Source organism: Streptomyces sp. bgisy159, assembly GCF_965341775.1.
Lineage (GTDB): Bacteria > Actinomycetota > Actinomycetes > Streptomycetales > Streptomycetaceae > Streptomyces.
Genome location: NZ_CBDQZH010000008.1, coordinates 114,205 through 226,784, shown reverse-complemented (window position 1 = coordinate 226,784; position 112,580 = coordinate 114,205). Strand labels below are relative to the sequence as shown.

Sequence of the window (112,580 nt, the reverse complement as noted above, 5' to 3'; positions counted from 1 at the left end):
CCGCACCTGCTCCGGCGAACTGGTCTCGTACACCGGGACGGTGATCGCGCCGGCGCTCCAGATGGCGAAGTCCAGCAGCGTCCACTCGTACCGGGTGCGCGACATCAGGCCCACCCGGTCGCCCGGCTGCACCCCGGCGGCGATGAGCCCCTTGGCTGCGGCGCGCACCTCGGCGAGGAAGGCGGTGGCCGTCACGTCCTGCCAGACGCCGTCGACCTTGCGGGCGATCACGGCCACGTCCGGGTGCTGCGCGGCGTTTCTGCGGACGATGTCGGTGAGATTGCCGTCCGCAGGGACCTCGTACAAAGCCGGAAGGCTGAACTCGCGCAAGACTGCTGCTCCTCATAGGGCGCCGGCGCCACGACGTTGTGTGCTGCGACGGTGCGGTCCAAGGCTCGGGCAAGTGCCCAGGAGGCCGGCCGACGGGTCGGGGACCCGCTGGTTGAAATCCTGAGCACGACTGGACCGACCGGACGTTACCCGCCGGTATGGCTTTTTCGACAGGGGGTCCCGGCGAGATGTTCCCTGCGTCACACGGATGGGGCTTCTTCGTCCGTACGGTAGTCGAGGCCGTTGACGACTAGCCAGTAACCGGGGGCGCGCGGGCGGACCCGCCCCTGTTCACGCCCGCCGCACCCGCCTACCCTTGATCGACATGGCATCCCCCTCCACCGGTGGCCGCGGCACCCGCGTCCACGTGGTCAGCGATGTGCACGGCAACGCCCGCGACCTGGCCCGGGCGGGCGAGGGCGCGGACGCCCTGGTGTGCCTCGGCGACCTGGTCCTCTTCCTCGACTACGCCGACCACTCGCGCGGCATCTTCCCCGACCTGTTCGGCGCGGAGAACGCCACCCGCATCGTCGAACTGCGCACCGCCCGCCGCTACGAGGAGGCGCGGGAGCTCGGCGCGCAACTGTGGGCGGGGATCGGCACCGACCGCGCGACGGTGATCGAACAGGCGGTGCGCAAGCAGTACGCCGAACTGTTCGCCGCGTTCCCCACCCCCACCTACGCCACGTACGGCAACGTCGACATGCCGCCGCTGTGGCGCGAGTACGCCGGACCCGGCACCACCGTCCTCGACGGGGAGCGGGCCGAGATCGGCGGCTGGGTCTTCGGCTTCGTCGGCGGCGGCCTGCGCACCCCCATGCGGACGCCGTACGAGATCAGCGACGAGGAGTACGCCGCGAAGATCGAGGCCGTCGGGGAGGTGGACGTGCTGTGCACCCACATCCCCCCGGAGGTGCCCGAACTGGTCTACGACACGGTGGCGCGCCGCTTCGAGCGGGGCAGCCGCGCGCTGCTCGACGCGATCCGCCGGACCCGGCCGCGCTACGCCCTGTTCGGGCACGTCCACCAGCCGCTGGTCCGGCGGATGCGGATCGGCGCCACGGAGTGCGTGAACGTCGGGCACTTCGCGGGCAGTGGGCGCCCCTGGGCGCTGGAGTGGTGAGAGCGCGCAGGTGGGCGGTGTCAACGGGCGGCCGGGTGCGCGGTAGCCTTCACGCTGCACACGCGTGCGCGGCGCGTGCGGCACGTACCCCAGTATCGGCCCGCATCCGGAGGAGCCAAGGCGATGGCGGAACACACCAGTTCGAGTATCACCATCGAGGCGGCGCCGGCCGACGTCATGGCGGTCATCGCCGATTTCGCCCGCTACCCGGACTGGACCGGCGAGGTGAAGGAGGCGGAGGTCCTCGCCACCGACGCCGGGGGGCGCGCCGAGCAGGTGCGGCTGGTCATGGACGCCGGGGCGATCAAGGACGACCAGACGCTGGCGTACACCTGGACCGGCGCGAACGAGGTCTCCTGGACGCTGGTGAAGTCGCAGATGCTGCGCTCGCTGGACGGCTCCTACCTGCTGAAGCCGGCCGGTGACGGGGCCACCGAGGTCACCTACTCGCTGACCGTCGACGTCAAGATCCCCATGCTCGGCATGATCAAGCGCAAGGCGGAGAAGGTCATCATCGACCGCGCGCTGGCCGGCCTGAAGAAGCGGGTGGAATCGGGCGAGTAGCCGGCCGGCCACGGGGAGCCGGGCGACCGGCCGGCCCCCGGCTCTCCACTACCGTTCAGAGCATGCGCACCCTCCTGATCACGGGACCCGGCGGTTCCGGCCGGACGACCGTCGCGGCGGCCACCGCCCGCGCCGCCGCGGCCGACGGCACCCGCACCCTCGTCCTGAGCGCCGACCGCTCGGACACCCTCGGCGCGGCGCTGGGCGTGCGGACCGGAGCCGCACCCGTGACGGCCGGCCCGCACCTCACCGCCTGGCGGCCCGACCCCGCCGCCGCCTTCCGCGACGACCTCGCCGCCTTCCAGGAGCGCGCCTCCACCGTCCTCGACCTGCTGGGCGCCTCCCGGCTGGACCCCGAGGAGGTCACCCCGCTGCCCGGCGCCGGGGAACTCGCCCTGCTGCGCGCCCTGCGCGACGCCGCCCTCGCCGACCGGCACGACCTGCTGGTCGTGGACCTCCCCCCGGCGCCCCAGGCCCTGGCCCTGCTGTCCCTGCCCGAGGAACTGCGCCGCTACCTGCGCCGCCTGCTGCCCCCCGAACGGCAGGCGGCCCGCGCCCTGCGCCCGGTCCTCGGCCGTCTCGCCGGCGTCCCCATGCCCGCGGAGTGGCTGTACGACACCGCGGCCCGCTGGGACCTGGAGCTGGCCGCCGTCGACGCCGTCGTCACCGACCCCGGCACCTCCGTGCGGCTGGTGGCCGAACCGGGCCCGGCCGGCGCCGACGCCGTCCGCGACGCCGCCCTCGGCCTCGCGCTGCGCGGTCTGCGCGCCGAGTCCCTGATCGCCAACCGCCTGCTGCCCGAGCCCGGCACCGGCAGCGACGGCTGGCTCGCCGGACTCGCCGCCCAGCAGCGCAAGACGCTCCAGGAATGGACGGACACCTACGACGACGTCCGCTCCCTCGCCCACCTCGGCCGCGACCCCCGCGGCGCCGACGACCTCGCCGCCCTCGACCCGGGTCCCGTCAACACGGGTCGTCCCCCGGTCGAGTGGCCGGTCGCCGACCGGCCCGCCGCCGAGGGCGCCGACCGGGTCTTCGTATGGCGCATCCCCCTGCCCGGCGCCATACGCGACGACCTCGACCTGGTCCGGCGCGGCGACGAACTCGTCGTCACCGCCGGCCCCCACCGCCGCATCCTTGCGCTGCCCTCCGCGCTGCGCCGCTGCACCGTCGACGGCGCCGGACTGCGCGACGGCGAGCTGTCCGTCCGGTTCGCGCCGGACCCCGAGCTGTGGCCGCGCGCACGGTGAACCCCGTACCGCCGTTCGGGTAACGTCGGAGAGACGAACCGTAGTCAGGAGTCCGTCATGAGCGAAGAGCGCCCCGAGAACGACGGCACCGCGCAGGAGCCCGTCGGAGAAGCTCAGCGCGCCGCCGACGCCGACGCCTGGGCGACCGCCTGCGCCGAGGACCTGGCGGCCGAGAAGGCCCGCCGCCGCACGGAGTACGGCCCGCCGCCCGGCTCCGCCGCCGAGGAACTGCGCAAGTTCGTCGACGCCGTCGCCGACCGGCTCTCCGGACTGCGCTCCCCGCTGCTCGGCTCGGTCGCCGGACCGGCGGCCGAGCAGGTGGTGCGGCAGGTCGTCCGCCAGGCCAAGGCCGCCGTGGAACCGGTCATCGAACGCAACCCGGACGTCATCGACCACCTGGCCGCCGCCGGCGGCGAACTCCTCGCCGCCTACCGCTCGGCCGTCCAGTCCCACGAGCACCGCTGGACCACCCGCGACACCGGCCTCGACGACGTCCGCGACCGGCCCGACCGCACCGACCGCGGGGAGGACGGGGGCCCGGGGCAGCACATCGACTTGGACTGACTCCCGCCTCGGGTACGGTTGGCCCTAGCGGGGCTCGACCGAAACTGAGGGATTCATGGGACTCACCATCGGCGTCGACATCGGCGGCACGAAGATCGCGGCCGGCGTGGTCGACGAGGAAGGCAACATCCTGTCGACCTTCAAGGTGCCGACCCCCACCACGCCCGAGGCCATCGTGGACGCCATCGCCTCCGCGGTGGACGGCGCGCGGGCCGGGCACGCGATCGTCGGCGTGGGCATCGGAGCCGCCGGGTACGTCAACCGGCAGCGCTCCACCGTCTACTTCGCCCCCAACATCGACTGGCGCAACGAACCGCTGAAGGAGAAGGTCCAGGAGCGCACCGGCCTTCCCGTCGTCGTGGAGAACGACGCCAACGCCGCCGCCTGGGGCGAGTACAAGTTCGGCGCGGGCAAGGGCCACCGCAACGTCATCTGCATCACCCTCGGCACGGGCCTCGGCGGCGGCATCATCATCGGCAACAAGCTGCGCCGCGGCCACTTCGGCGTCGCCGCCGAGTTCGGCCACATCCGCATGGTGCCGGACGGCCTGCTGTGCGGCTGCGGCTCCCAGGGCTGCTGGGAGCAGTACGCCTCGGGCCGGGCCCTGGTCCGGTACGCCAAGCAGCGCGCCAACGCCACCCCGGAGAACGCGGAGGTCCTGCTCGGCCTCGGCGACGGCACCCCCGACGGCATCGAGGGCAAGCACATCTCCATGGCCGCCCGCCAGGGCGACAAGGTCGCCGTCGACTCCTACCGCGAGCTGGCCCGCTGGGTGGGCGCCGGCCTCGCCGACCTCGCCTCCCTCTTCGACCCGTCCGCCTTCATCGTCGGCGGCGGCCTGTCGGACGAGGGCGAACTGGTCCTCGACCCGATCCGCAAGTCGTACAAGCGCTGGCTGGTCGGGGGCAACTGGCGCCCGGTCGCCGACGTCCTGGCGGCGCGGCTCGGCAACAAGGCGGGCCTCGTCGGCGCCGCCGACCTGGCGCGGGAGCCCGACCCGATCATGTGACCGGCGTCCTGCCCGAGGGGCGCGGGGGCGCGCGGCACGCCACACACCACCGGTGGCCGCGTAGTCCCCCCGCGCCCCCACCCCGTGGGCGTACATTGATCCACATGGAGCTCATCCGCGTCCTGAGCTACAACATCCGCTCCCTCCGCGACGACGAGAACGCCCTGGCCCGGGTCATCGGGGCGTGCGCCCCCGACCTGGTCCTCGTCCAGGAAGCCCCCCGCTTCTTCCGCTGGCGCAAGAAACTGGCCCGCCTGGCCAGAGCCGCCGACCTCGTGGTCCTCTCCGGCGGAGCGACCGCCGCCGGCCCCGCCCTCCTCTGCTCCCTGCGCGCCACCGTCGAGCACACGGAGGACGTCCTCCTCCCGCTCACCCCCGGCCTGCACCGCCGCGGCTTCTCGACGGCGGTCGTCCGCCTGGGCGGCGCCCGCCTCGGCGTCGTGAGCTGTCACCTCAGCCTCGACGCCACCGAACGCCACGCACAGACCGGCATGCTCCTCGACCGCCTCGCCGCGATGGACGTGGACCACGCCGTCGCGGGCGGCGACCTCAACGAACGCCCCGGCGGCCCCGCCTTCGCGCGCCTCACCGACGAACTCCAGGACTGCTGGAGCGTGGCCGCCGCCCCCTGGGGCGGCGAAAACACCTTCCCGCAGACCGGCCCCGACCGCCGCATCGACGCCGTCTTCGCCACCAAGGGCGTCGAGGTGGTCGCCTGCGGCGTACCCACCGCCCTGCCCGGCATCACCGCCACGGACCTGAGGACGGCCTCGGACCACCTCCCGGTCCTGGCCGACCTCGAAGTCCCGGTCGTCCAGCCGGCCGGACGCCGAGGACCAGTCGGCTAGACGACCGCTCCCCGCCCCGGATCCCCGTCGTCCTCGTCGTCCGTGCGCATCCGCACCACCAGGGTGGCGAAGCCGCCGAGGAAGCCGCCGATGCCGAGGGTGGTGAGCCACCAGGTCATGTCCCAGCCGAGGAGCACCGCCAGCAGGAGGAGCACCGGGCCGCCGATGACCGCCAGCCAGGCGAACTTGGCCGTGGCGTCGGCGGCCGGCAGCGGCGGCGGCTCCGGCGGGACGAAGTGGCCCTCGTCGTCCTCGCCGAGATCGCCGTCGGCGGGCTCCGCGAGCGAGTAGTCGCGGGGGCCGCCGACGCCGGGCGCGAACGAGATCGAGCTGCCGAGCGGGCGGGCCGGATCGGCCTCCGGCTCGCCCTCCTCGCGTGTCACGCCCCGCTCGTCCTGCGCGCCGGCCGTCCCCGTGCCCGGGGCCGGCTCGTCGTTGGCCCGCGACTCCAGCAGCGCCAGGTCCTCGACCGACTTGAAGGGCTTGGTGCCCGGCGGGTCCGGGGGCTCGTCCCCGTACCCGGCGACGATCGCGGCCCAGGCGGCCGCCTCGTCGAAGGGCACGCTCTGCTCCTCCGGTTCGAGACCGTCCTCACGGTCGGAGTCGTGCTCAGCCACCTGCCGTCGTCCCTTCCTTCCCGGCCCGGGGTGCGAGCCGGCCGATGAACGAGAGGCTCTCCTCGAAGATCCGGTCCGCGTCGTAGTCCAACGTCGCCACGTGGTAGCTCTGTTCCAGCAGGATCTCGGTCACGTCCACCGACGACACCCGGTTCAGCACCCGCGCCGAGTCGGCCGGCGGCACCACATGGTCCTGCGGGCTGCGCAGGAGCAGCAGCGGCTGGGTGACCTGCGGCAGCTCGCCGTCCACCAGCCGGAAGAAGTTCCGCAGCGAGTGGGCGGCGTGCAGCGGCACCCGGTCGTAGCCCAGCTCGGCGCCGTCCGGCCGGGCGATGTCGCTGGCGATGCCCTTCGTGGTCCGCACCAGGTGGCGCGCCACCGGGAGGGCGTACGCCGACAGCCCGTGCACCTTGTTCGCCGGGTTGACCACCACCACGCCCCTGACCGCGTCACCGTGGCGCGCCGCCAGACGCAGCGCCAGGGCGCCGCCCATGGACAGCCCAGCTACGAACACCTCGGTACAGCGCTCGCGCAGGACGCGCAGCTCGCGGTCCACCTCCGCGTACCAGTCGGGCCAGCCGGTGAGCTGCATGTCCTCCCAGCGGGTGCCGTGGCCCGGGAGCAGCGGCAGGGACACGCTCAGGCCGTGCCCGGCCAGGTGTTCGGCCCAGGGGCGCAGCGACTGGGGGGAACCGGTGAAGCCGTGACAGAGAAGGACCCCGACCTCTCCGCCCTCATGGCGGTACGGCTCGGCTCCAGGAAGGACCGGCACCTCGGTCTCCTGTTCTTCTGAGGAGGGACGTTCACGAAGGGACGTGCACTGAGGGACGTGAGGTTCACCGTACGCGACGGCACCGACACCGACCAGGCCCGCCGGGTTCCTTCGGGCCCTTCGGCAGCACCGGCCGGGTCACCGACGGGTTAAGGTCTGTTCGACACATACAGGAGGCACTCGGTTGTTGTACGGCGCGATGAAGGTTTCCGTCGGGGGACCGCTGAAGATGATCTTCAGGCCCTGGGTGGAGGGCCTGGAGAACGTGCCCGCCGAGGGCCCCGCGATCCTGGCGAGCAACCACCTGTCGTTCTCGGACTCGTTCTTCCTGCCTGCGGTCCTCGACCGCAAGGTGACGTTCATCGCGAAGGCCGAGTACTTCACCACGCCCGGGGTGAAGGGCCGGCTGACGGCCGCCTTCTTCAAGGGGGTCGGCCAGCTCCCGGTGGACCGCTCGGGCGTGCGCGGGGCCGGAGAGGCCGCCATCCGCAGCGGTGTCGAGGTGCTGGAGCGCGGTGAGCTGTTCGGCATCTACCCGGAGGGCACCCGCTCGCCCGACGGCCGCCTCTACCGCGGCAAGCCCGGCGGCCTGGCCCGCGTGGCCCTCGCCACCGGCGCCCCGGTCGTCCCGGTCGCCATGATCGACACCGAGAAGATCCAGCCGCCCGGCCAGGTGATGCCGAAGGTCATGCGCCCCGGCATCCGCATCGGCAAGCCGCTGGACTTCAGCCGCTACCAGGGCATGGACAGCGACCGCTTCGTGCTGCGCGCGGTGACCGACGAGGTCATGTACGAGATCATGAAGCTCTCCGGTCAGGAGTACGTCGACATGTACGCGACCGCCGCCAAGCGGCAGATCGCGGAGGCGGCCAAGGCGGAGAAGGAGGCCGACAAGGCCCTCGCCCAGGCCGAGAAGGAACAGGCCAAGAAGGAGAAGGCCGAGCGGGACAAGGCCGAGCGGGACAAGGCCGAGAAGGAGAAGGCCGAGCGCGACAGAACCGAGTAGGGGGCGGGCCGTCCGGGGCGGGGCGGGGCCGAGCAGGACAGACGGACGAGGGGGGACCATGGCCCGGCGCGAGCGTGTCATGCGGATGTCGGTGGAACTGCCCCTGTGGCGTGCCCTCACCGCCTTCCGCGTCCTGACCATGCTGTACGCGATCGGCCTGTACGTCTCCGCCCGCGACCACTACGACCGCCCCGGCCTCGTCCTCGCCTACTACGCCGTCCTCGCGCTCTGGACCCTCGCCACCCTGCCCCGGGTGCAGAACGCCGCCGTCTGCACCAAGCGCTTCCTCGCCGCCGACCTCGCCATCGCGCTCACCGGCATCGTCCTGACCCCGCTGGCCGCCACCGGCCGGCACATCCAGGACGGCGGCCCCACGCTGCCGTCGATATGGACCGCCGGCTCGGTCCTCGCCTACGCCATCAAGGGCGGCTGGCGCTGGGCGGCGTTCGCCTCCACGACCGTCGCCGCCGCCAACCTCGTCGAGCGCGGCCACCCGGCCCGCGACACCGTCCACAACGTGATCCTCGTCTGGGTCGCCTCCATCGCCATCGGCTACGTCGTCGAGGTGGCCCGCGCCTCCGAGCGCACCCTGGCCCGCGCGCTGGAGATCGAGGCCGCCACCCGTGAACGGGAGCGGCTCGCCCGGGACATCCACGACGGCGTGCTCCAGGTCCTGGCGATGGTGAAGCGGCGCGGCGCCGCACTCGGCGGGGAGGCGGCCGAGCTGGGCCGGATGGCCGGTGAGCAGGAGGTGGCGCTGCGCGGCCTGGTCTCCGGCGGGCTGACCCCGGTGTCCCGGGTGTCGGAGGACGCCGCCCAGGGTGCGTTCGTCCGCCTCGTCGAGGAGGACGACGGCGAGGACGCCGACGCCCGCGTCGACCTGCGCGCGCTGCTCTCCCCGTACGCCGGCGAGCGGGTCCAGCTCGCCGAGCCCGGCGCCCCGGTCGACCTGCCCCCCGCCGCCGCCCGCGAACTGGCCGCCGCCGTCGGCGCCGCGCTGGACAACGTGCGGCAGCACGCCGGCCCGAGCGCCCGCGCCTGGATCCTCGTCGAGGACGAGCCGGACTCGGTGATCGTCACCGTACGGGACGACGGGCCCGGCATCCCGGCAGGCCGGCTGGCGCGGGCCGAGACGGAGGGACGGCTCGGCGTGGCCCAGTCCATCCGGGGACGGCTGCGCGATCTCGGCGGGACCGCCGAGCTGGTCTCGACCCCGGGGCAGGGCACCGAGGTCGAGCTGACCGTACCGAAAGACGTGACGAACACCCGGGGGAAGGCAGGACTGCGATGAGTGCGAACCAGGGGCGCGGCCCGATCAGGGTGATGGTGGTCGACGACCACCCCATGTGGCGGGACGCGGTCGCCCGCGACCTGGCCGAGTCGGGCTTCGAGGTGGTCGCCACGGCGGGCGACGGCGACCAGGCCGTGCGCCGCGCCCGGGCCGCCGGGCCGGACGTGCTCGTCCTCGACCTGAACCTGCCCGCCAAGCCCGGCGTCCAGGTCTGCAAGGAGGTCGTGGCCGCCGACCCCGGGGTGCGCGTCCTCGTCCTGTCGGCGAGCGGTGAGCACGCCGACGTGCTGGAGGCCGTCAAGTCCGGCGCGACCGGCTACCTGCTGAAGTCGGCGTCCACGGAGGAACTGCTGGACGCGGTGCGCCGCACCGCCGACGGGGACCCGGTGTTCACCCCGGGGCTCGCCGGGCTGGTCCTCGGCGAGTACCGCCGGCTCGCCTCCGAGCCGGCCCCCGCCCCCGACACCGACGAACCCGGCGCGCCCCGGCTGACCGACCGCGAGACCGAGGTGCTGCGCCTGGTCGCCAAGGGCCTGAGCTACAAGCAGATCGCCGAGCGTCTGGTCATCTCCCACCGCACCGTCCAGAACCACGTGCAGAACACCCTCGGCAAGCTGCAACTGCACAACCGGGTGGAGCTGGTCAGGTACGCCATAGAAAAGGGCCTCGACGACGCCTGAACCGGCGCGTCGTCCCCGTCCGCCCCGCTAGCGTGGAGCGTGAGCGCACGACACACGCACGCACACCACCCACACGCACAAGGCGGCGAAGGGACATCCCCATGCGCGTCGGAGTACTCACCGGAGGCCGCGACTGCCCCGGCCTGAACGCCGTGGTGCGGGCCGTGGTCCGCAAGGGCGTACAGGAGTACGGCCACGAGTTCGTCGGGTTCGTGGACGGCTGGCGCGGCGCCCTCGACGGCGACACCGTCCCCCTGGACATCCCCGCGGTGCGCGGCACCCTCCCGCGCGGCGGCACCATCCTCGGCACCTCGCGCACCCACCCCCTCGACTACGACAACGGTGTCCGCCGCATCCGTGACAACCTCGCCAAGCACGACGTCGAGGCACTGATCACGATCGGCGGCCGGGACACCCTCGGCACGGCGGCCCGGCTCGCCGACGAGCACGGGCTGCCCTGCGTCGCCGTACCCAAGACCATCGACAACGACCTGCCGGGCACCGACTACACCCTCGGCTTCGACACCGCCGTGGGCGTCGCCACCGGCGCCATCGACCGGCTGCACACCACCGCCGAGTCGCACAAGCGGGTCCTGGTCGTCGAGGTGATGGGCGGCGACGCCGGCTGGATCGCCCTGCACTCCGGGCTCGCCGGAGGCGCCAACGTCATCCTCATCCCCGAGCAGCCCTTCGACGTGGACCAGGTGTGCGCCTGGGTCACCTCCCGCTTCCGCGCCTCCTACGCGCCCATCGTGGTCGTCGGTGACGGGGCCCGCCCCAGGGACGGCCATGTGGTGCTCACGCCCAGCGGGTCCGGGCAGGCGCGGCTGTCCGGGGTGGGGGAGTGGCTGGCCCGGGAGATCGAGGGCCGCACCGGCAAGGAGGCCCGCACCACCGTCCTCGGCCACCTCCAGCGCGGCGGCTCCCCGAGCCCCTACGACCGCTGGCTGGCCACCCGCTTCGGACTGCACGCCATCGACGCCGCCCACGAGGGCGACTTCGGCACGATGGTCGCCCTGCGCGGCCCGGACGTCGTCCGGGTGCCGATCGCCACGGCGACGGGCGCCCCGAAGACCGTCGACCCGCAGCTGTACACCGAGGTGGGGGTGTTCTTCGGCTGACGGCGGCCCGCACGCCGGGCGACGCCGCCGCGTGCCGGGCACGGCGGCGCCGCCCCCGAGGGGCGCGCCGCGCCGTGCCCGGCCGTATATTCGCCGGTATGGAGATCCTCGCCTTCGGAGTGCAGGCCGACGAGAAGCCCCTCATCGAGCGGGCGTTCGCCGGGCACCACGACGTCCGCTGCCTCGACGTGTTCCTCAACGAGGACACCGTGCCCATCGCGCTCGGCTACGAGGTGATCTCCACCAGCGTCAACTGCGACCTGAACAACCGTGTCCTGCAGACCCTCGCGGCCGGCGGCACCCAGATGGTGGCCCAGCGGTCGACGGGCTTCAACAACGTCGACCTGCCCGTGGCCGAGCGGCTGGCGATGACCGTCGCGAGGGTGTCGTACTACTCGCCCTACTCGGTGGCCGAGTTCGCCTGGACCCTCGCCATGGCGGTCAACCGCCGTATCGTGCGCGCCGCCGGCCGCACCCGGGACTTCGACTTCCGGCTCCACGGGCTGATGGGCCGTGACATGCACGGCCGCACCGTCGGCGTCCTCGGCACCGGCAAGATCGGCGAGGCGTTCGCCCGGATCGCCCACGGCTTCGGCATGCGGCTGCTCGGCTGGGACGTCGCCGAGAACCCGGCCTGCCTGGAGCTCGGCATGCGGTACGTCCCCAAGGAGCAACTGCTCGCCGAGGCCGACCTGATCAGCCTGCACGTGCCGCTCACGCCGCAGACCCAGCAGCTCATCGACGCGCAGGCGCTGAAGGCGATGAAGGACGACGCGGTCCTGGTGAACACCAGCCGCGGCGGCCTCATCGACACCGCGGCCCTCGTCGCCGAACTGCGCGAGGGCCGCTTCACCGGCGTCGGCCTCGACGTCTACGAGGCGGAGGCGGGCGTGTTCTTCCTCGACAAGTCCCTGGAGGCCATCGAGGACGACACCCTGGCCCGCCTGGTCACCTTCCCCAACGTCCTGGTCACCTCCCACCAGGCGTACTACACGGTGGACGCCGTCAGCCAGATCATCGACACCACCCTCGGCAACGTCCTCGACTACACGGCCGGCCGCCGCTCGGAGAACGTGCTGGTGCCGCGCAGCTGAGCCATCAGCTCCCGCACGATCGCGGCACCGTTCAGCGTCAGCACCGACTCGGGGTGGAACTGCACCCCGGCGAACCCGGCCGCCCGTACCGCGTGCACCTCGCCATTGGAGGCCCGGCTCACCTCGACGCCGCGCGCGGCCAGCGCCGTGTGGGCGTCGTCGTCGCAGCGCGCCGCGAAGCTGTTGTAGAAGCCGACCGTCTCCGGCCGTCCGAACAGGTCGACTGTCGTCTGCGCGCCCTGGTACGGGACTTCCTTGCGGACGATCTCCAGCCCCAGCTCGGCCGCGATCAGCTCGTGGCCGAGACACACGCCGAGGACCCCCTGCCCGTGGTCGCGCAGCACCTCGGCGGTCAGCTCGCGCAGGAACCGCATCTTCGGGTCGCCGAGGTCGGACGGGTCGCCCGGCCCGGGGCCGAGCACGAGGGGGCCCCGGTGCGCCCGTACGGCGTCCCGCAGCCCCGGTTCGTCGTAGCGCCGCACCGTCACGTCCAGGCCGCTGGAACGCAGCACGTGCGCGAGCATCGCCGTGAAGGTGTCCTCGCCGTCGACGACCAGGGCGTGCCCGGCGAGTGCCGACTCCGGCGCGGCCGGCCCCTGCATCCGCAGCCAGAACGGGGCCAGCGAGGAGCGGCGCCCGTCGAGGGCGGCGCGCACCCGGGGGTCGTCGGCCAGCCGCGGCAGCGCCCGCTCCTCGCGGGGCCGGGCCGGCCGCACGCCGAGCGCGGCCAGGACGCCCGCCGCCTTCGCGTGGGTCTCCGCGACCTCGCCGCGCGCGTCGGAGCCGCGTACCAGGGTCGCGCCGACGGGCACCCGCAGCCGGCCGTCGGCGGAGATGTCCGCGGTGCGGATGAGGATCGGGGAGTCGAGGGTCTGCGTGCCCCCGGAGTCCCGGCCCAGCAGTGCCAGCGCACCGGCGTAGTAGGCCCGCCCGCCCACCTCGTGACGCTCGATCACCCGGCAGGCGTTCTGTACCGGGGAGCCGGTGACCGTCGCCGCGAACATGGTCTCCCGGAGCACCTCCCGCGCGTCCAGCGAGGAACGTCCGCGCAGTTCGTACTCGGTGTGCGCGAGGTGCGCCATCTCCTTCAGGCGCGGCCCGACGACGACGCCGCCCATGTCGCCGACGGTGCACATCATCTTCAGCTCCTCGTCGACGACCATCGACAGCTCCTCGATCTCCTTGCCGTCGGCGAGGAAGTCCAGCAGGTGCTCGGGCGTCGGCCCCTCGGCCGGATAGCGGTACGTGCCGCTGATCGGGTTCATGACGACCGTGCCGCCGGCCATCCGGACGTGCACCTCCGGGCTGGCGCCGACCAGCGTCCGCTCCCCGGTGTGCACGAGGAACGTCCAGTAGGCGCCCCGCTCGCCCTCCAGCAACCGCCGGAACAGGGCCAGCGCGTCGGCGCGGGAGAACCCCGGGATCTCCCCCTCGTAGGTCCGCCGGATGACGAAGTTGGCGCCCTCGCCGCGCCCGATCTCGTCCCGCAGCACCCGGCCGACGATCTCGGCGTACTCCTCGTCGCCGACGTCGAAGCCGCCGCCCTCGACCCGCACGTCGTGCGCGGGCAGCCGGTCCAGGGCCTCCCGCAGGGACACGGTGTGGGTCTCCTCGGGGGTGAGCACCGTCAGCGGGGTGCCGTCGTCGCGCACGTCGAAGCCGCGCTCGCGGATCTGCCGGAACGGGACCAGGGCCAGCCCCTCGTCGGGGAGGTCGGCGAGCCGCTCGCGCGTGGCGACCGGGCCGATCAGGACCTCGACCACGTCGGGGGTCCGGCCCGGGGTGCGGCGCCGCAGCAGGGCGAAGGGGCGGGTGTCGTGCGCCAGCTGTGCGAGATCCATGGGTCCTCTTCCGTCGATGTCATGACGTCGATGTCGGTGAGGAACGACCCCGGACACGCCGAAGGCCGCCCCTCGGGCGGCCTTCGCGAAGTCTTGCGTACGCGCAGTCAGTGGGCCGCCGGATGAGCGGTCCACCACCAGTTCTGGTGCGTCGGCGCGTGCATGCGAGGGACTGTAGCGCATCCGCCCGCGGCGCCCCAGCACGTCCCGTGATGTGGGACGGCTGTGGCGCCGCGGGCGGTCGGTCGCCGGACGCGCGCGGGTCAGACGATCATGTCGTAGATGTTCCAGCCCCAGCCGATCTTCGTCCGGGAGGTGTAGGGGGCGGTGGCGTTGCCGGTGCCCCGGTAGAGCCACAGTCCGCCGTCCGGGTCCCGGGCGATCAGGTCGGGCCTGCCGTCGCGGTCGAGGTCGCTCGGCCCGAGCAGCAGGTCGTAGATGTTCCAGCCCCAGCCGATCTTCGTCCGGGGGGCGTAGGGGGCGGTGGCGTTGCCGGTGCCCCGGTAGAGCCAGAGTCCGCCGTCGGTGTCCCGGGCGATCAGGTCGGCCTTGCCGTCTGCGGTGAAGTCGCCGGTGTCGGTCAGGGCGTCGTAGATCTGCCAGCCCGCGCCGATGCGGGTGCGGGGCAGGAACGGCCGCGCGGTGTCGCCGGTGCCCTGGTAGAGCCAGAGCACGCCGTCCCGGTCGCGGGCGACCATGTCGGGCCGGCCGTCGGCGGTGAGGTCGCGGGCGCCGGTGACGACGTCGTAGATGTTCCAGCCCGCGCCGACCCTGGTGCGCGGCAGGTAGGGCGCCGACGGGTCGCCGCTGCCCTTGTAGTACCAGAGCACGCCGTCCTTGTCGCGCGCCGTCATGTCGCCGGTGCCGTCCGCGCGCAGCGCCGTCAGGGACGTCACCATGGTGTAGATGTTCCAGCCCCAGCCGGCCCGGTAGCGGCTGAGGAACGGCGTGGAGCCGCTGCCGGTGCCCTGGTACTGCCACAGCACGCCCGAGGAGTCACGGCCGAGGATGTCGTAGCGGTCGGTGGCCGGGTCCGGGGCGGTGCTGTTCACCACGTCGACGTCCGAGGCGCGCACCCAGGCCAGCCGGTGGTTGAAGCGGATCGGGTAGAACGTGTCGGTGCCGCCCACGACCACCGTGCGCGAGCCGGCGCCGGAGCCGTCGTAGGTGCCGCTGTTGTAGTAGGAGCCGGTCACCTCCGAGCCCGCCAGCGTGTACGTCTGGCCGGCGGGGACGGTGTACTTGGTCAGCGGGTCGGTGTTCGCGTCCTGGACCGGCACGTCGGTGCCGTCGTACGCGGCGTCCTCCGGGTAGGTGCGGCCGTAGACCGGGACGCTGCCGAGGCCGGCCCTGGGCCTGACCACGCTCTGGGTGCCGACGGCCGTGGCGAACCGGCCGCCGCGGTTGTAGAACCAGGCCTTCTGGCCGCCGTACCAGATGGCGGTCCAGTCGCCGCGTGCCTCGGCGACGACGTACTCGCCGCCGGCCACGACCTTGTTGCCCCAGTTCCAGCCCTCGGTGGAGGAGATCGAGCCGAGGTACGGGTCGGTGATCGGGGCGGAGCTCGTGGAGGGCGACGAGTACAGGTAGGTGAAGTTGGCCGGCTGGGTGGCGACCGCGGCGCCGTTGTTCGTCAGCTTCGGCTGGTTCGCCGTGGTGAAGGGCGGGACGACGCGGATCAGCTGGCCGGCCTTGTAGACCCCGCCGGCGCCGCCGGCCCCGGTCGGGGCGCCGACCAGCTGCATGTAGTGGTTCCAGTCCCAGAAGGGGCCCGGGTCCCAGTGCTGCTTGGCGACGTTGGTGTCCAGGGGGCCCGGGACCTCGTCGTGGCCGATGATGTGCTCGCGGTCCAGCGGGATGTCGTACTTGGCGGCCAGGTACTTCACCAGTGCGGCGGAGGACTCGTACTCCGGCTCGGTGTACCAGCTGCCGTCCTTGATCGCGTAGCCCTCGTGCTCGATGCCGATCGAGTGCATGTTCATGCTCTTGTTGCCGGCATGCCACGCCTCGTTCTTGTTCTCGACCATCTGGGTGACCAGACCGTCCGAGGCGCGGATCAGGTAGTGGGCGCTGGCGTAGGTGCGGGAGTTCTGGAAGACCCCCAGCGAGCTGTCGTAGCTGCCTTCGGTGTCGTGCAGCAGGATGTAGCGGATCTCGTGGCCGGTGGCGGGGCGGCTCGCGACGCTGTAGTTGCCCCAGTCGTCGATGGTGCCGTTCTGCTGGTAGGCGGCGGGGCGGAAGTCGCAGTTCAGGCCGGCCGGGCAGTCGGGGGAGGCGGTGGTGGTCGTTGCGGCCGCCGCGAGGTCGAAGTCGTCGGACTTCCGCGGCCGGACGGCCGGGTCGGCCGGCAGGGTCAGGGTCTCGCCCCCCGTGGTGACCCGGCGCTCACCCTTCCTGATCGACTCGTACACCCGCGCGGCGAAGAGGTCGGCGCCCTTGCGGTCGGTGGCCTGGCTGGCGCGGGCCACGGCCGGGTACCAGGCGCCGGGGTCCTCGGGCAGTGAGCCGGTGGCCGCCTTCTGGTACTCGGCGAGGAGCGCCGCACCCGCCCGGATGCTCTGCAGGGGGTCGTCCTGCACCTCCTGCGGCGAGACGTCGATCAGCCCGGCGGCCTCGTCCAGCGTGTGCAGGCGCGGGTCGGCGGTGTCGACTGCCTTCTTCTTCAGGCTCCTGAGCGCCTTCGCGGCGTCGAAGTGCTTCTCGACGGCCGGCTCGCCACTGAGGTTCATGTGGTCGAGCAGGTGCTCGCGCTCGTCGGTGTCGCCGTCCTTGCCGTCGCCGAGGTCCTCCGCGTCGACGTCCGTGAGGGCCATGACGTTGTAGGCGCCGGTGGTGGACGGCCGCCCGTCGTGGTCCTCCCAGCGGGTCTGCCGGTAGGAGACCGCCATGAGCACGTTCTGCGGTACGTCGAACTCCGCGGCGGCCCGGGCGAACGCGCTCTGCAGCGACGGCGCCTCGGCCGGTGAGTCGTCGGACCCCAGCAGGCCGGGCGAGGCCAGGGCCAGCGTGCCGGCCGTGGCCGCCGCCACCACCACCGAGGCCACGCCGTAGACGAGCAGTCTCTTCTTCTTGCGGTTTCTGCGATGGCCCGCGCTCAAGTCCCTACCCCTGTCGGTCCGGAATCCCCTGAAGGCCGATCCCTGCTTGCGTGTAGATCGCACCTATGAGGTCCAGCGTTCAACGAGGGGCTGCTGTTACTCATGGGAAATACCGCGGCGGCCGAGGGCTCCGTCTCATCTGTCGAGCCAGCCGAAAACCGGTGGACCCGACCCCGTAATGTGGAGTGCGTGACCGTGAACGCTAAGACCAGCGCGAGCGCTGGCAACACCTGGCGAGATCTGCCCGCGGCGCAGCAGCCCGAGTACCCCGACCCCGAGGCTCTGCGCGCAGTCGTTGCGGACCTCGAGTCGTATCCTCCGCTCGTCTTCGCGGGCGAGTGCGACCAGCTGCGCGCCCGGATGGCGTCCGTCGCCAAGGGAGAGGCGTTCCTCCTCCAGGGCGGCGACTGCGCCGAGGCCTTCGACGCGGTGTCCGCCGACCACATCCGCAACAAGCTGAAGACGCTGCTCCAGATGGGCGCCGTGCTGACGTACGCCGCGTCCGTGCCCGTGGTGAAGGTCGGCCGTATCGCCGGCCAGTACTCCAAGCCGCGCTCCAAGCCGACCGAGACCCGGGACGGCGTGACCCTGCCGACCTACCGCGGCGACTCCGTCAACGGCTTCGAGTTCAGCGAGGCGGCCCGGATCCCGGACCCCGAGCGGCTCAAGCGGATGTACCACGCCTCGGCGTCCACGCTGAACCTGGTGCGCGCCTTCACCACCGGCGGCTACGCCGACCTGCGCCAGGTGCACGCCTGGAACCAGGACTTCGTGAAGTCGTCCCCGTCGGGCCAGCGCTACGAGCAGCTGGCGCGCGAGATCGACAACGCGCTGAACTTCATGCACGCCTGCGGGGCCGACCCGGAGGAGTTCAAGACCGTCGAGTTCTTCTCCTCGCACGAGGCGCTGCTGCTGGACTACGAGTCCGCGCTCACCCGCGTCGACTCGCGCACCGGACACCTCTACGACGTCTCGGCGCACATGGTGTGGATCGGTGAGCGCACCCGCCAGCTGGACCACGGGCACGTCGAGTTCGCCTCGCGGATCCGCAACCCGATCGGCATCAAGCTCGGCCCGAGCACCACGGCCGAGGAGGCGCTGCAGTACATCGAGCGCCTGGACCCGGAGCGCGAGCCGGGCCGGCTGACCTTCATCGTCCGGATGGGCGCCGACAAGATCCGCGACAAGCTCCCCGAGCTGGTGGAGAAGGTCACGGCGTCCGGCGCGGTGGTGGCCTGGGTGACCGACCCGATGCACGGCAACACCTTCGAGGCGGCCTCCGGGCACAAGACCCGCCGCTTCGACGACGTGCTCGACGAGGTGAAGGGCTTCTTCGAGGTCCACAAGGGCCTCGGCACCCACCCGGGCGGCATCCACGTCGAGCTGACCGGCGACGACGTCACCGAGTGCGTGGGCGGCGGCGACGAGATCTTCGTCGACGACCTGCACCAGCGCTACGAGACGGCCTGCGACCCGCGGCTGAACCGCAGCCAGTCGCTGGACCTGGCGTTCCTCGTCGCGGAGATGTACCGGGACCAGTAGGCACAGGGCACAAAAGGGGCGCGGATCACACGGGATCCGCGCCCCTTCGCTCTTTCGTGAGCTTCCCACCCGGGCTAAGGTTAGGTTTGCCTCACCGGAAAACGGGATGGCAGTAGGTACAGCGATCCTGATCGGGAGGTGGGCCGGGTGTTCGTCTGCAGTTGCTTCGGCGTCACCGAGCAGCAGGTCAGGCACCATGCCGAGAACGGTGCCTGCACTCCGCGCCAGATTGCCTCCGCCTGCAAGGCGGGCACGGACTGCGGCTCGTGCGTACGACGGATCCAGGCGCTCCTCGGCCGTGGCGCGTACCCCCGCCGGGACCTCGTCGAGCAGGGCAGGCCCGCGCTCACCGGTCTGGACGAGGCCGCCTAGCTGGTAGCCGGCCCACGCCCGGCCCGCGCCTAGCTCTCCGGCTGCTCGATCAGCTGGGCGATGTACAGCGCCTCGCCGAGCTTCTCCACGAGGTCCAGCTGGGTGTCCAGGTAGTCGATGTGGTGCTCCTCGTCGGCCAGGATGTCCTCGAAGATGTTCGCCGACGTGATGTCGCCCTTCTCGCGCATCACCTTGATGCCCCGCTTGAGCCGGTCGATCGCCTCGACCTCGATCTCCCGGTCGGCCTCGAACATCTCCTTCACCGTCTGCCCCACCCGCACGTGGAACAGCCGCTGGTAGTTGGGCAGCCCCTCCAGGAACAGGATGCGGTCGGTGAGCACCTCGGCGTGCTTCATCTCGTCGAACGACTCGTGGCGCGTGTACTTCGCGAGCTTGGTCCAGCCGAGGTTCTCCTGCATCTTCGCGTGCAGGAAGTACTGGTTGATCGCGGTGAGCTCGCCGGTGAGCTGCTCGTTGAGGAATTCGATGACCTCGGGGTCGCCCTGCATCGCAGCGGCTCCTTCCACATGGGGGAGATGAGGTTGCGGCGGCATCCTCGCACCGGCACGGAAGATCGTCCAGTAAGTGCGTACTTAGTAAGTAAGCGCAAGCTTAGTGAGGTTTCACCTGGTTTGCCGGATTTATGGATGGGCTGGTCATGTGCACCGTGCCGGGTCTGTCAGGATGGGAGACATGGGTCATCCGGTGGAGCGAGCGACAGGAGAAGCAGCGGCGTCCGAGCTACCGCCGGGACAGCGGGTACAGCGCGGCTGGCCGGTCACCCACTACGGTCCCGTCCCCAAGTTCCGGCCCGAGCGCTGGGAGTTCCGCGTCTTCGGCGCCACGGCTGACGGCGCCAAGCACTGCTGGACCCACGAGGAGTTCACGGCCCTGCCGTACACCACCGTCGAGGCCGATCTGCACTGCGTGACGAAGTTCAGCATGCTCGGCGCCGAGTGGGGCGGCATCCCCGCGCGGACCGTCCTGGACATCGCCCCGCCCGCCCCCGAGGTCACCCATGTGATGGTCTGGGCGGAGTACGGCTTCAGCTCCAATCTGCGCCTGTCGGACTTCACCGCCGAGGACACGATCTTCGCCACCCACAAGGACGGCGAACTCCTCACCGCCGAGCACGGCTTCCCGCTGCGCCTGATCGTCCCCCACCTCTACGCCTGGAAGGGCCCGAAGTGGGTCCGGGGCGTGGAGTACATGACCGCCGACCGGCGCGGCTTCTGGGAGGAGCGCGGCTACCACAACATCGGCGACCCCTGGAAGGAACAGCGCTACTCCTACCAGGAGGAGCCGGGGGAGGGGCCGGAGCTCTGACGGGTCAGCCGTCGCGCAGCTTCTTCAGCCGCTCCACGTCCGCCGCGTGCCCCTCCTTGCCGCCGGGCGTCTCGATGACCAGGGGTACGCCCTCGGTGGCCGGGTGGCTCATCAGGGCCCGGAACGGGTCCTCGCCGATGTGTCCGGCGCCGATGTTCTCGTGCCGGTCCTTGTGCGCGCCCGCGACGTCCTTGGAGTCGTTGGCGTGGATCAGCCTCAGCCGGCCCTCGCCGACGGTGCCGACCAGCTCGTCGAGCGTCCGGTGCATGCCGTCCGGGCCGGTCAGGTCGTGCCCGGCGGCGAAGATGTGGCAGGTGTCCAGGCACACGCCCAGCCTGGGATGCGCGTCCAGCGCCTCGAAGTACGGCCCGAAGTCCTCGGCGAGCGAGCACAGCGAGGACCCCTGCCCCGCGGTCGACTCGATCAGCAGGTACGGGTCGTCGTCGTGGGTCAGCTCGTCCAGCAGCGGCAGCAGGCGCTCGCGCACCTGCCCGAGCGCCACCGAGCGGTCCCGGCCGCCGGTCGCGCTGCCGGTGTGCACCACCACACCCAGCGCGCCGATCGCCCGCCCCCGCCGCAGCGAGTGCCGCAGCGACAGCACGGACCGCTCCACGGTCGCCTCGGTGTGCGAGCCGAAGTTGATCAGGTACGGGGCATGGACGTACGCCGGGACCGACTCGGCCGCGCACGCCTCGCGGAACGCCTCGTCCTGCGCCGCGTTCCCGGCGGGCGTGGCCCAGCCGCGCGGGTTGGCGACGAAGACCTGCACCGTCTCCGCCGCGAGGTCACGGGCGTAGGCCAGGCCGGTGGAGTGCAGGCCGCCGGCCACCGGGACATGGCTGCCGACGGGGTTGCGGGAGGGGAAGGAGAACTGCTGGCCGGAGGGGCGGTACTGGCGTGTCACCCGTCCAGGGTGACACGCCGCGCGGACCGTCCCGTCACCGGATGGTGATCGTGATCGTGGACCCCTTGGGCGCGGTGTCCCCGCCGTCCACGGACTGGCTCTTCACGGTGTCCCCGAAGAACCCGAGGATGCCGCGGTCCTCCTTCACCTTGAAGCCGGCGCCCTCCAGCGCCTCCTTCGCGTCGTCCACGCTGTCGCCCACCACGTCCGGGACCTCGACCATCACCGGTCCCTTGGACACGGTCAGCGTGACGGTGTCGCCCTCGGCGGCCCGGCTGTCCGCCTCCGGGGACTGGACGGCGACCTCACCCTTGTCGAACTCGGAGTTGACCTCCTCGGCGGCGACCGTCACCCGCAGGCCGGCCGCCTCCAGCTCCGCCCGGGCGTCCTCCAGGTCCGTGCCGGTGACGTCGGGAACCTCCACGGGGCGGCCCTTGCTGACGACCAGGGCGACGGCCGAACCCGCCCGCCGGTCGGTGCCCGGCCCCGGGTCGCTGCTGATCACGAAGCCCTTGAGCACGTCGTCACTGAACTCCTCCGTGACCAGGCCCGGTGCCAGCCCCTCCGCCTTCAGCCGCTCCCGGGCCTTGTCCAGCCGGGTGTCCGTCACGTCCGGGACCCGCACCGTCTGCGGGCCCTGGGAGACCACCAGCGTCACCGAGGCGTCGCCGCGCACCCGGGAGCCCGGCCCGGGATCGGTGCTGATCACCCGGCCGCGCTCGACGGTGTCACTGAAGTCGCGCTCCACCTTCACGCCCAGTCCGGCGTCCGCCAGCCGGTCCGTGGCCTGCTGCTCGGTCTGCGTCAGCACCGCGGGGACGGTGGTGAACTGGCCGGCGTTGATGTACCAGACACCCGCGCCGACGCCCAGCACCAGCAGGACGGCGGTCACCACGGCGAGCAGCCGGGGCCGCACCCCCCGCCGGCGCGGCGGGAGCGGGGGAGGGGGCGGGGCGGCGAGACGCGAGGTCCGGTGCACCCCGTCGGCACCGCCGGCACCGCCCTCGTCGGGCTCGTCCTCGTTCACCGGCAGCGGCCTGAGCACCGTCAGCGCACGCGGGATCACGCTGGTGCGGTCCTCGGCGTTGTCGTGCCCGGCGGAGCGGGCCTGCGGCGGCGTGGCGTCCAGCTGCTCCTCGCCGAGCCCGGCGCGCGCCTCGCGCGCCTGGGCCAGCAGTGCCACCGCGTCGTGCGGGCGGACGTCGGCGTTGCGGGCGGTCGCCGAGGCGACCAGCGCGTCCAGCTCGTACGCCAGGCCCGGCACGGCGGCGGAGGGCGGCGGCACGTCCTCGTGGAGGTGTTTGTACAGAACGATCGCGGGGGTCTCCCCGGAGTGCGGCTTGTCACCGGTGAGCATCTCGTACAGCATCACGCCGCAGGCGTACACGTCGGCCCGGGCGTCCGTGGTGCCCTGCTCGATCTGCTCCGGCGCCAGGTACGAGACGGTGCCGAGGACGGCCCCCGTGGTGCTGGTCACCGTGTCCACCGACCGCACCAGGCCGAAGTCGGCGACCTTGACCCTGCCGTCGTCCCCGATCAGCACGTTCTCGGGCTTCATGTCGCGGTGCACGAAACCGGCGCGGTGCGCGGCGCCGAGCGCGGCCAGTACCGGTTCCAGGATGTCCAGCGCCGCCCGCGGCTGCAGGGCGCCCCGCTCGCGCAGCACGTCGCGCAGGGTGCACCCGGCGACGTACTCCATGGCCAGATAGACGTACGACCCGTCGGTCCCCTGGTCGAAGACCTGCACCACGTTCGGGTGGGCCAGCCGGGCGACCGACTTGGCCTCGCGGATGAAGCGCTCCACGAACGCGCCGTCCACCGCGAGTGAGGGATGCATCACCTTCAGCGCGAGCACGCGGTCCAGGCGGGTGTCCACGGCCCGGTAGACCGTGGCCATCCCGCCGACCGCGATCCGCGCCTCGACGCGATACCGACCGTCGAGCACCTGCCCGACGAGGGGGTCCTGAAGGGTCGTGTCCACGCAGCGAGTCTACGAGCCGCCACCGACACCCCCACCCGATCCACCCGATCACCGCACGACTGCAGCCGACCTGTGACGTGTACGCGAAGGACTGCCGCCCGGCGCCGCCGCCGGGCGCGGGGACTCAGAAGGCCGGCCGCTCCGGATCCAGCCGGGCCAGGCCCTGCGAGGGAGAGGACGCCTCCGCGAAATGCCGGCGGGGAATCCGCCCCGCCCGGTACGCCAGCCGCCCCGCCTCCACCGCGTGCCGCATCGCGTCGGCCATGAGCACCGGCTCCTGCGCCCGCGTCACCGCCGACGCCAGCATCACGCCGGCACACCCCAGCTCCATCGCCAGCGCCGCGTCCGACGCCGTACCGGCGCCCGCGTCGAGGATCACCGGTACGCGCGCGTGCTCCACGATCAGCTGGAAGTTGTGCGGGTTGCGGATCCCGAGGCCCGACCCGATCGGCGACCCCAGCGGCATGATCGCCGCACAGCCCACGTCCTGGAGCCGGCGCGCCAGCACCGGGTCGTCGTTCGTGTACGGCAGCACGGTGAAACCGTCGTCCACCAGCGTCTCCGCCGCGTCCAGCAGCTCGATCGGGTCCGGCAGCAGGGTCCGCTCGTCGGCGATGACCTCCAGCTTGACCAGGTCGGTGCCGAGCGCCTCCCGGGCCAGCCGGGCGGTGAGCACGGCCTCGCCCGCGGTGAAACATCCGGCGGTGTTCGGCAGCACCCGGATCCCGAGCCGGTCCAGCACCGACAGCACGGACCCGTGCACCGACGGGTCGACACGCCGCATCGCCACCGTCGTCAGCTCCGTGCCGGACGCGACCAGCGCCCGCTGAAGCACCTCAAGGCTCGGGGCGCCGCCGGTGCCCATGATCAGGCGGGACGTGAAGGACGTACCGCCGAGGACGAGGGGATCGTCGGCCATGGTCAGCCTCCTTGGACGGCGGTCAGGACCTCCACCCGGTCACCCTCGGAGAGGACCGTGGCGGGCCACTGCGCGCGCGGGACGACGGTTTCGTTGAGGGCGGCGGCCACCCCCGAGGGGGCCGCGGTCAGGTGCCGTACGACGGCGTCGAGCGCCGTGCCGGGGGCGATCTCGCGCCGCTGCCCGTTGACGGAGATGGTGACCGGGACGTTCATGCCGGCTGCTCCGCCCGGGTGAACCGCTTCGGCGTGAAGGGGCGAGCGACCTCCGGCAGCTCCCCGGTGGCCAGCACCTGGCCGAGGGCGTCACCGGTGACCGGCGTGAGCAGCACCCCGTTGCGGTAGTGGCCGGTGGCCAGCAGCAGCCCGTCCAGTCCGGTGGGGCCGAGCAGCGGCGCGTTGTCGGGGGAGCCGGGGCGCAGTCCCGCGCGGGTCTCCGTGAGCGGCAGCTCGGTGATGCCGGGCACCAGCTCGTGCGCGTCCCGCAGCAGCTCGTAGACGCCGCCCGCGGTCACCGTGGTGTCCCAGCCCAGTTCCTCGCTGGTGGCGCCCACGACCAGCTCGCCGTCCTCGCGCGCCACCAGGTAGACGTGGCTGCCGCGCACCACGGCGCGCACCGTCCGGCTCAGGAACGGCGCGTGGCGGCGCGGCACGGTCAGCCGCAGCACCTGGCCCTTCACCGGCCGCACCGGAGGCAGCACGTGGTCCGGGACGCCCGCCAACCGCCCGCTGAGGCTGCCGGCGGCGAGCACCACCTGGTCGGCGGAGAGGGCCGAGCCCGCGCGGGTCACGGCTCCGGCGGCCCGCTCCCCGGCGACCGTCAGGCGCTCGGCCCACTCCCGGTGGAAGACCACACCCGCCCGCTCGCAGGCGGTCACCAGCGCCGCCGCCAGCCGCCGGGGGTCCACCTGGTGGTCGCCGTCCACGCGCAGCCCGCCGCGCACACCGGGCGCCAGCATCGGCTCCAGCCGTCGGCACTCCCGCCCCGACAGCCACTCGGACTCCAGCCCCGACTGCCGCTGCAGCGCGTGCAGTTCCCGCAGGTGGGCCCGGTCGTCGGCGTCGAGCGCGACGGCCAGTGTGCCGCTGGGCCGGTAGCCGAGGTCCTGGCCGGTCAGCTCGGTCAGCTCGGCCGCGAACTCCGGGTAGCGGCGGGCCGAGGCGAGGTTGAGACCCAGCAGGGCCTGCTCCCCGTAGTGCAGTTCGGTGACGGCGGCCAGCATCCCGGCGGCCACCCGGGCGGCCCCGCCCCCCGGTTCGGGGTCCACCACGGCCGTGGCGAGGCCCCGCTGAGCGGCCCGCCACGCGGTGACCAGGCCGATGATCCCGCCCCCGATGACAAGGACGTCGGACGTACGTGACGACATGGGCGTCCAGCCCCTCCCTTCGCCGGCATGACCCGGATCAGGTTCGTACGGTCGGAGGCCGCCAGCCTCCCTCTCAGCCCGGTGCGTCCGGGCTCCCGCGAGTGCTTTACGGTGGCCACCCTAGCCCGTGCCGATCGCCTCAGTAAGGGAGCCCCGAACCGTGCCCCGCTCGCTCGACGGACTCGTCCTCGCCCCCGTGGCCGACCAAGCCCCAGGTCAGGTGGGCACCTCCACGCGGTTCACCTACCACGAGAAGGACGGCGAGATCTGGGCCGAGTACGCGGGCGGTGACGTCGTGCGCGGCCACCTGGTGGGCACCCGGCAGGGCGACCGGCTCGACTTCCGGTACGTGCAGCTCAGGACCGACGGCACCACGTCCGGCGGGCACTGCCGCTCCACGGTCGTGGAACTGCCCGACGGGCGGGTGCGCCTGGAGGAGAGCTGGGCGTGGGAGTCGCAGGACGGCAGCGGGACGAGTGTGGTGGAGCAGGTCACGGGGTATGACGGCTGACGCCCGAGGCACGGGAAGCCGGGGCCTGATGAAGTGTCAGTTGTCTATGGTGATCGGGTGAGCGTGAACAGCGGGCTGGGACGCGGGGACGGCGGGTCGCCGGAGCGCGTGGTCGTCGTCGGCGCGGGCATGGCCGGCGTGCAGACCGCGGTCGCGCTGCGCGAGCGGGGCTTCACCGGCACGGTGACCCTGATCGGCGCCGAACCCCACCAGCCCTACGACCGGCCACCGCTGTCCAAGGCCGTCCTGCTCGGCAGGGCCGAGGGCTCGGCCTTCGAGGTGGACTTCGAGGGCCTCGGCATCGACCTGCTCCTCGGCCGCGAGGTGACCGGGCTGCGCTCCGCCGACCACGAGGTGGACACCGAGGCCGGACCCGTCCCGTACGACGTGCTCGTGGTCGCGACCGGCGCCGAACCGCTGCGACTGCCCGGCACCGAGGGCATGCCCGGCGTGCATCTGCTGCGCACCCTCGACGACGCCGAGCGGCTGCGGCCCGTGCTCGCCCGGCAGCACGACATCGTGGTGGTCGGCGCCGGCTGGATCGGCGCGGAGTTCGCCACCGCCGCGCGCGAGGCCGGCTGCGCGGTCACCGTCGTGGAGGCCGCCGACCGGCCGCTGGCCGGCGCGCTGCCCGCCGAGGTGGCCGCCCCGATGACCGCCTGGTACGCCGACAGCGGCACCGTGCTGCGCACCCACGCGCGCGTGGCGGGCGTCGAGCCCGGCTCGGTGGTCCTCGACGACGGCACCCGGCTGCCCGCCGACGCGGTCGTGGTCGGCATCGGTGCCCGCCCCGCGACCGCCTGGCTGGCCGGCTCCGGCATCGCGACCGGCACCTGGGGCGAGGTCGTCGCCGACGACCGGCTGTGCACCTCCCTGCCCGATGTGTACGCGGTCGGCGACTGCGCCTCCTTCCCCTCGGGGCGGTACGGCCGCCGCCTCCTCGTCCACCACTGGGACAACGCCCTGCAGGGCCCGCGCACCGTCGCCACCAACATCCTCGGCGCCACCACCGGCGAGGTCCCGGCGCTCTACGACCCCGTCCCGTACTTCTGGTCGGAGCAGTTCGGCCGTTTCGTGCAGTACGCCGGCCACCATGCCGACGCCGACACCACCCTGTGGCGCGGCGACCCGGCCGGCCCGGCCTGGAGCGTGTGCTGGCTGCGCGAGGGCCGGCTGGTCGCCCTGCTGGCGGTGGGCCGGCCCCGGGACCTGGCGCAGGGGCGGCGCCTGATCGAGGCGGGGGCGCGCATGGACCCCGCCCTGCTGACGGACCCGGGACGTCCGCTGAAGAACGCGACCGCCACTCCGTAGGGCCGTCGCGGCCGGACCCCCTGCGGGGCGCCGTGCCCGGGGCGGTCCGTCGCGAGGGGACCGGCGGACCGCCTACCCTGGATCCCGTGACCGAGATTGACGCAAAGATCGATGCTCTCGTCCCCGCCTGGCTCACCCTCCCCGACATCGCCGAGATGCTCGGCGCCGAGGTGACGCGCGTGCGGCAGCTGGTCAAGGAGGGCCAGCTCATCGCCGTACGCAGGGGCGAGAACCGCGCGCTGCACGTCCCCGCCGCCTTCATCGACGGGGACAAGGTCGTCAAGGGCCTGTCCGGCACCCTGACGCTCCTGCGGGACGACGGCTTCACGGTCGAAGAGATGATCGAGTGGCTCTTCACCCCCGACCCCACCCTGCCCGGCACCCCCGCGCAGGCCCTGAGCGAGAATCGCGGCACGGAGGTGAAGCGGCGCGCCCAGGCGCTGGCCGTCTGAGCCGACGCGACACGGCGTGCCGCCGTACCGGGAACGCCTCGGCGTACCGCCCCACCGAGAACCGCCCGGCGTGCGGCCCGGCCCGCCCGGACCGCACGCCGCCCGCCGCCACCGCCCCAGGGGGGACACCCGCATGCCCGACACCGCCCGCGCCCGGCTCGCCGACGCCCGGCTGTACCTGTGCACGGACGCCCGCAGGCGCCAGGGCGACCTCCCGGAGTTCCTGGACGCGGTCCTCGCGGGCGGCGTCGACGTCGTGCAGCTGCGCGACAAGGGCATGGAGGCCGGTGAGGAACTGGAGCACCTCGCCGTGTTCGCCGACGCCTGCGCCCGCCACGGCAAGCTGCTCGCGGTCAACGACCGGGCAGATGTCGCCCACGCCGCCGCCGCCGACGTGCTCCACCTCGGCCAGGGCGACCTGCCCGTCCCCGCCGCCCGCGCGATCCTCGGTGACGAGGTGCTGATCGGACGCTCCACGCACAGCGAGGCGGAGGCCGCCGCGGCCGCCGTCCAGGAGGGCGTGGACTACTTCTGCACCGGCCCGTGCTGGCCCACCCCCACCAAGCCCGGCCGCCCCGCGCCCGGCCTGGACCTCGTCCGGTACACCGCCTCGCTGGACACCGGCCGGCCCTGGTTCGCCATCGGCGGCATCGACCTCGGCACCCTCGACGAGGTGCTGGCCGCGGGCGCCCGGCGGGTGGTCGTGGTCCGGGCGATCACCGAGGCGGACGACCCGGGAGCGGCGGCGGCCCGTTTCGCGAAGCAGCTGCGGAGCGTCTGAGGCTCCTTCGGCGGCCGCTCCGCCGGCAGCTGTCCGAGGGGTGGACAACAAACCGGCAATCCGGGCAAATTTCCCTCCCGCGGTTGGGGGACCGGCACACCCTGGCTAACCTGCGGGTATGGCCCTAGGAACCGCCTCCACCAGGACGGACCGCGCACGCACCGTGCGCGACATGCTGGCTGCAGGCAAGACGACGTACTCGTTCGAGTTCTACGCGCCGAAGACGCCCAAGGGTGAGCGGAACCTGTGGAACGCGCTGCGCCGGGTCGAGGCCGTGGCCCCCGACTTCGTCTCGGTGACCTACGGCGCCGGCGGCTCCACCCGGGCCACCACCGTCAAGGAGACCCAGCAGATCGTCGTCGACACCACGCTCACCCCGGTCGCCCACCTGACCGCGGTGGACCACTCCGTCGCCGAGCTGCGCAACATCATCGGCCAGTACGCCGACGCCGGGATCCGCAACATGCTCGCGGTGCGGGGCGACCCGCCCGGCGACCCCATGGGCGACTGGGTCGCGCACCCCCGCGGCCTGACCTACGCCGCCGAACTCGTCCGGCTGATCAAGGAGTCCGGCGACTTCTGCGTGGGCGTCGCCGCCTTCCCCGAGATGCACCCGCGCTCCACCGACTGGGACACCGACGTCAGCCACTTCGTCGACAAGTGCCGGGCCGGCGCCGACTACGCCATCACGCAGATGTTCTTCCAGCCCGAGTCCTACCTCCGGCTGCGCGACCGCGTCGCGGCGGCCGGCTGCGACACCCCGGTCATCCCCGAGGTCCTGCCGGTGACCAGCGTCAGGATGCTGGAGCGGCTGCCCAGGCTGAGCACCGCGTCCTTCCCGGAGGAGCTGAAAGAGCGGATCCTCACAGCCAAAGACGATCCGGCCGCTGTACGCTCCATTGGCATCGACTTCGCCACGGAGTTCTGCGCGCGGCTGCTGGCCGAGGGAGTGCCCGGACTGCACTTCATCACGCTCAACAACTCCACGGCGACCCTGGAAATCTACGAGAACCTGGGCCTGCACCACCCTCCGCAGGCCTAGACCGGCCGTACCGCGATACGACACACTGCGGACGGCCGCTGGGAGAGGGGCGTACATGGGCTGGACGGTCCTCTACATCGCTTTCGGCGTCGTCGCGCTGTGGCTGCTCGGCGAAGTGCTGCTGCAGTACAAGGCGCGGCTGCGCTGGCGGCTGCTGGCGTTCGCCGGCTTCCTCGGCGTGGTCCTGGGCGTGCTGATCCCGTCCATCCCCGTCATCGCCCTCGGCGCGGCCACTTTCGCGATCGGCCAGACCTACGTCACGCTGTCGTTCCGGCGCGGCTTCGCCGCGGGCTGGGCGGTCAAGCGGCCCGAGGGCGACGGCCCGGTCGCCAAGGTCGCCAAGCGCCGCCGGGGGCGCGCGGACCGTCAGGACCCCGTCCTCGACGGCCCCGGCCCGGACGCCCCCGAGACCGCCGGCGAGGACACGGACGCCTACGGTCACGACGACCCGGACCGCACCCGGTCCTACGACGACGACTACGGGCACGACTACGAGCACGACTACGACCGCGACGACGTCTTCACCCCGGCCGCCCGTACCGACCGCCCCGGCGACGCCGAGACCACCGCCGTCTACGAGCCCCAGCCCCTCCCGGAGGACACCGGCTCCTACGGCGTCTACGGCGACTCCGCCTACGCCCAGTCCAACGGCGCGGCCCAGGACCAGTACGCCGCCACCGGCCAGAGCGCCGACCAGAGTTACGGCTACGACGCCTACCAGGGATACGGGCAGCAGAGCTACGACTACGACACCTCCGGCGGCCAGCAGCAGTACGCCGCCTACTCCGACCCGTACATCGGCACCCAGACCTACGGCGGCGGCTACGACACCGGCTACACCCAGCAGGGGTACGGCGACCAGTACGGCACCGGCTACGGCGAGACCCCGGCCGGCGGCGTCTGGGTGCCGCAGCAGCGTGGCGACGACCCGCTCGGCGGCGAACTCCCGCCCGACCAGCAGCAGTACCCCTACCCGGGCGACGGCCAGGGCGCGGGCGGGCAGCAGGGCAACGGCTACGACGAGCAGTATCGATTCTGAAGGCCGGAGTCCCGGGGGGCGGCGTTCCGAGTACTGGGACCCGGAGGGCCGGCGTTCCGAGGACCGGGGTGCCGAGGACCTGGGGTCACTGTGAGCCCCGGAACTCCGGACCCTCCACGATCAGCCCCGCCACCAGTGCGCCCGACATCCCGGCGTGCGGCAGCCCGCCCCCGGGATGCGACCAGCCGCCGACGGTGAACAGCCCCGGCAGCGCGGTGGAGTTGGCGGGATGCAGCAGCCGGCCCCCGGCCGCCGCCAGCGCGGGCGCCGGCACCGCCCCGCCCGCCGCACCGGTCGCCGCCTCGACATCCGCCGGGGTACGCACCTCCTGCCACAGGACCCGTTCCCGCAGCCCCGGTACGGCCCGCTCGGCGGCGGTGAGCATCGCCGCCACCCGCTCCTCGGCACGGTCGTCGCCGGCGGGCACCACCGCGGACAGCGTGACCGCCTCGTGCCCGGAGTCCGGGACCAGCGCCGGGTCGTCGGGGCGCAGCACGGTCACCGTCGGAGCGAACGACGCCCCGGGCGCCGCGTCGAACACGGCCTCCAACTCGCCCGCACGGTCCGCCGGATGCACCACGGTCCGGTGCGCCACGCCCGCCGGGCGCCCGCCCCGCAGGGCCAGCAGCACGGTGAGCCGGCCGGGCATCCCCCGCTGGGGCGCCACCTCGCCCCCGGCCCGCTCGGGCAGCCCCGCCCGCAGTGCGCCCGGGGCGACGCCGGCGACCACGAAGTCCGCCTCCGCCGCACCGCCGTCGGCGAGTTCGACGCCCGCCGCCCGCCCGTCCTTCTCCAGGACCCGGACGACCTCGGACTCGAAGACGAACTCCACCCGGCGGGCCAGGCACCGCTCGTACACCGCACGCGCCAACTCCCTCAGCCCACCGCGCACGTACCACATGCCGAAGGCGTGCTCCATGTACGGCAGCACCGCCGCGCTCGCCGGGGCGACCCGCGGATCGAGGCCGTACGCCAGCGCATGGCTCTCCAGCAGGGCGGCGAGCCGGGGGTCACGCAGCTCCCAGGCACCGGTCTCGGCCACCGTGGCCGCACGGCGGGTGCGCAGCAGTCTCCTGTGCGGCACGGCCGGGTAGGGCTCGCGCTCGGCCAGCACGGACCAGTCGGGCCACAGCGGCTCCTCCAGCAGGGGCCGGCGGGTGCGGTCCCACGCCTCGCGGGCCCGCACCAGGAAGTCGCCCCAGCGCCGCCCGACGCCCGCCCCGAGCGCCTCGTCCAGCGCCGAGACCACTCCCGACCGGGAGGCGTTCGGCAGGGAGACCTCGGTGCCGTCCGCGAACACGTGGTGCGCGCAGGGATCGACCTGGACCAGCTCCACGCACCGCTCCAGCGGTTCCTTGCCGGTCTTGACGAACAGGTCGCGGTGGACAGCGGGCAGGGGCAGCAGCGCCGGTCCGGTGTCGAAGGCGAAGCCGTCCCGCTCCACGCGGCCCAGCGCTCCGCCGTAGGTCCCCGTCCGCTCATGGACCACCACCCGGTGGCCGGCGACGGCCAGCCGGGCAGCGGCCGCCATCGCGCCCATCCCGGCGCCGACCACCACGATTCGTGCCATGCCAGGGACTTTATCCGCCGCCGCCGGCAGTCCCGCCGGGGGCCGGTGCCGGTCGGGGGCGGCTCACCAGGGCGCCGTCCCCGCGCGGGCCGCCACGCGCCGCTCCTCGCGGCGCTGGGCCCTGCGGCGCAGGAAGCGGCGGATGCGGGAGACGAGGAAGAACAGGGTCACCAGGCCGAGCAGCAGCAGCGAGCCGGCGATGACCGCCGCCGCCGTCGGGTGGAATATCGCGAAGGTGACCAGGGCGCCGACCCCGAGGTCCTCGGCGAGGCTCACGAGCACGTTGCTGAACGGCTCGGGCGAGGAGTTGACCGCCATCCTCGTCCCGGCCTTCACCAGGTGGCTGGCCAGCGCCGTGGAACCGCCGAGCGCGCCGGCCGCCGCCTCGGACAGCGAGCCGCTCTGCCCGGCCAGCAGCGCCGCGACCCAGGCGCCGGCCGCCGGGCGGATCACCGTGTGCGCCATGTCCCAGCCGGAGTCGACGTACGGGATCTTGTCGGCGACCGCCTCGCAGAGGAAGAGCAGCCCGGCGATCGCGAGCACCTCCGGGCGCTGCAGGGTCTGCGGGACGTCGTCGCTCACGCCGGTCGCGCCGAAGACGCCGAGCAGCAGCACCACCGCGTAGGCGTTGACGCCGCTGGCCCAGCCGCTGGTGAAGAGCAGGGGGAGTACGGACACGGGGGCGATCGTATCCAGCGCCGGGCGGCGCGTCCTGAGGTTGCGCACACAGCCCTGAGCACCGGTACTCAGGCGCCGGGATGAGTACCCGCGCGGATGGGGTCCGGGCCGCCCGGACGGGACAGTGGAGGCACGGGAAGGGACCCGGCGCCGGCACCGCCGACACGGGGCGGCGGAACGGCGCCGGTCCTGGACCGCTCCTTCCGCCGGCCCGGTCGGCGGGAGCGAGGCGCGGGGGAGCAGCGAGGACGACCGCACGGGGGCTCGGGGAACCAAGGGACACGGGGGCCCGGGAAACCGAGGGAGACGGGGGTGCGGGGGTGCGGGGGTGCACCGGGAAGCGCCGGTTCGTGACGGCCCTGGGGGAACGCGGCTGCCACGGACCGGCGCTTTCGCCGGATCGCCCCGCCTCAGGCCGAGGCGGGGCGGCCCCGCACTCCCCGGTCCCCGCTCACCCGGCCCTGCAGCAGCAGGGACAGCGCCGCGTGGACGTCGTCCAGCGACCGCTCCGGCTGGAACGCCTGCCAGTCCAGCGCGGCCACCAGCACCATGCCGACCAGCGCCGCCGCGGTCAGCGGCACGTCGATCTCCGCGCTGAACTCACCGGCCGCGACGCCCGCGCGCAGCACCTCCTCCACGACGGCCACCGCCTCCCGCCGGACCACCGTCAGCGTCGACTGCCAGGTCCGGTTGGTGCGCCACAGCTCGGCCACGTACAGCTGGGTGAAGGCCGGGTAGCGGTCGATGAAGACCAGTCCCGCGCGGATCATCGCGTCCAGGGCGGCCACCTGTGAGCCGCCCTCGCGCGCGGTCCGCTCCGCGGCCTCCCTCAGGGAGGCGGTGAGCAGGCCCACGCCGTGCCGGAGCAACTCCTCGAAGAGGACCGACTTGCTGGCGAAGTTGTAGTAGACCGTGCCCTTGGCGACCCCGGCCCGCTCGGCGATCTCGTCCACCGTGGTCGCGGAGAAGCCCTGCTCGGCGATGAGGGTGACGGCCGCCTCGTAGAGCCTCTGCCGGGTGGCCTCGCGGCGGGGGCGGCCGCCCGGCGTGGTGCTGCTTTCCATGCCCCTGATTGTCCCCCCGCCCCGGCCGCGCCCGGCACGGGCCCCGCCCCGGTCGCGCCCGGCACGGGCCCCGCCCCGGGCGGCCCCGGCGCGCGACCGCCCGCGCAAAGGCGCCGGAACCGGCCCGCGAAACCACGGCGCGACATTCGACCCGAACCCTTCTTCGAAGCGAAAGCCCAGGTCAGAATGGATTGTCAGTGGCATACCTCACGATGGGCACATACGGCACCACCGGACAGTGCGTGCCGTCACCCAGACGACAGGAGGTTCGTCATGGCCCGCGATCACGCGGCCGCCGCCCGCCGGCGCCGCGCCACCGGCCCTGCACCCTCACTGACCGGCCCCGCGAGCGACGTCCATCCCGTGCTGCGCCGGGCCACGGCCCCGCCCGCCGCCCTCGACCTGCTCACCCAGGCCCGCGCCGGACTCGACGAGGCCGCCGCCCTGGAGACCCCTAACGAGCGCTATGCCACGGCCCACCTCGCCGCCCTGCGCACCGCCGCCGCCGTGCTCGCCGCCCGCGGTCGCCCCGAGACCGGCCCCAGGCGCCGGGCCCGCATCAGGAGCGCCTGGGAAGTGCTCCCCGAGATCGCGCCCGAACTGACCGAGTGGAGCGCGCTGTTCGCCTCCGGCGCCGGGCGCCGGGCCCGCGCCGAGGCCGGCATCCCCGGTGCGGCCGGCCGCCGCGACGCCGACGACCTGATACGGGACGTGGCGATGTTCATCCGCCTCGTCGAGCGGCTGCTGGTCCTCCAGCCGGTCCTGCCCCCGCCGCGCCGCGCCGGTGAGGAGCCGCCCGGTCCCGCTCCCCGCCACGAGATGCCGGACGCGGGCTGACCCCTGCGGCCGGGCGGACGGGGCGGGCGCGCGGTGCGGACCGGGCGTGGCCCGGCCCGGGCGGCCCTTGGTGGTCCGCCGCGCCGTACCGCGCGGGCGTCGGACCCTGTCCGTCGCCCGGCGATGACCAGGTGGGGCGGCCGAGGCAATAGGGTGGAGGGCGCCTGAAAGGCTTTCCCGTCCCGCGGCCCGGGGCGGGGAGGCAGCCCGTTCGCTCCGCCGCGCAAGAGGCGGTGCCGCGCCGAGGAGTCAACTGCCGTGTCGGACCCGCAGCGCCCCCGCGCCTCACTCCGTACCGCCGTGGTCTGGGAGGTCCTCCAGGACGCCCTCGACCGCCGGGTCAAGGCCACGGGCCGGGAGTCCCTGGACGTCCTGGACACCGGGGGCGGCAGCGGCAACTTCGCGGTGCCCGTCGCACGGTTGGGCCACCGGGTCACCGTCGTCGACCCCAGCCCCAACGCGCTGTTCGCGCTGGAGCGCCGGGCCGCCGAGGCCGGCCTCGCCGACCGGGTGCGCGGGGTGCAGGGCGACGCCCACGGCCTGTTCGACGTCGTCGAGCGCGGCGGCTACGACGCCGTCCTCTGCCACGGCGTCCTGGAGTACGTCGACGACCCCGCGGAGGGCGTCCGCAACGTCGTCGCCGCGCTGCGCGCCGAGGGCGTCCTCAGTCTGCTCGCCGCCGGCCTCGGCGGCGCCGTCCTCGCCCGGGCCCTCGCCGGTCACTTCAAGGAGGCCCACCAGGCGCTGACCGACCCGGACGGCCGCTGGGGCGCCGGCGACCCCGTGCCGCGGCGGTTCACCGCCGAGCAGCTCACCGCGCTGGTCGAGGGAGCGGGGCTGCGGGTCGGCGCCGTGCACGGGGTGCGGGTCTTCGCCGACCTGGTGCCCGGCGTGCTCGTCGACACCGAGCCCGGAGCGCTGGACGCCCTGCTCAAGCTCGAGGAGGCGGCGGCCGAGCTGCCCGCCTTCCGCTCGGTGGCCACCCAGCTCCACGTCCTCGGCGAGACACAAGGGGCCCACGAGGGCTGAGTGAGTCCGTGCGGTCCCTGTGGTGACACCGCTGATCGGCGTGTCCACGGCGGATGGAGTGCACCACAGGCCCCCCGTTCGGGCGGTTCGCGCCGTATGATCGAGGGAGACCGCCCCGGCATGACGGGCCGGCCGCCGGGGAAGTAAGCCTCAGCGAGCCGGGACGGCCATGGCGGGTCCCGGTTGGCCAATTGGCGCAGAGGGGCGGGTTTCACGGGGGCGATTCCCTGCCTATCCTGAAGGGACCCCCGGGTCGCCCCCCGGCGACTGCACGATGAGGAGGACTCCGTGCCGCTCTCGGAGCACGAGCAGCGCATGCTCGAGCAGATGGAGCGAGCGCTGTACGCCGAAGATCCCAAGTTCGCGTCGGCGCTTGAGGGAAGCGGGCTGCGTACGTACACCCGACGGCGGGTCTACCAGGCGGTCGCGGGCTTCCTCGTGGGTATCGCGCTCCTCATGGCCGGAATGGTCGCCAAGCAGGTCTGGCTCAGCGTGGTGGGCTTCCTCGTCATGCTGGGCTGCGCGGTGCTCGCCGTGACCGGCTGGCGCAAGGCCCCCAAGCCGGGCGAACAGCCCGCCGGTGCCCCATCCGCTCGCGGCCAGGGCCGGCGGCCCAAGCGCTCCATGATGGACCGTATCGAGCAGCGCTGGCAGCGCCGCCGTGACGACCAGGGTCACTGATCATCCGCGGGACCACTCCCGCGATCACTGACCGTTCCGCACGGCTCCTGACCGATCTGGCGCGCCTCGGACAGTGCTGAGGGGGGTGACCACCCGACGGGCGGTCACCCCCCTCAGCACTGTCCGAGCGGTCGGCCCCGGTACGCCGGGGCCCGCAGATCAGCCCGTCTGCTGCCGGCCCGGCGCGCGGCGCGTCAGCTGCGTCCACCGCAGGGCCCAGCCCGCCTTCAGCGCCGCCCACCGGTCCGAAAGGTCCCAGACCGCCCGGACGGCCGAACGCGGCGCGAGGACCGCGCGCAGCTTCGTCCGCCGCTCGGCACGCGCCCGCAGAGCCGCCCGCACGTCGCGCACGTCGCCCGCCAGTCCGGCCTCGGCGCGCGGCTCGGGCGCGAACAGCACCTGCTCGACGGCGCCCGCCACCCGCCGCACCGACCGGGCCGCCGCCTCGTCCAGCTCACCGATCCGCACGATCCGCTCGGCGGCCCGGCGCGGGGTGAGCGCGTCGTCCGGCACGATGCCGTAGTCCCAGGCCGTGTCGAGCAGCTCGCGCCACACCGCCAGGACGTGCGCCACGGCGGCCTCGCTGACCACCGGCGGGGAGATCCGCGCCGCTGGCGCCGTACCGCTGCCCGCCTGCCGCGGCCCGTCTGCCCGCCCCGGAGGCGGCGCCGTCGCCGCGGTCGCGGAGTGCTGCGCGGACGCCAGCCGCACCGACCGCCGTCTCAGCCGCCACACCATCGGCAGCAGCGGCAGTACCACCGCCGCCAGCCCGAGGAGGATCCAGCCCGCCAGCTGGTACCACGGCGGGCCGCCGCCGTCCTGCTGCCCCGGGTCCAGCGGCAGGGCCAGGTCGCAGCCGCCCTGCTTGCGGTCGGCCACCGAGCAGCCCGAACTCGCCGACGGCGCCGCCGAGGGGGCGGCTTCCGCCGAGCGGGAGGCCTGAGGCAGGTCCGGCACCGGGGCCCCGGAGGCCTCCGGCACCGTGTACGTGGGCGTGGTGCCCCGGGTCGGCGTCGGCTCGAAGCGGGTCCAGCCCACACCCTCGAAATACAGCTCGGGCCAGGCGTGCGCGTCCTTCAGGCTCACCTCGACCGTGCCGTCGGCCTGCGGGGAGCCGGGCGCGAAGCCGACCGCCACCCGCGCCGGGATGCCCAGCGTGCGGGCCATCGCCGCCATCGAGAAGGAGAAGTGGACGCAGAAGCCCCGCTTGTCCCGCAGGAAGCGGGCTATGGCGTTCGGGCCCTCGCCGACCTCGACCTCGGTGTCGTACTGGTAGCCGCCCGTCACCGCGAAGTAGTCCTGCAGGGCCACCGCCCTGTCGTAGTCGGTGGTGGCGCCCTTGGTGACGTCGAGGGCCGTGCGGTACACCACCGGCGGCAGCGAGTCCGGGACGCGGGTGTACTCGCGGCGCAGCGGGCCGGACGCCTCCGGCGCCGACTTCAGCTGGTCCGCCGTCGGCCGCACGTCCAGGCTGCGCACCTCGTAGGTCTTGCCCCGGGTGGTCTCCCGGTGGTCGCCGACCAGGGTCATGCCGACCGGCTCGTACCGCCAGTCGCCGCCGATGGTGACGCCGCTCGGGGGGTAGGGCATCGGCAGCCAGTCCTGGGCGTACCAGTCCGCCGCGCGGATGCGGGTGGTGATCTCGGCGCGCTTGATGTCCGGGCCGAGGCCGGTGGGGGAGGGCAGCCGGTCGGGGACGGCGATGATGCGCCGCTTGGACGGCTTCCAGGTGGTGCCGTCGAAGTCGTCGAGGGAGACGATCCGCAGATACAGGTCGGAGAGGTTGTCGCTGGTGGTGCGCAGCGTGAGGGCGGTGCGGTCCTCCTCCAGGTTGAGGCTGTCGCGCAGGGACACCAGGGGGTTGACCGCGGAGATCGTGCCCCCTCCGCCGCTGCCCACGCCGACGCCCGAGCCCGCGCCGTCCAGCAGACCGCCCTGGATCGCGGGCAGCGGCAGCAGCGGCACCGCCAGGGCGACGCCCAGGGCGGCCACCCCGATGCGGCGGCCGGTGCGCACCGGGGCCGTCGGCCCGGACGGCTCGCCGGACGGGCGCGAGGAGCCGCCGAACACCCGGCCCCACTGGGTGAGCCGCTCGCGCCCCTCGGCCAGCAGCAGCATCAGGTAGCCGGCCGCCGCGGCCAGGAACCACAGCCAGTCACGGTCGCCCGTGGACAGCCCCGCGGCCACCGAGTACAGCGCGAGCAGCGGCAGACCGGCCGGCGCGGCGTTGCGATAGGTCACCGCCACGGCGTCCACGATCAGGCCGATCACCAGCACACCGCCGACCAGCATCAGCTGGATGCCGGGGGACAGCGGGGCCGGCGGCGCGAACCGCGTCACGTCCTCCGAGCCGGCCCGCAGCAGATCACCGAAGTGCCGCAGCGCCTGCGGGCCGGGGAGCAGCCCGGCGAGCGCGTACTCCCGGGCGAAGGCCACCGTCAGCAGCACCACCAGCGCGACCGTCTGGGCGAGCACGGTCAGCGGACGGGGCAGCGGTACCCGCCGGGCGCCCGCGCCGACCGCGGTCTGGATCGCCAGCAGGAAGGCTGCCTGCGGGAACCACGAACCGGAGTCCACCAGCGGGAACAGGGCGCCGGCCGCCAGCAGCGTCGCCAGCGCGGCGCACAGGGTGACCCGCACCCGTCCGCTGACCATCACGCCTCCCCCCGGTAGGTCCCCGCCGTCACGGCACCGGCGCGCTGCCGGTCCGCCTGGCGCCACAGTTCCTGCAGCGAGGCGCCGCGTGGCACGCTCAGGACGGTCCAGCCCGCCTCGCGCAGCATCCGCAGCCGCTCCTCCCGCCCGTCCGCCGGCTCGGGCACACCGCCGTTCGGTTCACGTATCCAGGTCTCGCTGTCCAGGACGAAGGCGATGGCTCCGCCGCTGCGCCGGCGCATCTTCGCCGCGATCGCCGCCTGGCCCTCGTCGAGGTCGCCGAGGAAGGCCACCAGCAGTCCCTCGCCGCGGCCGCGCAGCACGTCGTGGGCGCGGGACAGGCTCGCGCCGTCGGAGTGGTCGATCACCGCGAGGGTGTCCATCATCAGCCCGGCCGCGTCGGCCGACTCCTGCCCGGACCCCGCGTACGCCTCGGCGCCCTCGCCGGGCATCGAGCTGCCGGTGTCGGTCAGCAGCCGCACCGAGAAGCCGCGCTCCAGCATGTGCACCAGCACCGAGGCGCAGCCCGTGACCGCCCACTCGAAGGCCGAGTCCGGTCCGGCGCCCCGGAAGGCGACGCCCCGGGTGTCCAGCAGGACCGTGCAGTGCGATCGCTGCGGCTGCTCCTCGCGTCGGACCATCAGCTCGCCGAGCCGGGCGGTGGAGCGCCAGTGCACGCGGCGCAGGTCGTCGCCGTGGCGGTAGCCGCGCGGGATCACGTCGTCCTCGCCGGCCAGCGCCAGGGAGCGCTGCCGCCCGTCGCCGTACCCCTGGGCCTCCCCGCCCAGACGCACCGGCGGCAGCGGTTCCACGCGCGGGACCACGGTCAGCGTGTCGTGCGTGGAGAAGGAGCGGGTCAGCTCGCACATGCCGAACGGGTCGCTCAGCCGCAGCTGCAGCGGCCCCAGCGGATAGCGGCCGCGCAGGTCGGAGCGGACCCGGTAGGAGACCTCCCGGCGGCCGCCCGGCTCCACCCGGTCCAGCACGAAGCGGGGGCGCGGGCCGAGGACGTAGGGCACCTGGTCCTGCAGCATGAGCAGCCCGGTGGGCAGCCGGGAGACGTTGTCCATCCGCAGATGGACCCGGGCCTCGCTGCCCGCCTGCACCCGCGCGGGGGAGAGCAGCCGGCTGCCGGCCACCCGGTAGCGGGTGCGGTACAGGACGCCCGCGCAGATCAGCGGCAGCGCCGCCAGCAGCAGCCCGACCCGCAGCAGGTCGGGCTGGCCCAGGACGTAGGCGCAGACGGCGGCGGCGACCCCCGCGGCCAGGAACGAACGGCCGCGGGTGGTCAGACCGGCCAGGGCCGTGCGGAGCCCGCCCGGCTCGCCCCGGCCGGTATGGTCCGTGGGCCCGGCCGCGCCGTTGCTCATCCGAGCCTCCGCGGCGGCCGGCCGTAGCCCTGGGGGCCGCCCGGCATGCCGTAGCCGTGCTGCTGGGGCGCGGCGGGCACGGGGGTGCGCTGCAGGATCTCCTGGACGACCTGCTCGGAGGTGCGGCGGTTGAGCTGGGCCTGCGCCGTGGGCAGCAGGCGGTGGGCGAGGACCGGGACGGCGAGGTGCTGGACGTCGTCCGGCAGCGCGTAGTCCCGCCCGGACAGGGCCGCGGACGCCTTCGCCGCGCGCAGCAGGTGCAGCGTCGCGCGCGGCGAGGCGCCGAGTCTGAGCTCGGGGTGGGTGCGGGTGGCGGCGACCAGGTCGACCGCGTACCGGCGGACCGATTCGGCGACGTGCACCCCGCGGACCGCGTCGATCAGCTTCACGATCTCGTGGGCGTGCGCCACCGGCTGGAGGTCCTCCAGGGGGTTCACCCCGCCGTGCACGTCCAGCATCTGCAGCTCGGCGTCGGCGCTGGGGTAGCCGATCGACACCCGGGCCATGAACCGGTCGCGCTGCGCCTCGGGCAGCGGGTAGGTGCCCTCCATCTCCACCGGGTTCTGCGTGGCGACCACCATGAACGGCGCCGGCAGTTCGTACGACTGGCCGTCGATGGTGACCTGGCGCTCCTCCATGGACTCCAGCAGCGCCGACTGGGTCTTCGGCGAGGCGCGGTTGATCTCGTCGCCGATCACGATCTGGGCGAAGATCGCGCCCGGCTTGAACTCGAAGTCCCGGCGCTGCTGGTCCCAGATGGACACCCCGGTGATGTCCGACGGCAGCAGGTCGGGCGTGAACTGGATGCGCCGCACCGAGGAGTCGATGGAGCGCGCCAGCGTCTTGGCCAGCATGGTCTTGCCCACGCCGGGGACGTCCTCGATCAGAAGATGTCCCTCGGCGAGCAGCACGGTCAGCGAAAGCCGCACGACCTCCGGCTTGCCTTCGATCACTCCTTCCACCGAACTGCGGATCCGTTCCACGGTGGCAGTCAGATCTGTAAGGCTCGCTCGTTCGTCATAGGTCGTCACCGGCCCTCCTCGGCCCGTTCTTTCTTCGGGCCGACACTCCGCTGGGGACGGCCCACCCCGAATCACGAACGTCACGCGGGAAAAGTTCCGCGGGACGCCCCACCGGCATTCTTGCTGCCGTTACCGATTCGTGTCACTCGCCTGTGGACAACTGCCTACGTTTTGTCCGCTCCTACGGTCTTCGGCCGTAGTGGTGACGGCTTCCCGACATGGAGCGGCCGGTGGGTCGGCCCGCGTCGCGCGGGGCGGTCTCACTCGGGGTCGATCTCCCGCAGCAGACCGGTGGTCACGTCGAAGACGAAGCCGCGCACATCGCCGGTGTGCAGCAGGAACGGCGAGGTGCGCACCCGCTGCATGGACTGCCGTACGTCCTGGTCGACGTCGCGGAAGGCCTCCACGGCCCAGGCCGGGCGCTGGCCGACCTCCATCTCCAGGTCGTGCCGGAACTCCTCGGTGAGGGTCTCCAGGCCGCAGCCGGTGTGGTGGATCAGCACCACGCTGCTGGTGCCCAGGGCGCGCTGGCTGATGGTGAGGGAGCGGATCACGTCGTCGGTGACGACGCCGCCGGCGTTGCGGATGGTGTGGCAGTCGCCGAGCTCCAGACCGAGCGCGGCGTGCAGGTCGAGACGGGCGTCCATACAGGCCACCACGGCGACCTTGAGGACGGGCCGGGCGTCCATGCCCGGGTCGGTGAAATCGGCGGCGTACCGCTCGTTCGCCTCGACGAGGCGGTCGGTGACGGTGCCGGTGCGGGTTATCGCGTCGCCGGAGCCGGTGGGTACCGATGCGGAAGTCGTCATACCCATGACGTTACTGGTCACAGTCGGTCCGGTCGCGCTGTGAGAGGGGGAAAAGAGCGGCATCGCACCGCCTGTGAGGTAACCCACACGAGTGGTGGCAGGGCGTCCGTAGGGTGAAATTCCCGGATGCACCGCTTCATTTCCGGCCCGCTCGGCGACGCGCAGGCCGGTTGATTGACCGCGACACAGGGTGGACTAAAGTGACGCGAAGCGGGAGGCGAGACGCTCCCTGCTCCGAAAACCCCCTGCGAGGCCCCGGTACGGCCGGACGTCTCCCCCGCGTGCGCGGCGCGTACGTACGGCTCGGTCTCCTCCCGGCGGTGCGGACCGTCCGCCGGATCTGAGAGGGCCCCTTGAGCAACAGTCGACACGTCCCGGTGATGCTCCAGCGCTGCCTGGACCTGTTGGCCCCCGCCCTGGAACGGCCCGGAGCGGTGGTCGTCGACTGCACGCTCGGCCTCGGCGGCCACAGCGAGGCCCTGCTCCAGCGCTTCCCCGAGGCCCGGCTGGTCGCCCTGGACCGCGACAAGGAGGCCCTGCGCCTGTCCGGCGAGCGCCTCGCACCCTACGGCGAGCGCGCCACCCTGGTGCACGCGGTCTACGACGAACTGCCCGCCGTGCTGGACCGGCTCGGCCTCGCGCGCGTGCAGGGCGTCCTGTTCGACCTCGGCGTCTCCTCCATGCAGCTCGACGAGGCCGACCGCGGCTTCGCCTACGCCCAGGACGCCCCGCTCGACATGCGCATGGACCAGACCACCGGCATCAGCGCCGCCGAGGTCCTCAACACCTACCCGCCGGGCGAGCTGGTGCGCATCCTGCGCGCGTACGGCGAGGAGAAGCAGGCCAAGCGCATCGTCGCCGCCGTCGTGCGCGAGCGCGCCAAGGAGCCGTTCGGCAGCAGCGCCCGGCTCGTGGACCTGATCCGGGACGCGCTGCCGCAGGCCGCCAAGCGCACCGGCGGCAACCCGGCCAAGCGCACCTTCCAGGCGCTGCGCATCGAGGTCAACGGGGAGCTCGCCGTCCTGGAGCGGGCGATCCCGGCCGCCGTCGAAGCGCTCGCCGTGGGCGGGCGGATCGCCGTGCTGTCGTACCACTCGCTGGAGGACCGTCTGGTCAAGCAGGTCCTCGCGGCCGGTGCCACCTCCACCGCGCCGCCCGGGCTGCCCGTCGTCCCCGAGCGGTACCAGCCCCGGCTCAAGCTGCTGACGCGCGGTGCCGAACTTCCCACCGAGGAAGAGATCGCGGAGAACCGGCGGGCCGCCCCGGCGCGTCTACGGGGCGCCGAGCGGATCAGGGAGTCCATCGAATGAGCGAGGTGCGGGGCGTGCGGGGAGCGCGGGGGAGCCGACCGGGGGAGCACCGGTGAGCGGGAAGCCCGAACCCGGGGGACGGGCCGCCCGGCTCGCCCGGCTGCTTCCCGGGCGGCCCGCGCAGGCCGCCCGCACGCCCTTCGTGCTGCTGGTGGTGGTGCTGCTGGGCGGCGGCCTCATCGGACTGCTGGTGCTCAACTCCGCGCTCAGCGAGGGCGCGTTCAAGAAGGACGACCTCCAGCGCGACACCAAGAGCCTCACCGACGAGGAACAGGCGCTGCAGCGGGACATCGACTCCTACTCGGCGCCGGACGCGCTGCAGCGCCGGGCCCGGGAACTCGGCATGGTCCCCGGCGGCGACCCGGCCTTCCTGCACCCGGACGGCACCGTCAAGGGCGTCCCCTCGCCCGCCCGCGGCGCGGGCGCCCCGGACGCCGCACGGCCGCCGGAGGTGATCACGCTCACCGAGGCCGTCGAGCAGGCCTCGCCCGCGCTCAGCCCGGACCCGGCCCCTCCGGCGGCCCCCGGACCCGTCGGCGGACAGCCCGACGCCGGCCCGTCCCCCGCCCCGACCACCCCGACCCCGACCCCCGGCAGGTGACGGAAGTGTCCGATCCCTCTGGCCGGCAGCCACCGCGCCGACGGGTGCCCGGCCCCGCCCGGCCCGCCCGCCCGTCCGCCGCGCAGGGCGCCCGCCGGCGCCGCCCCGGCCCCGGCGCCCGGCCCGCCCGCCGCCCGGTCGTGCCCCGCCCGGCGGCACCGCGCCCGCTGCGGCTCGGCAGCCCGCGCCCCCGGCTGCGCCTGGTCGGCGTCGCGCTGACCCTCGTCCTGCTCGCCTTCGTCGTACGGCTGCTCCAGGTACAGGCCGTGGACGCCGGCACCTACGCCGCCAAGGCGGAGCGCAACCGGTACGTCGGCCAGGTGCTGGCCGCCGAGCGCGGCCGGATCACCGACCGCTCCGGCGTCGCCCTCGCCACCAGCGAGGACGCCTACGACATCACCGCCGACCCCACCATGTTCACGGCCGAACAGCTCAAGGTCGGCGACGGCCCCGAGCAGGCGGCCGCCCTCCTCGCGCCGATCCTCGGCCAGGAGCAGTCCGCGCTCGTCGAGAAGCTGCGCCCCGAGAACGAGAACACCCGCTACACCAAGCTCGCCGGCCGGCAGACCCCGCAGGTCTGGAAGCAGATCAAGGACCTCAAGAGCGCGCTCGTCACCAAGGCCGGCACGGACCGGTCGACGGTCAACGTCCTCGCGGGCGTCTTCGCCGTCCCCAGCAGCAAGCGCGTGTACCCCAACGGCACCCTCGCCGCCGGGATACTGGGCTGGGTCAACGCCGAGGGCAAGGGCGGCGGCGGCATCGAGCAGCAGCTGGACAAGACCCTCGCCGGCAAGGACGGCAAGATCCGTTACGCCCAGTCCGGCGGCCGTCAGGTGCCCACGGCGGGCTCCACCGAGACGCCCGCCGTGCCCGGCTCCGACATCGAGCTGACCATCGACCGCGACATCCAGTGGGCCGCGCAGAGCGCCATCACCGAACAGGTGCGCAAGTCCAAGGCGGACCGCGGCTACGTCGTCGTCCAGGACACCCGCACCGGCGAGATCCTCGCGCTGGCCAACTCGCCCGGCTTCGACCCCAACGACCTGACCACGGCGTCCTCGGAGAACATGGGCAACGCCGCCCTCCGGGACGCCTACGAGCCCGGCTCCACCGCCAAGATCATGTCGATGGCGGCCGTGCTGGAGGAGAACGCCGCGACACCGCTCACGCACGTCACCGTGCCCAACCGGCTGCACCGCGGCGACCGGCTCTTCCAGGACGACATCGACCACCCGACCTGGTACCTCACCCTCAACGGCGTGCTCGCCAAGTCGTCCAACATCGGCACCATCCTGGCCACCGGCCAGCTCGGCAGGACCCAGTCGGAGGCCAACCGGGTGCTGTACTCCTACCTGCGCAAGTTCGGCATCGGCCGGCCCACCGGGCTCGGCTTCCCCGGCGAGACCCGGGGCATCCTGGCCCCCGCCGACAAGTGGTCCACCTCGCAGCAGTACACCATCCCGTTCGGCCAGGGCGTCTCCGTCAACGCGCTCCAGGCGGCCTCGGTCTACTCGACCATCGCCAACGGCGGCGTCCGCGTCGAACCCACCCTGGTTCGCGGCACCAAGGGACCCGACGGCCGCTTCACGCCGGCCCCGGCCCCCGAGCGGACCAGGGTCGTCAGCGACCGCACGGCGAAGACGCTCGCGCAGATGCTGGAGTCCGTGGTGGACGACCAGGAGGGCACCGGCAACAAGGCGCGCATCCCCGGCTACCGCGTCGCGGGCAAGACGGGTACGGCCAACCGCGTCGATCCGGCAACCGGCACCTACAAGGGCTACACCTCGTCCTTCGCCGGGTTCGCCCCCGCCGACAAGCCCCGCGTGACGGTCTACTGCGCCATCCAGAACGCCACCGAGGGCAGCTACTTCGGCGGCCAGATCTGCGGCCCCATCTTCAAGCAGGTGATGGAGTTCGCCCTGAAGACGCTCCAGGTCCCGCCGACCGGCGCCCGGCCCGCCGACCTGCCGGTCACCTTCAAGCCCTGAGCCCCCGCCACCCCCGCCCGTCCCGTCGTCCCACCCGACCGTGCCCGTCCCGCCCTCCGTACCCGTCCCGTCCGGCCCGCCGCGTCGGCCCCGTCCGCGTCCAGCAGTCCGTTCTCAGCCACCCGTGTTCAGCGTCGAACAGCCAGGAACCAGCCCGTGACCATGATCACTCCCGACTCCGGGAACCCCGCCCCGCACCCCGCCTCGCTTCGCTCCCAGGCGGGTCAGCCCGGTACGCTCACCGCCGTGCCACACGCTGATCAGTCCCCAACCACCCAGAAGGGCGCTTCCGTGACCTACCCGGGACCGCCACGACCGGATCGGGTCTCCGCCACACCCCTCGCGGACCTCGCCGATCAGCTGGGTATCGCCCCGTCACAGCGCCCGGACGGCGGCGCCGAGGTCACCGGGATCACCCATGACTCGCGCGCCGTCCGCCCCGGCGACCTGTACGCCGCCCTTCCCGGTGCCCGCCTGCACGGCGCCGACTTCGTCACCCAGGCCGCCGGCCTGGGCGCCGTCGCCGTGCTCACCGACCCCGCCGGCGCCGAACGCGCCACCGCGACCGGACTTCCGGTCCTGGTGGTGGACGACCCGCGCGGCCGGATGGGCGAGCTGGCGACCACCATCTACGGTCACCCGGGCCGCGACCTGCTGCAGATCGGCATCACCGGCACCTCCGGCAAGACCACCACCGCCTACCTCGTCGAGGGCGGGCTGCGCACGGCCAGGGCCACCGGGCTCATCGGCACCGTGGAGATGCGCATCGGCGACGAGCGCATCAAGTCCGAGCGCACCACCCCGGAGGCCACCGACCTGCAGGCCCTGTTCGCCGTGATGCGCGAACGCGGCGTCGAGGCGGTCGCCATGGAGGTCTCCAGCCACGCGCTGGTGCTCGGCCGGGTCGACGGCTGCGTCTTCGACATCGGGGTCTTCACCAACCTCAGCCCGGAGCACATGGAGTTCCACTCCGACATGGAGGACTACTTCCGGGCCAAGGCGCAGCTGTTCACCCGCCGCCGCAGCCGGCTCGGCGTGGTCAACTTCGACGACGAGTACGGCCGCCGCCTCATCGACGAGGCCGAGGTGCCCGTCGTCACCTTCTCCGCCGAGGGCCACCCCGACGCCGACTGGCGGGCCGTGGACGTCGAGGTCGGCCCGCTGGACTCGACCTTCACCGCCGTCGGCCCGGAGGGGCAGCGGATCGCCGCCAAGTCCCCGCTCGCCGGACCGTTCAACGTGGCCAACACCCTCGCCGCGATCGTCGCCCTGGCCGCCGCCGGAATCGACCCGCAGACCGCCGCCGACGGCATCGCCGCCGTCCCCGGGGTGCCGGGCCGCCTGGAGCGCGTGGACGCCGGGCAGCCCTACCTCGCGGTCGTCGACTACGCGCACAAGACGGACGCCGTCGAGTCGGTCCTCCGGGCGCTGCGCAAGGTCACCAAGGGCCGGCTGCACGCCGTGCTGGGCTGCGGCGGCGACCGCGACCGGTCCAAACGCGGCCCGATGGGGGCCGCGATCGCCCGGTTCGCCGACACCGCCGTCCTCACCTCCGACAACCCCCGTGGCGAGGACCCCCTCGCGATCCTCGCCACGATGCTCCAGGGCGCGGCCTCCGTGCCCTCCCACGAGCGCGGCGAGATCCTGCTGTTCGAGGACCGGGCGGCCGCCATCGCTGCGGCCGTGGCCCGCGCGCACGCCGGTGACACCGTGCTGGTCGCGGGCAAGGGGCACGAGCAGGGCCAGGACATCGCCGGGGTGGTCCGTCCGTTCGACGACCGCCAGGTGCTTCGCGAAGCTATCCAGAAGACCCAGGGATGAACTTGTGATCGCCCTCTCCCTCGCCGAGATCGCAGCAGTCGTCGGCGGGCAGACCCACGACATACCGGATCCGTCGGTGCGGGTCACCGGCCCGGTCGTCCGGGACTCCCGCGAGGCGGTGCCCGGCAGCCTCTTCGTCGCCTTCGCCGGCGAGCGCGTCGACGGCCACGACTTCGCGGCGCAGGTCGTCGAGGCCGGCGCCGTCGCCGTCCTGGCCTCGCGGCCGGTCGGCGTGCCCGCGATCGTCGTGGACGACGTCCAGGCGGCACTGGGCGCCCTCGCCCGCGAGGTCGTACGACGGCTCGGTACGAACCTCGTGGCCCTCACCGGCTCGGCCGGCAAGACCAGCACCAAGGACCTCATCGCCCAGGTGCTGCGCCGCAAGGCGCCGACCGTCTTCACCCCCGGCTCGCTCAACAACGAGATCGGGCTGCCCCTGACCGCCCTGTCCGCCACCGAGGAGACCCGGTTCCTGGTGCTGGAGATGGGCGCGCGCGGCATCGGCCACATCCGCTACCTCACCCAGCTCACCCCGCCGCGGATCGGCCTCGTCCTCAACGTCGGCAGCGCCCACATCGGCGAGTTCGGCGGCCGCGAGCAGATCGCCCAGGCGAAGGGCGAGTTGGTCGAGGCCCTGCCGGCGGCCGACCGGGGCGGCGTCGCGGTCCTCAACGCCGACGACCCGTTGGTCCGGTCCATGGCCTCCCGTACGACGGCGAAGGTGGTGTTTTTCGGAGAGTCCGACGAAGCGGACGTTCGGGCCGAGAACGTGCGACTCACGGACAGCGGACAGCCCTGCTTCAGGCTTCACACACCCTCCGGTGCAAGCGATGTGACCATGCGCCTGTACGGTGAGCACCACGTGTCGAACGCGCTCGCCGCGGCCGCCGTCGCCCATGAGCTGGGCATGTCCGCGGAAGAGATCGCCACCGCGCTCTCCGAGGCGGGCTCCCTCTCCCGCTGGCGGATGGAGGTCACCGAGCGCCCGGACGGCGTGACGATCGTCAACGACGCCTACAACGCGAACCCCGAGTCGATGAAGGCCGCCCTGCGTGCGCTGGCGGCGATCGGCAAGGGGCGGCGGACCTGGGCGGTGCTCGGCAAGATGGCCGAGCTCGGGGACGAGGCGCTCGCCGAGCACGACGCGGTCGGACGGCTCGCCGTCCGGCTCAACGTCAGCAAGCTCGTCGCGGTCGGGGGCAGGGAAGCCGCCTGGCTGCAACTGGGCGCATATAACGAGGGTTCGTGGGGTGAGGAGTCGGTGCACGTGTCCGACGCACAGGCGGCGGTCGACCTGTTGCGCAGCGAGTTGCGCCCGGGAGACGTCGTACTCGTGAAGGCGTCCCGTTCGGTCGGCCTGGAGGGTGTCGCTCAGGCGCTGCTCGAGACCGGTGCCGAGGGTGAGGTCGCCACCCGATGATGAAGCAGATCCTGTTCGCCGGCGTCATCGGCCTCTTCCTGACGCTGATCGGCACCCCGCTGCTGATCAAGCTGCTCGCCCGCAAGGGCTACGGCCAGTACATCCGGGACGACGGCCCGCGCGAGCACGCGAGCAAGCGCGGTACGCCGACCATGGGCGGCATCGCCTTCATCCTGGCGACGATCGCCGCCTACTTCCTGTCGAAGCTGATCACCGGCTACCCGCCCACCTACTCGGGCCTGCTGGTGCTGGGCCTGATGTTCGGCATGGGCCTGGTCGGCTTCCTCGACGACTACATCAAGATCGTCAAGCGGCGCTCGCTGGGTCTGCGGGCCAAGGCCAAGATGGCCGGCCAGCTGCTCGGCGGCATCGCCTTCGCGGTGCTGTCGCTGCAGTTCGAGGACGCGCGCGGCAACACCCCGGCGTCCACCAAGCTGTCGTTCATCACCGACTTCGGCTGGACCATCGGCCCGGTGCTGTTCGTGGTCTGGGCGCTTTTCATGATCCTGGCCATGTCCAACGGCGTGAACCTCACCGACGGTCTGGACGGTCTGGCCACCGGCGCCTCCGTCCTGGTCTTCGGCGCCTACACCTTCATCGGCGTCTGGCAGTTCCAGGAGTCCTGCGCCAACGGCGAGACCCTGACCAACCCCAACGCCTGCTACGAGGTGCGCGATCCGCTCGACCTCGCGGTGGTCTCCGCGGCGCTGATGGGCGCCTGCCTCGGCTTCCTGTGGTGGAACACCTCCCCTGCCAAGATCTTCATGGGCGACACCGGCTCGCTCGCGCTCGGCGGTGTGCTCGCCGGCCTCGCGATCTGCTCGCGCACCGAGCTGCTGCTGGCGCTGCTCGGCGGCCTGTTCGTCCTCATCACCATGTCGGTGGTCATCCAGGTCGGCTCCTTCCGGCTGACCGGGAAGCGCGTCTTCAGGATGGCCCCGTTGCAGCACCACTTCGAACTCAAGGGCTGGTCCGAGGTCCTGGTCGTGGTCCGCTTCTGGATCATCCAGGGCATCTGCGTGATCGTCGGACTGGGCCTCTTCTACGCGGGATGGGCAGCGGACAAGTGACCTCCTCGGTGTCTTCGGGACACGTCGACCTCCAGGGCAAGCACGTCACCGTCGCCGGGCTCGGCGTCTCCGGCGTCCCGGCGGCCAAGGTGCTGCACGGGCTGGGCGCGCGGGTCACCGTCGTCAACGACGGCGACGACGCACGCGCGCGTGAGCAGGCCGCCGAGCTCACGGCGCTGGGCGTCACCGTGCGCCTCGGCGACGGCGACACCCTGCCCGAGGGCACCGAGCTGATCGTCACCGCGCCCGGATGGAAGCCGGACAAGCCGCTGTTCGCGGCCGCCGCCGAGGCGGACGTGCCCGTCTGGGGAGACGTCGAGCTGGCCTGGCGGCTGCGCGGCCCCGAAGCCGCGCCGTGGCTGTGCGTCACGGGCACCAACGGCAAGACGTCGACCACCCAGATGCTCGCGTCGATCCTCAAGGCGGCAGGCCTGCGCACCGCGGCCGTCGGCAACATCGGCGTCTCCCTGCTCGACGCGGTCCTCGGCGACGAGGAGTACGACGTCCTCGCGGTGGAGCTGTCCAGCTACCAGCTGCACTGGGCGCCCTCCCTGCGCGCCCACTCGGCGGCGGTGCTCAACCTCGCCCCCGACCACCTCGACTGGCACGGCTCCATGGAGGCCTACGCGCGCGACAAGGGCCGGATCTACGAGGGCAATCGCGTCGCCTGTGTCTACAACGTGGCCGACAAGGCGACGGAGGACCTGGTGCGCGAGGCGGACGTCGAGGAGGGCTGCCGGGCGATCGGCTTCACCCTCGGCACCCCTTCCCCCTCCCAACTCGGGGTCGTGGACGGCATCCTGGTCGACCGCGCGTTCGTCGAGAACCGGCAGAAGAACGCCCAGGAGCTCGCCGAGGTCTCCGACGTGAACCCGCCGGCCCCGCACAACATCGCCAACGCCCTCGCCGCCGCCGCCCTCGCCCGCGCCTTCGGCGTGCCCCCCGGGGCGGTACGGGACGGACTGCGCGCCTTCACGCCGGACGCCCACCGCATCGCGCACGTGGCCGACGTGGACGGCGTCGCGTACGTCGACGACTCCAAGGCCACCAACACCCACGCGGCCGAGGCCTCGTTGGCGGCCTACGACTCGATCGTGTGGATCGCCGGCGGGCTCGCCAAGGGCGCCACCTTCGACGAACTGGTCGCCCGGTCCGCCAAGCGGCTGCGCGGGGTCGTGCTCATCGGCGCCGATCGCGCGCTGATCCGCGAGGCGCTGGCGCGACACGCCCCGGAAGTACCCGTCGTCGACCTCGACCGGACGGACACTGGGGCGATGCTCCAGGCCGTCCGGGAGGCGCGGCGGCTCGCGGTGGCAGGCGACACGGTGCTCCTCGCCCCGGCCTGTGCGTCCATGGACATGTACGCCAACTACACCAAGCGCGGTGACGCGTTCGCGGAGGCGGTTCGCGAACTCGGCTCCTGACCGACGTAGCGGAGGCGCTGATGCCCAGTAGCCGTACCGGCCGCCGGCCGCCCGTCCAGCGGGCCGTCCGGCGGCCTCCCGCCGCACGCCCCCCGCGCGACAACCCCGTGCTGCGCCTGTACACGCGCGCCCACAAGGCCTGGGACCGGCCGCTGACCGCCTACTACCTGATCCTCGGCGGCAGTCTGCTGATCACCGTACTGGGCCTGGTGATGGTCTACTCGGCCTCCCAGATCAAGGCGCTGGAGCTGTCGCTGCCGGGGACGTTCTTCTTCCGCAAGCAGTTCCTGGCCGCCCTGATCGGTACCGTGCTGCTGGTGCTCGCCTCCCGGATGCCGGTGAAGCTGCACCGGGCGCTGGCCTACCCGATCCTGGCCGGGGCGGTCTTCCTGATGGCACTGGTGCAGGTGCCCGGGATAGGGATGGCCGTCAACGGCAACCAGAACTGGATCGCGGTCGGCGGCTCCTTCCAGATCCAGCCGAGCGAGTTCGGCAAGGTCGCCCTGGTGCTGTGGGGCGCGGACCTGCTCGCGCGCAAGCAGGACAAGCGGCTGCTGACCCAGTGGAAGCACATGCTGGTGCCGCTGGTGCCGGTCGCCTTCACGCTGCTCGGGCTGATCATGCTCGGCGGTGACATGGGGACGGCGATCATCCTGACGGCGATCCTGTTCGGCCTGCTGTGGCTGGCGGGCGCGCCGACCCGGCTGTTCGCCGGGGTACTGGCCATCGCCGGCACCATCGGGCTGATCCTCATCAAGACCAGTCCCAACCGGATGGCCCGGCTGTCCTGCATCGGCGCCACCGAGCCCAGGTCCGGCGCCGTCGACTGCTGGCAGGCCGTGCACGGCATCTACGCCCTGGCATCCGGCGGGATCTTCGGCTCGGGACTCGGCGCGAGTGTGGAAAAATGGGGCCAACTCCCCGAAGCCCACACCGACTTCATCTTCGCCGTCACCGGGGAGGAACTGGGTCTGGCGGGGACGGTGTCGGTGGTCGCCCTCTTCGCGGCTCTAGGCTATGCGGGTATCCGCGTGGCCGGTCGCACGGAGGACCCCTTCGTGAGGTATGCCGCGGGAGGCGTGACCACCTGGATCACCGCTCAGGCGGTGATCAACATCGGTGCGGTGCTCGGCCTGCTGCCGATCGCCGGCGTCCCGCTCCCGCTGTTCTCCTACGGGGGGTCCGCCCTGCTGCCGACCATGTTCGCCATCGGGTTGCTGATCGCCTTCGCGCGCGACGAGCCCGCTGCGCGGGCCGCGCTTGCGATGCGGCAACCACGCTTTGGTAGAAAGCGGGGGGCCGGGGGCTCTGCTTCCGCCAGAGAGCCCAGGAGATGGAACACGATGCGACGGCGTGCCTCGGCGGCGCGCTCGTCCGGAGAGCGGTGAATTTCGGTGCATGTCGTACTCGCCGGTGGGGGGACCGCCGGCCACATCGAGCCCGCGCTCGCCCTCGCGGACGCCCTGCGCAGGCAGGACCCGACCGTGGGCATCACGGCCCTGGGCACGGAGCGCGGCCTGGAGACCAGGCTGGTGCCCGAGCGGGGCTATGAGCTCGCGCTGATCCCGGCGGTGCCGCTGCCCCGCAAGCCCACCCCCGAGCTGATCACCGTGCCGGGCCGGCTGCGCGGCACGATCAAGGCCGCCGAGCAGATCCTGGAGCGCACCAAGGCGGACGCCGTGGTCGGCTTCGGCGGCTACGTGGCGCTGCCCGGCTACCTCGCGGCCAAGCGGCTCGGCGTGCCGATCGTCATCCACGAGGCCAACGCCCGCCCCGGCCTGGCCAACAAGATCGGCTCGCGGTACGCGGCCCGGGTCGCCGTCTCCACCCCGGACAGCAAGCTGCGGGACGCCCGCTACATCGGCATCCCGCTGCGCCGCTCCATCGCCACCCTGGACCGGGCGGCGGTGCGTCCCGAGGCCCGCGCGATGTTCGGCCTCGACCCGAACCTGCCGACGCTGCTGGTCTCCGGCGGCTCGCAGGGCGCCCGCCGGCTCAACGAGGTCGTCCAGCAGGTCGCGCCCTACCTCCAGCAGGCCGGGATCCAGATCCTGCACGCGGTCGGCCCGAAGAACGAACTGCCGCACGTCCAGCAGATGCCGGGGATGCCCCCCTACATCCCGGTAAGTTACCTGGACCGGATGGACCTCGCGTACGCCGCGGCCGACATGATGCTGTGCCGCGCGGGCGCGATGACCGTCGCCGAACTCTCCGCCGTCGGGCTCCCCGCCGCCTACGTACCGCTGCCCATCGGCAACGGCGAGCAGCGGCTCAACGCCCAGCCGGTGGTCAAGGCGGGCGGCGGACTGCTGGTCGACGACGCGGAACTGACGCCGCAGTGGGTGCAGCAGAGCGTGCTGCCCGTCCTCGCCGACCCGCACCGGTTGTACGAGATGTCCCGCGCCGCCGGTGAGTTCGGCCGCCGGGACGCCGACGAGCTGCTGGTCGGCATGGTGTACGAGGCGATCGCCGGGCGTCGTTAGGCACCTATGACGAAAGGGCAGGGGAGCGTGGCCGGACCCACCACCGCCGAGCGCGGTGCCGCAGCACAGGAGTCGTCCGGCCCGCCCCTCGTCCGGAGGCTCGGACCGCGCCGGCTTCGTAGGATCATCATCCTCGCCGTCGTGGTGCTCCTCCTCGGCAGCGGCTGTGTGTGGACGCTGTACGGGTCCCAGTGGCTGCGCGTGGAGCGGGTCTCCGTCTCCGGTACGGCCGTTCTGACCCCGGGGCAGGTGCGCGAGGCGGCCGCCGTGCCGGTCGGGTCGCCGCTGGTCTCCGTCGACACCGGCGCGATCGAGTCGCGCCTGATGCGTTCGCTGCCCCGGATCGACCAGGTCGACGTGGAGCGCTCCTGGCCGGACGGGATCGTGCTGAAGGTGACCGAGCGGACACCGGTCCTGCTGGTGCGCCGGGGCGGGGAGTTCGTGGAGGTGGACGACGAGGGCGTCCGCTTCGCCACCGTCGCCCGGGCGCCGAAGGGCGTGCCGCTGCTCGAAATCGCCACCGGCTCCGCCGAGTCGGCCACGGCGAGCCTGCGCCGCTTCGGCGAGACCTGGCTGGTGCGCGAGGCGGTCCGGGTGGCCGGTGACCTCCCGCCGGCCGTCTCCCGTGCCACCCGGACCGTCACGGTCCGCTCCTTCGACGACATCTCGCTGAAGCTGGGCGACGGCCGGACCGTGGGGTGGGGGAGCTCCGAACAGGGCGTCGCGAAGGCCCGTGCGCTCACCGCTCTCATGAAAGCCGCCCCGGATGCCGACCACTTCGACGTCAGCGTTCCCACCGCGCCCGCGTCATCAGGGAGTTGACGCACATCAGCGCAGGCCAGCACCCTGGTTGGCTAGCGACACGGCTGATCACATAGGGTGAAAAGAAAAACGGGAGGTTCGGCGTGTTCGTTGAACGGGCGCCACTTGTCGACTTAGTGTCCTGTTCAGAAGACTTCAAGGAACAGACACACTGGTAACCCTAAACTTCAGCGTTAGGGTTCGGGTCGGCGCTACGGACCGTCCCATTCGGCATCAGCCGCCGGAGCGCGAGGCACAGGGCCTCGCCGGTCCGACGGCACGTAATTCGAGGCGAGAGGCCTTCGACGTGGCAGCACCGCAGAACTACCTCGCAGTCATCAAGGTCATCGGTGTCGGCGGCGGTGGTGTCAATGCCATCAACCGGATGATCGAGGTCGGTCTCAAGGGCGTCGAGTTCATCGCCATCAACACCGACGCGCAGGCGCTGTTGATGAGCGACGCCGACGTCAAGCTCGACGTCGGCCGCGAACTCACCCGCGGACTCGGCGCAGGAGCCAACCCGGCCGTCGGCCGCAAGGCCGCCGAGGACCACCGCGAGGAGATCGAGGAGGTCCTCAAGGGGGCCGACATGGTCTTCGTGACGGCCGGTGAAGGCGGCGGCACCGGCACCGGCGGCGCGCCCGTCGTGGCCAACATCGCCCGCTCCCTGGGCGCCCTCACCATCGGCGTGGTCACCCGCCCGTTCACCTTCGAGGGACGGCGCCGCGCCAACCAGGCCGAGGACGGCATCGCCGAACTCCGCGAAGAGGTCGACACCCTCATCGTCATCCCCAACGACCGGCTGCTGTCCATCTCGGACCGCCAGGTCTCGGTCCTCGACGCCTTCAAGTCGGCCGACCAGGTCCTGCTCTCCGGCGTCCAGGGCATCACCGACCTCATCACCACCCCCGGCCTGATCAACCTCGACTTCGCCGACGTGAAGTCGGTCATGTCCGAGGCCGGTTCGGCCCTCATGGGCATCGGCTCGGCCCGCGGCGACGACCGCGCGGTGGCCGCCGCCGAGATGGCGATCTCCTCCCCGCTGCTGGAGGCCTCCATCGACGGCGCCCGGGGCGTGCTGCTCTCCATCTCGGGCGGCTCCGACCTCGGCCTGTTCGAGATCAACGAGGCCGCCCAGCTGGTCAGCGAGGCCGCCCACCCCGAGGCCAACATCATCTTCGGTGCGGTGATCGACGACGCCCTCGGCGACGAGGTCCGGGTCACCGTGATCGCGGCCGGTTTCGACGGCGGTCAGCCCCCGGCCCGCCGGGACACCGTCCTCGGATCGGCCTCCTCCTCGACGCCCCGCCGCGAGGAGCCGGCCCCGGCGCGGCAGCCCGAGTCCCGGCCGACCTTCGGCTCGCTCGGTAGCGTGACCCCCAAGGAGGAGCCGGAGCCGGCGCCCGAGCCGGTGGCCGACATCCCGGTCGCCCCGCCGGTCCCGCCGTCGCGGAACTACGCGGACAGCGCCGCCGAGGAGCTGGACGTGCCGGACTTCCTCAAGTGATAGGACAGCGCGAGAGCGTGAGCGGCGCGCACTTCGCCTTCACCGACCGGTGGGGCGGGGTGAGCGCCGCTCCGTATGAGGAGCTCAACCTCGGCGGCGCGGTCGGCGACGACCCCGCCGCCGTGCTGACCAACCGCGAACTGGGCGCGAAGTCGCTGGGCCTGGACCCGGCCCGGGTGGTCTGGATGAACCAGGTGCACGGCGCCGAGGTCGCGGTCGTCGACGGGCCCTGGGGGACCGAGGCGGACGTTCCCGCCGTCGACGCGGTCGTCACCGCCCGGCGCGGGCTCGGCCTCGCCGTCCTGACCGCCGACTGCGTACCGGTCCTGCTCGCCGACCCGGTCGCCGGGGTCGCCGCCGCGGCTCACGCGGGTCGGCCGGGCCTGGTCGCCGGGGTGGTGCCGGCCGCACTGCGGGCGATGACGGAGCTGGGGGCCGACCCCGCCCGGATCGTCGCCCGCACCGGACCGGCCGTGTGCGGCCGCTGCTACGAGGTGCCGGCGGGGATGCGCGCCGAGGTGGCCGCCGTCGAACCGGCGGCGTACGCCGAGACGAGCCGGGGCACGCCGGCGGTCGACGTCGCCGCCGGGGTGCACGCGCAGCTGGAGCGGCTGGGGGTGCGCGACCGGGAGCAGTCGCCGGTGTGCACGCTGCAGTCGGAAGATCACTTCTCGTACCGCCGTGACCGCGTCACCGGGCGGCTCGCGGGCTACGTGTGGCTGGACTGATGGAGCATGACGGACCGTAAGCAGGAAATCGCCGCGAACCTGGCGAAGGTGGAACGGCGCATCGCGGCCGCGTGCGAGGCCGCCAGCCGCCGGCGGGACGAGGTGACCCTGATCGTGGTCACCAAGACCTACCCGGCGAGCGATGTGCGCATCCTGTCGGAACTGGGCGTGCGTGATGTCGCCGAGAACCGCGACCAGGACGCCGCCCCCAAGGCCGCCGCCTGTTCGGATCTGCCCCTCACCTGGCACTTCGTGGGTCAGTTGCAGACCAACAAGGTGCGCTCGGTGGCCGGTTATGCGGATCTCGTGCAGTCCGTCGACCGTTCCCGGCTGGTGGCCGCGCTGTCCAGGGAGGCGGTACGGCGGGAGCGCGAGCTGGGCTGTCTGATCCAGGTCGCGCTCGACGCGGGGGAGGCCGAGCGGGGTGAGCGCGGTGGCGTGGCGCCCGGCGGGATCGAGGCGTTGGCCGGTCTCGTCGCCGGCTCGCCGGGGCTGCGGCTCGACGGGCTGATGACCGTCGCCCCGCTGACCGGGGAGTACGCGGGGCGGCAACAGGCGGCGTTCGAGCGGTTGATGGATTTGTCGACTCACCTGCGCCGAGCTCATCCGGCTGCGAACATGGTCTCGGCAGGGATGAGTGCGGACCTTGAGCAGGCCGTGGCGGCAGGAGCGACACATGTGCGCGTCGGCACCGCGGTACTCGGAGTCCGCCCCGGGCTCGGGTAACGTCGCCAGGAAGTCGGACCACAGCAGAAAATATGGTCATTTCCGTCGAAAGGCGGGCAGAAGGACCACGTGGATCGCGGGACTTGGCAGTCGTCAGCTGATCCACCACAGAGCGGAGGACTCAGAGCATGGCCGGCGCGATGCGCAAGATGGCGGTCTACCTCGGCCTCGTGGAGGACGATGGGTACGACGGCCGGGGGTTCGACCCCGATGACGACTTCGAGCCCGAGCTCGACCCGGAGCCCGAGCGGGACCACCGCCGACACGAGCCGTCGCATTCGTCACATGGTGCGCATCAGTCCCAAAGGGACGAAGAGGTGCGCATCGTACAGCCGTCCGTGCCGCGTGAGCCGGCCGCCAGATCGGCCCCGCTCGGTGCGGATTCCGGCCGTCCGGCGCGCATCGCGCCCGTGGCGTCCATCACACAAGAACGTCAGTCCCTGGAGAAGAACGCACCGGTGATCATGCCCAAGGTCGTGTCGGAACGAGAGCCTTACCGGATCACCACGCTTCACCCGCGGACCTACAACGAGGCCCGTACCATCGGGGAACACTTCCGCGAGGGCACCCCGGTGATCATGAATCTGACTGAGATGGACGACACAGATGCGAAGCGACTTGTCGACTTTGCGGCGGGTTTGGTGTTTGGTCTTCACGGCAGCATCGAGCGGGTGACGCAGAAGGTGTTCCTGTTGTCTCCTGCTAACGTCGATGTCACGGCGGAGGACAAGGCCCGCATCGCAGAGGGCGGGTTCTTCAACCAGAGCTGAGACGCAAGACCGGAACACAGCAGTACCGACCAGTACGAAACAGGGGAGAGGGAAGCACAAACCATGAGCGTGTTCGCGCAGGTGATCTACATCGCGCTGATGGTGTTCCTCATCGTGCTGATCTTCCGGTTGGTCATGGACTATGTCTTCCAGTTCGCCCGCTCGTGGCAACCCGGCAAGGCGATGGTGGTCGTTCTGGAGGCCACCTACACTGTCACCGATCCACCGTTGAAGCTTCTGCGGCGGTTCATCCCGCCGCTGCGTCTCGGGGGCGTGGCGCTCGACCTGTCCTTCTTCGTACTGATGATCATCGTTTACATCCTCATCTCGATCGTGGGCAACCTGGCGAGGTGAATGTGGACGATACGGGCCTGCCGACTGCCGATGACTACGTTGAGGTGAAGAGATGCCGTTGACCCCCGAGGACGTGCGGAACAAGCAGTTCACGACCGTCCGCCTCCGAGAAGGCTATGACGAGGACGAGGTCGATGCCTTCCTCGACGAGGTCGAAGCCGAACTGACCCGCCTGCTCCGCGAGAACGAGGACCTGCGCGCCAAGCTGGCCGCGGCCACGCGTGCGGCCGCGCAGAACCAGCAGAACATGCGCAAGCCCCCGGAGGGCCCCGGCGGCCCCGGTGGTCACGGTGGTCCTGGTGGTCCTGGTGGTCCCGGCCCGCAGGACCAGCAGCAGGGCATGCAGCAGCAGGGTATGCAGCAGCAGGGCATGCGTGGTCCTGGTCCCGGCGCGCCGGTCCCCGCCGGCATATCGGGCCCGCCGCAGCAGCAGATGGGCGGCCCCGGTCCCATGGGTGGCCCGCCCCAGCTGCCGAGCGGTGCCCCGCAGTTGCCCGCCGGTCCCGGCGGTCAGGGCGGTCCGCAGGGTCCCGGCCCGATGGGCCAGGGTCCTATGGGCCAGGGTCCGATGGGTCAGGGCCCGATGGGCGGTCAGCCGCCCATGCAGCAGCAGATGGGCGGTCCGATGGGTGGCCACGGCCACATGGGTGGTCCCGGTCAGGGTCCCGGCGGCGACAGCGCCGCCCGTGTCCTGTCGCTGGCCCAGCAGACCGCCGACCAGGCGATCGCCGAGGCCCGCTCCGAGGCCAACAAGATCGTCGGCGAGGCCCGTTCGCGTGCCGAGGGCCTGGAGCGGGACGCCCGCGCCAAGGCGGACGCGCTGGAGCGGGACGCGCAGGAGAAGCACCGCGTCGCGATGGGCTCCCTGGAGTCCGCCCGCGCCACGCTGGAGCGCAAGGTCGAGGACCTGCGCGGTTTCGAGCGCGAGTACCGTACGCGGCTGAAGTCCTACCTGGAGTCCCAGCTGCGCCAGCTGGAGACGCAGGCGGACGACTCACTCGCCCCGCCGCGCACCCCGGCCGCCGCCTCCCTGCCGCCGTCCCCGACGCCCTCCATGGCGCCGGCCGGTGCCGGTTCGCCGTCCTACGGCGGCAACCAGGGCATGGGCGGTCCGCCGAGCCCCGCTGCTCCGTCCTTCGGCGGCCAGCAGCAGATGTCCCCGGCGATGACCCAGCCCATGGCTCCGGTCCGCCCGCAGGGGCCGTCCCCGATGGGCCAGGCGCCCTCGCCGATGCGCGGGTTCCTCATCGACGAGGACGACAACTGACGGCCAGTAGTACGCCTTAGGCGTCGGCAGCGTTCAAAAGGGGCGGGCCCCGGATTCGATCCGGGGCCCGCCCCTTTTACGCGTGTTGACGTTCGACTTTCACGCGTGTTGACGTTCGACGCGGCGCCCTTCGCGCGTGCCGACGGCCCGGGCGGGGACGTCACACCCGGCGCAGGCGGAACGTCAGCGTCAGCCCCTCGTCGGTGAACGCGGTGCCGTAGGTGCCGTCCGCCTCGCCCTGGGCGAAGTCCGTCGACAGCACCTCGTCGGCGATCAGCCCGCGGTGCTCGCTCAGCGCGGCGACGGTGGCCGGGTCGGTGGCCGTCCACCGCAGCGCGATCCGGTCGGCCACGTCCAGCCCGCTGTTCTTGCGCGCCTCCTGGATCAACCGGATCGCGTCCCGGGCGAGCCCCGCCCTCCGCAGCTCCTCCGTGATCTCCAGGTCGAGCGCGACGGTCGCACCCGCGTCGGACGCCACCGACCAGCCCTCACGCGGAGTCTCCGTGATGATCACCTCGTCCGGTGCCAGCGTGATCACCTCACCGTCGACCTCCACCGAGGCGGTGCCCTCGCGCAGCCCCAGCGACAGCGCCGCCGCGTCCGCGCCGGCGATGGCCCTGGCCACGTCCTGGACCCGCTTGCCGAACCGCTTGCCCAGCGCCCGGAAGTTGGCCTTCGCGGTGGTGTCGACCAGCGAGCCGCCGACCTCGCTGAGCGACGCCAGCGACTCGACGTTCAGCTCCTCCGTGATCTGCGCGTGCAACTCGGGCGAGAGCGACTCGAAGCCGCTCGCCGCCACCAGCGCCCGCTTCAGCGGCTGCCGCGTCTTCACCCCCGACTCCGCGCGCGTGGCGCGGCCCAGCTCCACCAGGCGGCGCACCAGGACCATCTGCCGGGACAGCTCCGGGTCGATGGCGGACAGGTCCGCCTCCGGCCAGGACGAGAGGTGGACCGACTCCGGGGCGCCCGGGGTGACCGGGACCACCAGGTCCTGCCAGACCCGCTCGGTGATGAACGGGGTCAGCGGCGCCATCAGCTGGGTGACCGTCTCCACGACCTCGTGCAGCGTGCGCAGCGCCGCCTTGTCGCCCTGCCAGAACCGGCGGCGCGAGCGGCGCACGTACCAGTTCGACAGGTCGTCGACGAACGCCGACAGCAGCTTTCCGGCGCGCTGGGTGTCGTACGCCTCCAGCGCCTGGGTGACCTGGTCGGTCAGCGCGTGCAGTTCGCTCAGCAGCCAGCGGTCCAGCAGCGGCCGGTCGGCCGGGGCCGGGTCGGCCGCGCCGGGCGCCCAGTTCGACGTACGGGCGTACAGCGCCTGGAAGGCGACCGTGTTCCAGTACGTCAGGAGGGTCTTGCGGACGACCTCCTGGATGGTGCCGTGGCCGACGCGGCGGGCCGCCCACGGGGAGCCGCCGGCCGCCATGAACCAGCGGACCGCGTCGGCGCCGTGCTGGTCCATCAGCGGGATGGGCTGCAGGATGTTGCCGAGGTGCTTGGACATCTTGCGGCCGTCCTCGGCGAGGATGTGGCCGAGGCACACGACGTTCTCGTAGGAGGACTTGTCGAAGACGAGCGTGCCGACGGCCATCAGCGTGTAGAACCAGCCGCGGGTCTGGTCGATGGCCTCGGAGATGAACTGTGCCGGGTAGCGGCTCTCGAACAGCTCCTTGTTCTTGTACGGGTAGCCCCACTGCGCGAACGGCATCGAACCGGAGTCGTACCAGGCGTCGATGACCTCCGGCACGCGGGTGGCGGCCTTGCCGCAGCCCTCGTGCGGGCAGGCGAAGGTGACCGCGTCGATGTACGGCCGGTGCGGGTCCAGCTGCGACTGGTCGGTGCCGGACAGCTCGGTCAGCTCCGCGCGGGAGCCGACACAGGTGAGGTGGTCGTCCTCGCAGCGCCAGACCGGCAGCGGCGTGCCCCAGTAGCGGCTGCGGGAGAGCGCCCAGTCGATGTTGTTGTTCAGCCAGTCGCCGAACCGGCCGTGCTTCACCGAGTCCGGGAACCAGTTGGTCTTCTCGTTCTCCTGCAGCAGGCGGTCCTTGACGGCCGTGGTGCGGATGTACCAGGACGGCTGCGCGTAGTAGAGGAGCGCGGTGTGACAGCGCCAGCAGTGCGGGTAGCTGTGCTCGTACGGCAGGTGCTTGAAGAGGAGGCCGCGCTGCTGAAGGTCCTCGGTGAGCTTCTCGTCCGCCTTCTTGAAGAAGACACCGCCGACGAGCGGGACGTCCTCGGCGAACGTGCCGTCCGGGCGCACCGGGTTGACCACCGGGAGGCCGTACGCGCGGCAGACCTTGAGGTCGTCCTCACCGAAGGCCGGGGACTGATGGACCAGACCGGTGCCGTCCTCGGTGGTGACGTACTCGGCGTTGACGACGAAGTGCGCGGCCTCCGGGAACTCGACCAGCTCGAACGGACGTTGGTACGTCCAGCGCTCCATCTCGGCGCCGGTGAAGGTCTGGCCGGTGGGCTCCCAGCCCTCGCCGAGCGCCTTGGCGAGCAGCGGCTCGGCGACGACGAGCCTCTCCTCGCCGTCGGTGGCGACCACGTAGGTCACGTCGGGGTGCGCGGCGACCGCCGTGTTGGACACCAGGGTCCAGGGGGTCGTCGTCCAGACGAGGAGGGCGGCCTGGCCGGCGAGCGGACCGGAGGTGAGCGGGAAACGGACGTAGACGGACGGGTCGACGACCGTCTCGTAGCCCTGGGCCAGCTCGTGGTCGGACAGGCCGGTGCCGCACCGCGGGCACCAGGGGGCGACGCGGTGGTCCTGGACCAGCAGCCCCTTGTTGAAGATCTCCTTGAGCGACCACCACACGGACTCCACGTACTCGGGGTCCATGGTCCGGTAGGCGTCGTCGAGGTCGACCCAGTAGCCCATGCGCGTCGTCAGCTCGGCGAACGCGTCGGTGTGCCGGGTCACCGACTCGCGGCACTTGTCGTTGAACGCGGCGATGCCGTACGCCTCGATGTCCTGCTTGCCGGAGAAGCCCAGCTCCTTCTCCACCGCCAGCTCCACCGGGAGCCCGTGGCAGTCCCAGCCGGCCTTGCGGGCGACGTGGTAGCCGCGCATGGTGCGGAAGCGGGGGAAGACGTCCTTGAAGACGCGCGCCTCGATGTGGTGGGCGCCCGGCATGCCGTTCGCGGTGGGCGGACCCTCGTAGAACACCCACTCGGGGCGGCCCTCGGACTGCTCCAGGCTCTTGGCGAAGATCTTCTGCTCGCGCCAGAAGTCGAGCACGGCGTGCTCGAGGGCGGGCAGGTCGACCTGGGCGGGCACCTGGCGGTACTGCGGCGTTGTCATCGTCGAGCTTCCTCCGGCGGACTTGCTGCCTTCCGTCCGGAGGGACGAGAGCTGATCTCTGGACGCCGGTCTCGGCGCGCTCCCGCGGTACCACCCTCCTTGGCCCGCCGGCACGGGGTGTGCGCCGGTGAGCCCCCTCATTGGGGTCGCGATGCCGGTTCTACTGGCCGTGGCCGACCGACCACGGTGTTCTTCCGGCGGCTCCGGGGTGATCTTCACGACGCGCTCGCCCCCGGGCTTCCACCGTCCCCGGGTCGCTGTGGGCTGCGTACGCCGCTACTCGTCCCCATCCATGCTTCTCGCTGCGCCCAGTGTACGGCGCGTGCGGGAGCCGGGCCGACCGGTTTTCCGCTGCGGCGGGTGACTCGAACGGGGCGGCGCCGTTCTCCGGGTTCCGGGAGGGACGGGAGGTGCCCGACGGGTCGGATTACCCGGCGGGGAGCTGGGCACAACGGATGCAGGCTCGCTGCGGGGCCGGGGCGAGTCGGGCGAATCGGGCGGTGCGCCCCGTTGCCGCGGGACTCAAGTCGATTTATCGTCCCAGCACGATTTGCGCGCAAGATCACAATATGTGGAAGGGCCGCGGCCATGGTGGCGAAGAAGACCCCCGTGAAGAGGGAACGGGCGGGTGCGAGCGCTGCGGCATCGGCCGGGAAGAAGGCGGCGGTGGAGAAGGCGGCGGTGGAGGAGGCGGCGGTGGAGGAGACGGCAGCGAAGAAGACCACCGTGAAGAGGACCGCGGCGAAGAGGACCGCGGCGAAGGGAACCGCGGCGAAGGCGACCGGGACCGCTGCCGGGAAGGCGCCCGCCAGGGCGGCGACCGCCGGGAGGCCGGGTGCCGGGAAGGCGGATGCCAAGGCGGTGACGGGGGGAGCTGCGGCCGGTGGGAAGGCGGCCGCCAAGGGTCGGAAAGAGCCGGTGAAGAAGACCTCCGCCGGCCGGGCCCCGGCCGGCGGGACCTCGGCCCCGAAGACGTCGGCGAGGAACAAGGCGGCTGACGAGGCGGCGACCGGGGCGACGGCCGCCGGGAAGAGCACGGCCAAGAAGGCGGGTGCGGCCTCGGCCGCGGAGCAGACGGGAGCCACGACAGTGGTTGCGAAGAAGACTCCAGGCACGGCCACGGCGGCGAAGACGGCCGTCCCCAAGGCGCGGCTCGCCGCGGTGGAACCCGGCGACCTCGCGGTGCGCCCGGGTGAGGACCCCTGGACGCCCGAGGAGGTCGAGGAGGCCCGTACGGAGCTGATGGCCGAGGAGGAGCGGCTGCGCGCGGAGATCCACGACTCGGAGGAGTCCCTGGCGGGCCTGATGCGCGACTCCGGGGACGGTGCGGGCGACGACCAGGCCGACACCGGCACCAAGAACATCACCCGCGAGCAGCAGCTGGCCCTCGCCGCCAACGCGCGCGAGATGCTGTTCCAGACCGAGCGCGCGATGGAACGCCTCGACGCGGGTACCTACGGTCTGTGCGAGAACTGCGGCAACCCCATCGGCAAGGCCCGCATGCAGGCGTTCCCCCGTGCCACCCTGTGCGTGGAGTGCAAGCAGAAGCAGGAACGCCGGTACTGATCCGCCGCCGCGGCGTGTCGTACCCTCGTCCTCAGTCAGGAACCTAGGTTGAGGGACTCACGTGGCAGAGGCGGAGCGCATCATCGGTACGCCGGGCATCCCGGACGCGGCGCGGACCGAGCAGGAGCAGCCCGGCGAGTCCGGCGAGCCCGGCGCCGGCCCGGCGCCGGAGGCCGAGCCCGGCGCGGCCCCGTCCGAGGCCGGGGCCGGGACGGCGGCCGACCGGTCCGACGCGTCCGGTCAGCGGCCGCGCGGCCGGCGCCGGGTGGCCGTACTGCTGGCGGTCGCCGCGTTCGCCTACCTCCTCGACCTGGTGAGCAAGCTGCTCGTGGTGGCCAAGCTGGAGCACCACGAGCCGATCGAGATCGTCGGCGACTGGCTGAAGCTGGAGGCGATCCGCAACGCGGGCGCCGCCTTCGGCTTCGGCGAGGCCTTCACCGTGATCTTCACCGCGATCGCGGCGGCGGTGATCGTGGTGATCGTCCGGCTCGCCCGCAAGCTGTACAGCCTGTCCTGGGCGATCGCCCTCGGACTGCTGCTCGGCGGCGCGCTGGGCAACCTGACCGACCGGATCTTCCGGGCGCCCGGCGTCTTCGAGGGCGCGGTGGTGGACTTCATCGCGCCCAAGCACTTCGCCGTCTTCAACCTCGCCGACTCGGCGATCGTCTGCGGCGGCATCCTGATCGTGCTGCTGTCCTTCAAGGGGCTCGATCCCGACGGGACCGTCCACAAGGACTGAGCGCCCGGGCTGAGCGGGTGTTCGGGACCGTCTCACCCGTCCGGCATACTCGACGGGTGAGCACGATTCCCGAGATCCGTACCCTGCCCGTGCCGGACGGCCTGGAGGGCGAGCGCGTCGACGCCGCCATCTCCCGCATGTTCGGCTTCTCCCGGACCAAGGCGGCCGAGCTGGCCGCGGCGGGGAAGGTCACGGTGGACGGGTCGACGGTCGGCAAGTCCGAGCGGGTGCGCGGCGGGGCCTGGCTGGAGGTCGAGATGCCGCAGGCGCCCGCGCCGGTGCAGGTGGTCGCCGAGCCGGTCGAGGGCATGGAGATCGTGCACGACGACGATGACGTGGTCGTGATCGTCAAGCCGGTCGGGGTGGCCGCGCACCCCTCGCCCGGCTGGACCGGGCCGACCGTGATCGGCGGGCTGGCCGCCGCCGGCTACCGCATCTCCACCTCCGGTGCGGCCGAGCGGCAGGGCATCGTGCACCGCCTCGACGTCGGCACGTCCGGCCTGATGGTGGTCGCCAAGTCGGAGTACGCGTACACGTCGCTGAAGCGCCAGTTCAAGGAGCGCACGGTCGACAAGCGCTACCACACGCTGGTCCAGGGCCACCCGGACCCGACGAGCGGCACCATCGACGCGCCCATCGGCCGCCACCCGAACCACGACTACAAGTGGGCGGTCACCGCCGACGGCAAGCCGTCCGTCACCCATTACGACCTCATCGAGGCGTTCCGCGCCGCCTCCCTGCTCGACGTGAAGCTGGAGACCGGGCGCACCCACCAGATCCGGGTCCACATGGCCGCCCACCGCCACCCGTGCGTGGGCGACCTGACGTACGGCGCCGACCCCACGCTCGCCAAGCGGCTGAAGCTGACCCGCCAGTGGCTGCACGCCGTCCGGCTGGGCTTCGAGCACCCCGGCGACGGGCAGTGGGCGGAGTTCTCCTGCGACTACCCGGACGACCTGCAGCAGGCCCTGGACCAGGTCCGCGAGGAGACCTACGGATGACCCGGCCGGCCTACTCCGTGCGGGTCGCCGAGGATCCCGCCGACCGCGAGGCCTGCTTCGCGGTGCGCAAGGAGGTCTTCGTCGGCGAGCAGGGTGTTCCCAAGGACATCGAGTACGACGCCTGCGACGCCGGTGCGCTGCACGTGCTGGCCGTCCGCGAGGACGGGGTGCCGCTGGGCACCGGGCGGCTGCTGTACGGGGCGGCGGCGCTCGACCGGGTCGGCGGCGACCCGTCGGTGGGGTCCCTGGGGCGGCTGGCCGTCACGCGCGAGGCGCGGGGGCTCGGGGTCGGGGCCGCGCTGGTGCGGGCCATCGAGGCGGCGGCGCGGGAGCGCGGGCTGACGGCGGTCGACCTGCACGCGCAGACGCACGCGCTGGGCTTCTACGAGCGGCTGGGGTACGTGGCCTACGGGCCGGAGTACCCGGAGGCCGGGATCGCGCACCGGGCGATGCGCCGGGCCCTGGGGTGAGCGGGCCACCGGTCGGCTGAGACGCGCCTTGCCCTTCGCGACCGCTCGTGGTCGCCGCCGTACCGCCCTACGATCGGATCATGGCTCGTAACGTCGTCATCAGCGGCGGGGGTACCGGGATCGGGCTCGCCGCCGCCTATGCGTTCGCCGCCGACGGGGACCAGGTGCTGCTGGTCGGGCGGCGGGGGCCGGTGCTGGAGAAGGCCGGGGTGCCGAACGCGCTGACCTTCGCCGCCGATCTCGCCGATCCGGCCGGGGTGCGGGAGGTCGAGCGGTTCGTCGCCCGGGAACTCGGCACCGTCGATGTGCTGATCCACAGCGCCGGGGGCGCCGGGCACCTCGAACCGCCGCCCGGCACCGAGGACCGGCTCCACCGAGTCGAGCAGGAGTGGACGCTGAACTTCCGGCTGAACACCCTGACCGCCGTCCTCCTCACCGAGGCCCTCAAGGACCGGCTCGCCGACCCCGGCGGTCGGGTGCTGTTCCTCAGCTCCATCGCCGCCTTCCGGGGCTCCGGCAGCGCGTCGTACGCGGCGGCCAAGGCCGCCTTGCACCCGTACGCCCACGACCTGGCCCGGCGGCTGGGGCACCGGGGGGTCACGGTGAACGTGGTGGCGCCCGGCTACGTCGAGGACACCGGGTTCTTCGGCGGCACGATGACCGACGAGCGGCGTGAGCGGCTGATCGCCGAGACCTCCACCGGGCGGGCCGCGACGCCCGGCGACGTCGCGGCCACCCTGCACTGGCTCGCCTCCCACGCCGCCGGGCACATCACCTCGCAGATCATCCAGGTCAACGGCGGCGCCGAGCGCGGGCACTGAGCCCCCGGCCGGTCAGCCCCGGGGCGAGCCCGTGGCCGACCGGGGGTGCTGGTGGGCGCGCAGCGACCGGACGGTCTCGGCGGGCTGGCGCTGCGGCGGCAGCACGGCGTCCGCCGCGTTGACGCGGGGCAGCGCGTACGGGTGCTCCTTGGCCAGCCAGCGCAGCATCTGCTCGCGGACCGTGACCCGGACGGTCCACACGTCGCTCGCGTCCTTCGCGGTCACCAGGGCGCGCACCTCCATGGTGCTCGGGGTGGAGTCGGTGACCGCGAGGCCGTGCTCCCGGCCGTCCCAGGCCGGGCACTCGCGCAGGATGTCGCGGAGCTTGTCGCGCATCGCGTCCAGCGGTGCCGAGTGGTCGAGCTGGAAGAAGACGACACCGGTGATCTGGCTGCCGCCGCGCGACCAGTTCTCGAACGGCTTGGACGTGAAGTACGACACGGGCATCGTGATCCGGCGCTCGTCCCAGGTGCGCACGGTGAGGAAGGTGAGGGTGATCTCCTCCACGGTGCCCCACTCGCCGTCCACCACCACGGTGTCCCCGATGCGCACCATGTCGCCGAAGGCGATCTGCAGCCCGGCGAACATGTTGCCCAGCGTGGACTGGGCGGCCACACCGGCGACGATGCCGAGGATGCCGGCCGAGGCCAGCAGGGAGGCGCCGGCGGCGCGCATCGCCGGGAACGTCAGCAGCATGGCGGCCACCGCCATCACCCCGACGATCGCCGACACGACACGCATGATGAGCGTCACCTGGGTGCGCACCCGCCGGACCCGCGCCGGGTCGCTCTGCGCACGGGCGTAGCGGGCGTACGACGACTCGACGACGGCCGCGGCGATGCGGATGACGAGCCAGGCCGTGGACCCGATGAGGATCAGCGTCAGCGTCCGGCCGATGCCGTCCCGGTGGTCGTTCAGCACCCGCACCTGGTCGTACGACCCTCTCAGGAGCGCGGCGAACAGGACGAACTGGTAGGGGACGCGGCCACGGCGCAGCAGACCCCACAGCGGGGTCTCGTGGTGCAGCCGGTCGGCTTTGGACAGCAGACGGTCGGTGGCCCAGCCGATGAGCAGTGTCAGTACGACCGAACCGCCGACCACGATCACGGGGCGGAGCAGGTTCTCCATGCCTTCGAACGTAACCGGTCGGCGGCGGATGACACCATGGACCCATGAACATCGTGCTCTTTCACTCGTCCTACGGTCCCCGGCCCGCGGTGCGCGCGGCCGCGGACCGGCTGCGTGCCGCCGGGCACGAGGTGTGGACGCCGGACCTCTTCGAGGGCCGTACGTTCGGCACGGCCGAGGAGGGCATGACGTACCAGCAGGAGGTCGGCAAGGAGGAGCTGCTGCGCAGGGCGGTGCTGGCCGCCGCCCCCTACTCGGAGCGGGGGCTGGTGTACGCGGGGTTCGCTCTGGGGGCGTCCGTCGCGCAGACCCTCGCCCTGGGCGACGACAAGGCGCGCGGACTGCTGCTCCTGCACGGCACGTCGGATCTCGCGCCCGGCGTCACGGTGGACGACCTGCCGGTGCAGCTGCACGTGGCCGAGCCGGACCCGTTCGAGACGGACGACTGGCTGAGCGCCTGGTACCTGAGGATGCGGCGGGCGGGCGCCGACGTCGAGGTCTACCGGTACGCCGGGGCCGGCCACCTGTACACCGACCCCGAGCTGCCCGACTACGACGCGGAGGCCGCCGAGGCCACCTGGCGGGTGGCGCTCGGCTTCCTCGACGCCCTGTAGGCCGGGCTCAGCCGGCCCGGTAGGCCGCCCAGCTCTGCTGCATGCGGGTCACCTGACCCTGGGAGAACTGGTACATGCAGGAGTCGTACGTGTAGTCCATGAAGTTGTGGATCGGGTCGGCTCCCGCCTTGCGGGTGCAGGTGTCGCGGCCCTCGGGGCACTGGTAGGCGGCGCTCTTCTCGGCGGGGGTGTCGTCGACGTAGTCGCCGTTGCCGTTACAGCCGCCCTGGAAGGTGTGGTAGAGGCCCATCCAGTGGCCCACCTCGTGGGTGGCGGTGTCGCCCTCGTTGTAGTGGGCGGCCGAGCCGCCCGGCAGCGACGCGTCGAGGATGACGACGCCGTCCATGCCGGGGCTGGACTTGTAGGAGCTGGGGAACGTGGCCCAGCCGAGCAGGCCGTCGCCGAGGTTGGCGGTGTAGATGTTCAGCGTGCCCGCGCCGCCCCTGCGCAGGGCGGACTTCATCGCCTTCTCCTCCGTCGAGCCGTAGCCGACGTTGTACCAGGCGGCGTTGTCCGTGTAGTCGGTGCCGGCCAGCGTGAACTGGAAACCGGAGTCGGCGTTGCCGGAGCCCTGGCCGGCGTAGGCCGCGTTCAGGACGTTCATCTGGGCGCTGATGTCGGCCGAGCTCAGCCGGCCGGTGGCACCGTCGTGGATGACGTGGAAGTAGACCGGGACGCTGGTCGATGCGGCCAGCGCGGAAACGTTCCTTCCGGAGGTGCGCAACTGGTCGACCTTCTTGCGCAGCTCGGCGTCCATGGCATTGGCCCGGGCGTCGCTGATCTCGTTGGGCTCGGCGACGTGCTGGCCGGCGCCGGGCCGGGCCTCGCGGGCCGTGGAGGGGGCGTCCGAGGCGCACGTGGTGGTCAGGGGGCCGGCCGCGGCGACACCGGTCGGCGTCGACAGGGGAGTGACCATCAGGGTTCCGGCCACGACGGCGGTGCCGAGAAGGCGTCTGTGCGTCAGGGGAGATATCCGGGCAAGCGCACGCATGCTGACTCCTGGTGGAGACGGTGGGGAGAGCGGCGCAGGGGTCTTCCTGGCCGCCGCCCGGACATTACGTGGACATGCCCATGGCCGAAGAGGGTCGATCAGGCCCAATCGAACGGAGGGCGAACGGGGACGATCGGGGCGGTGACGCGGCGCTGCGTCCGGAGCGTGAGACCGGGCCGTAACGCGCCGCACGCCCAGGGCGGGTGGTGTGTCCGTATTCGGAACGCGGCGCACACCACCCGCCGTAGCCGTGTGATCTTCGGTTAACGGACCGCGAGGGGACCGCCATTGGCCGAAAATCGTCCCCGGGCGGTGGGGTTACACGGGGCGGTAGGTCCGCTCCACCTTCTGGGTGCCGCTGCGGGTGCGGTAGGAGCGCGCCCACGAGGAGGTCGCGTCCGCCTTGGTGCGGTCGGAGAGCACGTAGTAGTCCATCTGCGCGTGCTCCGCGGTGATGTCCAGCACGCCGTACCCGTGACGGTCGGTGTCCACCCAGTGGACGTGCCGGTTGGCGGCCTTGATGAGCGGCGCGGCGACCGCGGAGACCCAGCCCTCGGGCGCCTTGACGAGGTCGTCGAGGTTGTCCGAGGTCACCGAGGTGACCACGAACTCCGTTGCGGCCGAGGCCGACAGCGGGTACGTCCCGGCGTCCACCGGCACGTCGTTGGCCCAGGCCATGTGGATGTCCCCGGTCAGGAAGACGGTGTTGCCGATGGCGTGGGAGCGCAGGTGGGCGAGGAGTTCGCGGCGGTCGTCGGTGTAGCCGTCCCACTGGTCGGTGTTGAGGGCCAGGCCCTCCTTCGGCAGCCCGAGCAGCTCGGCCAGCGGCTTGAGCAGGTCGGCGGTGAGCGAGCCGACGGCGAACGGCGAGATCATCACCGGGTTGCCGACCAGCCGCCAGGTGGTGTCGGAGGACTGCAGCCCGGCCTTCAGCCAGTCCAGTTGAGCCCGCCCGGTGAGGGTGCGGTCGGGATCGTCGACCCCGCCGTTGCCGACCTTGACCTGCTCGGAGCGGAACGAGCGCAGGTCCAGCAGGGACAGGTCGGCCAGTTTGCCGAAGCGCAGCCGGCGGTAGGTGGTGCCGGCGATCGCCGGGCGGACCGGCATCCACTCGAAGTAGGCCCGCTTGGCGGCCGACTGGCGGTCCGCCCAGGCGCCCTCGGTGGCCGGCGTGTGGTTCTCGGCGCCGCCCGACCAGGCGTCGTTGGCCATCTCGTGGTCGTCCCAGATCGCCACGACCGGCGCCTTGGCGTGCAGGGCCTGCAGGTCGGGGTCGGTCTTGTACTTGCCGTGCCGTATGCGGTAGTCGGCGAGGGTGACGATCTCGTGGGTGGGCGCGTGCTGCCGGACCACCCGGTCGCGGGTGCCGTACTCGCCGGTGCCGTACTCGTAGATGTAGTCGCCCAGGTGCAGCCAGGCGTCCAGGTCGGAGCGGGCGGCCAGATGGCGGTAGGCGGCGAAGTGGCCGGCCTCCCAGTTGGCGCAGGAGACCACGCCGAAGCGCAGGCCCGGCACGGCGGCGTCCGCCGCCGGCGCGGTGCGGGTGCGCGCCACCGGGGAGTCGGTGCCGCCCGCCGAGAAGCGGAACCAGTAGTCGGTTGCCGGGGCGAGACCGCGCACGTCCGCCTTGACGGTGTGGTCGGAGGCGGCGGTGGCGGTGACGGAACCCTTGGCGACGATGTTCGTCAGCGCCCTGTCGCGGGCGACGACCCACTCGACCTCGGTGTCGGGACCGACGCCGGAGCCGGGGGTGGCCGCGGCCGTCGGGGTCACCCGGGTCCACAGCAGGATCCCGTCGGGGAGCGGGTCGCCGGAGGCGACACCGTGCAGGAAGGCCGGCGCCTCGTCGGCGCGCGCGGACTGGGCGCCGACGAGCGGGGCGGCCAGGACAGCGGAGGCCGCCGCGGCCTTGACGACCGTGCGGCGGCGAGGGGTATGCGAGTTGAGGCCTTGGGAGGCTCTGTATCGACTGGTCACGACCGATCAGATTACTGACCGGTATGAACAAGAGCGGGCGAACCCGGGAAAGTTCGCCCGCTCTTCAGTGCACCGTCAGACTGCGGCCGGTCGAACGGGTGTCATGCAGCCCCCGTGGCTCAGCCCTTCAGCGCGGTCTCCATCGCCTTGTTGAACTCGTCCACCGTCATCGGAGTGTTCTTGCCGTCGCTGCCGGTGACCTTCTTGCCGTCCATGAGTAGGGTGGGCGTTCCGCCGAATTCGTACTTCTTGCCGTCTTCGTCGAACTTCTTGCTCATGGTCAACGCCCACTTGTCGTAGGTGCCGTTCTTCACAGCCGTCTGGAACTTCTCGTTGTCCTTCAGGGCGTCGACCGTGTTCGCCACCTCGATCAGGTAGTCGTCGTCCTTGAACTTGTCCTCGCTCTCCTTGGGGTGGTACTTCGTCGAGTAGAGCGCGTACTTGTAGTCCAGGAAGGCTTCGGGGCTGACGTTCAGGGCGGCGCCCAGTGCGCTGAGGGCGTTCTTCGAGCCCACTCCCGGAATGTTGTCGTCGATGAACGTCGCCCCGACGTACTGGATCTTGTACTTGCCGTCCTCGACATCCTTGTGGACGGTCGAGCCGACGTTCTGCTCGAACTGCGCGCAGGCCGGGCAGCGCGGGTCCTCGTACATGACGAGGGTCTTCTTGGCGCTGTCCTTGCCGATGACGACGGTCGTGCCGTCCTTGCCCGACGTGTTGGCCGGGGTGACGAGCTTGGCGTCCTTCGCGGCGTCCCAGCTGTCGGGCTTGTTGGCCTGGACGAGGGCGTACCCTATGCCGCCCGCCGCCGCCAGCACGCCGACGACGGACAGGGCGACGACGACCTGCCGCTTGGCCTTCGCCCGCTTCGCCTGACGCTCGCGTTCGAGGCGCAGCCGCTCGCGGGCCGCCGTCTTCGCCGTCTGGCTGTTGCGCTTGCTCATGTGGGTGATCTCCCTGGGGGATCGCGCACGGGTCCGGGTGCGCGGTGAGGTGTGCGGGGACGCCCCGGTGTCGTTCGTCCGACGCCGGGGGGAGGCGCGGCGGCGCTCAGGCGGCCGCGGGCGCCACGGGAGGGCCGCGGCGGGCCACGGAGTGGACCAGGACGCGGCCGGGGGCGCACACCGCCCGGGGTGAGGGCCGTGGCGGGCGGACGGCCGGGACCGGCCGTACCGTGACCGCCGACACGGCGAGCAGCAGGGGGCGGAACGTCGTGGCCGTCGCCGCGCTCAGCAGCCGGCCCAGTGCCCGCTCGCCGCGGCGCAGCCAGGCGGCGGCGAGCAGGCCGACGGTGACATGGGCGGCCAGCAGCAGCCACGAGGTCGCCGGGGAGGCGTGGGTCAGCAGGCCGGCCAGCCGGTCGGGGCCGGTGCCCGGGGCGGTCATCCGGGCGAGCGGGGTGCCCACCGGGGTCGTGTCCCCGCACAGCACGTGCCAGCCGACCGAGCGCAGCGGGCCGGTGACCGGGCCGCCGGCGGCGCCGTAGCAGACGTTCTGGCCGGTGGTGAACACGGTGTCGGCCGCCAGCTCCAGCGGGACCAGCAGGGCGGCGATCCGCCAGAAGCCCCGCTCCCGGCCCGCCAGGGCGTACGCCAGGACGAACACGGCGGCGGCGACCGCGGCCACCGTGCTCAGCGGCAGCGGGGCCCGGGACAGCAGCACGTGCGACGCGGTGCTGAGCAGCACGACGAAAGCCGTGAACAGCGCCGCGCGCACGGCTCTGAGTCGCGTCCCGGATATGTCCATAGCACCGGAGAGTGTGTCATGGGCCCCCGTAAGACACCCCTAAAGGGTGCCTGTGAACGGCCCGGCGGAGGGGGGCCGGCGGGTCACAGACCCGGGATCCGGCCGTTGCGGAAGAGGTCGACGAAGATCTGGTGGTCAGCACGCGCGCGTGCGCCGTAGGCGTGCGCGAAGTCCACCAGCAGCGGTGCGAAGCCGTCCTCGTCGGCGGCGATCGCCGCGTCGATGGCCCGCTCGGTGGAGAAGGGCACCAGCGACTCGCCGGAGGTGTCGTCCGCCGCCGCGTGCATGGCGGCCGTGGCCCGGCCCAGGTCGGCGACGACGCTCGCGATCTCCTCCAGATCGTCGATGTCGCCCCACTCCAGGTCGACGGCGTACGGCGAGACCTCCGCCACCAGCTGCCCCGCGCCGTCCAGCTCGGTCCAGCCCAGCCACGGGTCGGCGTGCGCCTGCAGGGCCCGCTGGGAGATCACCGTGCGGTGGCCCTCGTGCTGGAAGTAGCCGCGGATCGCCGGATCGGTGATGTGCCGGGAGACGGCCGGGGTCTGGGCCTGCTTGATGTAGATCACGACATCGTTCTCCAGGGCGTCGGTGCGGCCCTCCAGAAGGATGTTGTACGACGGCAGCCCGGCCGAGCCGATGCCGATGCCCCGGCGGCCCACGACGTCCTTGACCCGGTAGGAGTCCGGGTGGGCCAGCGAGGCCTCCGGCAGCGTCTCCAGGTAGCCGTCGAAGGCCGCCAGCACCTTGTAGCGGGTGGCGGCGTCCAGCTCGACGGAGCCGCCGCCGGGCGCGAAGCGGCGCTCGAAGTCACGGATCTCCGTCATGGACTCCAGCAGCCCGAAACGGGTCAGCGCACGGGCGTCGCGCAGCGCGTCCAGCAGCGGCCCGGTCGCCGTGTCCAGGGTGAACGGCGGCACCTCGTCGCTCTTGGCGCCGGTGGCCAGCGCGTGGATCCGCTGCCGGTAGGCGCCCGCGTAGATCTCCACCAGCTCGGTGATCTGGGCGTCGCTGAGCGCCTTCGCGTACCCGATCAGCGCGACGGACGCGGCGAAGCGCTGGAGGTCCCAGGTGAAGGGGCCGACGTACGCCTCGTCGAAGTCGTTGACGTTGAAGATCAGGCGGCCGTTGGCGTCCAGGTACGTGCCGAAGTTCTCCGCGTGCAGGTCGCCGTGGATCCACACGCGCGAGGTGCGGTCGTCCAGGTAGGGCGCGGTCTCCTTCTCCGGGGCCAGGTCGTGGTAGAAGAGGCACGCCGTGCCCCGGTAGAACGCGAACGCCGAGGCGGCCATCTTCCGGAACTTCACCCGGAACGCGGCGGGGTCGGCGGCCAGGAGCTCGCCGAAGGCGGTGTCGAAGACGGCGAGTATCTCCTCGCCGCGGCGCTCGGCGCTGAGCTGCGGAACCGGCATCGGTCGGGGCCTCCTGGTGCGTGACAAAGATGACAGGCGTGTCCGCCGCATCCAACGTCCGAAGGTACGTGTGAGTGCCCGCTTCGTGTCAGTCCCCGGGCATAGACTTCGACGCTGACCCCGGAACTGTCCGTCCACCCGTCACCCAGTGTTTCCCCTGGAGGCCGCACCGTGTCGAAGCCGCCGTTCACGCACCTGCACGTCCACACCCAGTACTCGCTGCTGGACGGTGCCGCGCGGCTGAAGGACATGTTCGACGCCTGCAACGAGATGGGCATGACGCACATCGCCATGTCCGACCACGGCAACCTCCACGGGGCGTACGACTTCTTCCACTCCGCGCAGAAGGCCGGGATCACCCCGATCATCGGGATCGAGGCGTATGTCGCCCCCGAGTCCCGGCGCAACAAGCGCAAGATCCAGTGGGGCCAGCCGCACCAGAAGCGCGACGACGTCTCCGGTTCCGGCGGCTACACGCACAAGACCATGTGGGCCGTGAACAGGACGGGCCTGCACAACCTCTTCCGCCTGTCCTCCGACGCCTACGCCGAGGGCTGGCTCCAGAAGTGGCCGCGGATGGACAAGGAGACCATCTCCCAGTGGTCCGAGGGGATCGTCGCCTCCACCGGCTGCCCCTCCGGCGAGGTCCAGACCCGGCTGCGCCTCGGCCAGTTCGACGAGGCCCTGAAGGCGGCCGCCGACTACCAGGACATCTTCGGCAAGGACCGCTACTTCCTGGAGCTGATGGACCACGGCATCGACATCGAGCACCGGGTCCGCGACGGCCTGCTGGAGATCGGCAGGAAGCTCGGCATCCCGCCCCTGGTCACCAACGACTCGCACTACACCTACGCGCACGAGGCGACCGCCCACGACGCCCTGCTGTGCATCCAGACCGGCAAGAACCTCTCCGACCCGGACCGCTTCAAGTTCGACGGCACCGGCTACTACCTGAAGTCCACCGACGAGATGTACGCCATCGACTCCTCGGACGCCTGGCAGGAGGGCTGCGCCAACACGCTCCTGGTGGCCGAGATGGTCGACACCACCGGCATGTTCGAGAAGCGCGACCTCATGCCCAGGTTCGACATCCCCGAGGGCTACACGGAGGTCACCTGGTTCAAGGAGGAGGTCCGCCGGGGCATGGAGCGCCGCTTCCCCGGCGGCGTCCCCGAGGACCGCCAGAAGCAGGCCGAGTACGAGATGGACACCATCATCTCGATGGGCTTCCCCGGCTACTTCCTCGTCGTCGCGGACTTCATCATGTGGGCCAAGAAGCAGGGCATCGCCGTCGGCCCCGGCCGGGGCTCCGCGGCGGGCTCGATCGTCGCCTACGCCATGGGCATCACCGACCTCGACCCGATCCCGCACGGCCTGATCTTCGAGCGGTTCCTCAACCCCGAGCGCATCTCCATGCCCGACGTCGACATCGACTTCGACGAGCGCCGGCGCGTCGAGGTGATCCGGTACGTGACCGAGAAGTACGGCGCCGACAAGGTCGCCATGATCGGCACCTACGGCACCATCAAGGCCAAGAACGCGATCAAGGACTCCGCGCGCGTGCTGGGTTACCCGTACGCGATGGGCGACCGCATCACCAAGGCCATGCCCGCCGACGTCCTCGGCAAGGGCATCCCGCTCTCCGGCATCACCGACCCCGCCCACCCGCGGTACAGCGAGGCCGGCGAGGTCCGGGCGATGTACGAGAACGAACCGGACGTGAAGAAGGTCATCGACACCGCGCGCGGCGTGGAGGGCCTGGTCCGGCAGATGGGTGTGCACGCGGCCGGCGTGATCATGTCCAGCGAGACCATCACCGAGCACGTCCCGGTCTGGGTGAGGCACACCGACGGCGTGACCATCACCCAGTGGGACTACCCGAGCTGTGAGTCGCTCGGCCTGCTGAAGATGGACTTCCTGGGCCTGCGCAACCTCACGATCATGGACGACGCCGTCAAGATGGTGAAGGCCAACAAGGGGATCGACATCGATCTCCTGAGCCTGCCGCTCGACGACCCCACGACCTTCGAACTGCTCCAGCGCGGCGACACGCTCGGCGTCTTCCAGTTCGACGGCGGCCCCATGCGCTCGCTGCTGCGGCTGATGAAGCCCGACAACTTCGAAGACATCTCCGCCGTGTCGGCCCTGTACCGCCCGGGCCCGATGGGCATGAACTCCCACACCAACTACGCGCTGCGCAAGAACGGCCAGCAGGAGATCACCCCCATCCACAAGGAGCTCGAAGAGCCCCTCAAGGAGGTCCTGGACGTCACCCACGGCCTGATCGTCTACCAGGAGCAGGTGCAGAAGGCCGCCCAGATCATCGCCGGGTACTCGCTCGGCGAGGCCGACATCCTCCGCCGCGTGATGGGCAAGAAGAAGCCGGAGGAACTGGAGAAGAACTTCGTCATCTTCCAGGCCGGCGCCCGCAAGAACGGCTACAGCGACGAGGCCATCCAGGCGCTGTGGGACGTGCTGGTCCCGTTCGCCGGCTACGCGTTCAACAAGGCCCACTCCGCCGCGTACGGCCTGGTGTCGTACTGGACCGCCTACCTCAAGGCCAACCACCCGGCCGAGTACATGGCCGCGCTGCTGACCTCCGTCAAGGACGACAAGGACAAGTCGGCGGTCTACCTCAACGAGTGCCGCCGCATGGGCATCAGGGTCCTGCCTCCGAACGTCAACGAGTCCGAGGCCAACTTCGCGGCCCAGGGCGACGACGTGATCCTCTTCGGCCTCTCCGCCGTCCGCAACGTCGGCACCAACGTCGTCGAGTCGATCATCAAGTGCCGCAAGGCCAAGGGGAAGTACGCCTCCTTCCCGGACTACCTCGACAAGGTCGACGCGGTGGTCTGCAACAAGCGGACCACGGAGTCCCTGATCAAGGCCGGCGCGTTCGACTCGATGGGCCACACCCGCAAGGGCCTGACGGCGCAGTACGAACCGATGATCGACAACGTCGTCGCGGTCAAGCGCAAGGAGGCCGAGGGGCAGTTCGACCTCTTCGGCGGCATGGGCGAGGAGAGCGGCGACGAACCCGGCTTCGGTCTCGACGTGGAGTTCACCACCGACGAGTGGGACAAGACCTACCTGCTCGCGCAGGAGCGCGAGATGCTCGGCCTGTACGTCTCCGACCACCCCCTGTTCGGCCTGGAGCACGTGCTGTCCGACAAGGCCGACGCGGGAATCGCCCAGCTCACCGGCGGTGAGCACGCGGACGGCGCGGTGGTCACCATCGGCGGCATCATCTCCGGCCTGCAGCGCAAGATGACCAAACAGGGCAACGCCTGGGCGATCGCCACGGTGGAGGACCTCGCGGGCTCCATCGAGTGCATGTTCTTCCCGGCCACCTACCAGCTGGTCTCGACGCAACTCGTCGAGGACGCCGTGGTCTTCGTCAAGGGCAGGCTCGACAAGCGCGAGGACGTGCCGCGGCTGGTGGCCATGGAGCTGATGGTCCCCGACCTGTCCACGGCCGGCACCAACGCGCCGGTCGTGCTCACCATCCCGGCCGTGAAGGTCACCCCGCCGATGGTCAGCCGGCTCGGCGAGATCCTCAGCCACCACAAGGGCGACAGCGAGGTCCGGATCAAGCTCCAGGGCCCCACCAGGACCACCGTCCTCCGGCTGGACCGGCACCGGGTCAAGCCCGATCCGGCGCTGTTCGGCGATCTGAAGGTGCTGCTCGGCCCGTCCTGCCTGGCGGGCTGACGTCCGCCGACGGACGAGGGGCGCGTCCGTGGCGGACGCGCCCCTCGCCGAGCTGGGCCGCAAAGCCCGTTACGCAGGATGTCAGTTGTGACCGAAGCGCTTCTGCCGGCCCTTGCGCGCCATGTCACCCGGGGTGATCTGGGTGGTGCGCTCCTCGGTCTGCGTGTCCAGCCCGGTCGGCTGGGCCGTCTGCTGACCGCGTTCGGAGTGCGGCTGCTTGCGATCACGGTTCTTGTTCTTGGCCATGGTGAAGCCTCCTGTGAGGGGTCTAGGGGCCAGGGCCGCGACCAGATTCACATAGCCGGACTCGCAGCGCATTTCGGACAATTACCCTGGGTTATGGGCTCCGCCCCGTCGCCCGGCCCGGAAACGCCACGCCGAAGATCGAGTTCGGACCGTTAACCTCCGCACGGTCGGGCAGACTCGAAGGAAGCCCGAAGCAAACCTCCCGGGAAGAGGGTGAGTCGTGTGGACCGCTGCGTCGTCCTGGTGGACGCCGGGTATCTGCTGGGGGCCGCCGCCAGCCTCCTCGCCGGGGAGCCCTCGCGCTCCCGGATCACCGTCGACCACGCCGCCCTCGTCCAGGGCCTGCGGGAACAGGCGGAGTCCGACACCGAACGGCCCCTGCTGCGCATCTACTGGTTCGACGGCGCCCCCGACCGCGTCCCGCAGCCCGAGCACCGCCGACTGCGCGTGATGCCCCGGGTCACCGTCCGGCTCGGCGCACTGACCCGCAGCGACGGCCGCTGGGCACAGAAGGGCGTGGACGCCGCCATGCACGCCGAGCTGACCGAGCTGGCCCGCAACCGCGCCTGCTCCGACGTCGTCCTCGTCACCGGCGACGGCGACCTCCTGCCCGGCATGATGGCCGCCAAGGAGCACGGCGTCGCCGTGCACCTCTGGGCCGTCCAGGCCGCCGACGGCGACTACAACCAGTCCGAGGACCTAGTCGCGGAGGCCGACGAACGACGCGTCCTGGACCGTACGTGGATCACCAAGGCGGTCCGCGCCAAGGAACTCGGCGGGGTGTGCGCCCCGCCGCCCGCGCCCCGGCCCGAGATCGCCGCGATCCTCTCCGCACCGCTGCCCGACGCCTCCCTCGCCCCCGCCGCCGACCGGCCGGCCGAGGACGACCGGCGCCCCCCGGCCGCGCCCGTCGACGGCGACGCCCCGGAGCGCGTCCCCGCGCCCAAGGGCGTCCCCACGCCCAAGGACCTCGCCGCCCTGCGCGCCCCCGGCACGACCGCCGCCCCGCACCCGCCGACCGCGACCCTGCGCTGGTCGTCCGACAAGGGCTGGGTGGACCGGCCCGGCACCGCCGCCGAGCCCCCCGACGTCGCCGCGCTGCCGACGCTCGCGCAGCTGACCACCGCCGAGCAGCGCTGGGCGGACCGCGAGGAGGACATCACCACCGTGGGCGGTGACCCCTACGAGGTCGGGCAGGTCTTCGCGCGGAGGTGGATGGAACGCCTCGGCGACCAGAGCCATCTGCAGCGCCTGTCCGGCATGTACCCGCGGATCCCGCACCGGGTCGACGGCGAACTGCTGCGCTACGCGGCCCGCTTCGGACTGCTCGCCCACAAGGACGACCAGATCGACGAGCACGACCGGTACGCGATCCGGGCAGGCTTCTGGCGCGAGATCGACGTACGGACGGCGGCGGAGCCCGCGCCCGCCGCCGAGTAACCCTGCCGCCGACGGACTGCCCGCCGTCGGACAGCCCCCTTCAGGTCAGCCCCGGCGTCGGGTTTTGCGGCGCGGTGGGAGATCCGGGAGCCGGCACACCGCGCGGAGCGCGCGGCGGGAAGCCCGCGCCGGAGCGTCCCGGCGCGGGACGACCGGGCCCGGCCGCGGGCGGCGGAGACGGTGGGGAGCCGCGAGGGCCGCGGCAGGGGTGGGACACGGGTCGCGGGGGAGCGTCGGAGGCCGCCCCAAGGGCGAGCAAAGCCTCCCGACCCCGTAGGCTCGTCCCTTGTGAACAAGCGCGCGGCGCCGGTGGTCCGGCACAGGGACGAGGTCGTGTGCGCCGTGCGCGGACTGACCAAGACCTATCCCGCGGTACAGGCCCGCCGGGGCACCCCGGCCACCCCGGAGGTACGCGCCACCGACGACGTGACGCTGGACATCCGACGCGGTGAGATCTTCGGACTGCTCGGCCCGAACGGCGCCGGCAAGTCCACCCTCGTCCGCCAGCTCACCGGCCTGATGCGGCCCGACGCCGGCGGCGTCGAGATCCTCGGCCACGACATCGTGCGCCACCCCGACCGGGCCGCGCGGATCCTCGCCTACCTCGGGCAGGAGTCCACCGCACTGGACGAGCTCACCGTGTCGCTGGCCGCCGAGACCACCGCTCGGCTGCGCGGCCTCGACGTACGCCGGGCGCGCGCCGAGCGGGACGCCGTCCTCGACGAGCTGGGCCTGACCCCGCTCGCCGGCCGGCCGCTGCGCAAGCTGTCCGGCGGCCAGCGCCGGCTCGCCTGCTTCGCCACCGCGCTGGTGGGCGAGCGCTCGCTGCTGGTGCTCGACGAGCCCACCACCGGCATGGACCCGGTGGCCCGGCGGGCCGTCTGGTCCGCGGTGGACCGCCGGCGCGCCGAGCGCGGGACCACCGTGCTGCTGGTCACCCACAACGTCATCGAGGCGGAGACCGTCCTCGACCGGGTCGCCGTCCTGGACCGGGGCCGGATCATCGCCTGCGACACGCCGACCGGCCTCAAGGAGCGGGTGGCCGGCGAGGTGCGGGTCGAACTGGTGTGGCGGGAACGGGCGCCGCTGGACGTGCCCGAGGTCGCCGCGCTGCGCGAACGGGCCGCGGAGTCCGGGCGCCGCTGGACGCTGCGGCTCGCCCCCGAGGAGGCCCGGGCCGTCGTCGCCACCGTCACCGGCGGCGCCGCGTTCGCCGCCCTGGACGACTTCACCCTGGCCACGCCGAGCCTGGAGGATGTCTACCTGGCGCTGGGCGGGGCCGCACGGCAGGGGCTGGTGCGGGCGTGAGCGGGCGCACGGGAGTGTCCACGAGGGCCGGTGCGCGGACCGCAGGGGAGAGGAGCGGCGCAAGGTGAGTGTGGTACCCGCCGAGGCCCGTCCGGGCGGCTCCCGTTCCGGTACCGGTACCGGAACGGGCCGGGAGCCGGCCGAGCTGGGGCCGCGCGCCCGGCTGTGGCCGTCGCTGGCGGCCGTCTACCGGGCGCAGCTGTCGCGGGCGCGGGTGGCGCGGATCCCGCTGCTGTTCGTCGCCACCTTCCAGTCGGTCGGCATCCTGGTCATGATGCGGGGAGTCGTGGACGGCGGCAGCGAGGCCGAGTCCGTGGTGGCCGGGTCGGCCGTCCTGGTCGTCGCCTTCGTCGCGCTGAACCTGCTCGCCCAGTACTTCGGGCAGCTGCGGGCCAGCGGAGGGCTCGACCACTACGCCACGCTGCCGGTGCCGCCGGCCGCCGTGGTGCTCGGCGCGGCGGGAGCCTATGCGTCGTTCACCGTGCCGGGGACCGTGCTGACGGCCGTCTTCGGGTGTGTCCTGTTCGGGCTGCCGCTGGCGCACCTGTGGGTGCTGGTCGCGGTGATCCCGCTGGCGGGCGCCGCGCTGTCCGGGCTGGGCGCGGCCTGCGGGCTGCTGGCGCCCCGGCCGGAGCTGGCGACCGTACTGGGCCAGCTGGGCATGTCCGCGGCCCTGCTGCTGGGCGTGCTGCCGCCGGAGCGCATGCCGGAGGCGGTACGGCTGCTGCGGGACCTGCTGCCGTCGACGTACGGCGTGGAGGCCCTGGCCCGCACCTTCGGGCCGCGGCCCGACTGGGCGTTCGTGATCGGCGATCTGGCGGTGTGCGCGGGCGTCGGCGTGGCGTCGCTGGCCGTGGCGACCTGGGCGTACCGGCGGGCCGCCGTCCGGTGACGCGCCGCGCGGGCGGGCCTGGCACGATGGCAGGGTGACCGCACCGCTGACTCCGCCTCCGCCGCCGCACGAACCGTCCTCGCAAGGGGCGTGGCCGCCGCCCCCGTCCGGGGGCCATCCGTCCGTGGCGGCCGCCGCGCCGCGGGACTCCCTGTCGGAGGAGGGGCCCGGGATGAAGACCGAACTGCGCGAGGCCGCCCTGATCACCGGTGCCGTGACCGTCGCCGGGGCGCTGCTCGGCCTGCTGTGGGTGTGGCTGGCGCCGCAGGTGCCGCTGGTCGGCGACGTCGTGGACGGCAACTGGGTCGTCTACATCAAGGACACCGAGGGCGAGCAGGCGGTCGGCGTGGACGGCACCTTCGCCCTGCTGGCGCTCGGCTTCGGCGCGGTCAGCGCCGTGCTCGCCTTCCTGTGGCGGCGGCGCGGCGGCGTCCCGCTGGTGGTCGCCCTCGGCGTAGGCGGGCTGCTCGGGGCGGTGCTGGCCTGGCGGCTCGGGCTGTGGCTCGGGCCGGCCGACGACGTGCTGGCCCACGCCAAGAGCGTCGGAAAGGGCGTCACCTTCTCCGCGCCACTGGAACTGGGCGCCAAGGGCGCGCTGCTCGCCTGGCCCCTGGCCGCGCTGGTCGTGCACCTCGGCCTGACCGCCCTTTTCGGCCCGCGCGACCCGGAGCCGTACGGGGCCCCCGGGCCGTACGGGCCCTACGATCAGCCGTACGGCGGCAAGTCCGCTTAGGGCACCGCCCCTCCGCGCCCGCTCGGGCCACCTGGCGGAGGTGCCGCCGCAGAGGCTCACCGGACCGGGCGAGAGCCCGTGCGGTGGGCGGTCGGCGCACCGCCACCCGCGCGGCACCGGCGCGGCGTCACCGGCCCGCTGTACGCGCGCGTGCGGCGGAGTACTCCGCCACGCGCCCTCTGGCGTGGTTGTCGGCACGGCTGCGCCGTACGGTCACCGGTCGGGCCGCTCACGCGGACGTCACGCGCGGCTGATGGGGGCCAGCGTCGCGGCGGTGAGGGTGGCCAGGTCCTTCGGGCTCAGTTCGACCTCCAGGCCGCGGCGGCCGGCCGACACGCAGATGGTCGGGTGGGCCTCCGCCGAGGCGTCCAGGACGGTGCGGAGCCGCTTGCGCTGGCCCAGGGGGGAGATGCCGCCCCGCACATAGCCGGTGGTGCGCTCGGCGAGGGCCGGGTCGGCCATCGCCGCCCGCTTGCCGCCCAGCGCCGACGCCAGGGCCTTCAGGTCCAGCGAGCCGGCCACCGGCACCACCGCCACGGTCAGCGCGCCGTCCACGTCGGCGACCAGGGTCTTGAAGACCCTGTCCGGGGAGACACCCATCGCCTCGGCCGCCTCCTCGCCGTACGACGGATGGCCGGGGTCGTGGTCGTAGGAGTGGACCGTGAAGTCCACCCCGGCCGCGGTGAGGGCCACCGTCGCGGGCGTGCCGCCGGCCTGCTGCTGCTTCTTCGACTTCTTCGCCACGTCTCTCGCCGTCTCAGTTCAGACTGGTCGGCCCGCGCGTCAGCTCGGCCGCGGGCAACGACGGCAGACTACGGATGATCGCCGTCTCCGAGCGAAGGAGTTTCAGCTCGTCCCGCAGGCGCGAGGCGGTGTCGGGGGCCTGCAGCAGCCGCTGCTTGGTGGGCGTGTCCAGCATCATCGCCGCCGCCACCAGGTACGAGACCACCGACGGTTCGTCGGGCAGGTCGGCGCCGGTGGCCAGCGACCGCTCCCGGGCGCCGGCCAGCCGCTTCTGGTACTGGCGGAACGAGCGCAGTACGCCCTTGGCGAGCGCGCCCGCCTCGTCTCCCGGCTCCTCCTCCAGCTCCTCCAGCTCCGCCGTCAGATAGGACCCCGAGGCGTCCACGGACAGCAGCCGCACCCGCCGCGTCCCGGTCGCCAGGACCTCGAACGTGCCGTCGGCCCGCTCGCGGACGGTCGCGGCGTCGGCGACACAGCCCACGGAGTGGAACGACGCCCCGGGGTCCGGGCCGAAGCCGGCGGCCGGGCCGCGCTGCGGCAGCGCCGTCGGATCGGGCATGCCGGGTTCGCTCGGCGCGACCTCATGGCCGTCGCGGATGGCCACGACGGCGAACCGGCGGGCATCCTCCTCGGGCGTCTTCAGCAGGTCGCGCATCATGGCGCGATAGCGCTCCTCGAAGACGTTCAGCGGAAGCACCAGACCCGGGTACAGCACCGAGTTCAGCGGGAAGAGCGGCAGACGGACGGTGGTCACGAGGTCAGAGCCTAGTGGTCCGGAACGGAACAGTGGTGCGCGGAGTGGGCGGGCCGGTGCGCGTGGTGACCGCCGGACCGCCGGGGCGGCCCCACCGGCAGGCCCCGCACGATCTCCCCGCGGACGGTCAGGAAGTGGCCGAGCGGGTCGTCCGCCACCTGGTCCCAGGGGAAGGACGTGGCGTACGGGCCGAGCAGGCGCAACTGCACCAGGGCGTCGTCGCGGCGGCCCAGCCGGGCCAGCACGTACACCAGGAGGTTGCGGACCGGGGCCGGCCAGGGGTCCGCCGGCGGCAGCCCGGCGGACAGCACGATCGCCCGGTCGGCGGCGGCGTCCAGGCGCTCCCGGGCCACCATGGGGCCGCAGTCGTCCGTCAGGCAGGCGAAGGCCGCCTGCAGCGGCAGCGCCCGCACCAGGGAGTGCGGCGGCACGTCCTGTGCCGCGCGGTCGGCGAAGTCGAAGCACTCGCGGTGCGGGGCCTCGGGGGTGTGCGGGGTGTCGCCCGACAGGACGCAGCAGGAGGCGGCCAGGTAGCGCAGGGCGGCCACATGGCAGCCGTAGTGGTGGGGGGCCCTGCGGACCGCCGCCTCCCACAGCTCGCCGAAGTACTTGTGGCCGGCGCGCGTCCCGCGCGCGTGGTCCAGCGCGATCCGCCACGGCACCGGATCGCGGTCGCAGGCCTGGGCGGCCGCCGTGATCAGCGGACTCACCTCGCGCAGCACCTCGGCCCGGGCCGGTGAGCGCCAGGCGCGGTCCACCGCGAGCTGGGCGGCGACCGCCAGTGCGTCCGGGTCGCGCGGGGCGGCCGCCCGCCACCGCTCGAACCAGTCGGGACGCGCGTGCGCGAACCACGCCAGCCGGGTCACGTACCGGTCGCGGCGCTCCCACTCGCCACGCGCGCGCGTGGCGGCGAGCAGCTCGGCGGCGGGCCGGTAGCCGTCCTGCCCGGCGGCGACCAGCGCCGGGCCGAGACGGCCGTCCGCGGCATCGAGCAGCACCTCGTCGTCGGCCGGCAGCCCGGCCGCGGCGGCCTGCGGCACGGCCTTGGCAGGGCGAGCCGCGCGGATGAACGGGGGCAGCAGAGCCATGGTGCCGACCATTGAAAAGCGCCAGCTCGGAGGAGCACCAGAGGCTCAGCCCAAGCCGCGGAAAGTTGTACGCCCGACGGTCAAGCCCCGGTAAAAGCTGAGTCGCTCCTTCCGCCTGTTCTCACCCCCGTCTCAGCAGTCGCGTCGCTCCCGCCGCGACGGTCGTCGCCAGCACCCAGCCGGCGAGGATCAGCGCGGCGGAGAGCCACTGCCAGCGTCCGTGGAGGTCCCAGCGGGTGGCCTGGCCGAGGTCCACGACGGGCAGCAGCAGGTCCAGGGCGAACAGGGCGGGGTTCCACTGCGGAGTGCGGTCGGGGCCGGCCGGGGGGCGCGGGGCGTGGGCGAAGGCCAGCGACCCGGCCGCCCACAGCACGGCCATCCACACGGCGGCCCGGCCGGGCCGGTAGCCGTAGGCGACCGTCCAGTCCTGCGCGTACCCCCACAGCTTGCCGGCCGGCGGCAGCGTCGTGCGCCGGTGGCGCTGCTTGGCGAGGAGCACCTCGCGCGCGTCCTCGTCCTCCCCGCTGCCGCGCAGCACCGCCGCCAGCCGCTCGTACGGCTCCGGGTTGTACTCGGCGGTCGCCGCCGCGACCCAGCGCAGCCGCTTCTCCAGCGGGAACGGCCCCTGCGGCACCAGGCTCTCGTAGGTGAAGCCACCCATGTGCAGGCGGCCGGGGCCCGGCCAGGCGCTCGCCCGGTCGATCAGGGTGACCACCCGCGCCCCCGACAGCACCACCCGCCCGCGCTTCGGCCGGTCTCCCAGGAAGCGCAGCTCGGGCGTCTGCACCCGGCGCAGCGACAGCTCCTGCACGTCGGTGAGGACGAACCGGGCGCCCTGCAGGTCCACCGCGTCGCCGAACCGCCCGTCGTCCAGCCGCGCCCCGCCCCGGCACTCGAACCCCTGGATCCGCGTCCCCTGCGCCGGTGTCGTCCCGCTCGGCGCCTGGGCGCCGACGCCCGCCGGGGTCAGGTACAACGTGCGTTCCACGGTCAGCTGCGGGGCGTTCAGCGCGAACCTTCCGCGCGGGTTGACCAGGCGCGCCCCGCGCAGGCTCAGCGACACCCCCACCTTGGCGCTGCGCAGGCTCAGCTCGCCGTGCGTCTCCAGCAGCTCGGCCTGCAGGTCCTGCCCGACGGCCAGCCCGTCGGCGGCGATGGACCGGCCGGCCCGGTCGCGGTGCACGACCGCCTGGTTGAGCAGCAGGTCCGTGCCGATCTGCGCGTCGGTCAGCCGGATCCCGCGCTGGAACCGGCAGCGCGGCAGATGCAGATCGCCCTCGGTGTGCAGCCGGGCCGCCTCCAGCCGCGGCACCGAGCAGTCCACCAGCCGCAGCGTGGTCAGCCGGGCCTCGGGCAGCAGTACCTCCCGCTCGAACCGGCAGCGCTTCATCTCGACGTACGGCACCACCGTGCCGCCCGCGAGGTCCAGCGAACCGCTGATCCGCACCCCGACCAGCTTCAGCGCCGACACCCGGCCGGCCAGCGCGGGTGGTCCGTCCAGCAGCAGCCAGGCGACGATCCGGGCCCGTACCGTCCGCTCCGGGCCCCAGGGCGGTCCGTCCTGCGGATCGTCGGCGAGCGGGTCGCCCGTGCTCAGGTCGTACACGGTGCCGTTGCGGAAGGACTGCCACATCCCGGCCTCCGCCGCGGTCAGGTCGTCCGGCAGGTCCCCGGCCCGCAGGCCCACTCCTTCGGTCACGTCCGCCACCTCCTCCCCGGGGGTCCCTCACTCTTCGGTCCGCCTCCCGCGGCCCTTTGTTTCGCACTGGCGTTCATGCCCGCTGAGTGACCTGCCGAACACAAGGAGTGAGGGACGCCTTCCGGATTCCGGCCACCTTCTGTATCAGCCATTGGACTGCGCCCCCGGCTCCCGACCGGGGTCTGCGAGAATTGGCACCGTGATCTCCCGAATCGATCTGCGCGGCGACGCCCTTCCCGAGGGCCCCGCCCTGCGCGACCTGCTGCCCCGAGCCGACTTCGACGTCTCGGCCGCCCTGGAGAAGGTGCGTCCGATCTGCGAGGCCGTGCATCATCGGGGCGACGCGGCGCTGATCGACTTCGCGGAGAAGTTCGACGGAGTCCGGCTCGACCGGGTCCGCGTGGAGCCCGAGGCCCTCACCCGCGCCCTGGCGGAACTCGACCCCGCGGTGCGCGCCGCCCTGGAGGAGTCCGTCCGCCGCGCCCGTCTCGTCCACCGCGCGCAGCGCCGTACGCCCCACACGACGCAGGTCGTGCCCGGCGGCACAGTGACCGAGAAGTGGGTTCCCGTCGGGCGGGTCGGGCTGTACGCGCCGGGCGGCCGGTCCGTCTACCCGTCGTCCGTCGTCATGAACGTCGTCCCGGCGCAGGAGGCCGGAGTCGAGTCCATCGCGCTGGCCTCGCCGGCGCAGGCGGAGTTCGGCGGCCTGCCGCACCCGACGATCCTCGCCGCGTGCGCCCTGCTCGGCGTCGACGAGGTGTACGCGGCCGGCGGAGCCACCGCCGTCGCGATGTTCGCCCACGGCACCGAGTCCTGCCCGCCCGCCGACATGGTCACCGGCCCCGGCAACATCTGGGTCGCCGCCGCCAAGCGCTACTTCACCGGCAAGATCGGCATCGACGCCGAGGCCGGCCCGACCGAGATCGCGATCCTCGCGGACGACACCGCCGACCCGGCGCACGTCGCCGCCGACCTGATCAGCCAGGCCGAGCACGACCCGCTCGCCGCCGCCGTCCTGGTCACCGACTCCGCCGCGCTCGCGGAGGCGGTGGGGAAGGAGCTGGCGCCGCAGGTCGCGGCCAGCAAGCACGTCGACGACCGGATCGTGCCCGCGCTGAGCGGCAGGCAGTCCGCGATCGTCCTGGTCGACGGCATGGCGGAGGGACTGCGGGTCGTCGACGCGTACGGCGCCGAGCACCTGGAGATCCAGACCGCCGACGCCGCCGCCCTGGCCGACCGGGTGCGCAACGCGGGCGCGATCTTCGTCGGCCCGTGGGCGCCCGTCTCCCTCGGCGACTACGCGGCCGGGTCCAACCACGTGCTGCCCACCGGCGGCTGCGCCTGCCACTCCTCCGGGCTGTCCGTGCAGTCCTTCCTGCGCGGCATCCACATCGTCGACTACACCGAGGACGCGCTGGCCGACGTCGCGCACCACGTGGTGACGCTGGCCGAGGCGGAGGACCTGCCCGCGCACGGCGCGGCGATCAAGGCGAGGTTCGGCTGGAAGGTGCCCGAGAGCAAGTGAGCGACGTGAGGATCGACGATCTGCCCGTACGGGACGAGCTGCGCGGCAAGTCCCCCTACGGCGCCCCCCAGCTGGACGTCCCCGTACGGCTGAACACCAACGAGAACCCCTACCCGCTGCCCGAGCCGCTGGTCGAGCGGATCACCGAGCGGGTCCGCGAGGCCGCCCGCCACCTCAACCGCTACCCCGACCGGGACGCGGTCGAGCTGCGCACCCGGCTCGCCGAGTACCTGACCGACACCACCGGCCACCGGGTCGGCCCGGCGGAGGTGTGGGCGGCCAACGGCTCCAACGAGGTCATCCAGCAGCTGCTGCAGACCTTCGGCGGGCCCGGCCGCACCGCGATCGGCTTCGAACCGTCGTACTCGATGCACGCGCTCATCGCGCGCGGCACCGGCACCGGCTGGATCTCCGGGCCGCGCCACGACGACTTCACCATCGACCTCGACGCGGCCCGCGCCGCCATCGCCGAGCACCGCCCGGACGTCGTCTTCGTCACCACCCCCAACAACCCCACCGGCACCGCCGTCCCGCCGGAGACCGTCGTCGCGCTGTACGAGGCGGCGCAGGCCGCGAAGCCGTCGATGGTGATCGTGGACGAGGCGTACATCGAGTTCAGCCACGGCGGCTCGTTGCTGCCGCTGCTCGAAGGACGGCCGAATCTCGTCGTCTCGCGCACCATGTCGAAGGCGTTCGGCGCGGCCGGGCTGCGCCTCGGCTACCTCGCCGCCGACCCGGCGGTCGTGGACGCCGTCCAGCTCGTACGGCTGCCGTACCACCTGTCGGCCGTCACCCAGGCGACCGCCCTGGCCGCCCTGGAGCACACCGGGACGCTGCTGAAGTACGTGGAGCAGCTCAAGGCCGAGCGGGACCGCCTGGTGAGCGAACTGCTCGCGATCGGGTACGAGGTCACGGCGTCCGACGCCAACTTCGTGCAGTTCGGGCGGTTCGACGGCGAGGGCGGCGCGCACGCCGTCTGGCGGAAGATCCTCGACCGGGGGGTCCTGGTCCGGGACAACGGCGTACCGGGGTGGCTGCGCGTCACCGCCGGCACCCCGCAGGAGAACGACGCGTTCCTCGACGCGGTCCGTGAACTGAAGAAGGAGCAGAGCGCATGAACCGCGTGGGACGCGTGGAGCGGGTCACGAAGGAGACCTCGGTCCTCGTCGAGATCAACCTCGACGGCACCGGCCGGGTCGACGTCTCGACCGGCGTCGGCTTCTACGACCACATGCTCGACCAGCTCGGCCGGCACGGTCTGTTCGACCTGACCGTGAAGACCGAGGGCGACCTGCACATCGACTCGCACCACACCATCGAGGACACCGCCCTCGCCCTCGGCGCGGCGTTCCGGCAGGCCCTCGGCGACAAGGTGGGCATCTACCGGTTCGGCAACTGCACGGTCCCGCTGGACGAGTCCCTCGCCCAGGTCACCGTCGACCTGTCCGGCCGCCCCTACCTGGTGCACACCGAGCCGGAGAACATGGCGCCGATGATCGGCGAGTACGACACCACCATGACCCGGCACATCCTGGAGTCGTTCGTCGCCCAGGCGCAGGTCGCGCTGCACGTGCACGTGCCCTACGGGCGCAACGCGCACCACATCGTGGAGTGCCAGTTCAAGGCGCTGGCGCGGGCCCTGCGCTACGCCTCCGAGCGCGACCCGCGCGCGGCCGGCATCCTCCCCTCGACGAAGGGCGCGCTGTAAAGCCATGAACGGCACGTCCACCGCCCTGATCGTCGTCGGTCTCTTCCTGGTCGGCGGCATCATCTCCTTCGTCAAGCAGCAGATGCCCCGCAGCCTGATCGTGCTGCTCTCGATCGGCGCCGCGATGTGTCTCGTCGCGGGCGCCATGCGGCTGGAGGTGTGGAACTGATGAGCGGCCCCGCCGGAAAGAGGCGCAACGTCGTCGTCTTCGACTACGGCTTCGGCAACGTCCGCTCCGCCGAGCGCGCCCTCGCGCGCGCCGGCGCCGACGTCGAGATCACCCGCGACTACGACCGGGCGATGAACGCCGACGGGCTGCTGGTGCCCGGCGTCGGCGCGTTCGCCGCCTGTATGAAGGGCCTGAAGGAGGCCCGCGGCGACTGGATCGTCGAGCGGCGTCTGGCGGGCGGCCGCCCGGTGATGGGGATCTGCGTCGGCATGCAGATCCTGTTCGCGCGCGGCATCGAGCACGGCGTGGAGACCGAGGGCCTCGACGAGTGGCCCGGCACGGTCGGGCCGCTGCAGGCCGACGTCGTGCCCCACATGGGCTGGAACACCGTGGACGCCCCGGCCGGCTCCGAACTCTTCGCCGGCCTCGACGCGGACGCCCGGTTCTACTTCGTGCACTCCTACGCGGTCCACGACTGGACCCTGGAGATCCACAACCCGCTGCTGCACGCCCCGAAGGTGACCTGGTCGACGCACGGCAAGCCCTTCGTCGCCGCCGTGGAGAACGGCGCGCTGTGGGCCACGCAGTTCCACCCCGAGAAGTCCGGCGACGCCGGCGCCCAGCTCCTCACCAACTGGATCGGAACCCTGTGAGCACGCTCGAACTCCTCCCCGCCGTCGACGTCCGTGACGGCCGGGCCGTCCGCCTCGTGCACGGCGAGTCCGGCACCGAGACCTCGTACGGCTCCCCCCTGGAGGCCGCCCTCGCCTGGCAGCGGTCCGGTGCGCGGTGGCTGCACCTGGTGGACCTGGACGCCGCCTTCGGCACCGGCGACAACCGGGAGCTGGTCGCCGAGGTGACCCGGGCGATGGACATCCGGGTGGAGCTGTCCGGGGGCATCCGTGACGACGCCACGCTGGCCGCGGCCCTGGCCACCGGCTGCACCCGGGTCAACCTGGGCACCGCGGCCCTGGAGAGCCCCGAGTGGGTCGCCAAGGTCATCGCCGAGCACGGCGACAAGATCGCCGTCGGTCTCGACGTGCGGGGCACCACCCTGCGCGGCCGCGGCTGGACCCGGGACGGCGGCGACCTCTACGAGACGCTGGCGCGCCTGGACCGCGAGGGCTGCGCCCGCTACGTGGTGACCGACATCGCCAAGGACGGCACGCTCCAGGGCCCCAACCTGGAACTGCTGAGGAACGTCTGCGCGGCCACCGACCGGCCGGTCGTGGCGTCCGGCGGGGTGTCCTCCCTGGATGACCTGCGCGCCCTGGCCGGTCTGGTGCCCCTCGGTGTCGAGGGCGCCATCGTCGGGAAGGCCCTGTACGCGAAGGCGTTCACTCTGGAAGAGGCCCTGGAGGCTACATCTTGAAAAGGGACACGGTGTCATGACGTCCGAAGCCGTGCGGCGCGTGCAGAGTGGAAGTCCCTGGGAGGAGTCCTTCGGTTTCGCCCGTGCCGTCGCGGTGGGCGACCGGGTACTGGTGGGCGGCACCACGTCTTTCCGGGGGTCGGTGCTGTACGGGGAGGGCGACCCGTACGAGCAGGCGAAGGTGGCGTTCACCGGTGCCGTCGAGGCGATCGCGGAGTTCGGGCTCGGCGTCGAGTCCGTGATCCGTACCCGCATGTACCTGAGCCACGCCCGGGACGTGGACGCCGTGGGCCGCGCGCACAAGGAGCTGTTCGACTCCGTGCGCCCGGTGGCGACCCTGCTGGTCGTCGACGGTTTCGTCGACCCGCGCATCCTGGTCGAAGTAGAAGTAGAAGCATTCAGAGGACGTTAGAGGAGCCGGTTTCATGACCCTGGCGGTCCGAGTCATCCCCTGCCTGGACGTGGACAACGGCCGGGTCGTCAAGGGCGTCAACTTCCAGAACCTGCGCGACGCGGGCGACCCCGTCGAGATGGCCAAGGTGTACGACGCCGAGGGCGCCGACGAGCTGACGTTCCTGGACATCACCGCGTCCTCGGGCGATCGCGAGACGACGTACGACGTGGTGCGCCGCACCGCCGAGCAGGTGTTCATCCCGCTCACGGTCGGTGGCGGGGTGCGTTCCCCCGAGGACGTCGACAAGCTGCTGCGGGCCGGCGCCGACAAGGTGGGCGTCAACACCGCCGCCATCGCCCGCCCGGAGCTGATCCGGGAGATCGCCGAGCGGTTCGGCAGCCAGGTGCTGGTGCTGTCCGTGGACGCCCGGCGCACCGAGTCGGGTGCCTTCGAGGTCACCACCCACGGCGGCCGCCGCGGCACCGGCATCGACGCCGTCGAGTGGGCGCACCGGGCCGCCGAACTGGGCGCGGGCGAGATCCTGCTGAACTCGATGGACGCGGACGGCACCAAGGACGGCTACGACCTGGAGATGATCCGGGCCGTCCGCAAGCACGTCACGGTCCCGGTGATCGCCTCCGGCGGCGCCGGCCGGCTCGCCGACTTCCCGCCCGCCGTCGAGGCGGGCGCGGACGCGGTGCTGGCGGCGTCGGTCTTCCACTTCGGCGACCTGCGGATCGGCGAGGTCAAGCAGGTACTGCGCGAGGCGGGCCACCCGGTGCGGTGACCGCTCGCCCGGCGTGAGCCGTGAGCCCCGGCCGGTGGACGGCCGGGGCTTTTCGCCGCCCTGATGAGAAAGAGAAGTTGCGCAAAATCGGTTGCGCAATTTTTCTTTCGTAATCTACGGTGGCGGCATGACGGACAAGGAGAGAGACCGCCGCATCACCGACCTGGGCACGCTCAAGGCACTCGCCCACCCACTGCGCATGCAGCTCTACCGGGGCCTGACCATCGCGCGCGCCGCCACCGCCTCCCAGCTCGCCGAACAGGTGGACGAGGCCGTCTCCCTGGTCAGCTACCACCTGCGCAAGCTCGCCGAGCACGGTCTGATCGAGGAGGCCGAGCCGCGCAGCGCGGACGCCCGGGAACGCTGGTGGCAGCCCGCCTCGGACGGCGTCAGCATCCGCGACGAGGACTTCCGCGACGCCCCCGAGAAGGCGGCCGCGCGCACCGCCGCCAGCCGGCTCTTCTTCGAGCAGCGCGCCGACATGTACCGCCGCTTCCTCGACGAGCGCGCCCACTGGAGCGCCGCGTGGAACACGGCCGCCGAGTCCTCCGAGTCCCTCCTGCGGCTCACCCCGGACGAACTCGCCGAGCTCGACAAGGACATGCTCGCCCTCGTCCGCAGGTACGAGGAGCGGGGCCGGGCCGCCGAGGCCGCCGGTGACACCGAGGGCCGCGAGAACGTCGCGGTGCACACGTACGCGTTCCCGTTCCGCCCCTGAGGACCCGAGGAGAACCGGCCATGCCTTCGACCCTCACGGCCGCGGCCGCCCCGGAGAGCGAGCGCGCCGCCCACCGCGACCCCGACGTCCTGCGCTGGCTCGGCGGGTTCGCCTCCTCGGCCGTCGGCGACAACGTCTACTACATCGCCCTGTCCTGGGCCGCCGTGCAGTCCGGTACGGCCGCGCAGGCGGGGCTGGTCACGGCCGCCAGTGCGCTGCCGCGCGCCCTGCTGATGCTCGGCGGGGGAGTCGTCGCCGACCGGTACGGTCCGCGCCGGGTGGTCCTCGGCAGCACGGCGGTGCGCTGCGCGCTGGTCCTCGCGGCGGCCGGGCTGCTCTTCGCCACCAGCCCCGGGCTGTGGGTGCTGGGCGCGGTGGCCGTGCTGTTCGGCGTCGTCGACGCGGTGTTCCTGCCCGCCGCCGGCGCCCTGCCCGCCCGGATCGCGGGTCCGGGGCAGCTCGCCCGGGTCCAGGGCATGCGGGGCCTCGCCGTCCGCCTCGCGAACGTCCTCGGCGGCCCGCTGGGCGGCCTCGGGGTCGCCCTGGGCGGCACCGCGGGCGCCTTCGGCCTCGCCGCCCTCCTGATGGGCGTGTCCCTGCCTCTGCTGCTCGGGGTGCGCGTGCGCCGGCTCGCCCCGCAGGACGTCCGGCCCCGCGACCGGGCCCTGGCCGAGCTGCGGGACGGGCTGCGGCACGTCCGGCGGGATCCGGTACTGCGCCCGCTCGTGCTCGCCGCCGCCCTGAACGACCTCGGCTTCGTCGGCCCGATGAACCTGGGGCTCACCCTCCTCGCCCAGCAGCGCCACTGGGGCTCGGCCGGCCTCGGCCTGGTGCTCGCCGGGTTCGGCACCGGCGCCGGGGCCGCCTCGCTGCTGCTCACCTGGCGCGGCCGGGTGCCCCGCGCCGGCGTCGTGACCGGGACGGTGACCCTGCTCTCGGCGGGTGCCGTCGCGGCCCTCGCCCGGGTACCGGGCGTCCCCGCCGCCGTCGGCGTCGCCCTGGTCGTCGGTCTGACCGCAGGGCTGTCCGGGGCCCTGTGCGGCGCGCTGGTGCAGACCCGGGCCGGCGCGGCCTACCTCGGCCGGGTCACCGCCGTCTCCACCCTGGTCGGCTTCGGCGTCGCCCCGCTCACCTTCCCCGTGGTCGGCTGGAGCGTCGCGCAGTGGGGCACCGGCCCGGTCTTCGCGGCCTGCGCGGCGGTGAGCGGGCTCGGCGGGGCCGTCGTCCTGGGCGTCCGGGACCTGCGGCGCGCGGAACTGCCCCGCTGAGTCACCGGCTCAGATGCCGAGCTGCTTGCTGCCGTGCAGCCGCTCCACGGCCTCCTGCTCGCCGTCCAGATCCACCTTGGCGGCGTCCTGCCGGCCGTACAGGAACAGCAGCAGTTCGGAGGGCTCGCCGGTCACCGTGACCACCGGGGTGCCCCGGTCGGCGACCACCGTACGGCCGTCCGGGCGACGCAGCACCAGCCCGGTCGGCGCGCCCCGGCCCATCAGCCGCGCGGTGCGCTCCAGCCGGGACCACAGCGCGTCCTGGAACACCGGGTCCAGCTCGCGCGGCGTCCAGTCAGGCTGCGCGCGGCGCACGTCCTCGGCGTGCACGTAGAACTCCGTCGTGTTCGACATCTCGTCGATCTGCTTGAGCTGGAAGGGCGAGAAACGGGGTGGACCGGTACGGATCAGCTGGATCAGCTCCTCGTACGGCTTTCCGGCGAACTCCTCCATCGCCCGGTCCAGCCGGGGAGCGAGCTGCTTGAGGAGGAGGCCCCCGGCCGCGTCCAGACGGCGCTCGCGGACCACCACGTGGGCGGCCAGATCACGGGTCTGCCAGCCCTCGCAGAGGGTCGGGGCCTCGGGACCGGCGGTCTCCAAGAGGTCGGCGAGCAGGAGCCGTTCACGCTTGGCGAAGGTCGACATACCGTCAGCCTACGACCGCGGCCGCGGTCCGCCCAGTGGACGCCGCGCCGTCACCGCCAGTGGCGCACGGCACAATGGCCGTCATGACCAGCACGACCGGCACCCCACGGCCCAGCAGCCTCGACCCGGAGATCGCCGCCCGCCTCCGGCGCAGCCCCGACGGCCTCCTGCCCGCCATCGCCCAGCAGTACGACACCGGCGAGGTGCTGATGCTCGGCTGGATGGACGACGAGGCGCTGCACCGCACCCTGACCACCGGCCGGTGCACCTACTGGTCCCGCAGCCGCCAGGAGTACTGGGTCAAGGGCGACACCTCCGGCCACTTCCAGTGGGTGAAGTCCGTCGCCCTGGACTGCGACGCCGACACCGTCCTGGTCAAGGTCGACCAGGTCGGCGCCGCCTGCCACACCGGAGCGCGCACCTGCTTCGACGCCGACGTGCTGCGCGAGGACGACCACGGCGGCCCGGCCGCCGACGATCAGTAAGGTCAGCCGCCATGGACCTCGACACCTTCCGCAAGCTGGCCACCGACCGGCGCGTCATCCCGGTCACCCGCAAGCTCCTCGCCGACGGCGACACCCCCGTCGCGCTCTACCGCAAGCTCGCGGCCGAGCGCCCCGGCACCTTCCTGCTGGAGTCCGCGGAGAACGGCCGTTCGTGGTCCCGGTACTCCTTCGTCGGCGTGCGCAGCGCCGCCACCCTCACCTCCCGTGACGGCCTGGCCCACTGGCTCGGCGCCCCGCCCGTCGGCGTCCCCGTCGACGGCGACCCGCTGGCCGCCCTGCGCGCCACCGTCGAGACCCTGCACACCCCCCGCCAGGAGGGCCTGCCGCCCTTCACCGGCGGCATGGTCGGCTACCTCGGCTACGACATCGTGCGCCGCCTGGAGAAGATCGGCCCCGGCGAACGCGACGACCTGCGGCTGCCCGAGCTGACCATGCTCCTCACCAGCGACCTCGCCGTCATGGACCACTGGGAGGGCTCGGTCCTGCTGATCGCCAACGCGATCAACCACAACGACCTGGACACCGGCGTCGACGAGGCCTACGCCGACGCCGTGGCCCGCCTGGACGCCATGGAGGCCGACCTCTCCCGCCCGGTCGCCCAGCCGCCCGCCGTCCTGCCGCCCTCCGAACTGCCCGAGTACACCGCCCGCTGGGGCGGGACGGACTTCCAGGCGGCCGTCGAGGACATCAAGGAGCGCATCCGGGCCGGCGAGGCCTTCCAGGTGGTCCCCTCCCAGCGCTTCGAGACCCCCTGCACCGCGAGCGCCCTCGACGTCTACCGGGTCCTGCGGGCCACCAACCCGTCGCCGTACATGTACCTGTTCCGCTTCCCCCACGAGGACGGAACGGCCTTCGACGTCGTCGGATCCTCGCCCGAGGCGCTGGTGAAGGTCGAGGGCGGCACCGCGATGGTCCACCCCATCGCCGGCACCCGGCACCGCGGCGCCACCCCGGCCGAGGACCAGGCCCTCGCCGACGAACTGCTCGCCGACCCCAAGGAACGCGCCGAGCACCTCATGCTCGTCGACCTCGGCCGCAACGACCTGGGCCGGGTCTGCGAGCCCGGCTCCGTCGAGGTCGTCGACTTCATGTCCGTCGAGCGCTACTCGCACGTGATGCACATCGTCTCCACCGTCACCGGCAGGGTCGCCGCCGGCCGCACCGCCTTCGACGTCCTCACCGCCTGCTTCCCGGCCGGCACCCTCTCCGGGGCGCCCAAGCCGCGCGCGATGCAGATCATCGACGAACTGGAGCCGTCCCGGCGCGGTCTGTACGGCGGCTGCGTCGGCTACCTGGACTTCGCCGGCGACTCCGACACCGCCATCGCCATCCGCACCGCGCTGCTGCGCGACGGCACCGCCTACGTGCAGGCCGGCGCCGGCATCGTCGCCGACTCCGACCCGGTCGCCGAGGACCAGGAGTGCCGCAACAAGGCGGCCGCGGTGCTGCGCGCCGTGCACAGCGCGGGCCGGCTCGGGAGATAGGGCGCGTATCACGTCGGCCCCGGGTGCCGGTTCGCCCGGGGTTCAGGCGATAGTGGAGTACGTGACTGCCGTACCTCACCCCCGTTCCGAACCCGCCGCCGCGTCCGCGCGGACCGGCCGCCGCACCCTCGCCGTCGCCCTGTCGGCCGGGGCGCTCGGCGCGGCCCTCGCGCTGCTCGCCACCCGGCAGCGCTGGGCGGAGGGCACCGCGACGGTGGCCGGCGGCGCCTTCCCGCTGACCGCCAGGGGCAGTGACGTCACCGGCGTCCCCGCGGCGCTCGCCATAGTGGGCCTGGCCGCCCTCGTCGCCGTCTTCGCCGTGCGCCGCACCGGCCGTCTCATGGTCTCCGCGCTGCTCGCCCTCTCCGGCGCCGGCATCGTCACCGCCGCGCTGCTCGGGGCCTCCGACAGCTCCGCGCTCGACCAGCAGGCCGCCAAGGCCTCCGGCGACACCTCCGCCACGGTGGCCGCCTTCACCCACACCGCCTGGCCGTACGCCGCGGCCGCCGGCGGCGCCCTGATCCTCCTGGCCGGACTGCTCGCCCTGCGCTACGGCCGGCTGTGGCCCGCCATGTCCGGCCGCTACGAGCGCGGCGGCGCCCCCCGGCCGCGCCGCACGGCCCGCCCGGCCGACCCGGAGCGCCCCGAGGAGATGTGGAAGGCGCTCGACCGCGGCGAGGACCCCACCGGTCCCGACCCCGATCCCGCCTGAGCCCGCACCGGCAGCGGCGGCCGGCCCGGTCCGGCCGTGCCGGTGTGGCGCATCAGACGTCAACCGGAGGCGACCCCCGCGTCCGGCACGCGCACCCGTACGGGACAATGGACGCAACGAGCGTCCCGCTCAGACCCACACGAAGCAACGAGGAGCAAGCAATGGCGGGCAGCAGCCACGGTCACACCCCGGCCGCCTGGACCGGTGTCATCATCGCCTTCATAGGTTTCTGCGTCGCGGGCGCGTTCATGGTGATGGCCAACCCCGTGGGCTTCTGGGCGGGCATGGCGGTGGTGCTGCTGGGCGGTGTCGTCGGCATGATCATGCGCTCCATGGGCCTGGGCCAGCCGAAGGACGTGGGCGCGGCGCCCCGGCCGAAGCAGGCCGCCACGCGCGAGCCCGCCGCCGTCGAGGGCTGACCGCCCCGGCTCGTCACGGCTCCCCGAGGGGCGGCCGGTCCCCCGACCGGCCGCCCCTCGGCGCCGTCCGGAACCGCACCGGGCAGAATGCGAGACGTGATCCCCTCCCGTCCGTCCGTCCGGCTCGCCCTCCCCCTCGGCGCCCTCGCGGCCGTCGCCGGGGCCTTCGCCTACGTGGCGACGGTCGACCCGAACCAGCCCGGCCACTACCCGGCCTGCCCGCTGCTGACCACCACCGGTGTCTACTGTCCCGGCTGCGGCGGACTGCGCGGCGCGCACGCCCTCGCGCACGGCGACCTCACCGCCGCGCTCCAGGACAACATCGTCGGCGTGCTCGGCCTCCTCGGCTTCGCGGTGCTGTGGACCGTCTGGGTGGTCCACGCCGCACGCGGACGGCCGCTGCGGATCGACCCCGGCCCGGTGCCGCTGTGGGGCGCCGGAGCGTTCCTGCTGGTCTTCACCGTGGTCCGCAACCTGCCCTTCGGCGGTTGGCTGCATCCGTGAGGACGGCGTGAATGTCCAGGTGGTGGGACCCGTGCCGGGCGGATGCGGGGCGCGCGCCCCGCGGCGGATACCATCGCAGTGACCATGGGCCGACCCGCGGTCGCTGAACTGTCCACCGTCAGGAAGGGGGCCGCTCGCGTGAGTGTGCTCGACGAGATCATCGACGGAGTCCGGGCCGACCTCGCGGAGCGGCAGGCGCGCGTCAGCCTCGACGAGCTCAAGGAGCGCGCGGCCAAGGCACCCGCGGCCAAGGACGGCGTCGCGGCGCTGCGCGGCGACGGCGTCAAGGTCATCTGCGAGGTCAAGCGCTCCAGCCCGTCCAAGGGCGCGCTGGCCGCCATCGCCGACCCGGCCGGACTGGCCGCCGACTACGAAGCGGGCGGCGCCGCCGTCATCTCCGTCCTCACCGAACAGCGCCGTTTCGGCGGTTCGCTGGCCGACCTGGAGGCCGTGCGCGCCCGGGTCGACATTCCCGTGCTGCGCAAGGACTTCATCGTCACCTCGTACCAGCTGTGGGAGGCCCGCGCGTACGGCGCCGACCTCGCGCTGCTGATCGTGGCCGCGCTGGAGCAGCCGGCCCTGGAGTCGCTGATCGAGCGTGCCGTCTCCATCGGCCTGACCCCGCTGGTCGAGGTGCACGACGAGGACGAGGTGGACCGCGCGGTCGACGCGGGCGCCAAGATCATCGGCGTGAACGCGCGCAACCTGAAGACCCTGGAGGTCGACCGCTCCACCTTCGAGCGCGTCGCCCCGGAGATCCCGGCGGGCATCGTCAGGGTCGCCGAGTCCGGCGTCCGCGGCCCGCACGACCTCATCGCCTACGCCAACGCGGGCGCCGACGCGGTCCTGGTCGGCGAGTCCCTGGTCACCGGCCGCGACCCGAAGACCGCGGTCGCCGACCTGGTGGCGGCGGGCGAACATCCGGCTCTGCGCCACGGCCGGGACTGATCCTCGCTAAGCTGTGCTGCGATGACCACCCTGACGGCTCTGACGGCCCGGGACCCGTACGCCCGCCTCGCGCGCGGCTGCCGGCCCCGGGGCTGCCGCGCGCCCGCGCGGCGCGTGCACGGCCGCAGGGTCCGGTACGTCATCGGAGACGAACCCGGCCAGGTCAACGGCCGTCGATGGCAGCGCCCCGCCAGGGGCGCGGGGTTCTGTTCGACGCGCGGCCGATGCCGCACGGGTGCGACCCGCCACCAGTGCGGCGCCACCGGCTGATCATCCCTGCCCCCACGGCGAACTGTGTCCCGCACACTCTCACCGTGAGGTTTCCGCATGCCCAGCACCTTCTTCATCCCTGACCCGGACGGCCAGGTCCCCAGCCCCCAGGGCTACTTCGGCGCCTTCGGCGGCAAGTTCATCCCGGAGGCCCTCGTCGCCGCCGTGGACGAGGTCGCCGTCGAGTACGACAAGGCCAAGAACGACCCCGAGTTCGCCCGGGAGCTCGACGACCTGCTGGTGAACTACACCGGCCGGCCCAGCGCGCTGACCGAGGTCCCGAGGTTCGCCGAACACGCCGGCGGCGCCCGGGTGTTCCTCAAGCGCGAGGACCTCAACCACACCGGCTCCCACAAGATCAACAACGTGCTCGGCCAGGCCCTGCTCACCAAGCGCATGGGCAAGACCCGCGTCATCGCCGAGACCGGCGCCGGCCAGCACGGCGTCGCCACCGCCACCGCCTGCGCCCTGTTCGGCCTCGACTGCACCATCTACATGGGCGAGATCGACACGCAGCGGCAGGCCCTGAACGTGGCCCGGATGCGGATGCTCGGCGCCGAGGTCATCGCCGTGAAGTCCGGCAGCCGCACCCTGAAGGACGCCATCAACGAGGCGTTCCGTGACTGGGTCGCCAACGTCGACCGCACGCACTACCTGTTCGGCACCGTCGCCGGCCCCCACCCCTTCCCGGCCATGGTCCGCGACTTCCACCGGGTCATCGGCGTCGAGGCCCGCCGCCAGCTCCTGGAGCGGGCCGGCCGGCTGCCCGACGCCGCCGTCGCCTGTGTCGGCGGCGGCTCCAACGCGATCGGCCTCTTCCACGCCTTCCTCCCCGACGCGGACGTCCGCCTCATCGGCTGCGAGCCGGCAGGACACGGTGTGGAGACCGGCGAGCACGCGGCCACCCTGACCGTCGGCGAGCCCGGCATCCTGCACGGCTCCCGCTCCTACGTTCTCCAGGACGAGGAGGGCCAGATCACCGAGCCGTACTCGATCTCGGCGGGCCTGGACTACCCGGGCATCGGCCCCGAGCACGCCTACCTCAAGGACAGCGGCCGCGCCGAGTACCGGGCCGTCACCGACGACGCCGCCATGCAGGCGCTGCGCCTGCTGTCCCGCACCGAGGGCGTCATCCCGGCCATCGAGTCCGCGCACGCGCTGGCCGGCGCGCTGGAGATCGGCCGGGAACTCGGCCCCGAGGGGCTGATCGTGGTCAACCTGTCCGGCCGCGGCGACAAGGACATGGACACGGCCGCCCGGTACTTCGGCCTGTACGACACCGACGCCGAGGTGGCGGCCGACGCCGCCGACACCGCCGAGATCGAGGGGGACGCCAAGTGAGCGGGAACACGCAGCTGCTGTCGGACACCCTCGCCGCCGCCAGGGCGGAGGGACGCGCCGCGCTCATCGCCTATCTGCCGGCCGGCTTCCCGACCGTCGACGGCGGCATCGAGGCGGTCAAGGCCGTCCTGGACGCCGGCGCCGACGTCGTCGAGGTGGGGCTGCCGCACAGCGACCCCGTCCTGGACGGACCCGTCATCCAGACCGCCGACGACATCGCCCTGCGCGGCGGCGTGAAGATCGCCGACGTGATGCGCACGGTCCGCGAGGCGTTCGCGGCGACCGGCAAGCCGGTCCTGGTCATGACGTACTGGAACCCCATCGACCGCTACGGCGTCGAGCGGTTCACCGCCGAGCTGGCCGAGGCGGGCGGCGCCGGGTGCATCCTGCCCGACCTGCCCGTGCAGGAGTCGGCGCTGTGGCGGGAGCACGCCGAGAAGCACGGCCTCGCGACGGTCTTCGTCGTGGCGCCCAGCAGCAGGGACGAGCGGCTGCGCGAGATCACCGCGGCCGGCAGCGGCTTCGTCTACGCCGCCTCCCTGATGGGGGTCACCGGTACCCGCGCGTCGGTGGGCGCGCAGGCCGAGGACCTGGTCGCGCGCACCCGGGCCACCGGCACCGCGCTGCCCGTCTGCGTCGGCCTCGGCGTCTCCGACGCCGGCCAGGCCGCCGAGGTGGCCGGCTTCGCCGACGGTGTGATCGTCGGCTCGGCGTTCGTCAAGCGGATGCTCGACGCGCCCGACGAGGCGGCCGGCCTGCGGGCCGTCCGGGAACTCGCGGACGCGCTGGCCAAGGGCGTACGCGGCGACGCCTGAGCGACATCACCCGAAGGGGTGGACCTTGGACCGGGGAGGCACGGTGCGCCTCCCCGGTTCGTTTCCGGGGTGTGAGCGAGAAGAACCGTGAGGGAAAGCGCACCGCCCGGGAACGGCTGGCGGCCGAGCGCGAGAAGCAGAAGGCCGCCGAGAAGCGCCGGCGCACACTGATCGTGGGGGCGAGCGTCGTCGGCGTGCTGGGCCTGGCGGCGGTGATCGGCGTCGTCGCCGCGAACGCCGGCAAGGACGACGGCGGCGAGAACGCGGCCGGTCCGGTCGTCGCGCCCTCGGGCGCGCAGGGCGAGGACGCCCTGGCCATCCCGGTCGGCGAGGCCGGAGCCAGCTCCACGCTCACGGTGTGGGAGGACTTCCGCTGCCCGGCCTGCAAGAACTTCGAGGACACCTACCGCTCGACGGTCCACGAGCTGACCGAGGCCGGCAAGCTCAAGGTGGAGTACCACCTGGCGACGATCATCGACGGCAACATGGGCGGCTCCGGCTCGCGCAACGCGGCCAACGCCGCCGCCTGCGCCCAGGACGCCGGCAAGTTCACCGCGTACCACGACGTGCTGTACGAGAACCAGCCCGCGGAGACCGACGACGCGTTCAGCGACAACGCCCGCCTGCTGGAACTGGCCGGCAAGGTCGACGGCCTGGACACCCCGGCCTTCCGCGCCTGCGTCGAGCAGGGCACCCACAACAGCTGGGTCGCCAAGTCCAACGAGGCGTTCCGCAGCGGCGGCTTCACCGGCACCCCGACCGTGCTCTTCAACGGCAAGAACATCTACCAGGACCAGACGATGACCCCGGCCAAGCTGAAGAAGATGGTGCAGGAGGCCGCCCAGGGGTGAGCGCACCGGCCGTCCCCGTTATGGAGCCGTAGCCGGGCCGCCTGCCCCGGGTTCGGCGGGGCACGGTAGCGTCGACCTTGCCATGGAACTTGCCTACATTCCCAGCCCGTCGCGCGGGGTCGTGCACCTCGGACCGCTTCCGCTGCGCGGCTACGCCTTCTGCATCATCATCGGTGTCTTCGTCGCGGTCTGGCTCGGCAACAAACGCTGGGTCGCCCGCGGCGGACGGGCCGGCACGGTGGCCGACATCGCCGTCTGGGCGGTGCCCTTCGGCCTGCTCGGCGGCCGGCTCTACCACGTGATCACCGACTACGAGCTGTACTTCAGCGAGGGCCGGAACTGGGTGGACGCCTTCAAGATCTGGGAGGGCGGACTCGGTATCTGGGGCGCGATCGCCCTCGGCGCGGTCGGCGCGTGGATCGGCTGCCGGCGCCGGGGCATCCCGCTGCCCGCCTACGCCGACGCCGTGGCCCCCGGCATCGCGCTCGCCCAGGCGTTCGGGCGCTGGGGCAACTGGTTCAACCAGGAGCTGTACGGCCGGGAGACCGACCTGCCCTGGGCCCTGCACATCACCTCCGCCGCGGACGGCCGGGTGCCGGGCTACTACCACCCGACGTTCCTCTACGAGTCGCTGTGGTGCATCGGTGTCGCGCTGCTGGTCATCTGGGCCGACCGGCGTTTCCAGCTGGGTCACGGGCGGGCCTTCGCGCTGTACGTCGCCGCGTACTGCGCGGGCCGGTTCTGGATCGAGTACATGCGGGTCGACGACGCCCACCACATCCTCGGGCTGCGGCTGAACAACTGGACCGCGCTGTTCGTGTTCCTGCTGGCGGTGGCGTACATCGTGATCTCGGCGAGGAAGCGGCCGGGCCGTGAGGAGATCGTCGAACCGGGCGCCGCCGACGACGCTCCGGCCGGGGAAGCGGCCGGGACGACGAAGAAGACGGCGGACACCGAAGCGACGACGGACGTCGAGGTCGAGCCGGACGCCACGAAGAAGACCGACGGCGGGAAGAAGGCCGACGGCGGGAAGAAGACCGGCGCCGCGAAGAAGACCGGCGCCGAGGAGAAGCCGGATCTCGGCAAGAAGACGGACCTCGGCAGGACGGACGCGGACGTCGAGAAGGAGACGGAAGCCGCGCGGGACGCCGACGGTGCCTCCGCCGGGGAGAAGAAGGACGAGGCCGAGTCGGCCAGCGGGAAGAGCTGACCGCCGGTTCCACGGCTGAGAGGGCGTCCGGGCCCAGGGCGGCGGCAGCCGCGCGGAGGGCCCCGGGCGCCCTTCGCCGTGTCCGCCCCCGCGTTCGTCCGGGGCCGGTGTCAGCGGTCGTGGGCGAGCAGGAGCGCGCGGCGGGCCGCCGCCACGGTCGCCGCGTCGACGAACGTGCCGTCCGGGAGGGCCTGGGCGCCCGGTTCCGCCTCCGCCGCCTTGACGATCTGCTCCGCCCGTTCGATCTCCTCCGGGGTGGGCAGATAGGCGCGTTCGATCACCGGCAGCTGGCGGGGATGGATGGCCGCACGGCCCAGGAACCCCAGGGCGCGACCGTGGGCGCACCCCGCGGCAAGGGCCTCCAGATCCCGGATGTCGGGGTGCACGGACTGGGGCGGCGGTGGCAGGCCGGCCGCCCGGGCCGCGACCACGATCCGGGAGCGCGGGTGGTCCAGGCCCCGGTCGTCCACCAGCCCCAGGTCGGCCCGGAGGTCGGCCTCGCCCAGACAGACGCCGCTGACCCGGGGGTGCGCCGCGGCGATCGCGTAGGCGTGCTCGACCCCCAGGGCGGTCTCCAGCAGGGCGTACAGCGGCGGCGGGTCGCCGTCGCCGGGCGTGACGGCCTGCGCGGTGCGGGTGATCTGCTGCGGGCTGCTCACCTTCGGCAGGCGCAGGCCGGACAGGCCGGGCAGTGGTGCCAGCGCCTCCAGATCGGCGGCGCAGTACGGGGTGTCCAGAGCGTTGACACGGACGTGGACCGGGACGGGCTGGGGGACCACGAGCCGGTCCGCGGTGGCCGCCCGGGCGTAGTCCTTCCGGTCGGGCGCGACCGCGTCCTCCAGGTCGACGATGACGACGTCGGCGCCCGCGGCGAGCGCCTTGGTGACCACCGCCGGGCGGTCGCCCGGGACGTACAGCCAGGTCAGCGGGGGTCTCACAGGGCACCCTCCGAGCGCAGGGCGGCCAGCTCGGCCGGGGTCAGGCCGAGTTCGGTGAGGACGGCGTCCGTGTCGGCGCCGTGCGGGCGTCCCGCCCAGCGGATCGCGCCGGGCGTCTCGGACAGCCGGAACAGGACGTTCTGCAGGCGCAGGGGGCCCAGCTCCGGGTCGTCGACGGTGGTGATCGTGGCGAGGGCGGCGTACTGGGGGTCGGTCATCACGTCCCGCACGTCCTGCACCGGTGCGACGGCCGCCTCCGCCTTCTCGAAGGCGGCCAGGACCTCGTCGCGGGGGCGGGCTGCGATCCAGCCGCCCACCGCCTCGTCCAGGACGTCGGAGTGCCCGGCGCGCCCGGCACCCGTGGCGAACCACGGCTCGTCGACCAGGTCCGGGCGGCCGACCAGGCGCATTACGCGCTCCGCGACGGACTGGGCGGAGGTGGAGACGGCGACCCAGGTGCCGTCGGCGGTGCGGTAGGTGTTGCGCGGGGCGTTGTTGGCGGAGCGGTTGCCGGTGCGCGGCTGGACGTGGCCGAGCTGGTCGTACCAGGTGGGCTGGGGGCCGAGGACGGCCAGGATCGGCTCGATGATCGCCATGTCGACGACCTGGCCCCGGCCGGTGCTCTCGCGGGCGGCCAGAGCGGTCATGACCGCGTAGGCCGTGGTCAGGCCGGCGATGGAGTCGGCGAGGCCGAACGGGGGCAGCGTCGGGGGCGCGTCCGGTTCCCCGGTGATCGCGGCGAAGCCGCTCATGGCCTCCGCGAGCGTGCCGAAGCCGGGCCGGTGGGAGTAGGGGCCGAACTGGCCGAAGGCGGTGACCCGGGCCAGGACCAGCCGGGGGTTGGCGGCGGAGAGTTCCGCCCAGCCCAGGTCCCACTTCTCCAGGGTGCCGGGGCGGAAGTTCTCGATGACGACGTCGGCGGTCTCGGCGAGGCGGAGCAGGGTGGCGCGGCCGCCGCGGGTGGACAGGTCCAGGGTCATGGTGCGCTTGTTGCGGCCGAGGACCTTCCACCACAGGCCCGCCCCGTCCTTGGCGGGGCCGTGGCCCCGGGACGGGTCCGGCTTCGCGGGGTGCTCGACCTTGATGACCTCCGCCCCGAAGTCACCGAGCAGGGTGGCGGCCAGCGGACCGGCGAAGAGGGTGGCGAGGTCGAGGACGCGCAGGCCGGCCAGCGGAGGGCGGGCCGCCGACGCACGGTACGGGGGAGGGTCGGCCGGGGACGGGGCCAGGGGCGTGTCGGTCATGGGCGGGCTGCCTCCCGGTGGGTGAGGTGGGCCAGGGTGTCGAAGCCGATGCCGTCGAAGCCGGCGACGGAGGTGGCCAGACGGTTCTTGAGCGGTGCCGTCCAGCGCTCGGGGAGCGCGGTCGGGGAACCGGCCAGCAGGGCGGCGAGCGAGCCCGCCGTGGCACCGTTGGAGTCGGTGTCCCAGCCGCCCGACACGGCACGGCAGACCGCGCCGGGGAAGTCGCCGTGGGAGTGGGTGAGCGCGGCGGCGATCAGCGCGGTGTTGGGGACGGCGTGGACCCAGTGGTGACGGGGGGCGTGGGTGGCGTGGAGCGCGTCGACGACCGCCTCGAAGTCCTCGTGCGCACGGGCCAGTCCGACGGCGTGGGTGACGGCCAGCGCCAGCCGGGAGCGGGGCGGGACCACGCTCAGGCCGGTGCGCAGCACCGCGTGCACGTCCCGGTCGCCGGTGGCCGCCGCGGCGATCGCGGCGGCCGTGAACATCGCCGCGTAGACGCCGTTCGCGGTGTGGCTGAGGACCGCGTCGCGGTACGCCTGTTCGGCGGCGGAGGCCGGGTCGCCCGGGTTGGTCCAGCCGTGCACGTCGGCGCGGATCAGCGCGCCGATCCACTCGCGGAAGGGGTTGCGATGGCGGGCCGTGTGCGGGGGCTCGATGCCGCACAGGAGGTTGCGGTAGGCGATCCGTTCGGCGGTGAAGGTGCGCGCGGCGGGGAGTTCCGCCAGCCAGAGGCCGGCCACGTCCTCGGTGGTGAAGGCGCGGCCGTGGCGCTGGAGCAGGAGGAGGTTCAGCAGCGGGTAGTTGAGGTCGTCGTCCTCGGGCATGCCGTCGATGTTCTCGGCGAGGGAGGTGGCGGCCGAGCGGCGGTTCCAGGGGTGGGCGTCCAGGAGGGCGCGGGGGACACCGGTCGCGGTGAAGTACGCGGCGAGCGGCCAGTTGCCGGCGGCCCGCGCCAGCGCGCGGATGGCGGTGAGGGGAAGCTTCTCGACGGGTTTGCCGAGCAGGCAGCCCGCGGCCCGGCCCAGCCAGGCGGCTTCGGCGCGGGCGGGGTCCAGGGCGGTGGGAGGGCCCGCCGGCCGGGTCGGCCAGTCCGGGCAGAGCGCCTTGATCCGCTCCAGGCCGGTCGGCTCGTCGTCCGCCAGCGCGCTGGGCAGCTCGGCGAGTTCGTCCAGCAGGTCCTCGGCGAGCCGGCGCAGGTACCGGGACGGCGGGTGCGGCGAGGCGCCCGCACGCTCGGGTGCCGGGGGCCCGCCCGCCGCCGCCCAGCGGGCCGCGACGGCCGACGGCTCACGGCCGTCCAGGGCGGCCTGACGCAGTTCGTGGCCGAGCAGGTCCTCCGGCTGCACCCAGGTCAGGCGGAGCATTCCGGGCCTCCGAGGGCGGTGACGGCCGCCTCGTGGGCGCGCCGGCGGCGGACGTCCTTGGCGTGGATCTCCCGGGCCACCCCGGCCAGGGTGCGCGCGGGTTCCCAGAGATCCAGGCGGCTGGCCCGTGCGACCTGCTCGGCCCACTCGCGCGGGGGCGGCGAGCCGAGCGCGCCGGCCAGGGCGCCGGCCATGGTGGCGATCGAGTCGCAGTCCCGGCCGTAGTTGACCGAGCCCAGCACCGCCCGGCGGTGGTCGCCGCCCGCCACCAGCAGCATGCCGAGGGCGACGGGGAGTTCCTCGATCGAGTGCAGCCGGGAGGGGCGGCGGGCGCCCAGGGAGGGACTGCGGTAGTCCGGCCCGACCGTGTCGTAGGGGGCCACGGCCTCGCGCAGGGGCCGCAGGGCGGACTCGAAGTCCTGATGCCCGCGGGCCGCTTCGCAGACCCGGTCGACGGCCTCGCGGGTGCCGTCCTTGGCCAGGGCCAGACAGGCCGAGACGACCGACTCCGGTGTCGCCCCGGGGGCGCAGGCCGCCGCGACCGCCGCCGCGAACACACCGGCCGCCTCACGGCCGTACGACGACTGGTGGGCGCCGGCGATGTCCAGTGCCTCGGCGTACGCGGCCCTCGGGTCGGCGGCGTTGACCAGGCCCACCGGGGCCATGTACATCGCCGCGCCGCAGTTGACGATGTTGCCGACGCCGGCCTCGCGGGGATCGGCATGGCCGTAGTGGAGGCGGGCCACCAGCCACTTCTCCGCCAGGAAGACGCGGTGCAGGGGCAGCGCCTCGGCCTCCAGTTCGGGGATCCAGCGCGGGGTGGTCATCAGGTCGGGGACCAGGTGGTCGGCGACGGAGTAGGCGTCGAGGTGGTCGCGGACCTCGGCGTAGACCCTGACCAGCGCGTGGGTCATCAGGGTGTCGTCGGTGACGTGTCCGTCTCCCTTGTGGTAAGGCGCCAGGGGGCGGGCGGTGCGCCACGCGTCGCCGTTCCAGGGGCCGACGACGCCGTGGATCCGGCCGCCGTGGCGTTCGAGGATCTGGTCGGGGGAGTAGCCCTCGACGGGGCCGCCGAGGGCGTCGCCGACGGCGGCGCCGACCAGGGCGTGGGTGATGCGTTCGGTCAGCGGGGGTGCGGAAGCCGCTGTCTCCGCCGGGACGTTTCCAGTTTCCGGGCTTTTGTCTGTTTCCGTCGCCATGGGGGGAATCATCCCCTTGTCGGCGGGTGGTGCGCGGCTACCAGGAGTCCGGCGAGTTCGACCAGGTCGGTACCGGTCAGGCGGGGCAGGGCGCAGCCGGAGAGTGTGCGGCAGGTGGTGCGCCAGGAGTCGGGGATCGCCGAGCCTCCGCCCAGGGCCCCGGTGAGCGCGCCGGCCAGCGCGGGGGCGGAGTCCGCGACCCGGGACAGGCAGGCGGCCGCCGGGACCGCCTCGGCGATCCGGCCGTGCGCGGCGAGGGCGAGGGCCAGCGCCACCGGGACGGTCTCCGCGGCGGCGATGCCGTAGCTGTAGACGTGGTCGACGATCTGGTGTTCCAGGAGGGGGACCAGAGCGAAGGCGCTGTCGGCGGTGCGGGCCAGGTGCAGGGCGTGGCGGGCGTTGCGGCCGATCTCGGTGGCCTCCGGGAGCTGGGTGAGCGCGGCCGTCGCGCACGCCTCCACGCCGGCTCCGGACAGGGCGAGTGAGACGGCCGCGGCCATCGCGCGGGCGCCGTGCACCCCGTCGCCGTCCTGGGTGTAGCGGGCGTCGAACTCGGCGAGGTCGGCGGCGGCGTCCGGGTCGCCGGGATGGGCCACGGCCAGCACGCAGGCGCGGACACAGGCGGCGTCGTCGAAGTAGTGGGGGTTGTCGTGGCCGGTGGCGGGCGGACGCAGGCCGGCGGCGAGGTTGCCGAGGCCGGCGCGGACGGAGATGCGGGCGCGCAGGGGGAGGACCGCGGACTCCACCTCGGGAGCGCGGTCGGCCGCGGCGGCGATCTCGTCGGCGAGGGCGTTCCAGGCGAGGTCGATCGCGGCTCGGGTGCGGCGGGCGCGGGTGAGGTCGTCGAGGGTGGTGCCGTCTCCGGCACGCAGGACCGCCTCCGCGGTGAAGGCCGCCCACTCGGCGTCGTCGGAGGGGCCGAGACGGAGCGGTTCGGGGGGCTGATTGAGGGCGATGGGGACCGGGAGGGTGGTGGTGGCGTTGTGTTCGGCGAAGGTGTCGAGTTCCCGGGTGAGGCGCCGGGTCCACTCGGGGAGGCGGCCGGCTCGGTGACGGGCGGCGGGCCAGC

Annotated in this window: 108 protein-coding genes and 1 riboswitch (2 of these 109 only partly in view); of the genes, 71 read left to right on the top strand and 37 right to left on the bottom strand. The window is 72.9% G+C overall.

The window, feature by feature from the left end:
- Positions 1-330, bottom strand: partial view of an AMP-dependent synthetase/ligase gene (locus ACSLTV_RS11500; RefSeq protein WP_432135589.1) — the 5' portion only. Its footprint begins 1,467 nt before the window's first position; 330 of the gene's 1,797 nt are visible here — the first part of the coding sequence; it begins with the start codon at positions 328-330; its stop codon lies off the left edge, out of view.
- Between the two features lie 325 nt (positions 331-655).
- Between ACSLTV_RS11500 and ACSLTV_RS11495 the strand changes: the two genes are divergently transcribed.
- The 6 genes from ACSLTV_RS11495 to ACSLTV_RS11470 all read left to right on the top strand — a co-directional run bounded on the left by ACSLTV_RS11495 (position 656) and on the right by ACSLTV_RS11470 (position 5,688).
- Entirely contained in the window at positions 656-1,453 is a 798-nt protein-coding gene (locus ACSLTV_RS11495; RefSeq protein WP_435612052.1) for a metallophosphoesterase family protein, read from the top strand.
- A 123-nt stretch (positions 1,454-1,576) separates the two neighbouring features.
- Complete coding sequence (locus ACSLTV_RS11490) at positions 1,577-2,017, top strand: SRPBCC family protein (RefSeq protein WP_432135587.1); 441 nt, start codon at positions 1,577-1,579, stop codon at positions 2,015-2,017.
- A 62-nt stretch (positions 2,018-2,079) separates the two neighbouring features.
- Positions 2,080-3,267, top strand: a complete 1,188-nt coding sequence (locus ACSLTV_RS11485; protein ID WP_432135586.1) for an ArsA family ATPase — start codon at positions 2,080-2,082, stop codon at positions 3,265-3,267.
- A 57-nt stretch (positions 3,268-3,324) separates the two neighbouring features.
- The gene (locus ACSLTV_RS11480) at positions 3,325-3,831 is read left to right on the top strand and encodes a DUF5304 domain-containing protein (RefSeq protein WP_432135585.1); all 507 of its coding nucleotides are present in this window, start codon (positions 3,325-3,327) and stop codon (positions 3,829-3,831) included.
- Between the two features lie 55 nt (positions 3,832-3,886).
- A complete protein-coding gene (locus ACSLTV_RS11475; protein ID WP_432135584.1) occupies positions 3,887-4,840 on the top strand; it encodes an ROK family glucokinase in 954 nt (317 codons plus the stop codon).
- A gap of 104 nt (positions 4,841-4,944) precedes the next feature.
- Positions 4,945-5,688 carry an endonuclease/exonuclease/phosphatase family protein gene (locus ACSLTV_RS11470; protein WP_432135583.1) on the top strand — a complete coding sequence of 248 codons (744 nt, stop codon included), beginning with the start codon at positions 4,945-4,947 and terminating at the stop codon, positions 5,686-5,688.
- Here ACSLTV_RS11470 and ACSLTV_RS11465 read toward each other — a convergent pair.
- Together ACSLTV_RS11465 and ACSLTV_RS11460 are read right to left on the bottom strand one after the other, a co-directional pair.
- Positions 5,685-6,305 (bottom strand): hypothetical protein, encoded by a 621-nt coding sequence (locus ACSLTV_RS11465; RefSeq protein WP_435612051.1) that lies wholly within the window; start codon positions 6,303-6,305, stop codon positions 5,685-5,687. The genes ACSLTV_RS11470 and ACSLTV_RS11465 overlap by 4 nt on opposite strands.
- Positions 6,298-7,077 carry an alpha/beta hydrolase gene (locus ACSLTV_RS11460; RefSeq protein WP_432135581.1) on the bottom strand — a complete coding sequence of 260 codons (780 nt, stop codon included), beginning with the start codon at positions 7,075-7,077 and terminating at the stop codon, positions 6,298-6,300. Before ACSLTV_RS11460 ends, ACSLTV_RS11465 begins: the two co-directional genes overlap by 8 nt.
- A gap of 199 nt (positions 7,078-7,276) precedes the next feature.
- On the opposite strand from ACSLTV_RS11460, the gene ACSLTV_RS11455 reads away from it, so the two are divergent.
- The 5 genes from ACSLTV_RS11455 (at position 7,277) to ACSLTV_RS11435 (ending at position 12,269) form a co-directional block, all read left to right on the top strand.
- Positions 7,277-8,083, top strand: a complete 807-nt coding sequence (locus tag ACSLTV_RS11455; RefSeq protein WP_432155740.1) for a lysophospholipid acyltransferase family protein — start codon at positions 7,277-7,279, stop codon at positions 8,081-8,083.
- Positions 8,084-8,141: 58 nt separating this feature from the next.
- On the top strand, positions 8,142-9,374 hold the full coding sequence (macS, locus tag ACSLTV_RS11450) for a MacS family sensor histidine kinase (protein WP_432135579.1): 1,233 nt from the start codon (positions 8,142-8,144) through the stop codon (positions 9,372-9,374).
- Entirely contained in the window at positions 9,371-10,054 is a 684-nt protein-coding gene (locus ACSLTV_RS11445) for a response regulator (RefSeq protein ID WP_432135578.1), read from the top strand. The genes macS and ACSLTV_RS11445 overlap by 4 nt, the downstream gene beginning before the upstream one ends.
- A 101-nt stretch (positions 10,055-10,155) precedes the next feature.
- Positions 10,156-11,175, top strand: a complete 1,020-nt coding sequence (locus ACSLTV_RS11440; RefSeq protein WP_432135577.1) for a 6-phosphofructokinase — start codon at positions 10,156-10,158, stop codon at positions 11,173-11,175.
- A 98-nt stretch (positions 11,176-11,273) separates the two neighbouring features.
- Entirely contained in the window at positions 11,274-12,269 is a 996-nt protein-coding gene (locus ACSLTV_RS11435; protein ID WP_432135576.1) for a 2-hydroxyacid dehydrogenase, read from the top strand.
- On the opposite strand, the gene ACSLTV_RS11430 is transcribed toward ACSLTV_RS11435, so the two are convergent.
- From ACSLTV_RS11430 to ACSLTV_RS11420, 3 genes are all read right to left on the bottom strand, one after another.
- Complete coding sequence (locus ACSLTV_RS11430; RefSeq protein WP_435612050.1) at positions 12,221-14,110, bottom strand: anthranilate synthase family protein; 1,890 nt, start codon at positions 14,108-14,110, stop codon at positions 12,221-12,223. The two genes, ACSLTV_RS11435 and ACSLTV_RS11430, sit on opposite strands and share 49 nt — an antisense overlap.
- A 107-nt stretch (positions 14,111-14,217) precedes the next feature.
- Positions 14,218-14,274, bottom strand: a complete 57-nt coding sequence (locus ACSLTV_RS11425; RefSeq protein ID WP_432135733.1) for a trp operon leader peptide — start codon at positions 14,272-14,274, stop codon at positions 14,218-14,220.
- 99 nt (positions 14,275-14,373) lie between these two features.
- Entirely contained in the window at positions 14,374-17,208 is a 2,835-nt protein-coding gene (locus ACSLTV_RS11420) for an N-acetylmuramoyl-L-alanine amidase (protein WP_435612049.1), read from the bottom strand.
- Positions 17,209-17,397: 189 nt separating this feature from the next.
- Here ACSLTV_RS11420 and ACSLTV_RS11415 point away from each other — a divergent pair, with 189 nt between their 5' ends.
- Together ACSLTV_RS11415 and ACSLTV_RS11410 are read left to right on the top strand one after the other, a co-directional pair.
- Positions 17,398-18,750: a class II 3-deoxy-7-phosphoheptulonate synthase gene (locus ACSLTV_RS11415; RefSeq protein ID WP_432135573.1), complete on the top strand. Its 1,353-nt coding sequence runs from the start codon at positions 17,398-17,400 to the stop codon at positions 18,748-18,750.
- 138 nt (positions 18,751-18,888) lie between these two features.
- The gene (locus ACSLTV_RS11410) at positions 18,889-19,122 is read left to right on the top strand and encodes a (2Fe-2S)-binding protein (RefSeq protein WP_432135572.1); all 234 of its coding nucleotides are present in this window, start codon (positions 18,889-18,891) and stop codon (positions 19,120-19,122) included.
- 29 nt (positions 19,123-19,151) lie between these two features.
- Here the strand turns inward: ACSLTV_RS11410 and bfr are convergent, their stop codons facing one another.
- Positions 19,152-19,631: a bacterioferritin gene (gene bfr, locus ACSLTV_RS11405; RefSeq protein WP_432135571.1), complete on the bottom strand. Its 480-nt coding sequence runs from the start codon at positions 19,629-19,631 to the stop codon at positions 19,152-19,154.
- A 184-nt stretch (positions 19,632-19,815) separates the two neighbouring features.
- On the opposite strand from bfr, the gene ACSLTV_RS11400 reads away from it, so the two are divergent.
- Positions 19,816-20,448 carry a sulfite oxidase-like oxidoreductase gene (locus ACSLTV_RS11400; RefSeq protein ID WP_432135570.1) on the top strand — a complete coding sequence of 211 codons (633 nt, stop codon included), beginning with the start codon at positions 19,816-19,818 and terminating at the stop codon, positions 20,446-20,448.
- Between the two features lie 4 nt (positions 20,449-20,452).
- Here the strand turns inward: ACSLTV_RS11400 and ACSLTV_RS11395 are convergent, their stop codons facing one another.
- From ACSLTV_RS11395 to thiO, 5 genes are all read right to left on the bottom strand, one after another.
- On the bottom strand, positions 20,453-21,352 hold the full coding sequence (locus tag ACSLTV_RS11395) for a deoxyribonuclease IV (RefSeq protein ID WP_432155736.1): 900 nt from the start codon (positions 21,350-21,352) through the stop codon (positions 20,453-20,455).
- Between the two features lie 34 nt (positions 21,353-21,386).
- Positions 21,387-23,333 (bottom strand): Stk1 family PASTA domain-containing Ser/Thr kinase, encoded by a 1,947-nt coding sequence (pknB, locus tag ACSLTV_RS11390; RefSeq protein ID WP_435612048.1) that lies wholly within the window; start codon positions 23,331-23,333, stop codon positions 21,387-21,389.
- A 124-nt stretch (positions 23,334-23,457) separates the two neighbouring features.
- Positions 23,458-24,252, bottom strand: a complete 795-nt coding sequence (locus tag ACSLTV_RS11385; protein ID WP_432140019.1) for a thiazole synthase — start codon at positions 24,250-24,252, stop codon at positions 23,458-23,460.
- Positions 24,253-24,254: 2 nt separating this feature from the next.
- Complete coding sequence (gene thiS, locus ACSLTV_RS11380) at positions 24,255-24,467, bottom strand: sulfur carrier protein ThiS (protein ID WP_432140020.1); 213 nt, start codon at positions 24,465-24,467, stop codon at positions 24,255-24,257.
- Positions 24,464-25,618: a glycine oxidase ThiO gene (gene thiO, locus ACSLTV_RS11375; RefSeq protein ID WP_435612047.1), complete on the bottom strand. Its 1,155-nt coding sequence runs from the start codon at positions 25,616-25,618 to the stop codon at positions 24,464-24,466. Before thiO ends, thiS begins: the two co-directional genes overlap by 4 nt.
- Positions 25,616-25,727: riboswitch (TPP riboswitch) on the bottom strand. (Overlaps the previous gene by 3 nt.)
- Positions 25,728-25,778: 51 nt before the next feature.
- On the opposite strand from thiO, the gene ACSLTV_RS11370 reads away from it, so the two are divergent.
- The 6 genes from ACSLTV_RS11370 (at position 25,779) to ACSLTV_RS11345 (ending at position 30,754) form a co-directional block, all read left to right on the top strand.
- Positions 25,779-26,129 (top strand): hypothetical protein, encoded by a 351-nt coding sequence (locus ACSLTV_RS11370; protein WP_432140022.1) that lies wholly within the window; start codon positions 25,779-25,781, stop codon positions 26,127-26,129.
- A 108-nt stretch (positions 26,130-26,237) separates the two neighbouring features.
- A complete protein-coding gene (locus ACSLTV_RS11365) occupies positions 26,238-27,440 on the top strand; it encodes an NAD(P)/FAD-dependent oxidoreductase (protein WP_432140033.1) in 1,203 nt (400 codons plus the stop codon).
- An 86-nt stretch (positions 27,441-27,526) separates the two neighbouring features.
- Entirely contained in the window at positions 27,527-27,892 is a 366-nt protein-coding gene (locus tag ACSLTV_RS11360; protein ID WP_432140023.1) for an Rv2175c family DNA-binding protein, read from the top strand.
- Between the two features lie 133 nt (positions 27,893-28,025).
- Positions 28,026-28,673 carry a thiamine phosphate synthase gene (gene thiE, locus ACSLTV_RS11355; protein ID WP_432140024.1) on the top strand — a complete coding sequence of 216 codons (648 nt, stop codon included), beginning with the start codon at positions 28,026-28,028 and terminating at the stop codon, positions 28,671-28,673.
- Positions 28,674-28,791: 118 nt separating this feature from the next.
- Positions 28,792-29,715 (top strand): methylenetetrahydrofolate reductase [NAD(P)H], encoded by a 924-nt coding sequence (metF, locus tag ACSLTV_RS11350; protein ID WP_432140025.1) that lies wholly within the window; start codon positions 28,792-28,794, stop codon positions 29,713-29,715.
- Positions 29,716-29,770: 55 nt separating this feature from the next.
- Positions 29,771-30,754, top strand: a complete 984-nt coding sequence (locus ACSLTV_RS11345) for a hypothetical protein (protein WP_432140026.1) — start codon at positions 29,771-29,773, stop codon at positions 30,752-30,754.
- An 85-nt stretch (positions 30,755-30,839) separates the two neighbouring features.
- On the opposite strand, the gene ACSLTV_RS11340 is transcribed toward ACSLTV_RS11345, so the two are convergent.
- From ACSLTV_RS11340 to ACSLTV_RS11330, 3 genes are all read right to left on the bottom strand, one after another.
- Positions 30,840-32,324, bottom strand: a complete 1,485-nt coding sequence (locus ACSLTV_RS11340; protein ID WP_432140027.1) for a phytoene desaturase family protein — start codon at positions 32,322-32,324, stop codon at positions 30,840-30,842.
- A 63-nt stretch (positions 32,325-32,387) separates the two neighbouring features.
- Positions 32,388-33,002: a DUF4126 domain-containing protein gene (locus ACSLTV_RS11335; RefSeq protein WP_432140028.1), complete on the bottom strand. Its 615-nt coding sequence runs from the start codon at positions 33,000-33,002 to the stop codon at positions 32,388-32,390.
- Positions 33,003-33,412: 410 nt separating this feature from the next.
- Positions 33,413-34,066, bottom strand: a complete 654-nt coding sequence (locus tag ACSLTV_RS11330) for a TetR/AcrR family transcriptional regulator (RefSeq protein WP_432140029.1) — start codon at positions 34,064-34,066, stop codon at positions 33,413-33,415.
- A gap of 273 nt (positions 34,067-34,339) precedes the next feature.
- On the opposite strand from ACSLTV_RS11330, the gene ACSLTV_RS11325 reads away from it, so the two are divergent.
- The 3 genes from ACSLTV_RS11325 to ACSLTV_RS11315 all read left to right on the top strand — a co-directional run bounded on the left by ACSLTV_RS11325 (position 34,340) and on the right by ACSLTV_RS11315 (position 36,613).
- Positions 34,340-34,903 (top strand): SAV_6107 family HEPN domain-containing protein, encoded by a 564-nt coding sequence (locus ACSLTV_RS11325; protein WP_432140030.1) that lies wholly within the window; start codon positions 34,340-34,342, stop codon positions 34,901-34,903.
- 258 nt (positions 34,904-35,161) lie between these two features.
- Positions 35,162-35,932, top strand: a complete 771-nt coding sequence (locus ACSLTV_RS11320) for a methyltransferase (protein WP_435612046.1) — start codon at positions 35,162-35,164, stop codon at positions 35,930-35,932.
- A 288-nt stretch (positions 35,933-36,220) separates the two neighbouring features.
- Entirely contained in the window at positions 36,221-36,613 is a 393-nt protein-coding gene (locus ACSLTV_RS11315; RefSeq protein WP_432140032.1) for a DUF3040 domain-containing protein, read from the top strand.
- 159 nt (positions 36,614-36,772) lie between these two features.
- On the opposite strand, the gene ACSLTV_RS11310 is transcribed toward ACSLTV_RS11315, so the two are convergent.
- The 4 genes from ACSLTV_RS11310 to ACSLTV_RS11295 form a co-directional block, all read right to left on the bottom strand.
- Positions 36,773-39,268 (bottom strand): transglutaminaseTgpA domain-containing protein, encoded by a 2,496-nt coding sequence (locus tag ACSLTV_RS11310; RefSeq protein WP_435612045.1) that lies wholly within the window; start codon positions 39,266-39,268, stop codon positions 36,773-36,775.
- A complete protein-coding gene (locus ACSLTV_RS11305) occupies positions 39,268-40,638 on the bottom strand; it encodes a DUF58 domain-containing protein (RefSeq protein ID WP_432156627.1) in 1,371 nt (456 codons plus the stop codon). Before ACSLTV_RS11305 ends, ACSLTV_RS11310 begins: the two co-directional genes overlap by 1 nt.
- Entirely contained in the window at positions 40,635-41,669 is a 1,035-nt protein-coding gene (locus ACSLTV_RS11300) for an AAA family ATPase (RefSeq protein WP_432135931.1), read from the bottom strand. Before ACSLTV_RS11300 ends, ACSLTV_RS11305 begins: the two co-directional genes overlap by 4 nt.
- Positions 41,670-41,920: 251 nt before the next feature.
- The gene (locus tag ACSLTV_RS11295; RefSeq protein WP_432135932.1) at positions 41,921-42,469 is read right to left on the bottom strand and encodes a beta-class carbonic anhydrase; all 549 of its coding nucleotides are present in this window, start codon (positions 42,467-42,469) and stop codon (positions 41,921-41,923) included.
- 353 nt (positions 42,470-42,822) lie between these two features.
- Here ACSLTV_RS11295 and rsmH point away from each other — a divergent pair, with 353 nt between their 5' ends.
- From rsmH to ACSLTV_RS11215, 16 genes are all read left to right on the top strand, one after another.
- Positions 42,823-43,779: a 16S rRNA (cytosine(1402)-N(4))-methyltransferase RsmH gene (rsmH, locus tag ACSLTV_RS11290; protein WP_432135933.1), complete on the top strand. Its 957-nt coding sequence runs from the start codon at positions 42,823-42,825 to the stop codon at positions 43,777-43,779.
- 52 nt (positions 43,780-43,831) lie between these two features.
- Positions 43,832-44,380 carry a septum formation initiator family protein gene (locus ACSLTV_RS11285; RefSeq protein WP_432156626.1) on the top strand — a complete coding sequence of 183 codons (549 nt, stop codon included), beginning with the start codon at positions 43,832-43,834 and terminating at the stop codon, positions 44,378-44,380.
- Between the two features lie 5 nt (positions 44,381-44,385).
- Complete coding sequence (locus ACSLTV_RS11280) at positions 44,386-46,368, top strand: peptidoglycan D,D-transpeptidase FtsI family protein (protein WP_432135935.1); 1,983 nt, start codon at positions 44,386-44,388, stop codon at positions 46,366-46,368.
- Between the two features lie 291 nt (positions 46,369-46,659).
- Entirely contained in the window at positions 46,660-48,189 is a 1,530-nt protein-coding gene (locus tag ACSLTV_RS11275; protein ID WP_432135936.1) for a UDP-N-acetylmuramoyl-L-alanyl-D-glutamate--2,6-diaminopimelate ligase, read from the top strand.
- A gap of 4 nt (positions 48,190-48,193) precedes the next feature.
- Positions 48,194-49,609, top strand: a complete 1,416-nt coding sequence (locus tag ACSLTV_RS11270; protein WP_432135937.1) for a UDP-N-acetylmuramoyl-tripeptide--D-alanyl-D-alanine ligase — start codon at positions 48,194-48,196, stop codon at positions 49,607-49,609.
- Positions 49,606-50,679: a phospho-N-acetylmuramoyl-pentapeptide-transferase gene (mraY, locus tag ACSLTV_RS11265; RefSeq protein WP_432135938.1), complete on the top strand. Its 1,074-nt coding sequence runs from the start codon at positions 49,606-49,608 to the stop codon at positions 50,677-50,679. Before ACSLTV_RS11270 ends, mraY begins: the two co-directional genes overlap by 4 nt.
- Entirely contained in the window at positions 50,661-52,103 is a 1,443-nt protein-coding gene (gene murD / locus ACSLTV_RS11260; protein ID WP_432135939.1) for a UDP-N-acetylmuramoyl-L-alanine--D-glutamate ligase, read from the top strand. Before mraY ends, murD begins: the two co-directional genes overlap by 19 nt.
- Positions 52,104-52,123: 20 nt before the next feature.
- Positions 52,124-53,491 (top strand): putative lipid II flippase FtsW, encoded by a 1,368-nt coding sequence (gene ftsW, locus ACSLTV_RS11255; RefSeq protein WP_432135940.1) that lies wholly within the window; start codon positions 52,124-52,126, stop codon positions 53,489-53,491.
- 6 nt (positions 53,492-53,497) lie between these two features.
- On the top strand, positions 53,498-54,586 hold the full coding sequence (murG, locus tag ACSLTV_RS11250) for an undecaprenyldiphospho-muramoylpentapeptide beta-N-acetylglucosaminyltransferase (RefSeq protein WP_432135941.1): 1,089 nt from the start codon (positions 53,498-53,500) through the stop codon (positions 54,584-54,586).
- Positions 54,587-54,613: 27 nt separating this feature from the next.
- On the top strand, positions 54,614-55,408 hold the full coding sequence (locus tag ACSLTV_RS11245; protein ID WP_435612044.1) for a cell division protein FtsQ/DivIB: 795 nt from the start codon (positions 54,614-54,616) through the stop codon (positions 55,406-55,408).
- 286 nt (positions 55,409-55,694) lie between these two features.
- The gene (ftsZ, locus tag ACSLTV_RS11240; RefSeq protein WP_432135943.1) at positions 55,695-56,894 is read left to right on the top strand and encodes a cell division protein FtsZ; all 1,200 of its coding nucleotides are present in this window, start codon (positions 55,695-55,697) and stop codon (positions 56,892-56,894) included.
- The gene (gene pgeF / locus ACSLTV_RS11235; RefSeq protein ID WP_432135944.1) at positions 56,891-57,622 is read left to right on the top strand and encodes a peptidoglycan editing factor PgeF; all 732 of its coding nucleotides are present in this window, start codon (positions 56,891-56,893) and stop codon (positions 57,620-57,622) included. Before ftsZ ends, pgeF begins: the two co-directional genes overlap by 4 nt.
- A gap of 6 nt (positions 57,623-57,628) precedes the next feature.
- Complete coding sequence (locus ACSLTV_RS11230) at positions 57,629-58,348, top strand: YggS family pyridoxal phosphate-dependent enzyme (RefSeq protein WP_435612043.1); 720 nt, start codon at positions 57,629-57,631, stop codon at positions 58,346-58,348.
- Positions 58,349-58,476: 128 nt separating this feature from the next.
- The gene (locus tag ACSLTV_RS11225) at positions 58,477-59,118 is read left to right on the top strand and encodes a cell division protein SepF (RefSeq protein WP_432135946.1); all 642 of its coding nucleotides are present in this window, start codon (positions 58,477-58,479) and stop codon (positions 59,116-59,118) included.
- 63 nt (positions 59,119-59,181) lie between these two features.
- Entirely contained in the window at positions 59,182-59,472 is a 291-nt protein-coding gene (locus ACSLTV_RS11220; protein ID WP_004932337.1) for a YggT family protein, read from the top strand.
- 52 nt (positions 59,473-59,524) lie between these two features.
- Positions 59,525-60,739 carry a DivIVA domain-containing protein gene (locus tag ACSLTV_RS11215; protein ID WP_435612042.1) on the top strand — a complete coding sequence of 405 codons (1,215 nt, stop codon included), beginning with the start codon at positions 59,525-59,527 and terminating at the stop codon, positions 60,737-60,739.
- A gap of 160 nt (positions 60,740-60,899) precedes the next feature.
- Here the strand turns inward: ACSLTV_RS11215 and ileS are convergent, their stop codons facing one another.
- Entirely contained in the window at positions 60,900-64,043 is a 3,144-nt protein-coding gene (ileS, locus tag ACSLTV_RS11210) for an isoleucine--tRNA ligase (protein WP_432135948.1), read from the bottom strand.
- Between the two features lie 588 nt (positions 64,044-64,631).
- Here ileS and ACSLTV_RS11205 point away from each other — a divergent pair.
- The 5 genes from ACSLTV_RS11205 (at position 64,632) to ACSLTV_RS11185 (ending at position 68,640) form a co-directional block, all read left to right on the top strand.
- Positions 64,632-65,609 (top strand): TraR/DksA family transcriptional regulator, encoded by a 978-nt coding sequence (locus tag ACSLTV_RS11205; protein WP_435612041.1) that lies wholly within the window; start codon positions 64,632-64,634, stop codon positions 65,607-65,609.
- A gap of 61 nt (positions 65,610-65,670) precedes the next feature.
- Positions 65,671-66,348, top strand: a complete 678-nt coding sequence (gene lspA / locus ACSLTV_RS11200) for a signal peptidase II (RefSeq protein WP_432135950.1) — start codon at positions 65,671-65,673, stop codon at positions 66,346-66,348.
- A 56-nt stretch (positions 66,349-66,404) separates the two neighbouring features.
- Positions 66,405-67,349 (top strand): RluA family pseudouridine synthase, encoded by a 945-nt coding sequence (locus ACSLTV_RS11195; RefSeq protein ID WP_432135951.1) that lies wholly within the window; start codon positions 66,405-66,407, stop codon positions 67,347-67,349.
- Positions 67,346-67,819: a GNAT family N-acetyltransferase gene (locus tag ACSLTV_RS11190; protein ID WP_432135952.1), complete on the top strand. Its 474-nt coding sequence runs from the start codon at positions 67,346-67,348 to the stop codon at positions 67,817-67,819. Before ACSLTV_RS11195 ends, ACSLTV_RS11190 begins: the two co-directional genes overlap by 4 nt.
- Before the next feature lie 80 nt (positions 67,820-67,899).
- On the top strand, positions 67,900-68,640 hold the full coding sequence (locus ACSLTV_RS11185; RefSeq protein ID WP_432135953.1) for an SDR family NAD(P)-dependent oxidoreductase: 741 nt from the start codon (positions 67,900-67,902) through the stop codon (positions 68,638-68,640).
- A gap of 12 nt (positions 68,641-68,652) precedes the next feature.
- Here ACSLTV_RS11185 and ACSLTV_RS11180 read toward each other — a convergent pair whose 3' ends face one another.
- On the bottom strand, positions 68,653-69,768 hold the full coding sequence (locus ACSLTV_RS11180; protein ID WP_432135954.1) for a mechanosensitive ion channel family protein: 1,116 nt from the start codon (positions 69,766-69,768) through the stop codon (positions 68,653-68,655).
- A 44-nt stretch (positions 69,769-69,812) separates the two neighbouring features.
- Here ACSLTV_RS11180 and ACSLTV_RS11175 point away from each other — a divergent pair, with 44 nt between their 5' ends.
- The gene (locus ACSLTV_RS11175; RefSeq protein WP_432135955.1) at positions 69,813-70,382 is read left to right on the top strand and encodes a dienelactone hydrolase family protein; all 570 of its coding nucleotides are present in this window, start codon (positions 69,813-69,815) and stop codon (positions 70,380-70,382) included.
- 7 nt (positions 70,383-70,389) lie between these two features.
- Here the strand turns inward: ACSLTV_RS11175 and ACSLTV_RS11170 are convergent, their stop codons facing one another.
- The 5 genes from ACSLTV_RS11170 to ACSLTV_RS11150 form a co-directional block, all read right to left on the bottom strand.
- Positions 70,390-71,373 (bottom strand): zinc metalloprotease, encoded by a 984-nt coding sequence (locus ACSLTV_RS11170; RefSeq protein ID WP_432135956.1) that lies wholly within the window; start codon positions 71,371-71,373, stop codon positions 70,390-70,392.
- Positions 71,374-71,691: 318 nt separating this feature from the next.
- Positions 71,692-73,350: an alkaline phosphatase D family protein gene (locus ACSLTV_RS11165; RefSeq protein ID WP_432135957.1), complete on the bottom strand. Its 1,659-nt coding sequence runs from the start codon at positions 73,348-73,350 to the stop codon at positions 71,692-71,694.
- 119 nt (positions 73,351-73,469) lie between these two features.
- Positions 73,470-74,294 (bottom strand): thioredoxin domain-containing protein, encoded by an 825-nt coding sequence (locus tag ACSLTV_RS11160; RefSeq protein WP_432135958.1) that lies wholly within the window; start codon positions 74,292-74,294, stop codon positions 73,470-73,472.
- Positions 74,295-74,400: 106 nt separating this feature from the next.
- On the bottom strand, positions 74,401-75,096 hold the full coding sequence (locus ACSLTV_RS11155; protein WP_432135959.1) for a hypothetical protein: 696 nt from the start codon (positions 75,094-75,096) through the stop codon (positions 74,401-74,403).
- Between the two features lie 83 nt (positions 75,097-75,179).
- Positions 75,180-76,505 (bottom strand): DUF2252 domain-containing protein, encoded by a 1,326-nt coding sequence (locus tag ACSLTV_RS11150; RefSeq protein ID WP_432135960.1) that lies wholly within the window; start codon positions 76,503-76,505, stop codon positions 75,180-75,182.
- Positions 76,506-76,676: 171 nt separating this feature from the next.
- Between ACSLTV_RS11150 and dnaE the strand changes: the two genes are divergently transcribed.
- Complete coding sequence (gene dnaE, locus ACSLTV_RS11145; protein WP_432135961.1) at positions 76,677-80,216, top strand: DNA polymerase III subunit alpha; 3,540 nt, start codon at positions 76,677-76,679, stop codon at positions 80,214-80,216.
- 81 nt (positions 80,217-80,297) lie between these two features.
- Here dnaE and ACSLTV_RS11140 read toward each other — a convergent pair whose 3' ends face one another.
- Complete coding sequence (locus tag ACSLTV_RS11140; protein WP_432135962.1) at positions 80,298-80,462, bottom strand: hypothetical protein; 165 nt, start codon at positions 80,460-80,462, stop codon at positions 80,298-80,300.
- Between the two features lie 222 nt (positions 80,463-80,684).
- On the opposite strand from ACSLTV_RS11140, the gene ACSLTV_RS11135 reads away from it, so the two are divergent.
- From ACSLTV_RS11135 to ACSLTV_RS11120, 4 genes are all read left to right on the top strand, one after another.
- Positions 80,685-81,902, top strand: a complete 1,218-nt coding sequence (locus ACSLTV_RS11135) for an NYN domain-containing protein (protein WP_432156617.1) — start codon at positions 80,685-80,687, stop codon at positions 81,900-81,902.
- A 333-nt stretch (positions 81,903-82,235) separates the two neighbouring features.
- The gene (locus tag ACSLTV_RS11130; RefSeq protein ID WP_432136081.1) at positions 82,236-83,210 is read left to right on the top strand and encodes an ABC transporter ATP-binding protein; all 975 of its coding nucleotides are present in this window, start codon (positions 82,236-82,238) and stop codon (positions 83,208-83,210) included.
- 64 nt (positions 83,211-83,274) lie between these two features.
- Positions 83,275-84,102 carry an ABC transporter permease gene (locus ACSLTV_RS11125; protein ID WP_432156616.1) on the top strand — a complete coding sequence of 276 codons (828 nt, stop codon included), beginning with the start codon at positions 83,275-83,277 and terminating at the stop codon, positions 84,100-84,102.
- Between the two features lie 34 nt (positions 84,103-84,136).
- Positions 84,137-84,835, top strand: a complete 699-nt coding sequence (locus ACSLTV_RS11120) for an AAA family ATPase (protein ID WP_432135965.1) — start codon at positions 84,137-84,139, stop codon at positions 84,833-84,835.
- A gap of 240 nt (positions 84,836-85,075) precedes the next feature.
- Here ACSLTV_RS11120 and ybaK read toward each other — a convergent pair whose 3' ends face one another.
- The 4 genes from ybaK to ACSLTV_RS11100 all read right to left on the bottom strand — a co-directional run bounded on the left by ybaK (position 85,076) and on the right by ACSLTV_RS11100 (position 89,120).
- Positions 85,076-85,579 carry a Cys-tRNA(Pro) deacylase gene (gene ybaK / locus ACSLTV_RS11115; RefSeq protein ID WP_432135966.1) on the bottom strand — a complete coding sequence of 168 codons (504 nt, stop codon included), beginning with the start codon at positions 85,577-85,579 and terminating at the stop codon, positions 85,076-85,078.
- Positions 85,580-85,592: 13 nt separating this feature from the next.
- Positions 85,593-86,333 carry an LON peptidase substrate-binding domain-containing protein gene (locus tag ACSLTV_RS11110; protein WP_432135967.1) on the bottom strand — a complete coding sequence of 247 codons (741 nt, stop codon included), beginning with the start codon at positions 86,331-86,333 and terminating at the stop codon, positions 85,593-85,595.
- A gap of 11 nt (positions 86,334-86,344) precedes the next feature.
- Entirely contained in the window at positions 86,345-87,433 is a 1,089-nt protein-coding gene (locus ACSLTV_RS11105; protein WP_432135968.1) for a hypothetical protein, read from the bottom strand.
- 109 nt (positions 87,434-87,542) lie between these two features.
- On the bottom strand, positions 87,543-89,120 hold the full coding sequence (locus ACSLTV_RS11100) for an oxidoreductase (RefSeq protein WP_432135969.1): 1,578 nt from the start codon (positions 89,118-89,120) through the stop codon (positions 87,543-87,545).
- A 199-nt stretch (positions 89,121-89,319) separates the two neighbouring features.
- Between ACSLTV_RS11100 and hisD the strand changes: the two genes are divergently transcribed.
- The 10 genes from hisD (at position 89,320) to ACSLTV_RS11050 (ending at position 97,061) form a co-directional block, all read left to right on the top strand.
- Positions 89,320-90,645 carry a histidinol dehydrogenase gene (gene hisD, locus ACSLTV_RS11095; protein WP_435612040.1) on the top strand — a complete coding sequence of 442 codons (1,326 nt, stop codon included), beginning with the start codon at positions 89,320-89,322 and terminating at the stop codon, positions 90,643-90,645.
- Positions 90,642-91,763, top strand: coding sequence for a histidinol-phosphate transaminase (locus ACSLTV_RS11090; protein WP_432135971.1), 1,122 nt, complete (start codon positions 90,642-90,644; stop codon positions 91,761-91,763). The genes hisD and ACSLTV_RS11090 overlap by 4 nt, the downstream gene beginning before the upstream one ends.
- Positions 91,760-92,353, top strand: coding sequence for an imidazoleglycerol-phosphate dehydratase HisB (gene hisB, locus ACSLTV_RS11085; RefSeq protein ID WP_432135972.1), 594 nt, complete (start codon positions 91,760-91,762; stop codon positions 92,351-92,353). The genes ACSLTV_RS11090 and hisB overlap by 4 nt, the downstream gene beginning before the upstream one ends.
- Before the next feature lie 4 nt (positions 92,354-92,357).
- Positions 92,358-92,522 (top strand): hypothetical protein, encoded by a 165-nt coding sequence (locus tag ACSLTV_RS11080; protein ID WP_432135973.1) that lies wholly within the window; start codon positions 92,358-92,360, stop codon positions 92,520-92,522.
- Positions 92,522-93,175: an imidazole glycerol phosphate synthase subunit HisH gene (gene hisH, locus ACSLTV_RS11075; protein ID WP_432135974.1), complete on the top strand. Its 654-nt coding sequence runs from the start codon at positions 92,522-92,524 to the stop codon at positions 93,173-93,175. Before ACSLTV_RS11080 ends, hisH begins: the two co-directional genes overlap by 1 nt.
- On the top strand, positions 93,172-93,894 hold the full coding sequence (gene priA / locus ACSLTV_RS11070; protein WP_432135975.1) for a bifunctional 1-(5-phosphoribosyl)-5-((5-phosphoribosylamino)methylideneamino)imidazole-4-carboxamide isomerase/phosphoribosylanthranilate isomerase PriA: 723 nt from the start codon (positions 93,172-93,174) through the stop codon (positions 93,892-93,894). The genes hisH and priA overlap by 4 nt, the downstream gene beginning before the upstream one ends.
- Positions 93,895-93,910: 16 nt before the next feature.
- On the top strand, positions 93,911-94,306 hold the full coding sequence (locus tag ACSLTV_RS11065) for a RidA family protein (protein WP_432156612.1): 396 nt from the start codon (positions 93,911-93,913) through the stop codon (positions 94,304-94,306).
- 13 nt (positions 94,307-94,319) lie between these two features.
- Positions 94,320-95,075 carry an imidazole glycerol phosphate synthase subunit HisF gene (gene hisF, locus ACSLTV_RS11060; protein ID WP_432135977.1) on the top strand — a complete coding sequence of 252 codons (756 nt, stop codon included), beginning with the start codon at positions 94,320-94,322 and terminating at the stop codon, positions 95,073-95,075.
- Between the two features lie 127 nt (positions 95,076-95,202).
- Entirely contained in the window at positions 95,203-95,793 is a 591-nt protein-coding gene (locus tag ACSLTV_RS11055; protein WP_432135978.1) for an ArsR/SmtB family transcription factor, read from the top strand.
- A 20-nt stretch (positions 95,794-95,813) separates the two neighbouring features.
- Positions 95,814-97,061, top strand: coding sequence for an MFS transporter (locus tag ACSLTV_RS11050; protein WP_432135979.1), 1,248 nt, complete (start codon positions 95,814-95,816; stop codon positions 97,059-97,061).
- Between the two features lie 9 nt (positions 97,062-97,070).
- Here ACSLTV_RS11050 and ACSLTV_RS11045 read toward each other — a convergent pair whose 3' ends face one another.
- Complete coding sequence (locus ACSLTV_RS11045; protein ID WP_432135980.1) at positions 97,071-97,706, bottom strand: TIGR03085 family metal-binding protein; 636 nt, start codon at positions 97,704-97,706, stop codon at positions 97,071-97,073.
- An 83-nt stretch (positions 97,707-97,789) separates the two neighbouring features.
- Between ACSLTV_RS11045 and hisI the strand changes: the two genes are divergently transcribed.
- From hisI to lgt, 11 genes are all read left to right on the top strand, one after another.
- Entirely contained in the window at positions 97,790-98,191 is a 402-nt protein-coding gene (gene hisI, locus ACSLTV_RS11040) for a phosphoribosyl-AMP cyclohydrolase (RefSeq protein ID WP_432135981.1), read from the top strand.
- Positions 98,192-98,202: 11 nt separating this feature from the next.
- Positions 98,203-99,696, top strand: coding sequence for an anthranilate synthase component I (locus ACSLTV_RS11035; protein ID WP_432135982.1), 1,494 nt, complete (start codon positions 98,203-98,205; stop codon positions 99,694-99,696).
- 52 nt (positions 99,697-99,748) lie between these two features.
- Positions 99,749-100,408 carry a TIGR02234 family membrane protein gene (locus tag ACSLTV_RS11030; RefSeq protein ID WP_435612039.1) on the top strand — a complete coding sequence of 220 codons (660 nt, stop codon included), beginning with the start codon at positions 99,749-99,751 and terminating at the stop codon, positions 100,406-100,408.
- A gap of 161 nt (positions 100,409-100,569) precedes the next feature.
- Positions 100,570-100,827, top strand: coding sequence for an HGxxPAAW family protein (locus ACSLTV_RS11025; protein ID WP_432135984.1), 258 nt, complete (start codon positions 100,570-100,572; stop codon positions 100,825-100,827).
- 87 nt (positions 100,828-100,914) lie between these two features.
- Entirely contained in the window at positions 100,915-101,331 is a 417-nt protein-coding gene (locus tag ACSLTV_RS11020; RefSeq protein ID WP_432135985.1) for a DUF2752 domain-containing protein, read from the top strand.
- Between the two features lie 138 nt (positions 101,332-101,469).
- The gene (gene trpC / locus ACSLTV_RS11015) at positions 101,470-102,279 is read left to right on the top strand and encodes an indole-3-glycerol phosphate synthase TrpC (protein ID WP_432135986.1); all 810 of its coding nucleotides are present in this window, start codon (positions 101,470-101,472) and stop codon (positions 102,277-102,279) included.
- A gap of 21 nt (positions 102,280-102,300) precedes the next feature.
- Positions 102,301-102,549 (top strand): tryptophan biosynthesis modulator TrpM, encoded by a 249-nt coding sequence (gene trpM, locus ACSLTV_RS11010; protein ID WP_432135987.1) that lies wholly within the window; start codon positions 102,301-102,303, stop codon positions 102,547-102,549.
- Between the two features lie 57 nt (positions 102,550-102,606).
- Complete coding sequence (trpB, locus tag ACSLTV_RS11005) at positions 102,607-103,890, top strand: tryptophan synthase subunit beta (protein WP_432135988.1); 1,284 nt, start codon at positions 102,607-102,609, stop codon at positions 103,888-103,890.
- Positions 103,887-104,705: a tryptophan synthase subunit alpha gene (gene trpA, locus ACSLTV_RS11000; RefSeq protein ID WP_432135989.1), complete on the top strand. Its 819-nt coding sequence runs from the start codon at positions 103,887-103,889 to the stop codon at positions 104,703-104,705. The genes trpB and trpA overlap by 4 nt, the downstream gene beginning before the upstream one ends.
- 71 nt (positions 104,706-104,776) lie before the next feature.
- Positions 104,777-105,556, top strand: coding sequence for a DsbA family protein (locus ACSLTV_RS10995; protein ID WP_435612038.1), 780 nt, complete (start codon positions 104,777-104,779; stop codon positions 105,554-105,556).
- Positions 105,557-105,638: 82 nt separating this feature from the next.
- Positions 105,639-106,766: a prolipoprotein diacylglyceryl transferase gene (lgt, locus tag ACSLTV_RS10990; RefSeq protein WP_435612037.1), complete on the top strand. Its 1,128-nt coding sequence runs from the start codon at positions 105,639-105,641 to the stop codon at positions 106,764-106,766.
- Positions 106,767-106,876: 110 nt separating this feature from the next.
- Here the strand turns inward: lgt and ACSLTV_RS10985 are convergent, their stop codons facing one another.
- The 5 genes in view from ACSLTV_RS10985 to ACSLTV_RS10965 are tightly spaced (at most 8 nt apart) and all read right to left on the bottom strand, a layout consistent with a single transcriptional unit that may run on beyond the window.
- Positions 106,877-107,704: an HpcH/HpaI aldolase/citrate lyase family protein gene (locus tag ACSLTV_RS10985; RefSeq protein ID WP_432135992.1), complete on the bottom strand. Its 828-nt coding sequence runs from the start codon at positions 107,702-107,704 to the stop codon at positions 106,877-106,879.
- A complete protein-coding gene (locus ACSLTV_RS10980; protein ID WP_432156608.1) occupies positions 107,701-108,948 on the bottom strand; it encodes a CaiB/BaiF CoA transferase family protein in 1,248 nt (415 codons plus the stop codon). The genes ACSLTV_RS10985 and ACSLTV_RS10980 overlap by 4 nt, the downstream gene beginning before the upstream one ends.
- Complete coding sequence (locus tag ACSLTV_RS10975; protein ID WP_435612036.1) at positions 108,945-110,312, bottom strand: ADP-ribosylglycohydrolase family protein; 1,368 nt, start codon at positions 110,310-110,312, stop codon at positions 108,945-108,947. Before ACSLTV_RS10975 ends, ACSLTV_RS10980 begins: the two co-directional genes overlap by 4 nt.
- The gene (locus ACSLTV_RS10970; protein ID WP_432135995.1) at positions 110,300-111,511 is read right to left on the bottom strand and encodes an ADP-ribosylglycohydrolase family protein; all 1,212 of its coding nucleotides are present in this window, start codon (positions 111,509-111,511) and stop codon (positions 110,300-110,302) included. Before ACSLTV_RS10970 ends, ACSLTV_RS10975 begins: the two co-directional genes overlap by 13 nt.
- A gap of 8 nt (positions 111,512-111,519) precedes the next feature.
- On the bottom strand, positions 111,520-112,580 hold the 3' portion of the coding sequence (locus ACSLTV_RS10965; protein WP_435612035.1) for an ADP-ribosylglycohydrolase family protein. It continues 646 nt past the right edge of the window; 1,061 of the gene's 1,707 nt are visible here — the last part of the coding sequence; its start codon lies off the right edge, out of view; its stop codon occupies positions 111,520-111,522.

Bases quoted from the DNA above. Each gene is read 5' to 3' on its own strand.
- ACSLTV_RS11495 (WP_435612052.1), top strand. From the start codon at position 656: ATGGCATCCCCCTCCACCGGTGGCCGCGGCACCCGCGTCCACGTGGTC.
- ACSLTV_RS11490 (WP_432135587.1), top strand. From the start codon at position 1,577: ATGGCGGAACACACCAGTTCGAGTATCACCATCGAGGCGGCGCCGGCC.
- ACSLTV_RS11485 (WP_432135586.1), top strand. From the start codon at position 2,080: ATGCGCACCCTCCTGATCACGGGACCCGGCGGTTCCGGCCGGACGACC.
- ACSLTV_RS11480 (WP_432135585.1), top strand. From the start codon at position 3,325: ATGAGCGAAGAGCGCCCCGAGAACGACGGCACCGCGCAGGAGCCCGTC.
- ACSLTV_RS11475 (WP_432135584.1), top strand. From the start codon at position 3,887: ATGGGACTCACCATCGGCGTCGACATCGGCGGCACGAAGATCGCGGCC.
- ACSLTV_RS11470 (WP_432135583.1), top strand. From the start codon at position 4,945: ATGGAGCTCATCCGCGTCCTGAGCTACAACATCCGCTCCCTCCGCGAC.
- ACSLTV_RS11455 (WP_432155740.1), top strand. From the start codon at position 7,277: ATGAAGGTTTCCGTCGGGGGACCGCTGAAGATGATCTTCAGGCCCTGG.
- macS (WP_432135579.1), top strand. From the start codon at position 8,142: ATGGCCCGGCGCGAGCGTGTCATGCGGATGTCGGTGGAACTGCCCCTG.
- ACSLTV_RS11445 (WP_432135578.1), top strand. From the start codon at position 9,371: ATGAGTGCGAACCAGGGGCGCGGCCCGATCAGGGTGATGGTGGTCGAC.
- ACSLTV_RS11440 (WP_432135577.1), top strand. From the start codon at position 10,156: ATGCGCGTCGGAGTACTCACCGGAGGCCGCGACTGCCCCGGCCTGAAC.
- ACSLTV_RS11435 (WP_432135576.1), top strand. From the start codon at position 11,274: ATGGAGATCCTCGCCTTCGGAGTGCAGGCCGACGAGAAGCCCCTCATC.
- ACSLTV_RS11430 (WP_435612050.1), bottom strand. From the start codon at position 14,110: ATGGATCTCGCACAGCTGGCGCACGACACCCGCCCCTTCGCCCTGCTG.
- bfr (WP_432135571.1), bottom strand. From the start codon at position 19,631: ATGCAGGGCGACCCCGAGGTCATCGAATTCCTCAACGAGCAGCTCACC.
- ACSLTV_RS11400 (WP_432135570.1), top strand. From the start codon at position 19,816: ATGGGTCATCCGGTGGAGCGAGCGACAGGAGAAGCAGCGGCGTCCGAG.
- ACSLTV_RS11385 (WP_432140019.1), bottom strand. From the start codon at position 24,252: ATGGCCGACGATCCCCTCGTCCTCGGCGGTACGTCCTTCACGTCCCGC.
- thiS (WP_432140020.1), bottom strand. From the start codon at position 24,467: ATGAACGTCCCGGTCACCATCTCCGTCAACGGGCAGCGGCGCGAGATC.
- thiO (WP_435612047.1), bottom strand. From the start codon at position 25,618: ATGTCGTCACGTACGTCCGACGTCCTTGTCATCGGGGGCGGGATCATC.
- thiE (WP_432140024.1), top strand. From the start codon at position 28,026: ATGCCCGACACCGCCCGCGCCCGGCTCGCCGACGCCCGGCTGTACCTG.
- metF (WP_432140025.1), top strand. From the start codon at position 28,792: ATGGCCCTAGGAACCGCCTCCACCAGGACGGACCGCGCACGCACCGTG.
- ACSLTV_RS11345 (WP_432140026.1), top strand. From the start codon at position 29,771: ATGGGCTGGACGGTCCTCTACATCGCTTTCGGCGTCGTCGCGCTGTGG.
- ACSLTV_RS11340 (WP_432140027.1), bottom strand. From the start codon at position 32,324: ATGGCACGAATCGTGGTGGTCGGCGCCGGGATGGGCGCGATGGCGGCC.
- ACSLTV_RS11330 (WP_432140029.1), bottom strand. From the start codon at position 34,066: ATGGAAAGCAGCACCACGCCGGGCGGCCGCCCCCGCCGCGAGGCCACC.
- ACSLTV_RS11325 (WP_432140030.1), top strand. From the start codon at position 34,340: ATGGCCCGCGATCACGCGGCCGCCGCCCGCCGGCGCCGCGCCACCGGC.
- ACSLTV_RS11310 (WP_435612045.1), bottom strand. From the start codon at position 39,268: ATGGTCAGCGGACGGGTGCGGGTCACCCTGTGCGCCGCGCTGGCGACG.
- ACSLTV_RS11305 (WP_432156627.1), bottom strand. From the start codon at position 40,638: ATGAGCAACGGCGCGGCCGGGCCCACGGACCATACCGGCCGGGGCGAG.
- ACSLTV_RS11295 (WP_432135932.1), bottom strand. From the start codon at position 42,469: ATGACGACTTCCGCATCGGTACCCACCGGCTCCGGCGACGCGATAACC.
- mraY (WP_432135938.1), top strand. From the start codon at position 49,606: ATGATGAAGCAGATCCTGTTCGCCGGCGTCATCGGCCTCTTCCTGACG.
- murD (WP_432135939.1), top strand. From the start codon at position 50,661: ATGGGCAGCGGACAAGTGACCTCCTCGGTGTCTTCGGGACACGTCGAC.
- ftsW (WP_432135940.1), top strand. From the start codon at position 52,124: ATGCCCAGTAGCCGTACCGGCCGCCGGCCGCCCGTCCAGCGGGCCGTC.
- ACSLTV_RS11230 (WP_435612043.1), top strand. From the start codon at position 57,629: ATGACGGACCGTAAGCAGGAAATCGCCGCGAACCTGGCGAAGGTGGAA.
- ACSLTV_RS11225 (WP_432135946.1), top strand. From the start codon at position 58,477: ATGGCCGGCGCGATGCGCAAGATGGCGGTCTACCTCGGCCTCGTGGAG.
- ACSLTV_RS11220 (WP_004932337.1), top strand. From the start codon at position 59,182: ATGAGCGTGTTCGCGCAGGTGATCTACATCGCGCTGATGGTGTTCCTC.
- ACSLTV_RS11215 (WP_435612042.1), top strand. From the start codon at position 59,525: ATGCCGTTGACCCCCGAGGACGTGCGGAACAAGCAGTTCACGACCGTC.
- ileS (WP_432135948.1), bottom strand. From the start codon at position 64,043: ATGACAACGCCGCAGTACCGCCAGGTGCCCGCCCAGGTCGACCTGCCC.
- ACSLTV_RS11205 (WP_435612041.1), top strand. From the start codon at position 64,632: ATGGTGGCGAAGAAGACCCCCGTGAAGAGGGAACGGGCGGGTGCGAGC.
- ACSLTV_RS11190 (WP_432135952.1), top strand. From the start codon at position 67,346: ATGACCCGGCCGGCCTACTCCGTGCGGGTCGCCGAGGATCCCGCCGAC.
- ACSLTV_RS11185 (WP_432135953.1), top strand. From the start codon at position 67,900: ATGGCTCGTAACGTCGTCATCAGCGGCGGGGGTACCGGGATCGGGCTC.
- ACSLTV_RS11180 (WP_432135954.1), bottom strand. From the start codon at position 69,768: ATGGAGAACCTGCTCCGCCCCGTGATCGTGGTCGGCGGTTCGGTCGTA.
- ACSLTV_RS11175 (WP_432135955.1), top strand. From the start codon at position 69,813: ATGAACATCGTGCTCTTTCACTCGTCCTACGGTCCCCGGCCCGCGGTG.
- ACSLTV_RS11170 (WP_432135956.1), bottom strand. From the start codon at position 71,373: ATGCGTGCGCTTGCCCGGATATCTCCCCTGACGCACAGACGCCTTCTC.
- ACSLTV_RS11160 (WP_432135958.1), bottom strand. From the start codon at position 74,294: ATGAGCAAGCGCAACAGCCAGACGGCGAAGACGGCGGCCCGCGAGCGG.
- ACSLTV_RS11155 (WP_432135959.1), bottom strand. From the start codon at position 75,096: ATGGACATATCCGGGACGCGACTCAGAGCCGTGCGCGCGGCGCTGTTC.
- ACSLTV_RS11150 (WP_432135960.1), bottom strand. From the start codon at position 76,505: ATGCCGGTTCCGCAGCTCAGCGCCGAGCGCCGCGGCGAGGAGATACTC.
- ACSLTV_RS11140 (WP_432135962.1), bottom strand. From the start codon at position 80,462: ATGGCCAAGAACAAGAACCGTGATCGCAAGCAGCCGCACTCCGAACGC.
- ACSLTV_RS11105 (WP_432135968.1), bottom strand. From the start codon at position 87,433: ATGGTCGGCACCATGGCTCTGCTGCCCCCGTTCATCCGCGCGGCTCGC.
- hisB (WP_432135972.1), top strand. From the start codon at position 91,760: ATGAACCGCGTGGGACGCGTGGAGCGGGTCACGAAGGAGACCTCGGTC.
- ACSLTV_RS11080 (WP_432135973.1), top strand. From the start codon at position 92,358: ATGAACGGCACGTCCACCGCCCTGATCGTCGTCGGTCTCTTCCTGGTC.
- hisH (WP_432135974.1), top strand. From the start codon at position 92,522: ATGAGCGGCCCCGCCGGAAAGAGGCGCAACGTCGTCGTCTTCGACTAC.
- ACSLTV_RS11065 (WP_432156612.1), top strand. From the start codon at position 93,911: ATGACGTCCGAAGCCGTGCGGCGCGTGCAGAGTGGAAGTCCCTGGGAG.
- hisF (WP_432135977.1), top strand. From the start codon at position 94,320: ATGACCCTGGCGGTCCGAGTCATCCCCTGCCTGGACGTGGACAACGGC.
- ACSLTV_RS11055 (WP_432135978.1), top strand. From the start codon at position 95,203: ATGACGGACAAGGAGAGAGACCGCCGCATCACCGACCTGGGCACGCTC.
- ACSLTV_RS11050 (WP_432135979.1), top strand. From the start codon at position 95,814: ATGCCTTCGACCCTCACGGCCGCGGCCGCCCCGGAGAGCGAGCGCGCC.
- ACSLTV_RS11045 (WP_432135980.1), bottom strand. From the start codon at position 97,706: ATGTCGACCTTCGCCAAGCGTGAACGGCTCCTGCTCGCCGACCTCTTG.
- hisI (WP_432135981.1), top strand. From the start codon at position 97,790: ATGACCAGCACGACCGGCACCCCACGGCCCAGCAGCCTCGACCCGGAG.
- ACSLTV_RS11035 (WP_432135982.1), top strand. From the start codon at position 98,203: ATGGACCTCGACACCTTCCGCAAGCTGGCCACCGACCGGCGCGTCATC.
- ACSLTV_RS11025 (WP_432135984.1), top strand. From the start codon at position 100,570: ATGGCGGGCAGCAGCCACGGTCACACCCCGGCCGCCTGGACCGGTGTC.
- ACSLTV_RS11020 (WP_432135985.1), top strand. From the start codon at position 100,915: ATGCGAGACGTGATCCCCTCCCGTCCGTCCGTCCGGCTCGCCCTCCCC.
- trpM (WP_432135987.1), top strand. From the start codon at position 102,301: ATGACCACCCTGACGGCTCTGACGGCCCGGGACCCGTACGCCCGCCTC.
- trpB (WP_432135988.1), top strand. From the start codon at position 102,607: ATGCCCAGCACCTTCTTCATCCCTGACCCGGACGGCCAGGTCCCCAGC.
- lgt (WP_435612037.1), top strand. From the start codon at position 105,639: ATGGAACTTGCCTACATTCCCAGCCCGTCGCGCGGGGTCGTGCACCTC.
- ACSLTV_RS10980 (WP_432156608.1), bottom strand. From the start codon at position 108,948: ATGACCGACACGCCCCTGGCCCCGTCCCCGGCCGACCCTCCCCCGTAC.
- ACSLTV_RS10975 (WP_435612036.1), bottom strand. From the start codon at position 110,312: ATGCTCCGCCTGACCTGGGTGCAGCCGGAGGACCTGCTCGGCCACGAA.
- ACSLTV_RS10970 (WP_432135995.1), bottom strand. From the start codon at position 111,511: ATGGCGACGGAAACAGACAAAAGCCCGGAAACTGGAAACGTCCCGGCG.